The sequence below is a fragment of the Vibrio ruber DSM 16370 genome, assembly GCF_900163965.1.
GTDB classification, from domain to species: Bacteria; Pseudomonadota; Gammaproteobacteria; order Enterobacterales; family Vibrionaceae; genus Vibrio; species Vibrio ruber.
In genome coordinates this window covers 1-115,343 of record NZ_FULE01000018.1, presented here as the reverse complement: position 1 = coordinate 115,343, position 115,343 = coordinate 1, and the positions used below count along the sequence as shown (strand labels likewise).

The 115,343-nt window shown below is 45.6% G+C and carries 101 protein-coding genes, 7 tRNA genes and 1 other RNA gene; 34 read left to right on the top strand and 75 right to left on the bottom strand.

Annotated elements, in window-relative coordinates:
- Window positions 1-58 precede the first annotated feature (58 nt).
- From mtnN to VR7878_RS07430, 5 genes are all read left to right on the top strand, one after another.
- Complete coding sequence (gene mtnN, locus VR7878_RS07450; protein WP_077334851.1) at window positions 59-760, top strand: 5'-methylthioadenosine/S-adenosylhomocysteine nucleosidase; 702 nt, start codon at window positions 59-61, stop codon at window positions 758-760.
- 15 nt (window positions 761-775) lie between these two features.
- Complete coding sequence (locus VR7878_RS07445; protein WP_077334850.1) at window positions 776-1,729, top strand: cobalamin biosynthesis family protein; 954 nt, start codon at window positions 776-778, stop codon at window positions 1,727-1,729.
- 63 nt (window positions 1,730-1,792) lie between these two features.
- Window positions 1,793-2,665 carry a vitamin B12 ABC transporter substrate-binding protein BtuF gene (gene btuF, locus VR7878_RS07440; protein ID WP_077334849.1) on the top strand — a complete coding sequence of 291 codons (873 nt, stop codon included), beginning with the start codon at window positions 1,793-1,795 and terminating at the stop codon, window positions 2,663-2,665.
- Window positions 2,666-2,755: 90 nt separating this feature from the next.
- Complete coding sequence (locus VR7878_RS07435; RefSeq protein ID WP_077334848.1) at window positions 2,756-3,367, top strand: TRIC cation channel family protein; 612 nt, start codon at window positions 2,756-2,758, stop codon at window positions 3,365-3,367.
- Window positions 3,368-3,478: 111 nt separating this feature from the next.
- The gene (locus VR7878_RS07430) at window positions 3,479-4,345 is read left to right on the top strand and encodes a LysR family transcriptional regulator (RefSeq protein ID WP_077334845.1); all 867 of its coding nucleotides are present in this window, start codon (window positions 3,479-3,481) and stop codon (window positions 4,343-4,345) included.
- Here VR7878_RS07430 and VR7878_RS07425 read toward each other — a convergent pair.
- The 6 genes from VR7878_RS07425 to secA form a co-directional block, all read right to left on the bottom strand.
- Entirely contained in the window at window positions 4,275-5,057 is a 783-nt protein-coding gene (locus tag VR7878_RS07425) for a TSUP family transporter (RefSeq protein WP_077334843.1), read from the bottom strand. The genes VR7878_RS07430 and VR7878_RS07425 overlap by 71 nt on opposite strands.
- Before the next feature lie 187 nt (window positions 5,058-5,244).
- On the bottom strand, window positions 5,245-8,475 hold the full coding sequence (gene carB, locus VR7878_RS07420) for a carbamoyl-phosphate synthase large subunit (RefSeq protein WP_077334841.1): 3,231 nt from the start codon (window positions 8,473-8,475) through the stop codon (window positions 5,245-5,247).
- A 17-nt stretch (window positions 8,476-8,492) separates the two neighbouring features.
- A complete protein-coding gene (gene carA, locus VR7878_RS07415; protein WP_077334840.1) occupies window positions 8,493-9,632 on the bottom strand; it encodes a glutamine-hydrolyzing carbamoyl-phosphate synthase small subunit in 1,140 nt (379 codons plus the stop codon).
- A 483-nt stretch (window positions 9,633-10,115) separates the two neighbouring features.
- The gene (gene dapB / locus VR7878_RS07410) at window positions 10,116-10,925 is read right to left on the bottom strand and encodes a 4-hydroxy-tetrahydrodipicolinate reductase (protein ID WP_077334839.1); all 810 of its coding nucleotides are present in this window, start codon (window positions 10,923-10,925) and stop codon (window positions 10,116-10,118) included.
- 155 nt (window positions 10,926-11,080) lie between these two features.
- Window positions 11,081-11,482, bottom strand: coding sequence for an 8-oxo-dGTP diphosphatase MutT (gene mutT, locus VR7878_RS07405; protein WP_077334838.1), 402 nt, complete (start codon window positions 11,480-11,482; stop codon window positions 11,081-11,083).
- A 97-nt stretch (window positions 11,483-11,579) separates the two neighbouring features.
- Window positions 11,580-14,300, bottom strand: coding sequence for a preprotein translocase subunit SecA (gene secA, locus VR7878_RS07400; RefSeq protein WP_077334837.1), 2,721 nt, complete (start codon window positions 14,298-14,300; stop codon window positions 11,580-11,582).
- A 319-nt stretch (window positions 14,301-14,619) separates the two neighbouring features.
- Between secA and VR7878_RS07395 the strand changes: the two genes are divergently transcribed.
- Window positions 14,620-15,084, top strand: coding sequence for a DUF721 domain-containing protein (locus tag VR7878_RS07395; protein ID WP_077334836.1), 465 nt, complete (start codon window positions 14,620-14,622; stop codon window positions 15,082-15,084).
- Between the two features lie 81 nt (window positions 15,085-15,165).
- On the opposite strand, the gene lpxC is transcribed toward VR7878_RS07395, so the two are convergent.
- From lpxC to VR7878_RS07315, 16 genes are all read right to left on the bottom strand, one after another.
- A complete protein-coding gene (gene lpxC / locus VR7878_RS07390; protein ID WP_077334835.1) occupies window positions 15,166-16,083 on the bottom strand; it encodes a UDP-3-O-acyl-N-acetylglucosamine deacetylase in 918 nt (305 codons plus the stop codon).
- A 93-nt stretch (window positions 16,084-16,176) separates the two neighbouring features.
- The gene (gene ftsZ, locus VR7878_RS07385; RefSeq protein WP_077334834.1) at window positions 16,177-17,406 is read right to left on the bottom strand and encodes a cell division protein FtsZ; all 1,230 of its coding nucleotides are present in this window, start codon (window positions 17,404-17,406) and stop codon (window positions 16,177-16,179) included.
- A gap of 30 nt (window positions 17,407-17,436) precedes the next feature.
- Window positions 17,437-18,699 (bottom strand): cell division protein FtsA, encoded by a 1,263-nt coding sequence (gene ftsA / locus VR7878_RS07380; protein ID WP_077334833.1) that lies wholly within the window; start codon window positions 18,697-18,699, stop codon window positions 17,437-17,439.
- The gene (locus tag VR7878_RS07375) at window positions 18,680-19,474 is read right to left on the bottom strand and encodes a cell division protein FtsQ/DivIB (RefSeq protein ID WP_077334831.1); all 795 of its coding nucleotides are present in this window, start codon (window positions 19,472-19,474) and stop codon (window positions 18,680-18,682) included. Before VR7878_RS07375 ends, ftsA begins: the two co-directional genes overlap by 20 nt.
- Before the next feature lie 184 nt (window positions 19,475-19,658).
- On the bottom strand, window positions 19,659-21,122 hold the full coding sequence (murC, locus tag VR7878_RS07370; protein ID WP_077334829.1) for a UDP-N-acetylmuramate--L-alanine ligase: 1,464 nt from the start codon (window positions 21,120-21,122) through the stop codon (window positions 19,659-19,661).
- A gap of 11 nt (window positions 21,123-21,133) precedes the next feature.
- A complete protein-coding gene (gene murG / locus VR7878_RS07365) occupies window positions 21,134-22,198 on the bottom strand; it encodes an undecaprenyldiphospho-muramoylpentapeptide beta-N-acetylglucosaminyltransferase (RefSeq protein WP_077334827.1) in 1,065 nt (354 codons plus the stop codon).
- A complete protein-coding gene (gene ftsW / locus VR7878_RS07360; RefSeq protein WP_077334906.1) occupies window positions 22,185-23,342 on the bottom strand; it encodes a cell division protein FtsW in 1,158 nt (385 codons plus the stop codon). Before ftsW ends, murG begins: the two co-directional genes overlap by 14 nt.
- A 54-nt stretch (window positions 23,343-23,396) precedes the next feature.
- The gene (gene murD, locus VR7878_RS07355) at window positions 23,397-24,716 is read right to left on the bottom strand and encodes a UDP-N-acetylmuramoyl-L-alanine--D-glutamate ligase (RefSeq protein ID WP_077334825.1); all 1,320 of its coding nucleotides are present in this window, start codon (window positions 24,714-24,716) and stop codon (window positions 23,397-23,399) included.
- A 138-nt stretch (window positions 24,717-24,854) separates the two neighbouring features.
- Window positions 24,855-25,937 (bottom strand): phospho-N-acetylmuramoyl-pentapeptide-transferase, encoded by a 1,083-nt coding sequence (gene mraY, locus VR7878_RS07350; RefSeq protein ID WP_077334823.1) that lies wholly within the window; start codon window positions 25,935-25,937, stop codon window positions 24,855-24,857.
- Complete coding sequence (murF, locus tag VR7878_RS07345; RefSeq protein WP_077334821.1) at window positions 25,934-27,295, bottom strand: UDP-N-acetylmuramoyl-tripeptide--D-alanyl-D-alanine ligase; 1,362 nt, start codon at window positions 27,293-27,295, stop codon at window positions 25,934-25,936. Before murF ends, mraY begins: the two co-directional genes overlap by 4 nt.
- Window positions 27,292-28,785 carry a UDP-N-acetylmuramoyl-L-alanyl-D-glutamate--2,6-diaminopimelate ligase gene (gene murE, locus VR7878_RS07340; protein WP_077334819.1) on the bottom strand — a complete coding sequence of 498 codons (1,494 nt, stop codon included), beginning with the start codon at window positions 28,783-28,785 and terminating at the stop codon, window positions 27,292-27,294. Before murE ends, murF begins: the two co-directional genes overlap by 4 nt.
- 9 nt (window positions 28,786-28,794) lie before the next feature.
- Window positions 28,795-30,516: a penicillin-binding transpeptidase domain-containing protein gene (locus VR7878_RS07335; RefSeq protein WP_077334817.1), complete on the bottom strand. Its 1,722-nt coding sequence runs from the start codon at window positions 30,514-30,516 to the stop codon at window positions 28,795-28,797.
- Window positions 30,513-30,836: a cell division protein FtsL gene (ftsL, locus tag VR7878_RS07330; protein ID WP_077334904.1), complete on the bottom strand. Its 324-nt coding sequence runs from the start codon at window positions 30,834-30,836 to the stop codon at window positions 30,513-30,515. Before ftsL ends, VR7878_RS07335 begins: the two co-directional genes overlap by 4 nt.
- A gap of 5 nt (window positions 30,837-30,841) precedes the next feature.
- Window positions 30,842-31,798: a 16S rRNA (cytosine(1402)-N(4))-methyltransferase RsmH gene (rsmH, locus tag VR7878_RS07325; RefSeq protein WP_077334815.1), complete on the bottom strand. Its 957-nt coding sequence runs from the start codon at window positions 31,796-31,798 to the stop codon at window positions 30,842-30,844.
- A 230-nt stretch (window positions 31,799-32,028) separates the two neighbouring features.
- An RNA gene (gene rnpB / locus VR7878_RS07320) (RNase P RNA component class A) lies at window positions 32,029-32,420 on the bottom strand.
- A gap of 117 nt (window positions 32,421-32,537) precedes the next feature.
- Window positions 32,538-33,917: an MATE family efflux transporter gene (locus tag VR7878_RS07315; RefSeq protein WP_077334813.1), complete on the bottom strand. Its 1,380-nt coding sequence runs from the start codon at window positions 33,915-33,917 to the stop codon at window positions 32,538-32,540.
- Window positions 33,918-34,085: 168 nt separating this feature from the next.
- Here VR7878_RS07315 and VR7878_RS07310 point away from each other — a divergent pair, with 168 nt between their 5' ends.
- Window positions 34,086-34,985: a LysR family transcriptional regulator gene (locus VR7878_RS07310; protein ID WP_077334811.1), complete on the top strand. Its 900-nt coding sequence runs from the start codon at window positions 34,086-34,088 to the stop codon at window positions 34,983-34,985.
- 495 nt (window positions 34,986-35,480) lie between these two features.
- On the opposite strand, the gene rsmI is transcribed toward VR7878_RS07310, so the two are convergent.
- Window positions 35,481-36,344 (bottom strand): 16S rRNA (cytidine(1402)-2'-O)-methyltransferase, encoded by an 864-nt coding sequence (gene rsmI, locus VR7878_RS07305; protein ID WP_077334809.1) that lies wholly within the window; start codon window positions 36,342-36,344, stop codon window positions 35,481-35,483.
- A 61-nt stretch (window positions 36,345-36,405) separates the two neighbouring features.
- Between rsmI and VR7878_RS07300 the strand changes: the two genes are divergently transcribed.
- From VR7878_RS07300 to VR7878_RS07285, 4 genes are read left to right on the top strand one after another with little or no spacing between them, the layout of a single operon-like run.
- Window positions 36,406-38,214 carry a penicillin-binding protein activator gene (locus VR7878_RS07300; RefSeq protein WP_077334807.1) on the top strand — a complete coding sequence of 603 codons (1,809 nt, stop codon included), beginning with the start codon at window positions 36,406-36,408 and terminating at the stop codon, window positions 38,212-38,214.
- The gene (locus VR7878_RS07295; protein WP_077334805.1) at window positions 38,201-38,569 is read left to right on the top strand and encodes a YraN family protein; all 369 of its coding nucleotides are present in this window, start codon (window positions 38,201-38,203) and stop codon (window positions 38,567-38,569) included. The genes VR7878_RS07300 and VR7878_RS07295 overlap by 14 nt, the downstream gene beginning before the upstream one ends.
- A gap of 3 nt (window positions 38,570-38,572) precedes the next feature.
- Window positions 38,573-39,163 carry a phosphoheptose isomerase gene (locus VR7878_RS07290; protein ID WP_038183172.1) on the top strand — a complete coding sequence of 197 codons (591 nt, stop codon included), beginning with the start codon at window positions 38,573-38,575 and terminating at the stop codon, window positions 39,161-39,163.
- Window positions 39,164-39,166: 3 nt separating this feature from the next.
- Window positions 39,167-39,751, top strand: coding sequence for a BON domain-containing protein (locus VR7878_RS07285; RefSeq protein ID WP_077334803.1), 585 nt, complete (start codon window positions 39,167-39,169; stop codon window positions 39,749-39,751).
- Between the two features lie 131 nt (window positions 39,752-39,882).
- Here the strand turns inward: VR7878_RS07285 and sspB are convergent, their stop codons facing one another.
- From sspB to zapE, 5 genes are all read right to left on the bottom strand, one after another.
- Window positions 39,883-40,353, bottom strand: coding sequence for a ClpXP protease specificity-enhancing factor (gene sspB, locus VR7878_RS07280; RefSeq protein WP_139344043.1), 471 nt, complete (start codon window positions 40,351-40,353; stop codon window positions 39,883-39,885).
- A gap of 30 nt (window positions 40,354-40,383) precedes the next feature.
- Entirely contained in the window at window positions 40,384-41,019 is a 636-nt protein-coding gene (gene sspA / locus VR7878_RS07275; protein ID WP_077334799.1) for a stringent starvation protein SspA, read from the bottom strand.
- A 363-nt stretch (window positions 41,020-41,382) separates the two neighbouring features.
- The gene (gene rpsI / locus VR7878_RS07270) at window positions 41,383-41,775 is read right to left on the bottom strand and encodes a 30S ribosomal protein S9 (RefSeq protein WP_038183163.1); all 393 of its coding nucleotides are present in this window, start codon (window positions 41,773-41,775) and stop codon (window positions 41,383-41,385) included.
- Window positions 41,776-41,790: 15 nt separating this feature from the next.
- On the bottom strand, window positions 41,791-42,219 hold the full coding sequence (rplM, locus tag VR7878_RS07265; RefSeq protein ID WP_038183160.1) for a 50S ribosomal protein L13: 429 nt from the start codon (window positions 42,217-42,219) through the stop codon (window positions 41,791-41,793).
- Window positions 42,220-42,447: 228 nt separating this feature from the next.
- A complete protein-coding gene (gene zapE, locus VR7878_RS07260) occupies window positions 42,448-43,551 on the bottom strand; it encodes a cell division protein ZapE (RefSeq protein WP_077334902.1) in 1,104 nt (367 codons plus the stop codon).
- Between the two features lie 150 nt (window positions 43,552-43,701).
- Here zapE and zapG point away from each other — a divergent pair, with 150 nt between their 5' ends.
- The 3 genes from zapG to degS all read left to right on the top strand — a co-directional run bounded on the left by zapG (window position 43,702) and on the right by degS (window position 46,808).
- Window positions 43,702-44,145, top strand: coding sequence for a Z-ring associated protein ZapG (gene zapG / locus VR7878_RS07255; RefSeq protein WP_077334797.1), 444 nt, complete (start codon window positions 43,702-43,704; stop codon window positions 44,143-44,145).
- A gap of 118 nt (window positions 44,146-44,263) precedes the next feature.
- On the top strand, window positions 44,264-45,631 hold the full coding sequence (locus VR7878_RS07250; protein ID WP_077334795.1) for a DegQ family serine endoprotease: 1,368 nt from the start codon (window positions 44,264-44,266) through the stop codon (window positions 45,629-45,631).
- A gap of 112 nt (window positions 45,632-45,743) precedes the next feature.
- Window positions 45,744-46,808 (top strand): outer membrane-stress sensor serine endopeptidase DegS, encoded by a 1,065-nt coding sequence (degS, locus tag VR7878_RS07245; protein WP_077334793.1) that lies wholly within the window; start codon window positions 45,744-45,746, stop codon window positions 46,806-46,808.
- 95 nt (window positions 46,809-46,903) lie between these two features.
- On the opposite strand, the gene rplS is transcribed toward degS, so the two are convergent.
- The 5 genes from rplS to ffh all read right to left on the bottom strand — a co-directional run bounded on the left by rplS (window position 46,904) and on the right by ffh (window position 50,440).
- Window positions 46,904-47,257 carry a 50S ribosomal protein L19 gene (gene rplS, locus VR7878_RS07240; protein ID WP_077334792.1) on the bottom strand — a complete coding sequence of 118 codons (354 nt, stop codon included), beginning with the start codon at window positions 47,255-47,257 and terminating at the stop codon, window positions 46,904-46,906.
- A 41-nt stretch (window positions 47,258-47,298) separates the two neighbouring features.
- Window positions 47,299-48,042, bottom strand: a complete 744-nt coding sequence (trmD, locus tag VR7878_RS07235) for a tRNA (guanosine(37)-N1)-methyltransferase TrmD (RefSeq protein ID WP_077334900.1) — start codon at window positions 48,040-48,042, stop codon at window positions 47,299-47,301.
- Between the two features lie 25 nt (window positions 48,043-48,067).
- Window positions 48,068-48,622, bottom strand: a complete 555-nt coding sequence (rimM, locus tag VR7878_RS07230) for a ribosome maturation factor RimM (protein WP_077334790.1) — start codon at window positions 48,620-48,622, stop codon at window positions 48,068-48,070.
- A 22-nt stretch (window positions 48,623-48,644) separates the two neighbouring features.
- Entirely contained in the window at window positions 48,645-48,893 is a 249-nt protein-coding gene (gene rpsP / locus VR7878_RS07225) for a 30S ribosomal protein S16 (protein ID WP_074371838.1), read from the bottom strand.
- A gap of 176 nt (window positions 48,894-49,069) precedes the next feature.
- Entirely contained in the window at window positions 49,070-50,440 is a 1,371-nt protein-coding gene (ffh, locus tag VR7878_RS07220; RefSeq protein ID WP_077334788.1) for a signal recognition particle protein, read from the bottom strand.
- 253 nt (window positions 50,441-50,693) lie between these two features.
- Between ffh and VR7878_RS07215 the strand changes: the two genes are divergently transcribed.
- Both VR7878_RS07215 and VR7878_RS07210 read left to right on the top strand, forming a co-directional pair.
- Window positions 50,694-51,488: a cytochrome C assembly family protein gene (locus VR7878_RS07215; protein ID WP_077334898.1), complete on the top strand. Its 795-nt coding sequence runs from the start codon at window positions 50,694-50,696 to the stop codon at window positions 51,486-51,488.
- A gap of 84 nt (window positions 51,489-51,572) precedes the next feature.
- Entirely contained in the window at window positions 51,573-52,847 is a 1,275-nt protein-coding gene (locus tag VR7878_RS07210; RefSeq protein WP_077334786.1) for an HlyC/CorC family transporter, read from the top strand.
- Between the two features lie 93 nt (window positions 52,848-52,940).
- Here the strand turns inward: VR7878_RS07210 and luxS are convergent, their stop codons facing one another.
- The 21 genes from luxS to kdgR form a co-directional block, all read right to left on the bottom strand.
- Window positions 52,941-53,459 carry an S-ribosylhomocysteine lyase gene (gene luxS, locus VR7878_RS07205; RefSeq protein WP_077334784.1) on the bottom strand — a complete coding sequence of 173 codons (519 nt, stop codon included), beginning with the start codon at window positions 53,457-53,459 and terminating at the stop codon, window positions 52,941-52,943.
- A 157-nt stretch (window positions 53,460-53,616) separates the two neighbouring features.
- A complete protein-coding gene (gene gshA / locus VR7878_RS07200) occupies window positions 53,617-55,221 on the bottom strand; it encodes a glutamate--cysteine ligase (RefSeq protein WP_077334782.1) in 1,605 nt (534 codons plus the stop codon).
- 98 nt (window positions 55,222-55,319) lie between these two features.
- Entirely contained in the window at window positions 55,320-58,163 is a 2,844-nt protein-coding gene (locus VR7878_RS07195) for a M16 family metallopeptidase (protein ID WP_077334780.1), read from the bottom strand.
- 9 nt (window positions 58,164-58,172) lie between these two features.
- Window positions 58,173-58,634, bottom strand: coding sequence for a YqaA family protein (locus tag VR7878_RS07190; RefSeq protein WP_077334778.1), 462 nt, complete (start codon window positions 58,632-58,634; stop codon window positions 58,173-58,175).
- Complete coding sequence (locus VR7878_RS07185) at window positions 58,628-59,578, bottom strand: NADP-dependent oxidoreductase (RefSeq protein ID WP_077334776.1); 951 nt, start codon at window positions 59,576-59,578, stop codon at window positions 58,628-58,630. The genes VR7878_RS07190 and VR7878_RS07185 overlap by 7 nt, the downstream gene beginning before the upstream one ends.
- Before the next feature lie 123 nt (window positions 59,579-59,701).
- The gene (locus VR7878_RS07180; RefSeq protein ID WP_077334774.1) at window positions 59,702-60,832 is read right to left on the bottom strand and encodes a sodium ion-translocating decarboxylase subunit beta; all 1,131 of its coding nucleotides are present in this window, start codon (window positions 60,830-60,832) and stop codon (window positions 59,702-59,704) included.
- A 9-nt stretch (window positions 60,833-60,841) separates the two neighbouring features.
- On the bottom strand, window positions 60,842-62,629 hold the full coding sequence (gene oadA, locus VR7878_RS07175; protein ID WP_077334772.1) for a sodium-extruding oxaloacetate decarboxylase subunit alpha: 1,788 nt from the start codon (window positions 62,627-62,629) through the stop codon (window positions 60,842-60,844).
- Window positions 62,630-62,651: 22 nt separating this feature from the next.
- Window positions 62,652-62,912: an oxaloacetate decarboxylase subunit gamma gene (locus tag VR7878_RS07170; protein ID WP_077334770.1), complete on the bottom strand. Its 261-nt coding sequence runs from the start codon at window positions 62,910-62,912 to the stop codon at window positions 62,652-62,654.
- Window positions 62,913-63,114: 202 nt separating this feature from the next.
- Window positions 63,115-63,191 (bottom strand) — tRNA-Arg (locus tag VR7878_RS07165).
- A gap of 38 nt (window positions 63,192-63,229) precedes the next feature.
- Window positions 63,230-63,306, bottom strand: a tRNA-Arg gene (locus VR7878_RS07160).
- A 41-nt stretch (window positions 63,307-63,347) separates the two neighbouring features.
- Window positions 63,348-63,424: transfer RNA gene (locus VR7878_RS07155), tRNA-Arg, on the bottom strand.
- Between the two features lie 60 nt (window positions 63,425-63,484).
- Window positions 63,485-63,577 (bottom strand) — tRNA-Ser (locus tag VR7878_RS07150).
- Window positions 63,578-63,594: 17 nt separating this feature from the next.
- A tRNA-Arg gene (locus VR7878_RS07145) sits at window positions 63,595-63,671 on the bottom strand.
- 27 nt (window positions 63,672-63,698) lie between these two features.
- Window positions 63,699-63,791 (bottom strand) — tRNA-Ser (locus VR7878_RS07140).
- A gap of 290 nt (window positions 63,792-64,081) precedes the next feature.
- On the bottom strand, window positions 64,082-64,282 hold the full coding sequence (csrA, locus tag VR7878_RS07135; RefSeq protein ID WP_077334767.1) for a carbon storage regulator CsrA: 201 nt from the start codon (window positions 64,280-64,282) through the stop codon (window positions 64,082-64,084).
- 88 nt (window positions 64,283-64,370) lie between these two features.
- Complete coding sequence (locus VR7878_RS07130) at window positions 64,371-65,558, bottom strand: aspartate kinase (RefSeq protein WP_077334765.1); 1,188 nt, start codon at window positions 65,556-65,558, stop codon at window positions 64,371-64,373.
- Window positions 65,559-65,791: 233 nt separating this feature from the next.
- Complete coding sequence (gene alaS, locus VR7878_RS07125) at window positions 65,792-68,374, bottom strand: alanine--tRNA ligase (protein WP_077334763.1); 2,583 nt, start codon at window positions 68,372-68,374, stop codon at window positions 65,792-65,794.
- A gap of 346 nt (window positions 68,375-68,720) precedes the next feature.
- Window positions 68,721-69,185: a recombination regulator RecX gene (gene recX, locus VR7878_RS07120; RefSeq protein ID WP_077334761.1), complete on the bottom strand. Its 465-nt coding sequence runs from the start codon at window positions 69,183-69,185 to the stop codon at window positions 68,721-68,723.
- Window positions 69,186-69,251: 66 nt separating this feature from the next.
- Complete coding sequence (gene recA / locus VR7878_RS07115; RefSeq protein WP_077334759.1) at window positions 69,252-70,304, bottom strand: recombinase RecA; 1,053 nt, start codon at window positions 70,302-70,304, stop codon at window positions 69,252-69,254.
- Between the two features lie 229 nt (window positions 70,305-70,533).
- A complete protein-coding gene (pncC, locus tag VR7878_RS07110; RefSeq protein ID WP_077334757.1) occupies window positions 70,534-71,037 on the bottom strand; it encodes a nicotinamide-nucleotide amidase in 504 nt (167 codons plus the stop codon).
- A gap of 203 nt (window positions 71,038-71,240) precedes the next feature.
- Complete coding sequence (kdgR, locus tag VR7878_RS07105; protein WP_077334755.1) at window positions 71,241-72,023, bottom strand: DNA-binding transcriptional regulator KdgR; 783 nt, start codon at window positions 72,021-72,023, stop codon at window positions 71,241-71,243.
- A 257-nt stretch (window positions 72,024-72,280) separates the two neighbouring features.
- Here kdgR and kduD point away from each other — a divergent pair, with 257 nt between their 5' ends.
- The 5 genes from kduD (at window position 72,281) to VR7878_RS07080 (ending at window position 76,016) form a co-directional block, all read left to right on the top strand.
- The gene (kduD, locus tag VR7878_RS07100) at window positions 72,281-73,042 is read left to right on the top strand and encodes a 2-dehydro-3-deoxy-D-gluconate 5-dehydrogenase KduD (RefSeq protein ID WP_077334753.1); all 762 of its coding nucleotides are present in this window, start codon (window positions 72,281-72,283) and stop codon (window positions 73,040-73,042) included.
- 108 nt (window positions 73,043-73,150) lie between these two features.
- A complete protein-coding gene (locus VR7878_RS07095) occupies window positions 73,151-73,477 on the top strand; it encodes a cupin domain-containing protein (protein ID WP_077334751.1) in 327 nt (108 codons plus the stop codon).
- A gap of 36 nt (window positions 73,478-73,513) precedes the next feature.
- Window positions 73,514-74,155 carry an RpiB/LacA/LacB family sugar-phosphate isomerase gene (locus VR7878_RS07090; RefSeq protein ID WP_077334749.1) on the top strand — a complete coding sequence of 214 codons (642 nt, stop codon included), beginning with the start codon at window positions 73,514-73,516 and terminating at the stop codon, window positions 74,153-74,155.
- Window positions 74,156-74,391: 236 nt separating this feature from the next.
- Window positions 74,392-75,348: a 2-dehydro-3-deoxygluconokinase gene (gene kdgK, locus VR7878_RS07085; protein ID WP_077334747.1), complete on the top strand. Its 957-nt coding sequence runs from the start codon at window positions 74,392-74,394 to the stop codon at window positions 75,346-75,348.
- A 44-nt stretch (window positions 75,349-75,392) separates the two neighbouring features.
- The gene (locus tag VR7878_RS07080; RefSeq protein WP_077334745.1) at window positions 75,393-76,016 is read left to right on the top strand and encodes a bifunctional 4-hydroxy-2-oxoglutarate aldolase/2-dehydro-3-deoxy-phosphogluconate aldolase; all 624 of its coding nucleotides are present in this window, start codon (window positions 75,393-75,395) and stop codon (window positions 76,014-76,016) included.
- A gap of 166 nt (window positions 76,017-76,182) precedes the next feature.
- Here the strand turns inward: VR7878_RS07080 and VR7878_RS07075 are convergent, their stop codons facing one another.
- The 6 genes from VR7878_RS07075 to VR7878_RS07050 form a co-directional block, all read right to left on the bottom strand.
- Window positions 76,183-77,616: an EmmdR/YeeO family multidrug/toxin efflux MATE transporter gene (locus VR7878_RS07075; protein ID WP_077334743.1), complete on the bottom strand. Its 1,434-nt coding sequence runs from the start codon at window positions 77,614-77,616 to the stop codon at window positions 76,183-76,185.
- The gene (locus VR7878_RS07070) at window positions 77,613-79,283 is read right to left on the bottom strand and encodes a pectate lyase (RefSeq protein WP_077334741.1); all 1,671 of its coding nucleotides are present in this window, start codon (window positions 79,281-79,283) and stop codon (window positions 77,613-77,615) included. Before VR7878_RS07070 ends, VR7878_RS07075 begins: the two co-directional genes overlap by 4 nt.
- Before the next feature lie 108 nt (window positions 79,284-79,391).
- On the bottom strand, window positions 79,392-80,672 hold the full coding sequence (locus VR7878_RS07065) for an ABC transporter substrate-binding protein (protein ID WP_077334739.1): 1,281 nt from the start codon (window positions 80,670-80,672) through the stop codon (window positions 79,392-79,394).
- 41 nt (window positions 80,673-80,713) lie between these two features.
- Entirely contained in the window at window positions 80,714-81,853 is a 1,140-nt protein-coding gene (locus VR7878_RS07060; RefSeq protein ID WP_077334737.1) for an ABC transporter ATP-binding protein, read from the bottom strand.
- A gap of 19 nt (window positions 81,854-81,872) precedes the next feature.
- Complete coding sequence (locus VR7878_RS07055; protein ID WP_077334735.1) at window positions 81,873-82,784, bottom strand: carbohydrate ABC transporter permease; 912 nt, start codon at window positions 82,782-82,784, stop codon at window positions 81,873-81,875.
- Between the two features lie 2 nt (window positions 82,785-82,786).
- Window positions 82,787-83,671, bottom strand: coding sequence for a carbohydrate ABC transporter permease (locus tag VR7878_RS07050; protein ID WP_059121587.1), 885 nt, complete (start codon window positions 83,669-83,671; stop codon window positions 82,787-82,789).
- A 603-nt stretch (window positions 83,672-84,274) separates the two neighbouring features.
- Between VR7878_RS07050 and VR7878_RS07045 the strand changes: the two genes are divergently transcribed.
- The 5 genes from VR7878_RS07045 to mutS all read left to right on the top strand — a co-directional run bounded on the left by VR7878_RS07045 (window position 84,275) and on the right by mutS (window position 93,702).
- Entirely contained in the window at window positions 84,275-84,988 is a 714-nt protein-coding gene (locus VR7878_RS07045) for an oligogalacturonate-specific porin KdgM family protein (RefSeq protein WP_077334733.1), read from the top strand.
- A gap of 292 nt (window positions 84,989-85,280) precedes the next feature.
- Window positions 85,281-87,509 carry a right-handed parallel beta-helix repeat-containing protein gene (locus VR7878_RS07040; protein WP_077334731.1) on the top strand — a complete coding sequence of 743 codons (2,229 nt, stop codon included), beginning with the start codon at window positions 85,281-85,283 and terminating at the stop codon, window positions 87,507-87,509.
- 363 nt (window positions 87,510-87,872) lie between these two features.
- The gene (locus tag VR7878_RS07035) at window positions 87,873-89,642 is read left to right on the top strand and encodes a sodium:solute symporter family protein (RefSeq protein WP_077334729.1); all 1,770 of its coding nucleotides are present in this window, start codon (window positions 87,873-87,875) and stop codon (window positions 89,640-89,642) included.
- A gap of 80 nt (window positions 89,643-89,722) precedes the next feature.
- Window positions 89,723-90,886 carry an oligogalacturonate lyase family protein gene (locus VR7878_RS07030; RefSeq protein WP_077334727.1) on the top strand — a complete coding sequence of 388 codons (1,164 nt, stop codon included), beginning with the start codon at window positions 89,723-89,725 and terminating at the stop codon, window positions 90,884-90,886.
- Window positions 90,887-91,110: 224 nt separating this feature from the next.
- Window positions 91,111-93,702 carry a DNA mismatch repair protein MutS gene (mutS, locus tag VR7878_RS07025; RefSeq protein WP_077334725.1) on the top strand — a complete coding sequence of 864 codons (2,592 nt, stop codon included), beginning with the start codon at window positions 91,111-91,113 and terminating at the stop codon, window positions 93,700-93,702.
- A 140-nt stretch (window positions 93,703-93,842) separates the two neighbouring features.
- Here the strand turns inward: mutS and VR7878_RS07020 are convergent, their stop codons facing one another.
- Window positions 93,843-95,405: an HD domain-containing phosphohydrolase gene (locus VR7878_RS07020; RefSeq protein WP_077334723.1), complete on the bottom strand. Its 1,563-nt coding sequence runs from the start codon at window positions 95,403-95,405 to the stop codon at window positions 93,843-93,845.
- Between the two features lie 177 nt (window positions 95,406-95,582).
- Here VR7878_RS07020 and VR7878_RS07015 point away from each other — a divergent pair, with 177 nt between their 5' ends.
- On the top strand, window positions 95,583-97,640 hold the full coding sequence (locus VR7878_RS07015; protein ID WP_077334721.1) for a sensor histidine kinase: 2,058 nt from the start codon (window positions 95,583-95,585) through the stop codon (window positions 97,638-97,640).
- A gap of 352 nt (window positions 97,641-97,992) precedes the next feature.
- Window positions 97,993-99,042: a pectate lyase gene (locus VR7878_RS07010; RefSeq protein WP_205409434.1), complete on the top strand. Its 1,050-nt coding sequence runs from the start codon at window positions 97,993-97,995 to the stop codon at window positions 99,040-99,042.
- Window positions 99,043-99,135: 93 nt separating this feature from the next.
- Here VR7878_RS07010 and rpoS read toward each other — a convergent pair whose 3' ends face one another.
- The 11 genes from rpoS to folB all read right to left on the bottom strand — a co-directional run bounded on the left by rpoS (window position 99,136) and on the right by folB (window position 106,871).
- On the bottom strand, window positions 99,136-100,122 hold the full coding sequence (gene rpoS / locus VR7878_RS07005; RefSeq protein WP_077334717.1) for an RNA polymerase sigma factor RpoS: 987 nt from the start codon (window positions 100,120-100,122) through the stop codon (window positions 99,136-99,138).
- Window positions 100,123-100,203: 81 nt separating this feature from the next.
- Window positions 100,204-101,112: a peptidoglycan DD-metalloendopeptidase family protein gene (locus tag VR7878_RS07000; RefSeq protein WP_077334715.1), complete on the bottom strand. Its 909-nt coding sequence runs from the start codon at window positions 101,110-101,112 to the stop codon at window positions 100,204-100,206.
- Window positions 101,113-101,114: 2 nt separating this feature from the next.
- Entirely contained in the window at window positions 101,115-101,741 is a 627-nt protein-coding gene (locus VR7878_RS06995) for a protein-L-isoaspartate(D-aspartate) O-methyltransferase (protein ID WP_077334713.1), read from the bottom strand.
- A 5-nt stretch (window positions 101,742-101,746) separates the two neighbouring features.
- A complete protein-coding gene (gene surE / locus VR7878_RS06990; RefSeq protein WP_077334711.1) occupies window positions 101,747-102,487 on the bottom strand; it encodes a 5'/3'-nucleotidase SurE in 741 nt (246 codons plus the stop codon).
- Window positions 102,488-102,490: 3 nt separating this feature from the next.
- Window positions 102,491-103,537, bottom strand: coding sequence for a tRNA pseudouridine(13) synthase TruD (gene truD, locus VR7878_RS06985; protein ID WP_077334709.1), 1,047 nt, complete (start codon window positions 103,535-103,537; stop codon window positions 102,491-102,493).
- Window positions 103,538-103,616: 79 nt separating this feature from the next.
- Window positions 103,617-104,090: a 2-C-methyl-D-erythritol 2,4-cyclodiphosphate synthase gene (gene ispF / locus VR7878_RS06980; protein WP_077334707.1), complete on the bottom strand. Its 474-nt coding sequence runs from the start codon at window positions 104,088-104,090 to the stop codon at window positions 103,617-103,619.
- Between the two features lie 20 nt (window positions 104,091-104,110).
- Entirely contained in the window at window positions 104,111-104,806 is a 696-nt protein-coding gene (ispD, locus tag VR7878_RS06975) for a 2-C-methyl-D-erythritol 4-phosphate cytidylyltransferase (protein WP_077334705.1), read from the bottom strand.
- Window positions 104,807-105,088 (bottom strand): cell division protein FtsB, encoded by a 282-nt coding sequence (ftsB, locus tag VR7878_RS06970; RefSeq protein ID WP_077334703.1) that lies wholly within the window; start codon window positions 105,086-105,088, stop codon window positions 104,807-104,809.
- 151 nt (window positions 105,089-105,239) lie between these two features.
- Window positions 105,240-106,007 (bottom strand): undecaprenyl-diphosphate phosphatase, encoded by a 768-nt coding sequence (locus VR7878_RS06965; RefSeq protein WP_077334701.1) that lies wholly within the window; start codon window positions 106,005-106,007, stop codon window positions 105,240-105,242.
- A 10-nt stretch (window positions 106,008-106,017) separates the two neighbouring features.
- Window positions 106,018-106,521: a 2-amino-4-hydroxy-6-hydroxymethyldihydropteridine diphosphokinase gene (gene folK, locus VR7878_RS06960; RefSeq protein WP_077334699.1), complete on the bottom strand. Its 504-nt coding sequence runs from the start codon at window positions 106,519-106,521 to the stop codon at window positions 106,018-106,020.
- Window positions 106,518-106,871, bottom strand: a complete 354-nt coding sequence (folB, locus tag VR7878_RS06955) for a bifunctional dihydroneopterin aldolase/7,8-dihydroneopterin epimerase (RefSeq protein ID WP_077334697.1) — start codon at window positions 106,869-106,871, stop codon at window positions 106,518-106,520. Before folB ends, folK begins: the two co-directional genes overlap by 4 nt.
- A 289-nt stretch (window positions 106,872-107,160) precedes the next feature.
- Between folB and plsY the strand changes: the two genes are divergently transcribed.
- The gene (gene plsY, locus VR7878_RS06950; protein ID WP_077334695.1) at window positions 107,161-107,751 is read left to right on the top strand and encodes a glycerol-3-phosphate 1-O-acyltransferase PlsY; all 591 of its coding nucleotides are present in this window, start codon (window positions 107,161-107,163) and stop codon (window positions 107,749-107,751) included.
- Window positions 107,752-107,872: 121 nt separating this feature from the next.
- Here the strand turns inward: plsY and VR7878_RS06945 are convergent, their stop codons facing one another.
- Window positions 107,873-108,694, bottom strand: a complete 822-nt coding sequence (locus VR7878_RS06945; RefSeq protein ID WP_077334693.1) for an alpha/beta fold hydrolase — start codon at window positions 108,692-108,694, stop codon at window positions 107,873-107,875.
- Window positions 108,695-108,859: 165 nt separating this feature from the next.
- Window positions 108,860-109,879, bottom strand: coding sequence for a tRNA (adenosine(37)-N6)-threonylcarbamoyltransferase complex transferase subunit TsaD (tsaD, locus tag VR7878_RS06940; RefSeq protein WP_077334896.1), 1,020 nt, complete (start codon window positions 109,877-109,879; stop codon window positions 108,860-108,862).
- Between the two features lie 223 nt (window positions 109,880-110,102).
- On the opposite strand from tsaD, the gene rpsU reads away from it, so the two are divergent.
- The 5 genes from rpsU to VR7878_RS06915 all read left to right on the top strand — a co-directional run bounded on the left by rpsU (window position 110,103) and on the right by VR7878_RS06915 (window position 114,881).
- Entirely contained in the window at window positions 110,103-110,318 is a 216-nt protein-coding gene (rpsU, locus tag VR7878_RS06935) for a 30S ribosomal protein S21 (protein ID WP_001145625.1), read from the top strand.
- 26 nt (window positions 110,319-110,344) lie between these two features.
- The gene (locus VR7878_RS06930) at window positions 110,345-110,788 is read left to right on the top strand and encodes a GatB/YqeY domain-containing protein (RefSeq protein ID WP_077334691.1); all 444 of its coding nucleotides are present in this window, start codon (window positions 110,345-110,347) and stop codon (window positions 110,786-110,788) included.
- A 107-nt stretch (window positions 110,789-110,895) separates the two neighbouring features.
- A complete protein-coding gene (gene dnaG, locus VR7878_RS06925) occupies window positions 110,896-112,662 on the top strand; it encodes a DNA primase (RefSeq protein WP_077334688.1) in 1,767 nt (588 codons plus the stop codon).
- 99 nt (window positions 112,663-112,761) lie between these two features.
- Window positions 112,762-114,660, top strand: coding sequence for an RNA polymerase sigma factor RpoD (gene rpoD / locus VR7878_RS06920; protein ID WP_077334686.1), 1,899 nt, complete (start codon window positions 112,762-112,764; stop codon window positions 114,658-114,660).
- Window positions 114,661-114,804: 144 nt separating this feature from the next.
- Window positions 114,805-114,881, top strand: a tRNA-Ile gene (locus VR7878_RS06915).
- 237 nt (window positions 114,882-115,118) lie between these two features.
- On the opposite strand, the gene VR7878_RS06910 is transcribed toward VR7878_RS06915, so the two are convergent.
- A partial coding sequence (locus VR7878_RS06910) for an integrase core domain-containing protein (protein WP_139343959.1) occupies window positions 115,119-115,343 on the bottom strand: 225 nt, incomplete at its 5' end.

Here is a 115,343-nt window from a genome sequence, read left to right as displayed (position 1 = left end):
ATCCCAAAAAATCATGCTAAACTCAGCGCTAATCTGAATAAAGAAAAAGAGACTTGATATGAAAATTGGCATCATTGGCGCAATGGAGCAAGAAGTTGCGATTCTCAAATCGTCGATCCAGAATCTGCAAGAAGAAAAAAAAGGTGGCTGCACTTATTATTCCGGTCAAATCAACGGGTTGGATGTCGTACTACTCCAATCAGGTATCGGTAAAGTTGCCGCAGCAGTCGGCACCGCCTTATTGCTGGAACTCTATGCCCCCGATGTCGTGATTAATACCGGGTCAGCCGGTGGTTTTGATCCGTCACTAACCATGGGTGATGTGGTTATTTCTACTGAAGTCAGACACCATGATGCCGATGTAACTGCGTTTGGTTATGAAATCGGTCAAATGGCAGGTCAGCCAGCCGCTTTCCCAGCCGATGAAAAATTAATTAAACTGGCAGAGGATGCGCTTGCACAACTGGGAGACAAACATGCAGTACACGGTCTGATTTGTACCGGTGATACTTTTGTCTGTCAGCCGGAACGACAAGCATTGATCCGCCAGAACTTCCCGCAAGCGATTGCCGTCGAGATGGAAGCTTCAGCGATTGCTCAGACTTGCCATCAGTTCAACACGCCGTTTGTAGTTGTCCGGGCAATTTCTGATGTGGCAGATAAAGAATCACCAATGTCGTTTGATGAGTTCTTACCTCTCGCTGCTGCCAGTTCTTCAGAAATGGTACTGAAAATGCTGGAACGCCTGCATCAGGCATAATCGTATCTGACCCGCATGAACCATATTCAGGAATTACTGCAAACACAGAGTGCGCTTCTCATTATGTGGGGCGCATTGCTGATCCATCTCGTGCTGCCTTTGCCAAGCGTGGCTCACCCTGCGCTGCTGTGGCACAAGTTTGCAGAGATTCTGGCGGAAAAAGTCAATACACAGGGCAGCTATGCACAGCGAACCCTGTCCGGCACTCTCGCTACATTTTTGATGCTCATTCCTGCCTTGATGGTTCTGATCGCACTGGAACCACTGGTCTGGCAGTCGGAACTCTATCACCTGTTGTTATTAATTCTGGCGCTTGACTGGCGCGGGTTAACGACATTGAGTAAGCCACTGTTTCATGCGCTGGCGATACAGGATAAACCCCAAGCTCGCCAGTTACTTGCAGAACGACTGAACCGTCAAACCGATGCTTTGTCAGAAGTCGGCTTGGGTAAGGCCAGTGCTGAATTATTGATTGTCGGTCAAGCCCGGCAAGTCATCACCGTCCTGTTCTGGTATGGTCTGCTGGGCGGTGTCGGTGCATTGATGTACCGCTTGATCGTCGAATTAAGCCGAGTCTGGTCTCCGTCCGTTCCGAGCAACTATCCTTTCGGTCTGGCTGCAAGTCGTCTTAACGCCGGGTGTGAATGGATTCCGGTTCGTCTCTTTGCCTTATTCCTGATGGCAGGACAAAACCTGTCGTCAATCTGGGCTCAGACTCGTCGGCAAAGCTGTTCCTGGCCGTCCCGAACTATCGGCTGGCTGCTATGTTCAGTCGGGCATAAACTCAATCTGTCGCTTGGCGGGCCGGCCATTTATGCGGGGCAAAAGAATGTCCGGGCCAAACTCGGTGGCAGAGTCATTCCTTCGGCTTTACATCTGTCACAGGTCCAGAAACTGCTCAATCAGCGCACTTATGTCTGGATCGGATGCCAAAGCCTGCTGATGTTCACTGCTGCACAACTGTTCTGAATCACCGATTGCTTAGGGCATCAATACCCCATTCGTAAACAGTCTCAATCACAAGGTTGCCAAATGTTGATTCACCGATTTTATTTATTTGCATTGCTGCTTTTTATCCCGGTACTCACAACGGCAGCGACCTCGGTTCAACGCATTATTACGCTGGCGCCTCACGCAACAGAACTCGCCTATTCTGCCGGTCTCGGCAATAAAATCGTTGCCGTCAGTGATTACAGCGACTATCCGCCCGAAGCAAAAAACTTACCCAAAGTTGCCAACTATAAAGGGATTAAAATTGAAAAAATTCTCAGCCTTAAACCGGATTTGGTGATCATTTGGCCGGATGGCAATCCGCCCCGGGAATTACAGAAACTGAAACAGATGGGAATTCGAACCTATCCCTCTCAAATTCATCGTTTAGACGACATTGCTGATAATATCGAAGCACTCAGCCAGTATGCAGACAATCCCCGGATTGGTCATGAAAATGCGAGACAATTTCGTCAGAAACTGACAGCACTAAAACAACGTTATCAACCGGCCCGAAAGATTCGTTTCTTCTACCAGCTCAGTGAAAAACCGATCATCACCATCGCTCAGAATCGCTGGCCCAGTGAAGTGTTTGAATTTTGTGGCGGCGAAAATGTATTTCAAAAAAGTCCGGCACCGTACCCGCAAGTCAGTCGTGAGCAGGTACTACTGGCACAGCCTGAGGTCATTTTTAATTCCCGCCATGCCGTTGAAAATTTAAATATGTGGACAGACTGGCCTCGTATTCCGGCCGTTCGCTTACATCAGGTATGGACCCTCAATTCTGACTGGCTCAACCGCCCCACCCCACGAACGATTCAAGCGATTGAAGAGATCTGTAATTACTTCGACAAGGCCAGAAAAAATACGCAGACTTTATCGGCTGAGAAGTCTGATTATAAAACTATCGATTAGCACTATTTTCCCGTACAATGCGCCCTGTTTTTCTCTATACCTAAAAACAATCGCGCTGTAATCAAATAATATTGTGGGCCCTCTCAACGTATGTTTCTCTATCTGATTGATTTATTTGGAACAATCGTATTTGCCATTTCTGGTGTACTGTTAGCCGGCCGTTTAAAAATGGATCCATTCGGTGTCGTCGTTCTTGCCAGCGTGACAGCGATTGGCGGCGGAACCATGCGTGATATTGCTTTGGGAGCAACCCCGGTATTCTGGATTACCGACACCACCTACCTGTGGGTAATTCTTGCCACCAGCTTCCTGACGATGCTGATTGTCCGTCGCCCTAAACGTCTCTCTTGGTGGGTTCTGCCGGTTTGTGATGCAATCGGTCTGTCAGTCTTTGTTGGAATTGGTGTCGATAAATCACTGCTTTATCAGGACTCGTCACTGGTTGCAATTATTATGGGCGTTCTGACCGGATGTGGCGGTGGTATCATTCGCGATATCCTCGCCCGGGAAATCCCCATGATTCTGCGCAGCGAAGTGTACGCGACCGCCTGTATTGTCGGTGGTATTTTCCATACCACGGCAATACAAATGGGCTACGACCACAAGACGGCATTTTTATCCGGTTTTCTCTCGACGCTGATCATTCGTCTTGGCGCAATCCGTTGGCACCTGTCTCTACCGGTTTTTGCCATTAATCGCTAAGGGCTCAGGCGCTGTTGCAAACAATTTTTCCTATCAAGCATTCTGTTATCGCAATCAGAGACAGCTTTCGCTAAAGTAGACGAATGCTCTCTCTGATTGATAGTGGACACTATGTTGCTTGAAGGCATTGAAACACTCCTGATTCTCAGCAAAGAAAAAACCATGAGCCGGACGGGGAGCATACTCTATATCAGTCAATCTGCCGTCAGTAAACGCATTGCCAATTTAGAAAACCGGCTGGGGAAAAAACTGGTTGTGCCCGACGGACGGCACATCAAACTCACAGCGGATGCACTGGCACTGATTGAGCGAGTCGGCCCGAGCTTTCATGAACTGAGCGGATTAATATTCGAACAGCAGGCTCTGGAAGATCACACCCTGATCCGCTTTGATTGTTCAGAAACGCTGGTAGCAGGTTTGCTCAGCCATGTGATGGGGCAATATTTCAGCCACGATCCCAGAATTACGATCACCACCAATCACACTCCCAGAATCGTTGAACATGTCCGCTCCGGCAAAGCCACTCTCGGATTGTGTGCCGGTTATCTGCCGGGAAATCATGGCCTGAAAACCTTTCATCTCTACAATGAACCGGTTTTTATTGTCAGTCAGACACCACTGCAGCAGCTTCCGCAACAAATCATCACCAATGATCTGTCTAACAGTGCCAACACGTATCAGGCATCAGTGCTGGATCATCTCGCAATCACCCCGGTGATGGAAATGGACTCATACACCGCAGCGGCACAACTGGCATTACAAGGCGTCGCACCTGCGCTGATCCCTCTTTCCATCGTGCACACACTATCTATTGCGCCCCGCTACTGTTTTAGTTTTGATGACCTTCAGCCGTTATTCCGGCCGGTTCATCTCTGTCTGAGAACTATGACTTATCGCTCACCACGTATTAAATCACTGATAGCAGCCATTGTTGATGCTGTTCCCAGAGTAACTTCAGAGCCATGGATAAAGACATAAGGATAACCAAAGGGCGAATCCATTTCTGACCTTTATTAACCACAATACGGGCACCGATTCTCGCCCCGAGAAATTGTCCGACAGCCATCACCAAGCCAAGTTTCCATACCGGTAACCCGGCCGCCAGAAAGAAAATCAACGCTGCAATATTCGATGTGAAATTCAGCACTTTCGCGCGCGCAGTTGCTTCAATAATCGATAACCGGCTAATCACAACAAAACAAACAGCAAAGATTGCCCCGGTTCCCGGGCCAAAAAAACCATCATAAAATCCGACACTGGTACCGACCAGCAAAGCAAATAATCCATCGGATAACGCTGCTTTTTTATCCGTCTCAGCCTTCGCTTGAGGTGCCAGTAAAAAGTATAGTGAGATCGCAATCAGTAAACCGGGAATCAGGCTGGTCAATAATTCAGCATCCAAAATCTGCACTAATTCCGCACCGGTTGCCGCACCGATAAAGGTACAGACAATTGCCAGCCACATTTGCCGCAGAGAAACTAAACCATGACGCACAAAGTAAAATGTAGAAGAAAAACTGCCGAATGAACTTTGAAGTTTATTGGTTGCAATCGCTTGTGCAGGAGAGATACCGGTTGCCATCAACACCGGTAGCGTAATCAGTCCGCCGCCGCCGGCAATCGCATCAATGCATCCGGCCAACCCGGCCGCCAAAAAAAGCAATGCAAGTATCTCGATCGAAATCTCCATATTATTCCTTAACCGATTAGATTGAGCTCAAAATTACCATTTAAAAATCAGGAGATACAGTGAAAACATGGATATCGTCCTATTCCATATATTCATCATTAAATTGCTTTGTATCGGCAAATATCTCGCGATCAAAAAAGCCCGGGGAAATCCCGGGCTTGGATAACACAACAACATCAGTTATTGATTAAGCATGTCTGAGTCTGACTTGTTCATGCATTTCTTGTACAGAAATAACAGAAGCTTTCGGGTCAGCCGTATGGCCCATTGCTGTTGCAAATGCAGCATTCATAGTGGTGGCATAATTGACTTTCTCAGCCAACGCACCACGGCGCAGAACTTTTGAATCTTCAATCGCCTGACGCCCGGAAGCCGTATTGATAATGTAGGTATATTCATTATTCTTGATCCGGTCAAGAATATGAGGACGACCTTCATGAACCTTGTTCACCAGCCGTGGGTTAATTCCGGCTTCACCCAGAACGACCGCTGTGCCGTGTGTTGCGTCCAGTTGATACCCTAACTGGATCAACTTTTCAGCTAAAGCTACCGCACGCTGTTTATCACTTTCGCGAACAGAAATCAGCGCCCGGCCCCCTTCAGGGTAGACACAACCACATGCCAACTCTGCTTTGGCAAAGGCTTCAGCAAATGTGCGGCCAACGCCCATCACTTCACCGGTAGAACGCATCTCAGGACCAAGCAACGGATCCACACCCGGGAACTTATTAAACGGTAATACAACTTCTTTCACCGAGTAGTAAGGTGGGATAATTTCTTGGGTAAACCCTTGTTGCTCCAGACTCTGTCCGGCCATCACCCGCGCAGCAATTTTTGCCAATGGCGCACCGGTAGCTTTAGACACAAACGGTACTGTCCGCGCAGCACGTGGGTTAACCTCAATCAGGTAAACTTCATTGTTTTTGACGGCAAACTGAGTATTCATCAGTCCCCGGACACCCAGTTCAAACGCCAGTTTTTCAACCTGCTCACGCATCACGTTCTGAATATCCTGACTCAGCGTATAAGCCGGCAGTGAACATGCAGAGTCGCCTGAGTGAACACCAGCCTGCTCAATATGCTCCATGATGCCGCCGATAACGACCCGTTCACCGTCGCAAATCGCATCAATATCAACTTCAACCGCATCATCCAAGAAGTGATCCAGCAAAACCGGAGACTCATTGGAAACACTGACCGCTTCATTGAAATAACGGCGCAGATCGGCTTCATCATAAACAATTTCCATTGCACGGCCACCGAGGACGTAAGATGGACGCACAACCAATGGATAGCCAATTTCTTTTGCTTTATCCACCGCATGTTCAAGTGCTGTTACTGTTGCATTTTCCGGTTGCTTGAGACCTAAACGCTCAACCGCCTGTTGAAAACGCTCCCGGTCCTCTGCCCGGTCAATAGCATCCGGGCTGGTACCGATAATCGGTACACCGGCTGCTTCTAACTCACGCGCCAGTTTCAGCGGTGTTTGCCCGCCATACTGAACAATCACTCCGGCCGGTTTCTCAACCCGGGCAATCGCCAAGACATCTTCCAGCGTTACCGGTTCAAAGTAGAGACGGTCAGAAGTATCGTAATCGGTTGAGACCGTTTCAGGGTTACAGTTAACCATAATGGTTTCATAACCATCTTCACGCAGCGCCAGTGAGGCGTGAACACAACAGTAGTCGAATTCAATCCCCTGACCAATCCGGTTCGGTCCGCCACCCAACACCATAATCTTCTTCTTATCTGTCGGGTAGGCTTCACACTCTTCATCGTATGAGGAATACATATAAGCGGTTGAAGAAGCAAATTCCGCAGCACAGGTATCGACACGCTTATAAACCGGATGAATCTCAAACTGATCGCGCAAGCGACGAATCTCATGTTCAGAAACCCCGACCAGTTTTGATAAGCGAGTATCGGCAAAACCTTTGCGTTTCATGCGACGCAGCACGTCTTTCGTCAATCCGGCAAAGCCATTGGTTTTAATCTCTGTTTCCAGCTGAATCAACTCTTCAATCTGGACGAGGAACCAACGATCAATCCCTGTCAGGTTAAAGATGGCATCAACTGACATACCGGCACGGAAAGCGTCACCGATGTACCAAATCCGCTCGGCACCTGCTTCTTTGAGCTCGTGCCGAATTTTGGTCAGCGCTTCCGGAGAGTCCAGATCAACCATCTCATCAAAGCCGTAAGAGCCTACTTCAAGACCACGCAGGGCTTTTTGCAGAGACTCTTGCTGGTTACGCCCAATCGCCATCACTTCACCAACCGACTTCATCTGTGTGGTTAGCTTCGTATTGGCACCGGCAAACTTTTCAAAGTTAAAGCGCGGAATCTTGGTCACAACATAATCGATCGTCGGTTCGAACGAGGCAGGAGTCACGCCTCCGGTAATATCATTGGTCAACTCGTCAAGCGTGAAACCAACTGCAAGCTTCGCTGCAATTTTTGCTATCGGGAAGCCTGTTGCTTTCGATGCCAGAGCAGAAGAACGGGAAACCCGCGGGTTCATTTCAATGATGACCATCCGGCCATCTTCAGGGTTGATACCGAATTGCACATTCGAGCCACCGGTTTCAACACCGATTTCACGTAAGACCGCCAGAGAAGCGTTTCTCATCAGCTGGTATTCTTTATCTGTCAGCGTCTGAGCCGGTGCAACCGTAATTGAATCTCCGGTGTGAATCCCCATCGGGTCAAAGTTTTCAATTGAACAGACAATGATACAGTTGTCGCTCTTATCACGAACAACTTCCATTTCATACTCTTTCCAGCCAATCAGTGACTCATCAATCAGCAACTCATTGGTAGGAGAAAGGTCTAATCCGCGATGACAGATTTCTTCAAACTCTTCTTTGTTATAAGCGATACCGCCACCGGTTCCGCCCATGGTGAATGAAGGACGGATGATACATGGAAAGCCGACTTTCTCGAGCACTTGATAAGCTTCTTCCATACTCTTTGCGGTATCGGCACGAGGGCATTCCAGACCAATTGACTTCATTGCAGCATCGAAACGAGAACGATCTTCTGCTTTATCAATCGCATCGGCAGTTGCGCCAATCATTTCAACACCGAACTCTGCCAGAACCCCTTGACGATCCAGTTCAAGCGCACAGTTCAGCGCAGTCTGACCGCCCATGGTCGGCAGTACGGCATCAGGGCGTTCTTTTTCAATAATTTTACGTACAACTTCCCACTGAATCGGCTCGATATAAGTGGCATCAGCCATCTCAGGATCAGTCATGATTGTTGCCGGATTCGAGTTGACCAGAATAACCCGATAACCTTCTTCTCTCAGAGCCTTACATGCTTGTGCTCCGGAGTAATCAAACTCACAGGCTTGGCCGATTACAATCGGGCCCGCACCTAAGATAAGAATACTTTGTATGTCAGTACGTTTTGGCATCGTCTACTCGCTCCGAATTAAGCACGGTGTTGTTGGATAAGTTCAATAAAGTGATCAAATAGAGGCGCTGCATCATGTGGCCCGGGGCTTGCTTCAGGGTGCCCTTGGAAACTGAACGCAGGTTTGTCGGTCCGATGAATGCCCTGAAGTGAACCGTCAAATAATGACTTATGGGTCGCTTTCAGAGTTGTCGGCAAACTTGCTTCATCTGCAGCAAAACCGTGGTTTTGCGAGGTAATCATCACAACATCCCGCTCGATATCTTTGACCGGATGGTTCGCGCCATGATGACCAAACTTCATTTTGATGGTTTTTGCACCGGATGCAAGCGCAAGAATTTGGTGTCCAAGGCAGATACCAAAGACTGGAATGCCTTTATCCAAAAAGGTTTTTGTTGCTTCAATGGCGTATGTACAAGGTTCCGGATCACCCGGTCCGTTTGAAAGGAAAATACCATCCGGATTCATTGCTAAAACGGTTTCCGCAGGAGTCTCCGCCGGAACAACGGTCAGACGGCACCCCCGGTCAACCAGCATCCGCAGAATATTGCGCTTGGCACCGAAATCGTACGCGACAACATGATAAGGTAACTCACTTTTATCTTTAGCCTGAGGGAGTCCACTTGCTAAAGACCAAGATCCTTGCGTCCACTCATATGCTTCTTTAGTCGTCACAACTTTTGCCAGATCCATGCCTTTCAGGCCCGGAAACTCTTTTGCTTTGGCTAAAGCAAGTGACTCATCCAGATTCTCACCCGCCATGATACAGCCGCTTTGAGCGCCTTTCTCACGGAGAATCCGGGTTAGTTTTCGTGTATCGATATCTGCAATACCTACAATATTTCTACTGTTCAAATACTCAGATAAGCTTTGCTCACTTCTGAAATTCGATGCAATCAATGGCAAATCACGAATGATTAGTCCTTGGGCATGAATATCTGAGGATTCTTCATCTTCTGAGTTAGTGCCGGTATTGCCAATATGAGGATAAGTAAGAGTGACGATTTGTTGAGAGTAGGAAGGATCAGTGAGGATTTCTTGGTACCCCGTCATCGAGGTATTAAAAACGACTTCACCAACGGAAACGCCATCTGCGCCAATGGACAGTCCGTGGAACACTGTCCCATCTTCCAGGACTAACAGTGCTGACTTGCTCAAGACAACCTCCAGAATAAAAATGCAAAAAATTTAGATGAAACTGCAAATTTGCCTTCCTAAAACGCTACAGAATAAAACTATAGAGTATTTCGGACAAATTAGACGCATTCTATAGATAGGTGTGATTTGTGTCAATGTTCAAAACTTAACAAATGTACTTTTTTACCGTGTTATTTAAAAAAATAAAATGAACAGAGTAAAAAGATACATTAAATCTGTATTATCAAACAACTCAAGGGGGATATAAGTCAAAAAGAGAGGAAACGGATAAAAAACATTCACAAAAAAATAAACAAACCAGCGCAATCGATAACGGACGCTCAAAAATATAACTTTTCTTGCCTTTAACACAAATAAAATACGATATCTTTTATTATACAAAATAAAGAAAGCACAGACTTGGCAGGTTATAGTATCAAAGTAAAACTTATTATTTGAGCAAAAATCGAATGCGCCGGAGCTATCCAGCGCATAATTATGTATTTAAAGCTGATTCAGAGAAAGGACATCCGTCATGGTATAAAAGCCTGCCTGTTTATCCGATAACCAGATCGCTGCTCTCACCGCACCATTGGCAAATGTCATCCGGTCAGAAGCTTTATGGGAAATCTCAACACGTTCCCCGAGATCAGCAAACATGGCAGTGTGCTCACCGACAATGTCACCGGCACGAATCGTTGCAAAGCCAATCTCTTCTCGTTGTCTTTCGCCCGTAATGCCTTCTCTGGCGTAGACAGCAACATCTTTCAGCTCATTGCCCATCGCATGAGCAATCGCTTCTCCCATACCGATAGCAGTTCCGGAAGGTGCATCAACCTTGTAACGATGGTGTGCTTCGACAATTTCGATATCACAGTAACTTCCCATCACTCTGGCCGCTTTTTCCAGTAGCTTGAATACCAAATTGACACCAACACTATAGTTAGGAGCCATCACCACCGGAATCTCTTGTGCAGCCTGATGAATTTGTGCAATCTCAGCCTCAGAAAACCCAGTCGTGCCAATTACAATACTTTTACCATGCTGCTTACATAACGCGATATTTGCCAAAGTGCTCACAGGTGAAGTGAAGTCAATAATGACATCAAATTGATCAATTGCATTTTCCAGATTATCAACCAATGTGATGCCAAAGTGTCCCTCACCACATAACTCTCCGATATCGACCCCGACCAATGATGATTCCGGACGTTCAGAACCAGCACCTACAGTGGCGAGATCATGATGATGTGTGGCTTTGACCAGGTTGCGACCCATTCGACCGGCAGCACCTGCTATTGCAATTTTAACCATTGCTAACTTCTCCATTCTGCTCAAATACGAATCGACAATTCCATCCGTATTACATCTCTATCGATTTATTTGTCTAAACTACCAACATTCAACTCATGTGGCTAGGCTTGTTGACGCTTCATGATGCAATCTCGCTACATTGACGCCCGCTCGAATCAACGGGAAAAGTCATGAATCAGTTGCTCAACAACGGGCAGATTCGCTTCAGGAAATTGATAATCAGTCAGTGCAGCAATCGCAACCCATTGCCCTTCCTGACCTTCTCTGCCATAAGGTGTTCCGGTAAAATCCGTCACAGAAATAAAATCAAATACCAGTGACTTTTCCGGGTAATCATGGGTCAAATGCTGGTATAGATGTTGAGCTGTGACCTCAATACCAATCTCTTCCTCTAATTCTCGGTGAATGGCGGCCTCAATTGATTCTCCGCTCTCAACTTTACCACCGGGAAACTCCCAAAATCCGCCTTTATGCAGATGATCTGGCCGCTTGGTTATATAAACTTGTGATTGTTCCTGATTAAAAATGATCGCCGCAACAATATGGGTTCTTTTCATATATTCCTCTGACACGCTGTTATCCGTCGAGTCTAACGATAATTACGTGGCAAAAAAAGAGCCGCTTTCTCAGCGGCTCTCGACTCATGTGAAATTTTTAAGCAATACGCCCATGGCACTGCTTGTATTTTTTACCACTACCACATGGGCAAGGCTCATTACGCCCTACTTTTTTCTCTTCACGAACCAGTGGTTGCTGCCCTTCGGGTGACTCTTCACCTTGGAGACTATCACTCTCTGCATGTTGTGCTTGCGCATAACGAGCCGCTTCTTCGATCTGAGCCTGACGACGTGCTTCCATCTCATCGACTTCTTCAGGCTGTTGTACCCGAACTTTAGACAGGATCGCGATCACATCAGATTTCAGAGAATCAAGCAGCCCTTCAAACAGTTCGAACGACTCACGTTTATATTCCTGCTTCGGATTCTTTTGTGCATAACCACGCAGGTGAATCCCCTGACGTAAATGATCCATCGCAGCCAGATGTTCTTTCCATAATGTATCCAGCGTTTGTAGCATGACGGATTTTTCAAAATTACGCAGCACTTCCGCGCCCACTAAGGTTTCTTTCTCTTGGTAAACTTTCACGGCTTCTTGAATGATGCGCTCACGAAGGACTTCTTCATACAACTTATCATCTTCATCCAGCCATTCCTGAATTGGCAAACTCAGATCAAAATCGTGTTTCAGGCGATTATGTAATCCCTGAATGTCCCACATATCTTCCAGCGACTGAGGTGGAATATATTCATCAATGACAGCGGTGAAGACATCGAAACGGTTTTGCTCGATCATTTCCTGAATATCTTCTGCTTCCATCAACTCATCGCGGAGTTCATAAACCACCTTACGCTGATCATTGGCAACATCATCATATTCCAGCAACTGCTTACGAATATCGAAGTTACGACCTTCGACCTTACGTTGTGCTTTTTCAATCGAGCGGGATAACAGTTTACTTTCAATCGCTTCCCCTTCATCCATACCACTCTGAATCAAACCAGCCATACGGTCTGAGGTAAAGATTCTCAGCAGTGCATCTTCCATGGAGAGATAAAAGCGTGATGATCCCGGATCGCCCTGACGACCGGAACGTCCTCTCAACTGGTTATCGATCCGGCGGGATTCATGTCGCTCAGTACCGATAATATGCAAGCCACCGGCTTCCAGTACCTGTTCATGGACTTTTTTCCATTCTGCTTTGATTTGATCAATCTGCTCTTGGGTCGGATTGTCCAGCGCATCGACTTTTGACTGCCAGCTTCCCCCCAACACAATATCCGTCCCACGACCAGCCATATTGGTTGCGATCGTTACAGAACCGGGCTTACCGGCTTCAGCAACAATTTCAGCCTCTTTTTCGTGGAACTTCGCATTCAAGACATTGTGTTTGACTTTAGCTTTCTTCAGCGCCTGAGACAGGAGTTCCGATTTCTCAATTGAAATCGTCCCGACTAAGACGGGCTGCCCTTTTTGCACACGCTCTTTAATATCCTCAATGATCGCCGCAAATTTTTCAGCTTCGGTCCGATAAACAACATCCGCCATATCATCACGGATCATCGGTTTATTGGTTGGAATAACCACGGTTTCCAAGCCATAAATGGTCTGGAATTCGAATGCTTCTGTATCGGCAGTCCCTGTCATACCTGACAGTTTTTCATAGAGACGGAAGTAGTTCTGGAAGGTAATCGAAGCTAAGGTCTGGTTCTCATTCTGGATTTTCACCCCTTCTTTGGCTTCAACCGCCTGATGCAAACCATCAGACCAGCGACGACCGGGCATAGTTCGTCCGGTATGTTCATCAACAATAATCACTTCGCCTTCATTTGAAACGATGTAATCAACATCTTTCTCAAACAAGACATGTGCTCTTAGCGCTGCATTAACGTGATGGAGCAAGCTGATATTCGCAGGAGAGTAGACTGTATCACCTTCATTCATCAGGCCATTTTTCACTAACAGTTCCTCGACATACTCTTGTCCGGTTTCTGTCAGGTAGACCTGTTTCGCTTTTTCATCGACGGTGTAGTGCCCGTCACCACGGTATTCTTCCGAGTCTTCTTTCTCTTGCCTTTCCAGCGAAGGAATCAAGGTGTTAATGCGGGTGTACAATTCAGAGCTGTCTTCAGCAGGACCGGAAATAATCAACGGCGTTCGGGCTTCATCGATAAGAATAGAATCCACCTCATCGACGATTGCAAAAAAGCGAGCTCGCTGAACCCGGTCTTCTTTACGAAATGCCATATTATCGCGCAAGTAATCAAAGCCGAATTCATTGTTTGTTCCATAGATGATATCAGCCTGATAGGCTTGTTGCTTTTCCTGAGGCATCATACCGGGAACGTTCACACCAACGGTCATCCCCAAAAACTCAAACAATGGTCGGTTGGTTTCAGCATCACGCTTAGCGAGATAATCGTTCACAGTAACGACATGGACACCATATCCCGGTAAAGCGTTCAGATAAGCAGCCAGTGTCGCAGTCAGGGTTTTCCCCTCCCCTGTCCGCATCTCTGCGATTTGTCCACCATTGAGGACCATCCCACCAATCAACTGAACGTCAAAGTGACGCATCCCAAATACGCGTTTCGAGGCTTCACGAACCGTTGCAAATGCTTCAGGCAGTAGCTGCTCCAGCGTTTCTCCCTGAGCTAAACGCTCACGAAACTCAATCGTCTTCGCTTTTAAATCTTCATCGGAGAAGGCTTCATAAGTGGGTTCATAATTATTGATTTCTTTAACAATTTTTCTCAGGTGTCGTAATGTTCTGTCATTACGGCTACCAATAACCTTAGTCAGTAGCTTAGTTATCATTTTTATCCGAATCTCTCTATGCTTAGATCACTTGAGATCTACTCTTGTTCCATCAGTCTCTATCAGTCATCAACTAAGTGTACTGAGATAAATCATGTCTATCCGATATTGAGGCTTATCGATGGTTTTTCAAGGCAATTCTTTTTAAGAAGCATATAGTGTAAGGAATTTTTAGTCTGATCACCAACATCACCGACGATTTGTTTGATTACAATACTTAAAATGATTCGTTAAACGAAGAAAGAAATACAAGAAGCGCCATTAACGAGCAATTTAAGATAGAATAGAAAAGTGAGCGTTAGACTGACTGGATCCTATCATGAGAAATCACCGCCCGACTGCCACGAATGAGTTAATCAGCCATTCAAAGCTGAAAGAGATTCAGAAACATGCTGAGTCAATCAATCAGCTAAGCCAGATCATTTTACCGTTGCTGCCGAAGGGAACTCAGCCTTACGTTCGGGTGGCAAATCTTCGCCGCAATAATCTGGTATTGGAAGTCGCGAGTGCGGCAATCAAAATGAAACTGGACTATGAACGCTTACAAATTCTCAATCATTTGCGTAATCAGGGATTTGCTCATTTGGTCAGTCTCGAAGTGGTGATCAACCCGTCAATTTATCGAACTGACTCATCTGCAAATGAAGATAAAACGCCAAAAAATCCGCGAATTATTTCTTCTCAAACAGCAGATTTACTCAAATGCATCGCCGATCATGCTTCACCGAAAGTAAAGAAAAGGCTGGAAAACATTGCCTGTCTTGCCAACAAGAAAGACAAATAACCACGCACTCTATTCATACCGACAACCGACTGATATAAAAAAACCAGACTTGAAGTCTGGTTTTTTTAAGTAAATAGATTGTTACGCCAGCACAGAGCTTGGGTCTGCAAAAGCGACCGGAGAACCAACGTCTTCACCAAACGTTGCCCATTCCCATGCTTCTTGGTCTGCTAAAAGTGCACGTAATAGCTGATTGTTCAGACCATGTCCGGATTTGTAAGCTCTGAATTCACCAACGATAGAATGGCCACACATGTATAGATCACCGATGGCATCCAAAACTTTATGTGTAACAAATTCATTCGCAAAACGAAGACCGTCTTCATTCAGAATACGGTAATCATCCAGAACAATAGCACAATCAAAACTACCGCCCAGACAAAGATTCTGTGACTGTAGATATTCGATATCACGCATGAAACCGAACGTTCTCGCCCGAGAAATATCACGAACAAACGATTGAGACGAAAAGTCAAATAATAGACGCTGCTCGTCGGATTCAATTGCCGGATGATTGAAATCAATCTCAAAATCCATCCGAAAACCTTGGTAAGGGACTAACTCGGCCCACTTATCACCATCTTCAAAACGAACCGGCTTTTTCACCCGGATGAATCGCTTCGGCGCATTCTGAACGTCAATACCCGCTTGCTGTAAGAGAAATACAAATGGGCTGGCACTGCCGTCCATAATCGGAATTTCCGGAGCATCGACTTCAACCACAGCGTTATCGATTCCCATCCCGGCAAGCGCTGCATTTAAGTGCTCTACGGTAGAAATTCGAATACCATCATCATTCACAAGAGCAGTACATAACATAGTGTCACGTACATTTTCTGGATTTGCCGGAAAATCGACAGGTGGTGTCACGTCAGTACGGCGATAAATAATACCGGTGTTTGCAGCGGCAGGGCGAAGAGTTAACGTGACTTTACGACCAGAGTGAAGTCCCACCCCAGTTGTTTTCACTATCTCTTTCAACGTTCGTTGTCTGATCATCTGCTTGCCTCAATGTCAGTGCTACAAAACACGGCCAATACCTATTGGCCGCAAATAATATCACAATTGTGAGCGGTGTCAAATTATGATAAATCAATCAGCCTGACGACGTAAAAAAGCTGGAATATCGAGATAACCACTTTCTTTCTCTTTCGGAGCAGTCTGACCCGCGCCTTGAGAATTTGCCGATGAAGGCTGAGATTTTGACTCAATATTTCCCTGCAACTTCGGTGCCACTTTCTCTTCAGATTTCGCGGCAACATGAGGTGCGTTTGCTTGTTGTGGCGAAGCCACCTGCTGCTGCGCACCTGCTGATTGTGCTGCGTTCGCTTTACCACCGGCTACAAGCGTGATATCGGGTTTCTTTTCATTACCGATACCCGTTGCAACAACAGTTACACGAATTTCATCAGCCATATCAGGGTCTAGCGAAGTACCGATGACAACGGTTGCGTTATCCGAAGCAAATGCTTTCACCGTATTACCGACCGTTTCAAACTCGTCCAATCGCATATCAAGACCAGCGGTAATATTGACCAGTACACCACGAGCACCTGCAAGGTCGATATCTTCCAACAGTGGACTGGAGATAGCCATTTCAGCGGCCTCTTCTGCCCGATCTTCACCTTTGGCGACACCGCTGCCCATCATAGCATGTCCCATTTCAGACATGACCGTTCTCACGTCTGCAAAGTCCACGTTGATCATGCCCGGGCGAGTAATCAATTCCGCAATCCCCTGAACTGCATTCTTCAATACGTCGTTCGCACTGGCAAAGGCTTCGAGTAATGTGATACCACGACCCAAGACTTTAAGCAGCTTCTCATTCGGAATCGTAATCAAAGAATCAACGTGCTTTGATAACTCTTCGATACCTTGCTCTGCAAAGGCAAGACGTTTCTTTCCTTCAAAGCTAAAAGGCTTGGTGACTACAGCAACCGTTAATACACCCAGCTCTTTTGCAACTTCAGCAATCACCGGTGCGGCTCCGGTACCAGTTCCGCCACCCATACCAGCTGCGATAAACACCATATCGGCACCCGTTAGGGATTCTTTAATTTTTTCTTTATCTTCAAGAGCAGCATCACGTCCTACTTGAGGATTTGCACCAGCACCTAACCCTTTGGTGATATCTCCACCAATTTGAATCACAGTACTTACACTTGTTTTACGAAGTGCCTGTGCATCTGTGTTAACACTGATGAATTCCACGCCTTCGATGGATTCACGCACCATGTGTTCTACAGCGTTACCGCCGCCGCCACCAACTCCAACGACTTTAATTACAGCATCGTCAGACATTTCCATCATCGGTTCAAACATGTGTTATCTCCGTTTTTCCTGCAACTCAGGTTAAAACTCTTTCTGTATCCAATTACGCAAACGACTCAATAGTCCGGACATTGATTGGCGCTTAGGCTCACTATATTCTGTCTCGTCGCTAATTTGACTATCCCTTGCATAATGGAGTAAACCAACCGCCGTAGAATGATACGGCTCTTTTACGTAGTCCGTGAGTCCACTCACTTCAAGTGGTTTTCCTACACGAACCTGATTGCGGAAAACGCGTTCCGCACACTCAACCAGACCTTCAATCTGAGCGGCACCACCCGTCAGGACGACCCCCGCAGCTAAATGATGTTTAATCCCTTCGGATCGTAACTTTTCCTGCACGGTATCGATAGTCTGGTGAACTAGTCCCATTAATTCAGTGTAGCGAGGCTCTATCACTTCCGACAAGGTTTGACGCTGCAAACTCCGGGAAGGGCGTCCTCCGACACTGGGTACATTGACCGTGTCATCTTTACTGACTAACTCACTCAATGCACATCCATATTTTACTTTTATCTCTTCAGCATCGCTGACTGGCGTCCCGAATGCAAATGCAATATCACTGGTCACCGCATTACCGGCATACGAAAAAACCTCTGTATGACGCAGCGCACCACCGGTCCAAATCGCAATATCCATCGTTCCGGCACCGATATCGACCACACAAACACCAAGTTCCCGCTCGTCTTCAGTGATGACTGCGTTGCTGGCAGCGAGCCCGGAATAAACCAGCTGCTCGACTTTCAATCCACAACGCTCTACAGCCTTAATGATATTTCTCGCCATATCATTATGACAGGAAATAAGGTGTACACTGACTTCCATACGTACACCGGATAAACCAAGTGGGTTTTTAATTCCTTCTTGGTAATCAATCGTAAACTCTTGGGGAATGACATGCAGAATTCGCTGTTCATCACCAATTTTAATTGATTTTGCGGTATGAATGGCTCGATCCATATCTTCCTGAGAAACTTCTTCCTCAGAAATAGTCCCCATACCCTTTTCAATTCGACTTGCAATATGTTTACCAGAGATTGATAAAAATACATTGCTAATCTGACATTCAGCCATCAATTCAGCTTGATCAATCGCCCGCTGAACAGACTTTACAACCGATTCCAAATCATTGACACCACCCTTATCCATACCTCTGGATGGGCTTGTCCCTGCGCCGATGATATTAATCTGCCCATCGGGCAATATTTCTCCGACTAAAGCAGAAACAGTTGCCGTGCCAACATCGAGACCCACTATTATGTTGTCATCGGTCATTTTTGTCATCCGTTGTATTCTCTTGCTCTAACTCTTGTTCCGAAAACCACCCGACCGCAGCTCCAGTGTCATATCTGAGGTCAATATAGCTTATTTTTTCAGCTTTTTGACCAAAGTAACGATAAAGTGCAACGAACCTCATGATTCGCTCCTTGATGGATTCTTTCCCCAGTTCAAGGCGAATACCATTATCCAGTATTATTTGCCAAGCTCTTCGCTCATTCAGCAACAGAGAGGAAATATTTAATCCTAATTTTTGAAACTCAGGATTATATTTTCGCCACATATCAAGCACTTCAACCGATGAATTTTCCGGTCCGTATAATTTGACATGCTCGCCTTGCACAAGCCCTAAATCGCCATGGAATACAACCCCATGATCATCCAGAAGAGACTGACCATTCCAGATTGCCTGAACCTGATGTTCAGTCAGAAACACTTTAATCGTATCAGGCCATTGCTTGCGAATCGACGCGTGCTCAACCCACGGAATCATTTGCACACGACGTTGTAACTGATCCACATCCTGAGACATAAACGTTCCGACATGATCCAACGTGGCAAAGGCCTGCTGAACATCGTGTGCCGTGACATAATTCAAGTGTCCCTGCAAAACGATTCGAGACAGTGGCAAACGATCTTCATCCCACATCCAACTTAACGCTGAGTAAAGTAATAATCCGATGAAGAAAGTTACCGAGAACAGAAAAATCCCACCCCAGACCCGTTCTCTGAGCCATGGTGATAGTGATAGCTGATGGCTTCTCATTAATATTTGTTTCATTCAAGTTCACCGTCAGCCATCAATTGACTTTGTACATCCTGCTGTCGAATTACAATTGTGGCAAAAACATTCACTATAACTTTCGAATTATACTGAGCTCACTAAAAGTATCAAATAAAGAAAAACAGAAATTTAGCTCTGATGCCAACTTCTTCATCATTTGAAACAGATAAATATTGGTTTTTTATCCTACTTGTTGCATTTCTTCGATATTTAACTGTAATGATGCTAATTGTCTCGCCACTTTGCCAATATCACCGGCGCCTTGAGTCAACACTAAGTCACCATCTTGTAATACATTGGCGAGGACACTCGGCAATGTCTGAGTATCCGGAACAAAAATCGGGTCTATTTTACCGCGACTCCGAATCGTCCGGCACAATGAACGCCCGTCAGCACCGGCAATTGGTTTTTCTCCTGCCGGATAGACATCAAGCATAATCAATACATCCACTTGCTCAAGTACATTGGCAAAATCATCGTATAAGTCACGGGTGCGACTATAGCGATGGGGTTGGAAAATCATCACTAAACGTTTTTCGGCCCAGCCACTTCTGGCTGCCTGAATAGTCACATCCACTTCGGTCGGGTGATGACCATAATCATCAACCAGCATGACTTTACCGCGTCCGGAATCAAATACACCTAAGTGATCAAAGCGACGACCGGTTCCCTGAGTGCTTTCCATTGCTTTCAAGATAGCTTCATCACCAATGTCATCTTCTGTCGCAACGGCAATGGCAGCGGCTGCATTCATCGCATTGTGTCGGCCGGGAATATTCAACGTAATTGATAAATCAGAACGCCCCTTGCGCACCACTGTAAATTGACCTTGTTGGCCACGCTGCTGATAATTTTCAATCCGGACATCGGCATCCGGTGAAAAACCATATGTAACCACATGCCGACTTAACTGAGGAATCAGCTCCCGGACAACAGGATCATCAATGCAGAGAATCGCCTGTCCGTAAAACGGCAGATTATGCAAAAACTCGATAAAGGTTCGTTTCAGCGTTTCAAAATCCCCGTGATAGGTGTCCATATGATCCGCTTCAATATTGGTCACGATACTGACCATCGGCTGTAAGTGTAAGAAAGAGGCATCACTTTCATCGGCTTCAGCGATTAGAATACGGCTACTGCCCAGTCTTGCATTGGTTCCGGCACTCTTGACTAACCCGCCATTGACGAACGTCGGATCCAATCCGGCTTCTGAATAGATTTGGGTGACTAAAGCGGTCGTGGTCGTTTTTCCATGTGTCCCCGCGACAGCAATGCCATGACGGAAGCGCATCAGTTCGGCTAACATTTCAGCCCGGCGGACTATCGGCACCCGTCTTTCTCTGGCTTCAGCGAGTTCAGGGTTGTTCATATCAATTGCGCTAGAAACAACGACAACACTGGCTTGCGCAACATTTTCTGCCTGATGCCCGATATGAATGATTGCACCTTTTGCTTTTAAATTATCGGTGATCGTATTGGCTGCAATATCAGATCCGGTGATCTGATAGCCTTCATTCAACAAAACCTCGGCAATCCCACTCATGCCGGCACCACCGATCCCGACAAAGTGAATACACTTCACCCGACGCATTTCAGGAACAATTGCTCTAAGCTGGGATAGGTCAGGTGTATATGTCATTGTCATGAAACTTTCCATTATTCAGTTAAAGAGATGATCGCATTTGCTACGATCTTATCGGCGTCAGGCTGAGCGAGTTGTTTGGCTTTTATCGCCATATCGAGCAATCTGCTGCGATCGAGTTGAGCAATCGCATCGGCCATTTTTTGCGCACTCAGCTCGGGTTGTTCAATCATTAGTGCAGCACCGGCTGCGACCAAATGATCTGCGTTCAGTGCCTGCTGGCGATCTTTGTGCATGAAGGGCACAAAGATCGCACCCACACCGGCGGCGGCCACTTCAGAGACCGTTAACGCCCCGGATCGGCAGATCAGCAAATCTGCCCATGCATAAGCTTCGGCCACATCATCAATAAATTCGGTCACACAAACATGTTGAATCTGTTGCCGGCGATATTGTGCCTCTACAGATGACTGATTTCCCTTACCGGCCTGATGACGAATTTCAACCGGATAATTCGCCAACAATGCCATTGTATCAGGCATCGTCTGATTCAAAATTCGGGCCCCCTGACTTCCGCCCATCACCAAGATACGAATGGGACCATGGCGATCTTTCATTCTCTGTGCAGGGTCAGCCAAGCGGGCAACGTCCGTGCGAACCGGATTACCGACAACATCGGCATCCGGAAATGCACCGGGAAAGGCCTGAAACACACGTCGGGCAATACGAGCCAGCCAACGGTTAGTCAAACCGGCTACCGCATTTTGTTCATGCAATACTACCGGAATCCCGAGCAGCCAGGCAGCAACGCCTCCGGGGCCACTGACATAGCCGCCCATGCCTAACACCACATCCGGTTGCCACTGTTTGATATAAGTTCTGGCCTGAAAAATTGCATTGATAATTTGAAAAGGCGCTTTGAGTAAACGCAGAACGCCCTGCCCCCGCAAGCCTTTGACTTTGATAAAATCAATCTCAATCTGGTGTTTAGGAACCAATTCAGCTTCCATTCTGTCGGCGGTTCCCAACCAACGGATTTCCCACCCTTGCGCTTGCAATGCTTTGGCAACCGCAAGCCCGGGGAATACATGTCCGCCCGTACCGCCAGCCATTACCATTAAACGTTTATTCTTGATCATCTGCGTTCTTTACAACTTCTTTTTCTACATCCGCGAGACGGCATTCAAAATCTATTCTCAATAAAATTGAAACCGCGACAGACATTACAATTAAGCTCGAACCACCATAACTAATCAGTGGCAGCGTTAACCCCTTGGTCGGAACAATCCCGGCAGCGGCACCAACATTAACCAAGGTCTGAAAGGCAAACCAAATACCAATCCCGAAAGCAAGATAACCACCAAACTGTTGCTCATGTTCAAATGCCTTTTTACCGATGAATACCGCTTTCATCACCAGCCACATCAGCAACAGTAAGACCAAAACAACCCCGACGAATCCCAGCTCTTCAGCTAAGACGGCAAAGACAAAATCTGTATGTGCCTCCGGCAAATACTCCAGCTTTTGAATCGAGTTCCCAAGCCCTTGTCCAAACCAGCCGCCCCGTCCGAAAGCCATCAGTGATTGTGTCAGTTGATAACCACTGCCGAAAGGGTCTTCCCAGGGGTCGAGAAACGACGTCACCCGACGAATACGATACGGTTCTGCAATAATGAGTCCGATGACGGATACCACCCCGGCAACCATCAAGGCAATAAACTGTGACAACTTTGCTCCGGCAATGAATAGCATGCCGAATAAAGTGACTAACATAACAACAACGGTTCCCAAGTCAGGCTGAAGCAACAACAAAATAGCCAGACATGAGAACACCATGATGGGTTTCATGAATCCGCCAAAAAAGGTTTGCCGGACTTCATCATGCTTTCTGACCAAATAGCCAGACATAAAAATAAATAACGTCAGTTTTGCAACTTCTGCGGGCTGTAGGTTAAACAACCCCAAAGGAATCCAACGGGATGCGCCATTCACCGACTTTCCGGCAATCAGTACAATCACCAACAGCACAAATGAGACAGCCAATAGTAGTGAGCTATACTGAAACCAACGCTGTAACGGTAGCTGCAAAACAATGGCAGACACAACTAGTGCCAACGCTAAAAAAGTCGCTTGCCGGAACATAAAATGAAACGGTTGATCGGTCAGTCGCGAACTGACAGGAAATGATGCCGAAGTTACCATCACCAAACCGATTAACATCAGTCCCAGTGCAATCCATACCAACTGTCGATCAAACAACACCTGAGGACTCGGCGTCTTCAGCCATTGAATAATTCTGGCAGTTGCTTTCGATACGAGTGACACAATAACCCTACACTATGCGTATTGGTGTGCTAAAGCGGCAAAAGCATCACCTCTTGCCATAAAATTCTGAAACTGATCAAAGCTGGCACAGGACGGTGAAAGCATCACGATATCTCCTTCTGAGAGCTGAGGTGCGATATCGGTAATCACATCAGCCATCGTTTCATACTGCTTTGCTGCCGGGTGCAACCGCATAAACTGCTGACCATCACGACCAAAACAACAGAGCCGGACATTCAGTGAATTCAGAACCGGAGCCAGTGGCGAGAAGTCAGCGCCTTTACCGACACCTCCGACTAACAAATACAACGTCCCTTTTAAAGTCAAACCCGATAGCGCTGCCAATGTACTGGCAACATTCGTCGCCTTAGAATCATTGACCCACTGAATCCCACGATTATCGGCAACAACCTGACACCGATGTGTCAGTCCTGTGTAAGACTTGAGGGTATCAAGCCCTTTTTCATAGCCAATCCCTGCGTGTTGCAACAGTGCCAGTACTGTCAGAACATTGGCAAGGTTATGCCGTCCGACTAACTTGAGTTGATCACAGGCTATCACCGGGCGCCCATCCGCCACCAGATATTCACATTCATCGATATACTGAACAGAGAAATCAGCCGCTTGTGAGATGGAGAATGTGACCACCGCGCCTGAAAATGTATCAGGAAATGTAAGGGGGTCGTCACAATTGACGATAGCGGCTTGGGCATGATTAAAAATACGCAGTTTTGCTTGGCGGTACCCTTCAATATCCCGGTATCGATCCATGTGATCTTCAGACAAATTCAAAAATGCCGCGGCTTTCAGTTTGAGATGACTTGTGGTTTCTAACTGAAAACTGGAAAGCTCCAGAACATACAGTTCAACCGACTCATCAATCAAATCCAGTGCCGGAATACCGATGTTACCACCGACCGCAACCCGAAGACCGGTCGCTGCGGCCATTTTTCCGGTTAAATCAGTGACGGTACTCTTCCCGTTGGAACCGGTAATGGCGATGACAGGTTGATCGACATGCCAGGCAAATAGCTCAATATCACCGACAACCGGTGTACCGGTCTGAATGACTTGCTGAATTTCTGGTGTTGCTAACGCGATTCCGGGATTAATAACGACGAGATCAGCTGCGGCCAGCCATTCATTGCACCAGCCACCTTGATGACATGCAATCCCGGCCGGTAATTCACTCAATCCCGGAGGATTCTCTCGGGTATCGATAACTTTGACAGCAATATTCGGATGATATCTATCAAGATATTTCACAACCGAAAGACCCGTGATTCCTAAACCAACGACAACGACATTCTTTACATCTTGCCAATCATTCATCTTAACTACGCCATTCCAAGTCTATGCTTAAGCTATTACTCTAAGATAGACAATATCGCCACCCCAAAACCACCATAGTACAGCATCATACAAATCTCTGTAACTTGATGAAACTCTGTAACTCGATGAAACAAAGTATCAACGGACTTTCAGTGTTGCCAGGCCAATTAAAACCAGCACAATTGAAATAATCCAGAAACGCACAATCACACGCGGCTCAGGCCACCCTTTTAATTCGTAGTGATGATGAATCGGTGCCATTCTGAAAATACGTTGTCCACGCAATTTATAGGAGCCGACTTGTAGGATCACCGAAAGCGTTTCCATCACAAAGACTCCGCCCATAATCACCAGCACAAACTCCTGCCGAACCAGTACAGCAATGGTTCCCAGCGCGCCACCTAAAGCCAGTGATCCGACATCGCCCATAAATACCTGAGCCGGATAAGTATTGAACCACAGAAATCCAAGCCCGGCGCCGACAATCGCAGTACAGACAACAGAAAGCTCGGAAGCATCAGCGATATAAGGTATATGGAGATAATTGGCAAAGTTCACATTTCCGGTAGCCCAGGAAATCACACCAAAACCGGCAGCGACTAAAACGGTCGGCATAATCGCCAATCCATCCAGTCCATCGGTCAGGTTGACCGCGTTGCTGGTACCGACAATAACAAAGTAAGTCAGGACGATGTAAAACATCCCCAATTGTGGCATGACATCTTTAAAGAAAGGCACCACGAGTTCTGTTGCACTGGTATCTTTACCATGCATATACAAAGCAAATGCAACACATAAAGCAATCAGAGACTGCCAAAAATACTTCCAGCGTGCGATCAGACCATCGGTATTTTTGCGCACAACTTTACGATAATCATCGACAAAACCAACGACACCGTAGCCGAGCAGTACAAACATTACTGCCCAGACATAAGGATTAGATAAATCCGTCCACAGTAGCACCGTAATAAAAATGGATGCGAGAATCATCACCCCGCCCATTGTCGGTGTACCGCGCTTGCTGAAATGAGATTCAGGCCCATCATTACGAACAACTTGCCCGATTTGTAGCAATTGAAGTCGCTTGATAAGACGCGGCCCCATCCAGAGGGAAAGTCCCAATGCAGTCAAAATACTGACAATAGCCCTGAATGACAAATATTCAAACAGACGAAAAAAAGAAAAATATGGCTGTAATAATTCTGCAAGCCAAATAATCATGCGTATTTCTCCTTGAGAGCAGCAACTATCTTACCCATGCCGGCACTATGTGCGCCTTTGACCAGTAAAACATGCTCTTGATTTTGATGATTATCGAGTTGCTGCTCGATATACTCCATCATGTGTTGGTGTGAAGAAAAATGTCTGCCTTGGCACACCTCACTGATAACTTTGGCATCTTCGCCATATGTCAGCACATAATCAAACCCAAAGGGTGCTGCATGTTCACCGACTTGACGGTGAAGTGCAAGACTTTCATCACCTAACTCAGCCATATTTCCCAGAATAAGCCATCGCACTGCGGAGAATGTTGCCAGCAGATCAATGGCTGATTTTACCGCCGGTACACTGGCATTATAGCTATCATCAATCAGACGAATTTGGGGTGTGAGCATCGACATATCCACGCGCCCCTGCACATTTCTTGCGTTAGCTAATCCTGTTTTTATTTCATCTAATGTGGCACCGGCAGCCATCGCCAATGCAGCCGCAGCCAAGGCATTGGCAATATTATGTTCACCGATAATATTCAATTGAATATCTCGCTGGCCTTGCGGTGAAACCAGAGTAAAACTCGGACGAGCAGATGAATCCAGACGAACTGACTGTGCATAAAAATCAGCAGACGCATGTTGCCGAGAAAACGTAACAACGTGTTTATCCGCGAGAACCTTTTCCCACAGCGCCTCCCCCTGACTATCGAGGTTAATGATCGCTGTCGCTCCGGGGGCTAACCCTTCAAAGATCTCCCCTTTGGCAACCTTGACTCCCTCCATCGACCCAAAACCTTCTAAGTGAGAAGCCGCAACATTATTAACCATTGCCGCATCCGGTCTGACGAGTCGGGTCGTATAGGCAATTTCACCGACATGATTTGCCCCCAGCTCAATAATAGCAAAGTCATCTTCAGGGCAAGAGCGGAGTAATGTCAAAGGTACGCCAATTTCATTGTTGAAATTCCCTTGAGTGTATAGCACCCGACCTTTTTGGGATAAAATCTCCGCAACCATTTCTTTGACAGTCGTTTTACCGCAACTGCCCGTAATCGCGACAGTTTTTGTCTGACACTGTTGATGAACCCATGCCGCGACTGTGCCTAAAGCTTGGCGAGTATCACGAACAATGATCTGAGGTACGTTCACCGGTAGTGCCCGACTTACCAATAACGCCTGAGCCCCTTGTTCAATTGCATGATCCGCAAAATCATGTGCATCAAAACGTTCACCGGACAAAGCAATAAATAATGCCCCGCTATCAATATGACGGGTATCCGTTGAGATTGAATGGATGCAGAGATCATTACCGATCAGTTCTGCATCAAGAACGTTCGCCAATTGTGATAATAAAACCTGAATCATGCTGTTAACTCCAACAGTCTTATTGCTGTCTCCCGGTCAGAGTAATGATGAACACCCTCAGCCGTAACCTGATAATCTTCATGCCCTTTTCCTGCCAGCAGGATAATATCGTTTTCATCAGCATGGGATAGGGCGAATTCAGTTGCTTTTTGCCGCTGATGTTCAATCTTCACATCCATCGGAGAGTGTAAGCCGTGTAACATATCCTCAATAATCTGCCGGGCGGCTTCACTACGTGGATTATCATCCGTCAGAACGACACGGTCAGCCAATCGCTCAGCAATGGCAGCCATCAGCGGGCGCTTGCCCCGATCCCGATCACCACCACAGCCAAAGATGACCCATAACTTGCCACGGCAATGAACCCTCAGCGCAGAGAGTGCTTTTTCCAGTGCGTCAGGCGTGTGGGCATAATCAACCACAATTTTTGCACGTCCGGCTTTTTGGAACAGTTCCATACGGCCGACCACAGGACATAAACGCCCGGCTGTCGCGGTTAAATCATCTTTATCAAATCCGAGCACCAGCATCGTCGCAAAAGTCAGCAACACATTACTGGCATTAAATGCCCCAATCAAAGGGACAGAAAAATGCCCGCTTCCCCATGAACTATCAAAAGAGAGATGAATGCCATCTTTGCTATAACGGATATCCGTCGCCCAGACACCAAGCCGGGTTTGCGGACGCTCCGACAAAGAGACACCGATCACATCATCCAATTCATCACACCATGAACGCCCAACCGGATCATCGGCATTAATCACTGCGCGCTGGCACTGATGTGTGCAAAACAGTAACTTCTTCGCTTGCGCATAAGTCTCCATATCACCATGATAATCAAGGTGATCTCGACTTAAGTTGGAAAAAACGCCCACATCAAAACACAAAGCTTTCACCCGCCCTTGCACCAAACCGTGGGATGAGACTTCCATCGCTGTATAGTTCGCCCCTTGATTCATCAAAGCAGATAGTGTTTGCTGAATTTCAATTGCACTGCCGGTTGTATTCCCGACAGGCTTTAACTGTTCCAGAAAACCGTTGCCGGTCGTGCCCATCACCGCACATCGATTCCCTAATAAATTTAACCACTGCGCAATCAGTTGAGAAATCGTTGTTTTGCCATTCGTCCCCGTAACCCCGACCAGCGAGTGATGTTGGCTCGGATGACGATACAGACGCCCTGCTAATTCAGAAAGATGTGTATTCAGATCATCCAAATAGATGATCGGCACTGAAGTGTGAGTCTCGATGGTGCCGTGTGGTTTCTGTGGGTCTGACTGGGCAATAATCAGGCTGGCTCCTGCTGTAACAGCAGCATCAATAAACGTCCGCCCATCGATGTGATGGCCGATAACCGCAACAAATGTATCTCCGGGATGAATCTGTCGACTATCGAGAACCAGTCGCTGAACCGGGATATCAGCATATGTGGTTGCCTCTAACTGAAGCCAAGGAGAAATCAATGCCGCAATCGATATACTTTCACACATATGTATTCCTTATTTACTTCGGGGCTGATTATCATCGGGCGCAATATTCATGATCTGGAGTGCCCCTTTCATGATTTCAGCAAAAAAGGGCGCAGCAACCGAGCCACCGTAATATTCATCCCCTTGCGGCTCATTCACAACCATCACTAAAGCCAAACGAGGGTCACTCACCGGTGCAATCCCAGCGGTAATATTGACATATTCATCACTATACCCCCCTTTTGTTGCCTTTCGTGATGTCCCGGTTTTTGCCGCAACCCGATATCCGGGAATCGCCGCCTTGGTTGCCGTTCCTCCGGGTTGAGTCACCGTTTCCATATATCCCAGCACTAACTTCGCAATATCACGATCAATCACCTGCTTGGACAAATCCTGCTGGTTATTCTCGATAATATGCAGTGGTTGATAAACACCATAATTTCCCAAAGTGGCATAGGCATGAACCAGTTGAATCGGGGTAACGGAAATACCATAACCGAATGCTAATGTCGCAATCTCGAATTTGGACCACCGTGTCCGGTTTGGAAAAATCCCCATAGATTCTCCGACCAAATTCAATCCGGATAATTCACCCAATCCAACAGAGCCGTAAACTCCCAATAGCGCCTGAATTGGCATTCGCAAAGCTAATTTGGCAACGCCAATATTGCTCGATTTTTGGAGAATTTTTTGTAAGTTGGCTTTTCCGACACGAGACACATCCCGGACACGACTCCCGCCAATGCGAAAAACCCCGTTCTCGGTATCAATCACCGTATTTTGATCGGCAACACCATTCTCAAGCGCGGCAATTTCTGTGAACGGTTTAATTGTTGAGCCCGGCTCCATAGCATCGGTCAGTACCCGGTTTCTCATGCGAAAAGTTTGCAAATCTGAACGATTATTCGGGTTATATGATGGCGCATTGACCATTGCCAGAATGGCACCGCTTTTGACATCGACAACAATCGCCGATGCCGATGTCGCCCGGTGATCCGCCTTAGCTTGTTTCACCGCCCGATAAGCAATGGCCTGAATTCGTTGATCAATGGTGAGCTGCAGTGGTTTACCTTCTTGCTTGGCTTCTAAAGCAATATTTTCAACCACCCGACCGTAACGGTCTTTACGAATCACCTGCTTGCCGGCTTCGCCACTGAGCCAGTTGTCATAACTTTTCTCGACGCCTTCTAATCCATGACCGTCAATTCCGGTCACACCAATTAAGTGAGCACTAACTTCACCAGAAGGATAATAACGCCGCGATTCTGACTTCAGGCCAACCCCTTTTAACTTCAGCTCACGAATATATTTTGCCATCGGTGGGTTCACCTGACGCTGCAGGTAGATAAAACGACGACTTTTATTTTCAGAAATTTTATCAATCAAAGCCTGCCGATCGAGCCCCAAAACATCAGCCAAAGCGTACCATCGGTTCCTGTCATCCAATTCATGGTATTTAAAAATCGTGGCGGGATCGGCCCAGACAGCATCAACAGGTACGCTTACAGCCAGCGGCTCTCCGTTCCGATCAGAAATGATTCCCCGCGCTGACGGAATTGTTTTCGCACGGATCGAGCGCAAATCCCCCTGATACACCAAGTTATCAGGCTCAACCACCTGTATATAGGCAGTACGTCCAATCAGAATCGCAAAGGCAGAGAAAATGAAGAATAAAATGATATAGAAGCGCCAACGGATGAAAACATGGCTTTGAGAAGGCTGCTTTTTGGGAGAAGACTCTATCTTTTTCATTTCAGAGGAACTACCACTTCCTTGTCTGCATCGGGACGAATCATATTCAGGTCTTTCTGAGCCAAATCCTGAACTCGACTGTTATCTGAAAGCGCAGTTTCTTCCAATAACAGATTCCGCCATTCACTGTCTAAATGTTCTCGTTCAACCATCTCATGTTCGCGTGCCGTGATAGCGAGTCGGGCTTGATGCGTGGTAAATACGATTCCCATCGCAGTGACGAACATAATGAAAAGCAAAAACAGCGCTAAGCGCCCTGCGGTAAATAGATCGGTTAAAATTAACCAAGCTAAATTCGGGCTGGATTTGCTGTTTTTCATCTCGGTCATGCCAATTTTTCCGCAATCCGGAGCACTGAACTTCTGGAGCGGGTATTTTGTGCGACCTCTTGCTCTGAAGGTTTGATCGCCTTACCAACCGTTTTTAGACGAGCACTCCCCAACGCCTGAATCTGAGCATCCGTCAGAGGAAGCCCATGAGGCACTTCAGGCCCTTTACTTTCTTTGCGCATGAAATGTTTCACCATCCGGTCTTCTAACGAATGAAAACTAATTACGGATAAACGCCCTTGCGGTGCAAGTATCGATAACGCACCTTTTAATGCGCAATCAATCTCTTCCAGTTCACTATTGATATAAATCCGAAATGCCTGAAAAGCGCGGGTTGCCGGATGTTTCTTCTCTTTATAATTCTTCGGTACAACATCGGCAATCAGTTGAGCCAGTTGCCGGGTTCGTAATAACGGTTCATTTTCTTCATCACTGCGATATTCAATAATCGCTTTGGCAATTCTGCGAGCGTAACGATCTTCACCAAATTCACGAATAACCCAAGTAATGTCATCCAAATCCGCATCATTCAGCCACTGCGAAACAGGAATACCGGATGTCGGATCCATCCGCATATCCAGCGGCCCATCTTTTAAAAAACTGAAGCCGCGATCCGCATCATCTAACTGAGGTGAAGAGACGCCCAAGTCAAGCAGAACTCCGTCCACTTTACCGCTCAAGCCATATTCCTCAGCATAATCAGCGATTGCAGAAAAAGGGCCGTGAATAATCGTAAAACGGGGATCATCAATCTGTCTAGCAGCTTCAATTGCCTGTGGATCACGATCAATACTGTAGAGTTTTCCCCGAGGCCCGAGTTTGGACAAAATCGTGCGCGAATGCCCACCCCGGCCAAACGTGCCGTCGATGTAGATACCGTCGGGTTTGATATCCAACCCTCGGATGGATTCATCCAACAGGACGGAAATATGCTGAAATGTAGTTTGCGTCATTCGTTCTCTCGTAAAACCTATGCAAGCAACCCATCCCATATGCAACAAACACAAGGGCCGAATACGTTAAACTTGCTCAGGACACTATGGTAGTAGAATGCCAGAAACACTGCTACCGTCTTCCCGAATACCAGACGTGATATTGCGCCAAGTTTAAACGATCTGGGACAGATAACGTCAATATAAAGCAAAAAACCCATCATGACTGAATATCATGATGGGTCAAGAATAGCCGGAGTTAACCTATAAGCCGGGTTCTGTTCCGTTTTGCAACGGTAGTAGCCATTCCTCTAGGCCAGCAATCGCTCACTGGCTCAAGCAACCTACCCGCTCCCAGACGCGAGCCACGCCATACGAGAGCCTATTTGGTCTTGCTCCGGGTGGAGTTTACCTTGCTACGAACTGTTACCAGACGCACGGTGCGCTCTTACCGCACCCTTTCACCCTTACCTGACCACAAGGGTCATCGGCGGTCTTCTCTCTGCTGCACTTGTCGTGAGCTCTCGCTCCCCAGGCGTTACCTGGCACCCTGCTCTATGGAGCCCGGACTTTCCTCCCCTTTATCAGTCTCCCCGGTAAAACCAAAGGACATCAATAAAGCAGCGACTACCCAGTCAACTCCGAGCGCGAATTGTATAGAGAAAGGAGAACGCTGTCTACCGATGAAAAAACGACTGCCTGTTTTTCCATCCAATATCAATATGATTGAACCGTATCAATCCGGATGTTTTGTTCCCACTTATTGCTGACATTTAGATAAGAGGGCAGCTTCCGCCGAAAGCGGTTGTTTATTTCTCAAACCGTTTAAATTTATTAATAGCATCGGTAATACAATCGCCGTGAAAACAATGTTTGATAACGGTACCGACAACCATACGCCTTCAATCCCCCACAGTCTTGGTAAGATAAACAAGAAAGGCAATTGCACCACCATGTTGCCAACCGAAACAAACAAGGCTTGGCCGCCTTTCCCTACCGCGACAAAGTAAATCGACGCCATAAATAAGAAACCATCTAAAAACAGCGCCATCAAATGCAAACGAATCCCAACTTTGGTGGCCTCAATTAACGGCTCGTTCGCATGCGTAAAGAAGCTGGCAAAAAATTCCGGGAAGCAATTCAATACAATGACCACAGCAATGCCGGAACCGACGGTCACAGAAAATGCTAATTTCACGGTTTGGATAATGCGCTGGTACTGCTTTGCCCCAAGGTAATAACTGACTGGCGGCTGCAAACCACTGACCAGACCTTCAGCAAAAAAGTAATAACAACTGGCTAAATAACCGACGATGGCAAACGCTGCCAATTGGGTCGTGTCCCCATAGTCCATAAAGAGTCGGTTGTGCAGGGCGATGATAAAACTCATATAGATAAACATCACCAAGTTTGACGCGCCCAACTGCATCATTCGCTTAGCGATACTGCTATCAAACTGATTGAACGATAAGATGGTTTTTGCTTTGGACGAGATAAAATACCTCAGGCATAAAACGCATGTCGCAAGCTGTGCAATCAAGGTTGCGACCGCCGCCCCTTTTAACCCCATGCCTAACATCCCTAAAAAGACATAGTCCAAAACAATATTCATTAATGCCCCGACCACAATAAAAAGCGTGGCCATATTCGGACTATCATCATTACGCACTAGCATCGGCATCGCACTGGCGCCAATGGAAATCAAAGCCCCATACGACATGATTTCAACATACTGCCAACTCAGCATCAGCGTGTGACCCGTCGCACCTTGCAGGTGCAAACCACTTTTACCGAAGGTAATAAATACCAGTGAGGCAAATAAGCCAATGCCGACCACCAAAAACAGAGCCGTCACCAGTGTTGCTTGCGTTGCATAAAGGTTCTTCTCGCCGCGATACTGGGACAATACACTGCCACCGCCCATGCCGATGAGAAGCCCAAAGCCCATGATCAGACCCAATAATGGAATCGCCATATTGATTCCGGCTAATCCTTCACTTCCGACATAACGTCCGACAAAGAAGCCATCGATGATCTGATACAAACCACTCACCAGCATGGCAACGATAGAAGGAATCGCAAAACGCCAAAAGGCCTGTGCGACCGACTGGGGTAGCTGAGTTGGTGTCACGGTTGGCATTTTACCTCTCCCATTGCATAAAAGTGGAAGCATAATATGACAAATTAAGATATAAAAAAGTTAGTTACTATCCGCTTATGGGATAGGTGATAAACTCAGCAAGCAAGCTTGGGAAACATACTCAAATTGAATATAAGTAAACTGAAGATGAGTGCACTGGAGGCATGAATGAACTGGACTCTTGATCAACTACTCGCGTTTGTAACGGCCGCTGAATTGGGATCGTTTTCGGCTGCGGGAAGAAAGCTGAATAAAGCGCAATCTCGAATTAGCAGTGCCATTGCCAATTTAGAACTTGATTTAGGCTTTGAGTTGTTTGATCGCCGCTCTAAGTTTCCGGTGCTTACATCATTAGGCAAAGAAATGCTGCCCGAAGCGCAGGCCGTTCTGAACCAATGCTTACGCTTAGAATCAAGAGCCTTAACAGCCGCGAGTCAGGAGCCGATTTCATTACGTATTGCCATAGACGAGGCGCTTCCTTTAGAAACCATCCATACCATTTTCCCCCAACTCAGCAATACCTTTCCTAACACTCACTTGGTTATCACCAACGGTTCCCGAGATGATATCGCAGTTGCCATTGCCCAGCATAATGCAGATATTGGCCTCATGATCAGTCACAATGAATTACCCGCCAAATTACAATTACACACGCTCGGCTATTTAAAAAAGGTGCTCATTATTGGTAAACAGCACCCACTGGCCAATGAAGATATTCTAAGCCTGGCGCAATTACGGCAGTATCGACAATTCGTCTTATGCAATCGCTCCGGGGAAAATCGCGAACACGCCTTCAGTCCGGATCATTGGGATATCGACAGTTATTATTTAATTTGTGAATTGGTCACACAAAATCAAGGATGGGCGATTGTGCCTGAACACATAGCCAGCACGGAATGGTTTTCACAACAACTCAAAATTGCCAAAAGTGACATATTATCGGACCGCTTTATGGAAGTCGGTATTGTCACACTGATTCAAAGCCCTCGCTCGACGCTAACGGATTGGATTATGGTTCAAATGCGTCAATTAATGGCAAACCACCCGAACGAAGTGGGGGCTCCATGAGGCAACGATAGTTTGATAAATCAATCTCTTATCAAGAGAACCGTTCTCAATGAAAAAGCGTGGCATTTTGATGAAAAATGCCACGCTTACGGAAGCGAACGATGCACAGCTGATTACTTCACTTTCAATAAAGACAAAATGGCCGTGAGTTCTGCTACAGCTTTAGAACTATTGGTATTGCTGCTTTCCAACTCACTCACAATTTCTTTGAGCTTGGTAGAAGATTCATGAATCCCAACCAAGCTCCGGTTAATATCCTCGGCTACATTGGATTGCTGTTCTGCAGCAGAAGCAACTTGAATGGTATTATTGGCGCGTTAAGGCACCGTTTATTCGATAGAAAAAATGATGTCCTGAAGAGAATTCTCTGAAGATCGGTAGCCATACTCCGATTCGCTCTGATTAGAGAAAACAAGACGGTTCAGCAACAACGTCAGACAAGAAAAAGCCCCGTTCAACAGCCGCTGAACGGGGCTTTTCCATAGTTCATCCGCATCAATCCAGATGTTCAAGTCCCCACTTATAAAGTGCATTTTTCTTCAGGTGGTACATTTCAGCTACCAGCCCGGCAGCTTTTTTCAAAGGAAGCTCCTGAACGAGGATTTTAAGCATTCGAACAGCGTCCTCAGAAAATTCATCTGACTCAGAACGCCGATACCCATGAATAAGTAACACCATTTCACCCTTGCGACGGTTTTCATCGGCCATCACCCACGGGATCAGTTCTCCCAACGGCAATCCCTGAATCGTCTCAAAGGTTTTCGTCAGTTCTCTTGCCAGAACGACTTCTCGCTCAGAACCGAGCACTTCCTGTAAATCGTGGAGTGATTCAATGAGGCGATGAGTGGATTCATAGAAAATACAAGTCCGCTCATCGTGCGCGATATCTGCTATCTTGTCTTTACGAGCTTTTGTTTTCGGGGGGAGAAATCCTTCAAAACTAAATCGATCCGATGGTAAACCGGAAGCACTCAATGCCGCGATGACAGCACAAGCACCGGGCAAAGGCACGACTTTTACACCCGCCTGACGACAAAGTTTTACAAGATGATATCCTGGATCGCTGATTAATGGTGTTCCGGCATCAGACACTAAAGCAATCGACTGTCCGGATAACAGTTTATCAACCAACAACGAAGCTTTCTCCTGCTCATTATGATCATGGAGAGAAAACGTTTTAGTTTGAATGTTCAGGTGAGATAAAAGCTTCCCGGTGTGGCGCGTATCCTCCGCAGCAATTATGTCGACCTGAGAAAGAATATCGATGGCTCTTTGCGTTATATCGCCTAAATTACCAATTGGCGTGGGAACAATGTATAGTGTTGGCGCTTGCTCCTGCAACGTTTTATGATTAGTCATTTGTTTATCATCACTTCAAAGATTATTATAGAGACAATTTTACCGGAATAATGTACAGCTCATGGCTCAGAAAAAGCATAACAGACTCAATGTGGCACGCCTAATCACTCAGATTACATTCACAATCCTTCTTGCGGCATGTGCTTCCAATTCAATAGACTCGAACGGTGTCGATATTACTCAAAATCCGACACTCAGTTCCCGGGACTATCTCATGAGAGCCGACAGCAATGAAGGGTCAATACAAAATGACTGGCTGATCATGGCGCTTAAAGCAGCAGTGAAAGACAACCAAGTCGCACAGGCGAATCTGCTGTTATTCCGGCTTACCAAACAAAAACTGACAGAAACACAGCAAGCGGAATGGCAACTTGCCCGAGCCAGACTGTTTTTGAATAATGATCAGAATGAAGCAGCACTTGAACGACTGGTTTTTAAACCGTGGTGGAAGTTGCCTGATGCTCAATGGTTAGCATTCTATCAGACTAAGGCTGATATTTTTATAAGTCTTGAAAAATGGTTTGATGCAGCTCGGGCTTTAATCGAAGTTTATGACCTGAGCCCGCAGAATATTCAACCGAAAGTTGCCCGTCAGATCTGGCAAAACCTTTCACATTATTCCGCAACAGAGATTACCGACTTAAATGTTTCATCAGATGAAGATGAATTAGCCGGCTGGCTACAGCTTGCCATTTATATGAAGACACTGGATGGTGATCTCTCCCAACTCAAAAATACACTGGAAAAATGGTTGGCTGAGAATAGCCATCATCCGGCAGCGATTCATATACCCGGTGGCGTCAAAGCGGTGCTCGCTATGAAAATCTCAACCCCGAAAAGAACCGCTTTGCTCCTGCCACTGAGTGGTAAATTTTCTCAGCAGGCTCAATTAATCCGCGATGGATTTATGTTTGCGATGATGAATGATCGGGACAGAGATCCGGATATGACGCTGAATGTGATCGATACCAACGAACAGTCATTTTCAGATACGGTGAATCAGTTGATGCAAGAGCACACCGATTTCGTTGTCGGGCCGCTGATCAAAGAAGATATCACCCAACTACAACAGATAGAGAAACAGAAAAAACATCAAATTCCGATGTTAGCCTTAAATATTCCTGAAAATATCGGTTCGAATTCAGCTGCATGTTATTTTGCCCTGTCTCCTGAACAAGAGGCCAGCCAAACTGCAAAACATTTGTTCCGTCAGGGATATCAGTATCCGATGCTCCTTGTACCTCAAGGAAGTTACGGAGAAAGAGTCGCAGATGCCTTCCAGCAAGAGTGGAAAAAATATAGTAAACATCCAGTTACGGTTAGTATGTTTGGCGACAAACGTCACTTACAGCAAAACATCAATGCTGTCTTTGGCCTACAAGACAGTCAAAAAAATATTGCTCAAATGGAAGCGTTACTCAATATAAAGCTGGAAAATCAGCCTCGTAGCAGACGCGATATCGATACAGTTTATATTGTTGCTAACAGTGCAGAACTCACACTACTCAAGCCATTTATCGAAGTGGCAATTAATCCGGACACAACACAACCAAAACTGTTTGCCAGCTCCCGGAGTAATAGTAGTAATCAATATGAAGATCTCTCAGGTGTCACATTTAGTGATATCCCGTTACTGCTCAAACCTCAAGCTGCGACTAAAGAACAGATGGAAGAGTTGTGGCCGAAAGATTCCAATGCTGAGAAACGACTGAAAGCAATGGGAATGGATGCATACACTTTAATGACATCACTCCCGCAAATGAAAGCGGTCGAGGGGTATCAGGTTGAGGGGCAGACTGGCACACTCAGTATTGATAAGCAGTGTATCGTCCAGCAAGAGTTAAGCTGGGGAGAATATGGCTCACTTTAACCAGCGGGAGATCGGCGCTCGCTATGAACAAGCAGCAGCTACCTTTCTACTGGAGCGAGGCTTACAATTGATCAGCCAGAATTTTTCATGTCGCGCAGGTGAAATTGATCTGATTATGCGCGATCAACAAACGACTGTATTTGTTGAAGTAAAGTATAGGAAGAACCGCCACTTCGGCCATGCGGCTGAAGCTGTCACACCGACAAAAACTAAAAAATTAATCCAAACTGCTCAGTTTTGGCTATTAAAACAAGGCTTATCACCTTATGACACTGATTTTCGTTTCGATGTGATTGCCATCCATCAAGATGGCCATGACATTGATTGGTTCCAAAATGCAATAACGCAGGGATAGTCGATGCTCGAAAGCATTAAAGCTAGTTTTACTGAAAGTATTCAAATTCAGATTGCTGCCGCAGAAGCATTACCAGATGCTATTACACATGCGGCACAGGCCATGGTTGCCAGTCTCCTTAATGGTAACAAAATCCTTTGTTGTGGTAATGGCGGCTCATCAGCAAACGCTCAACAGTTTGCATCTTGTCTGCTCAACCGTTTCGAAACCGAGCGCCCCAGCCTTCCGGCGATGGCGCTAACGGCAGACAATACGACAATGACTGCCGTCGCCAATGATTACCATTACCAAGAGATTTTTTCCAAACAGGTGCGAGCCTTTGGACAAGCCAATGACATCTTGTTAGCCATTTCTACCAGTGGTAATAGTAAAAATATTATCAAAGCCATGGAAGCGGCCGTGACCCGAGATATGACGATCATTGCCCTGACAGGCAAAGATGGCGGTGAAATGGCAGGACTATTGGGAGAAAACGATGTAGAAATTCGTATTCCTTCTCTCCGGACTGCCCGTATTCATGAAGTCCATATGGTTACATTACACTGCCTCTGTGACCTCATTGATCAAGTTTTATTTCCGCCCCATGAAGAGTAAATCATGAAAAATTTAACCATTCTGATTACGTTATCTCTTGCTGTCATGTTATCCGGATGTGTTGGGTTGTTTATTGCCGGTGCAGCAACGACAGCCGATATCGTCACTGATCCACGTTCGACTCAGCAAATTTGGGATGATAATTACATTGAAGCTGAAATAACCGGCTTAATCAGAAAACCACCCTACCGTGGTAAAACCCGTATCGTCTCTAACTCTTTTCGTGGAGTCGTGGTATTAATGGGTCAGTCTCAGGATGAGAAGCTGTTGGAGTCATTAGAAAAAGATGTGCAAAAAATTAAGGGCGTCAGAGATGTTCATGATCAGGTTAGAATCCGTCAGCCCTTAAGTACGTCGGACATCAGCCAAGACAGTTGGATCACAACCAAAGTTAAATCATCCCTATTAACAGACAACCAATTGAGCGGTGTTAAGATCAAAGTAATCACTGAAGATAAAGAAGTATTCTTATTTGGTTATGTCACAGCAGAACAGGGTAACCACGCAGCAGAAGTTGCACGTAATATTTCCGGTGTAAAGCGAGTGATTAAAGCATTTCAATATGCTGCCAGCCCACAAAAGCAGTAATAAGGGAGATGGAGATCTTTCCCGTCACTGATGAAAAATAGACGCTCCATCTTCATCCATCATCATTTAAAAAATAAAAAAAGCAGCAAACGCTGCTTTTTTATAACTTATTTCTGACCCAAACGAAGTGACTACTTTATCACTCTCAGACTCGGTTTTCCGCGCGGCCGAGGTGGTTCGTCATCAGGAGAAGAAACAGAGTCATCAGCATCAGTTGTTTCTACAACAAGATCAATACCTTGAGTTTGCTGTTCTTCTTGCTCTTGAGCCTGTTCAAGTTGTTGAACGTATGCATCTTCCGGTTCAAACATCGTTCCGGCACCATTCTCACGCGCGTAAATTGCCTGAACAGCAAAAATAGGAACAATGACCGAATGAGGACGCCCACCAAAACGAGCGTTGAACATAATTGCATCGTTGCCTAACTCTAGATTCCCGACGGCTCTTGGGGCTATGTTCAGAATAATCTGACCATCTTGAATGAATTCGACAGGTACCCGAACGCCAGGAAGAGTTGCATCAACAACCAAATGAGGTGTTAAGTCGTTCTCTAATAACCAGTCATAAAAGGCCCGAAGCATATACGGGCGTCGAGGTGTCATATTATCCATGAGTTATACATCCTACCCGAATTAACGAGATAAACGCATCTCACGCTCAGTTTCAGTCAAGGAAGCCAAGAATGAATCTCGTTCAAAAACACGGTTCATATATACTTTTAACTCTTTAGAACCCGGACCAATGAGATCGATTCCCAATACAGGTAGACGCCATAATAACGGAGCAAGATAGCAATCCACCAGACTAAATTCTTCACTCATGAAATATTCAAATTCAGCAAATACAGGTGCCAAGGTCAGTAAATCATTTTGTAATTTACTTCTTGCCGCTTCAGCTTCGCTCACAGAACCATTTATAATTTTGTCAGCGAGTGAATACCAATTCCGCTCAATACGATAAACCATCAAACGGCTATTACCGCGTGCTACAGGATAGACTGGCATCAATGGCGGATGTGGAAAACGCTCATCCAAATATTCCATAATAATTTTTGAGTCATAAAGTGCAAGTTCACGATCGACAAGGGTCGGGACTGATTTATACGGATTTAACTCAATCAGTTCCGCAGGTAAGTTTGATTCATCAACCAACTCAACCTCAACACTCACACCTTTCTCAGCCAGAACAATTCTTACCTGATGACTATACATATCTGAGGCACTTGAAAATAAAGTCATCACAGAACGTTTATTGGCAGCAACAGCCATGGACCCCTCCAGCACACAATAATAATAAAAACAATGGAGGCAAGCCTCCATTGATAATTCAAAACCCTGACAAACAGCACGATATAATAGCATAATTAGTGCACATCACGCCAACACTCTTTCTTCCGGAACAAAGAATCACCGAATGGTATCATTCAGGCCGAGTATCTGATCATCTGATAGTTTAAGCGGAATAAGCAGACTAGAGCATGACTACGTTTGTCTAAGCAAACAGGAAAATTTTGAGCGCTCTGTATTCCTATCCGTTAGATCATATTTTTATCCAGACTGACATCATTCATAAATCATAGGGATAAAAAAACCCGGCAAGATGCCGGGTTTTCGAAACCACATAAAACGTAATTAACGTTTTGAAAACTGTGGACGACGACGTGCTTTACGTAGACCAACTTTCTTACGTTCAACGCGACGAGCGTCACGAGTAACGTAGCCAGCTGCGCGTAGAGCAGGACGTAGAGACTCATCGTATTCCATCAAAGCACGAGTGATACCGTGACGAATTGCACCAGCCTGACCTGAAATACCGCCACCTTTTACAGTGATGTACAGATCAAGTTTGTCAGTCATCTCAACTAACTCAAGTGGTTGTTGAACAACCATACGAGCTGTAGGACGACCAAAGTACTCATCAAGGCTACGCTTGTTGATGACGATGTTACCGCTGCCTGGTTTAATAAAAACACGTGCAGCTGAGCTTTTGCGACGGCCAGTGCCGTAGTATTGATTCTCTGCCATTTCCGAAATCCCCAATTAGATGTCTAGTACTTTTGGTTGTTGAGCAGCATGGTTGTGCTCAGCGCCAGCGTAAACTTTCAGTTTACGGTACATAGCACGGCCTAGAGGACCACGTGGAAGCATACCTTTAACCGCTAGCTCGATAACCATCTCTGGTTTGTGGTCGATCAGCTTATCAAAAGTGATAGACTTGATGCCACCAGGAAACTCAGAGTGACGATAATAAGTCTTAGCTGCAGATTTATTACCTGTTACAGTCACTTTCTCAGCATTAACAACGATGATGTAATCACCGGTGTCAACGTGAGGCGTATATTCAGCTTTATGCTTGCCACGTAAGCGAGATGCAATTTCACTTGCCAGACGACCAAGAGTTTTACCCTCTGCGTCCACAACATACCAGTCGCGTTTTACAGTTTCTGGTTTAGCAACGAAAGTTTTCATGCTAATAATAACCCGTTATTTAAAATTTACACTTAAGGAGCAATTGCTCCCACTGTCTAGAGCCCAGTCATCACCCCTTCGAGTGGTTGGCACTCTCGGTCTGAATAAAAAAACAGACCTACAGTAACGGTGGGTCGCAGGATTATAGAGAAGTGCGCTAAAAAAATCATCATTTTTCTGACAAAAATTAATTTTTTAACCGAATCAATTTAGAAGCTTGCTGAGCTATTAGGATAGATGTTCTTTCAGCAAATATTCACGACTTTGCATCTCAATCAAACGCGAGCGGCAACGCTGAAACTCAAATGCTAACAGCCCCCCTTGATACAACGCATCTAACGCAACTTCTGCTGAAATGATTAATTTAACATGACGCTCATAAAACTCATCAACCAGAGCAATAAAACGTCGGGCAGCATCATCAAGCATGGCATTCATCTGCTTCACATCAGCCAGTAAAACAGTATGGTACAGGCGAGATAGCTCGATGTAGTCATTCTGGCTTCTCATACTCTGACACAATTGCGCAAACGTGGCGAACAACACCCCATTGCCAGCTTTTATCACCGGTATTTGTCGATGATTGACTTCAATACTTAAGGTGATATCCGACTCATGGCTGATAAGTTGGCGGTAGTAGTTTTCCAAACTGATTCTTGATTGCTCGTCATTCGGAAAATGATAAATTTCTGCTTGTTCGAGGGTTCTCAACCGATAATCAATCCCACTATCTACATTAATGACTTGGCAGTGTGCTTTAATTAACTCGATAGCCGGAATAAAGCGTGCCCGCTGTAAGCCATTGCGATATAAATCGTCCGGTGGAATATTCGAGGTGGCAACCAAAATCATATCCCGGGCGAAAAGTGCCTGAAAAAGCGTGCCCAAAATCATGGCATCGGTAATATCCGAAACAAAAAACTCGTCAAAACAGATGATTTCGGTTTCGGCACTAAACTTATCTGCGATAATTTCAAGCGGATCATTGACATTGTGAAGCTGCTTCAGCTCTTCATGAACCCGATACATAAAACGGTGGAAATGAACTCTCATTTTCCTTTGAGTAGGGAGAGCATCATAAAAAGTATCCATCAGATAAGTCTTCCCTCTCCCGACCCCACCCCAAAAATATAACCCTTTAGGTGGAACCGGACGCTGGGCTTTTTTTCTGAGCAAACGAGTCAATAAAGAATCTCGTTCAACCGGTCTTTCCAGATAGGCGAGGAATCGATGATAAAGATCATCTAAAGCATCGACAGCCATTAACTGAGCCGCATCCTTCTGAAAATTATTGTCTTTCAAATCCTGATCGTAACGTTGCCTAGGTGTCATAAATATCGAGTAAAATAAGAAGAGAGGAAAGTGTGCAGCGCAACACATGCTTTTTGCTTTATCAGCTAAGAAAGTCATAGTACCATGTCCTTTGAGCATGTGTAACCTTTTGGTAAAAAACATGTTAAATAACAACAATAAGGAGCGGTTATGCCTTGGATCTATACCATCATAGGTTTGCTGATTGGATGTGTCGTCGGTGTCGTGATCACTCGCCTGACAACCCCCCAATATAAAAACCAGAAGTCCGTACAGAAAGACTTGGATAATGCGAAGTTTGAGCTGGAGCAACAACGGCAAGAACTGATGGATCATTTTGCCCAAACCGCAGAAATGCTGGACACAATAGGCAAAGATTACACCAAGCTCTATCAACATTTAGCGAAGACATCTTCAGAGTTGATTCCGAACCTTCCGGATCAGGATAATCCATTCATCAAAACGATCGTCAAACATCAAGAGGTTGAATCGCAAGAATCTCCGGATCAAAGTCTGCCACCAAAAGACTACGCATTAGGTGCTTCAGGCCAGCTGAGAAATGAAGAAAAACCGATCATCCACTCAAAAGATATTATCAACGCACAACCAAATTAAAAATTTTTGTGAACTTTGCAAAGGTTTTTGAGTCTTAAAACACACTGACGCTGTTGAAACTTTTATATCAAGATATCAAATAGTTACCAACAGGTGATTTCCAAAGAGGAGTTTTAAGATGAAAAAACCTTTGCTTGCATTAGCAACCCTATCATTATGCATGAGTTCTATCATCACCCCGCTACCAGCAGCGGCAGCTCTGCCTATCGCCGTTAACGGAGAACAATTACCAAGTCTGGCGCCAATGCTTGAGCATGTGACACCGGCAGTCGTTTCTATTGCTGTTGAAGGAACACAAGTATCCCATCAACGTCTTCCAGAACAATTCCGTTTCTTCTTTGGTCCGAACTTTCCGACTGATCAGCTTCAGGAACGCCCTTTTAAAGCGCTTGGCTCTGGGGTTATCATTAATGCAGACAAAGGCTATGTGGTCACCAACTACCACGTCATAAACGGTGCAGACAAAATCCGTGTGAAGCTCTATGACGGTCGCGAATATAAAGCAGAGCTTGTCGGTGGTGACAAAATGTCAGATATCGCGCTCATTAAATTGGATAAAGCAAAAAACCTCACTCAAATCAAACTATCCGATTCAGACAAAATTCGTGTCGGTGATTTTGCCGTCGCAATCGGTAATCCTTTCGGTCTGGGACAAACGGTTACTTCCGGCATTATTTCTGCTTTAGGCCGAAGCGGTCTGAATATCGAAAACTTCGAGAACTTCATCCAGACCGATGCCGCAATTAATAGTGGTAACTCAGGTGGTGCTCTGGTCAACCTGAAAGGTGAACTGATCGGGATTAATACTGCAATACTCGGGCCGAATGGCGGCAATGTCGGTATTGGTTTTGCAATTCCGGCCAACATGATGAAGAACCTGACCGATCAAATCCTCGAATACGGTGAAGTCAAACGAGGTATGTTGGGTGTCCAAGGCGGAGAAGTCACCTCGGAGCTGGCACAGGCGATGGGTTACGATTCAAGCAAAGGCGCTTTCGTCAGTCAGGTTGTTCCGGATAGCGCTGCAGATAAAGCCGGTCTGAAAGCAGGTGATATCATTGTCTCCGTCAATGGTAAAAATATTGATTCTTTCTCTGAACTTCGCGCAAAAGTTGCGACACTCGGTGCAGGTAAAAAAGTGAAACTGGGTGTCCTCAGAGATGGAAAAGAGCGAACATTCGACGTCACGTTAGGCAAGCAGAACGAAACTAAAACTCAGGCGAAAGCACTGTATGAAGGCCTGTCCGGTGCTGAACTGTCTAACACCACGTCAAGCGACCCAATTCAAGGGGTCAAAGTGACCCATGTGGAAAAAGGTTCTCCGGCTGAAGGCTATCAGCTCCAAGAGGGTGACATCATTATTGGTCTGAACAGACAGCGCGTTAAAAATATTGCTGAGTTGAGAAAGATTTTGGAGAAATCACCAAGTATTCTTGCTCTGAATATTCAACGTAATGATCGGACCATCTACCTCGTTATCCGTTAATTCATTCATTATTGGGCCTTTCTGATGAAAGGCCCATTTTCTATTGATTCAGAGAGTGCTATTCTTTCCTCCCTATATACATGTTTGTGATGGTTCTGTGGATTGAAAGCATATGATAGCTAACTTACTTCGTTCTGTTGGAATTGGATTAGTGACGGCCCTGATTGTCATTGTTTCCGTTCCTTCTTTGAGAAGCCATATTTTCCCACCAGCAAAGAATCCACAGCCAACCAATATCAACTCACTGCAAATCACCTTCAATCAAGCTGTGCGCAGAGCGGCGCCGGCAGTGGTTAACATTTATAGCCGTAAATATGCTGCCAATGATCGTTCCAAGTTATCCACCCAAGGGCTAGGGTCCGGTGTTATTGTCAGTGAAAAAGGGTACATTATCACCAATTACCATGTCATCGCTCAGGCTGATCAGGTGATCGTTGCCCTTCAGGATGGTCGGGTTGCTGCGGCACAACTGGTCGGAAAAGACCGTCGTTCAGATATTGCCGTACTCAGAATTGAAGACTCGAATTTACCCGTTATTCCTCAAAATCAGAACTACTCCCCTCAGGTCGGAGATGTCGTACTCGCCATTGGTAATCCATATAATCTGGGGCAAACGACCACTTTCGGTATCATTTCAGCAACTGGGCGCTCCTCAATCAGTATTGATGGTCGACAGGCATTTATTCAGACGGACGCAGCAATTAATGAAGGCAATTCTGGCGGTGCTTTAGTCAATACGCAGGGTGAACTTGTCGGAATCAATACCGCTTCATTTCAACAAGCAACCGATCTGGAAACTTACGGTATCTCTTTTGCCATTCCCTATCAGCTTGCCAATAAGATTATGGAAAAAATCATTGCCGACGGACGGGTGATTCGAGGATATATCGGGATTGACGGGCAAGATATCAGCTCGGTTGCATCCCGGCTTCTTGGCAACGAACATATTGGTGGCATCATTGTGCTCGGTGTCGATCCGAATGGCCCGGCAGCTTCGGCAGGCTTTAAACCCCAAGATATCATTATCAAAATTGACGGCAAAAAAATTAACGGGCGTCAAAGCGTTATGGATTTAGTGACCGATCTGCGTCCGGGAACAACCATTCACGTTGATGTCATCAGAAAAGGCAAGGAGATCACCATACCAGTGACTGTCGCCGAAGATACCCGGGATTAATTCAGTCATATTTCTTTCTGCCTGATGTTGAATAGAAGACATAAAAAACGGAGCCAAATGGCTCCGTTTTTTGAGAACGCATGTCTGAGACAGCATTACTTCTTAGCAAGTTTCTCTTTAATACGAGCAGACTTACCAGAGCGTTCGCGTAGATAGTACAACTTGGCACGACGTACTGCACCACGACGCTTAACTTCGATACTGTCAACAACTGGAGAGTGTGTTTGGAACGTACGCTCAACACCTTCACCGTTAGAGATTTTACGAACGGTAAATGCTGAGTGAAGACCACGGTTACGAACTGCGATTACAACACCTTCAAATGCCTGTAAACGCTCACGCTCACCTTCTTTAACCTTAACTTGCACAACGACTGTATCGCCAGGTGCAAACTTAGGTAGGTCTTGTTTCATTTGCTCTTGCTCAAGAGCTTTGATGATATTACTCATTGTTAATTTCCTAGAATAAACTGATACTCAATTAATTGAAGTTACTTAGCTTGATATTCTTGAATGAATTCAACTAGTAACTGTTCCTGTTCGTCAGTCAGAGCTAGGTTTTCCAGGAGCTCCGGTCTTCTTAGCCAAGTACGGCCTAACGACTGTTTCAGTCGCCAACGACGAATGTCTCGATGATTTCCCGATTTCAGTACGGCAGGAATTTCTTTCCCATCCAATACTTCCGGGCGCGTATAATGTGGACAATCTAGCAATCCGTTCGCAAAAGAATCTTCTTCTGCTGATGCAAAATCCCCAAGAACACCGGGGACAAACCGAGCTGCTGCATCAATCATTGTCATAGCCGGTAATTCACCACCCGTCATGACAAAATCTCCGACAGACCACTCTTCATCGACCTCAGACTCAATAATACGCTCATCTACCCCTTCGTACCGTCCACAAATTAAGATTAAATTCTCATTTGTTGCCAGTTCTTCAACCCCACATTGGTCGAGTTTTCGTCCCTGTGGAGAAAGGTATATCACTTTCGTCTTTCCGGGAGCAGAAGCTTTGGCTGCATGGATGGCATCACGCAATGGCTGTACCATCATGAGCATACCAGGCCCGCCCCCATAGGGTTTATCGTCTACTGTACGATGTCTATCATGAGTAAAATCCCTTGGATTCCAGACCTCAACTGATAGTAACCCTTTTTTTACCGCTTGACCTGTGACCCCATAATCAGTCACAGAACGAAACATTTCAGGAAAAAGGCTAATTACGCCAACCCACATCATTTTCTCGCTCTGTACCGTGGAATCAGAATCCAGGATCCCAGTCAACTTCGATCCGTTGAGCGGAGCGATCAATATTCTTAATCACTTGCTCTTCAAGGAACGGAATTAAACGTTCCTTTTGTCCAAAAGCATCTTTTAGATTCGCTTTCACAACCAAAACATCATTTGAGCCGGTTTCCATGAGGTCAACGACCTCACCCAGATGGTAGCCACCCGTGGTGATCACCTGCATCCCAAACAATTCTCGCCAGTAGAACTCATCTTCTGACAGTTCTGGTAGAGAAGCAGAGTCAACTGAAATTTCAAAATTGGTTAAAAGATGGGAGTCTTCACGAAGATCCAATCCTTCAAGCTTAACCACCATCCCTTTGTTATGGCGTTTCCAGCTTTCAACTTTGTACTCAATCCACTCTCCCTTACGGTTAATATACCAAGGGCTATAATCAAAAATACTTTCCGGATTGTCTGTGAAGGAAAAAACCTTAAGCCAACCGCGAATGCCGTAAGTTGATCCAAACTTACCGACAACAATTTTACTTTTCGGTTCACTCATTGTGCCTTGACCTTCCATCGACATTTACTAGTCATCTACAGATAGATTAAGCCGCTTTTTGAGCGTCTTTTACTAGTTTTGCTACACGTTCAGACAGAGATGCACCTTGTCCGACCCAGTGGTTTACACGATCCAGATCAAGACGAAGACCTTCTTCCTGACCAGATGCCGTCGGGTTAAAGAAACCGACTTTCTCGATGAAACGACCAGTAGCAGCATTGCGGCTGTCCGCAACTACAATTTGATAAAATGGACGCTTTTTAGCGCCGTGACGTGCCAAACGAATGGTTACCATATCGTCCTCTTTGCTTGCTTATATAATAAAATTAACCCCAAGAACTGTTTTTCAGAACAGCCGATTGGGGTCTCGTGCCAATTTAAAGCCCCCGAATTTTACTCTTATTCCGAGCTATTGCAAGGGCTTTAGCTATTTTTTAGCCATTGTGGAACAACATAACAAACTCGCAGTGATTAGCGTCCGAATGGGTTAAAGCCTCCGCCCCCCATCATGCCCTGCATGTTTCTCATCATCCCTTTCATGCCACCTTTCTGCATTTTTTTCATCATTTTCTGCATTTGTGTAAACTGCTTCAGTAACCGGTTCACATCTTGAACCTGAGTCCCGGAACCAGCGGCAATTCTTTTTTTCCGCGAGCCCTTAATCACATCAGGGTGCTGGCGTTCTTTCATCGTCATTGAGCTGATAATCGCTTCCATCTGTTTGAACATCCGATCATCAACTTTGTCTTTGATACCATCTTTCATGTTTGCCATACCGGGAAGTTTATCCAGCATTCCCATCATGCCGCCCATATTTTGCATCTGCCCCAGCTGCTCACGGAAGTCTTCCAAGTCAAAGCCCTTTTTCTCTTTAAACTTTTGAGCAAGTTTCTGGGCTTTTTCCTGATCGACGTTACGCTGTAAATCTTCAATGAGAGAAAGAACATCTCCCATTCCCAAAATACGCGACGCAACCCGATCGGGATGGAAAGGTTCTAAAGCATCTGTTTTTTCTCCGACCCCCAAAAACTTAATGGGTTTGCCGGTCACATGACGAACAGATAGTGCAGCACCACCACGCGCATCCCCGTCGACTTTGGTTAAGATCACCCCTGTCAGAGGCAGTGCATCCCCAAAAGCCTTCGCGGTATTGGCAGCATCCTGCCCCGTCATGGCATCCACAACAAATAGTGTCTCAACAGGATTAACCGCACGATGAAGATCCTGAATTTCAGACATCATCTGCTCATCGATAGCCAAACGTCCTGCCGTATCGACAATTAAGACGTCGTAAAACTTTTTTCGCGCTTGATCAATTGCAGCTAAAGCAATATCGATCGGTTTCTGGTCTGCGCTTGAAGGAAAAAAGTCAACGCCAATATCACTTGCCAAAGTTTCCAATTGTTTGATAGCGGCAGGACGATAAACGTCTGCGGAAACAACTAAGACTTTTTTCTTGTCTCGTTCTTTCAGTAATTTTGACAGCTTACCGACACTGGTCGTTTTACCGGCACCTTGTAAGCCTGCCATCAAGACAACAGCCGGTGGCTGAGCGGCAAGATTTAACGCTTCATTCGAGGCGCCCATCACCGCTTCCAGTTCCGTTTGTACAATCTTGATGAACTCTTGTCCCGGAGTGAGCGATTTGGAGACTTCGACTCCGACTGCCCCTTCTTTAACCCGGTTGACAAATTCACGGATAACAGGAAGTGCGACATCCGCCTCAAGCAGAGCCATCCGCACTTCTCTCAGGGTTTCTTTGATGTTTTCTTCGGTCAGACGACCTTTACCACTGATATTCTTCAGCGTCTTGGACAAACGATCAGTTAGATTCTCAAACATACTGCATCTCTTCGCGGTGCTGTGAATTGCTATAAATTAGGTGTGAGTATACCTTAGCCAAAGCTGATAGTCATATCTGTTCAGTCATTGATATCACTTCTCCGCCCCTAATATCCTGCTGAAATAGTGAATCACTGATTTCGACTGGCAACGATTTATTTTATGTCATTCAAAATTAAGCAGCCAACCCGTGGCTCATTGACGCTTAGACATGTATAATTCATCTTCTTTACAATCTTTTTTGATGAGATATATGGATAAATTTATCGCAATAGTTGCTTCGCTTTTTTACTTTCTCGCTATTGCAACCATCATTCCGGGGCTGGTCAATCAAACGGGTATCAAAGCAAAAGCCGTCTTGATTTTCGCTGCAACTGCGCTGCTGTTACACGCGTGGTTACTCAGCGATCTGATCATTCACCCTAACGGCCAGAATCTAAGCATTCTGAATGTTGGTTCTCTCATCAGTTTTATCATCGGCTTAGTCATGAGCGGTGCGATGCTCAAAACCCGATTGTGGTTTATGCTGCCGGTGGTTTACGGTTTTGCGGCAATTAATTTGTCGGCTGCTGCGAGCCTTCCCGGCAGCTTCATCACGCATATGGAAGACAACCTGCCGCTGCTTGTCCATATCTTCCTTGCACTATTCTCCTATTCAACGCTGACTATCGGTGCACTCTATGCGCTGCAATTAGCTTGGCTGGATCATAAACTGAAAAAGAAAAAGTCACTGGCAATTAACCCAAACCTTCCTCCGTTACTTCAGATTGAGAGACAGCTCTTCCGCATCATTCTGATCGGCAATCTGCTGTTAACTGGTACCTTAATCACAGGTTTTGTCTTCATTGAAGAAATCTTTGCTCAGGGGAAAGCGCACAAAGGTATCTTGTCGATCATCGCCTGGGTCGTGTATACCGTACTTTTATGGGGGCACTATCAGAAAGGATGGCGGGGAAGAAAAGTAACCTGGTTTGCAATTGCCGGAGCTTTTATTTTGACTCTGGCTTATTTCGGCAGTCGTTTTGTCCGAGAATTCATCTTACATTAACTTGTTGAAATACTTTATGGATTGACACCCAAATAGTGTTGAGCCATAAAAAGGTAACAACATCAATAAAGGAAGCAATTTATTTTGGACGACATATCAACTGGTGTCTTATTTACGCTACTTGCGTGTCTTATCATCATCTCAGGATATTTCTCCGGTTCAGAAACAGGCATGATGGCATTAAACCGCTATCGCCTGAAGCATCTGGCTAAAACTGGCCATAAAGGTGCAAAGCGTGTTGAAAAACTATTAAGCCGTCCGGATCGCCTGATCGGTCTGATCCTGATCGGCAATAACTTAGTCAATATTCTCGCTTCCGCAATTGCGACAATTCTCGGAATGCGTCTGGGTGGCAATCTTGGGGTCGCGATTGCTACCGGTGTTTTGACACTGGTGATCCTCGTTTTTGCAGAGGTCACACCGAAAACGCTTGCGGCACTCTATCCAGAAAAAGTTTCTTATATCAGTAGCTTCCTGTTAAGTATTCTCATGAAACTTCTTTCACCGCTGGTACTTTTCGTCAATCTGATTACCAACGGATTTATTAAGCTATTGGGCGTTTCAGCACGCCAAAATGGTGATGACCATCTTAGTTCGGAAGAGCTGAGAACCGTGGTCAATGAAGCGGGAGGGCTGATTCCGAAACGACATCAAGACATGTTGTTATCAATTCTCGATTTAGAGCATGTCACCGTGAACGATATCATGGTTCCCCGTAACGAGATTACCGGTATTAATATCAATGATGACTGGAAATCAATCGTCCGCCAGTTAACGCATTCACCGCATGGCCGGGTGGTTCTCTACCGGGATAATATTGATGAAGTCGTCGGGATTTTAAAACTCAGAGACCCCTTCCGTCTGATGCTTGAAAAAAACGAGTTTAATAAAGAGATGCTACTTCGAGCCGCAGATGAAGTGTATTTCATTCCGGAATCGACGCCACTCAACGTGCAATTGCTGAAATTCCAGAGAAATAAAGAGCGAATCGGACTGATTGTTGATGAATATGGCGATATTAATGGCCTCGTCACCCTCGAAGATATCCTCGAAGAGATCGTCGGTGAATTTACGACCTCGATTTCACCAAGCCTTGCGGATGAAATTACGCCACAAAGTGATGGCAGTTTCTTAATTGAGGGCAGTGCCAACATTCGGGATATCAACAAAAGCCTGAAATGGAAATTACCGACCAATGGACCAAGAACCTTGAACGGTTTAATTTTGGAGCATCTGGAAGATATTCCTCAAACTCAACTTAGTATCAACGTTGCCCAACATGCAATGGAAATTATTGATATTGAAGAGAATAGAATTAAGCTCGTCAAAGTTTTTCCAAATAAAATCAAAAAATCGTAAGCAATCATCACCGCCAAAAGCGGTGATTGATGACAAAAAAAGCTTGGCTGTTATGCCAAGCTTTTTTATAAACTGCGATATCTATTTTCAGAATCAATCTACTTTCAGTTCCTGAAGCATCGATTCAGGTAGCGCCAGATCATCGTTCTGATTGACGCTAATACCACTTGCAATAACCGTTTGGGCAATCTCTTTCGCTTCACCCAAAGAGTGCATGGCTGCGGTGCCGCATTGATAAATGTTTAATTCTGGGATTTTGTTCTGGTCTTCAACCTTCAAAACATCCTGCATTGCTGCCAGCCAGGCATCCGCAACTCGCTGCTCAGAAGGTACACCGATCAAGCTCATGTAAAAACCTGTCCGGCACCCCATAGGAGAGATATCGATGATTTCAACACCGTCACCATTGAGATGCGCTCTCATAAAGCCTGCAAATAAGTGCTCGAGTGTATGAATACCTTTCTCTGAAAGGATATCTTGATTCGGGACAGTAAAGCGTAAATCAAACACCGTGATCGTATCCCCTTTGGGGGTATTCATGGTTTTAGCAACACGAACGGCTGGTGCATTCATCCGTGTATGATCCACTGTAAAACTATCTAATAATGGCATAATGACAATTCTCCATTTTGACTGATGATAAACAATCAGTATCAATTGTATCTCTTGGCCGTACAACGTTATCTCAGATAACCTTCACTAAACTACCTGTTTGATGTTTAGAGAATGAGTCATTACCACGACAACCCGACATCTGTATTTCCGGTAATTATTCACATGCAGCCCGGACAGCAGGCAACTCTTCCTGATCATTCAGATAAGCAAAATACTGCTGTAAGAATGCATCAAAATCACAATGATCATCTTGTTCAATCTGATATTGCTCCGTCACTGAGCGTGTAACTTCTTGTTCCATCAGTTCTTGCGAATAGTACTGATAATTATGTGCCAGATGGTACTGACGGTAAGTCTCACCCAATGCTCTGCCCGTTTTGCCTAATCCACCAGACTGTTTAATCTGTTCCAAAAACTGTCCGGATAAGGTATTTTCCGGCAAATCAATCCAGGCAGATAACTGCTGGCAGACATCCTGATAAGCACTATCACCCGCAGCTTGATCCATCCATTGTGCAACAAGTTTTAATTCACCGAAAACGCGCTTCGCCCAAGCCTGTAAAGTCAGCACTTCACCATGACAGCCGATTTGTAACTCTAATCCGGGCTTTCTCCCTTCCAGAATAACTTTTTGCCAGTTTTCTCTCCAGCAATTCAGCTCACAGTCATTCATCGGTTCTGAGTCAGATAAAGCAGCCCAGGTCAAAAACAGATCCAAGAAGCGTATTTGAGTTTCAGTAATCCCTATCGGGCTGAATGGATTGACATCCAATGAGCGGACTTCAATATACTCAATCCCACGGTTAGCCAAGGCTTCTGAAGGTTTCTCACCGCTTTGTGTCACTCGTTTGGGTCGAATCGGTGCATACAATTCATTTTCGATTTGGAGCACATTGCTATTTAGCTGACGGTACTCACCATTCACTTTTACACCGATCTGAGCAAACTCTTCCGATGGTGAATGAATCGCCTGACGCAGCCCTTCAAGATATTCTTCGAGACTATTGAAACCAATTTTGAGAATACTTTGAGCACTATTGGTATAACCTAAATCACTCAGTCGCAAGGAAGTTGCATAGGGCAGGTATAACGTTTCACCGATGTTTTCAAAAGGCAATGATGTTTCACGGCCTTTGATAAATGATGAACATAATGCAGGTGATGCTCCAAATAGATAAGGTAGCAACCAGCCAAATCGATAGTAGTTTCGAATCACGCCCAGATAAGCTTCTGACTTAGAAGCACAGCGTTCACTGTCTGATTGTGTACCGAATAAAGCGTCCCAGAAGGTTTCCGGAAAAGAAAAATTGAAATGGACACCAGAAATAATCTGCATCAGACTGCCGTAACGATTTTTTAATCCCTGACGATACAGCGTTTTCATCTTACCGATATTCGACGTCCCATATTTGGCGAGTTCGATATTCTCTTCATCGCCGACATAGCAGGGCATCGAGAGCGGCCATAACCCCTCGTCATCAATCGTGACCTGAGCAAAACAATGGATGTCAGACAGCTGCTGAACCAATGTAGAAATATCCTGACTCACTGGTGTAATAAACTCCAGCAACTGCTCTGCAAAGTCTGTGGTAATAAACTGATTGGTTAATGCGGAACCAAGTGCTTCCGGATGCGGTGTCTGTACTAAATGTCCGTCCTTGGTATATCGTAACGTCTCTCGCTCAACACCCCGATTAAAAGCGTTGACGATACCCGGTTGTTGAGCAACCAACTTTAGTCGTGTGGCAAAATTAGTCAAAATATTATTCGCTTCTTGTTCGTTTGTCGTACCAAGTCAGAAAATCCCAAGACACACCGACAATATAATAAGCTTCTCGTGTAGTCTTTATGTGTACTCTAGTGGACGATTTCAAGATCTTCCATCGGGATTTTTAACTTTTCTAACTCTGGTTTCAGGGTCTTCATGTCACCCACAACAATAATCTGATAATCCTTCGGATTGAACCATTTTTTTGCCAGTTGATCCAATACATCTCGACCGACAGTCGCAACAATTTGATTTCTTTGCTGAAGATAATCATGATCCAAGCTATATGCCATGATACCGTTAAGCAGCTGAGATTTCTGTGATGGCGTCTCGTAAGCCAATGCGTCTTGTTGTCCGACAGCCTGACGCATAAAATACATCTCTTCAGGCGTCATCCCCGACTGGCTGTAATGACTCATTTCACGCTGTATTTCCCGAATCGCATTCACCGTCGCATCCTTGCGCACCGAGGCACTATAGGTCATCACACCAATTTCCCGGTTTCCCGCCAGTGTGCTGCTCACACCATAGGTGTAGCCTTTATCTTCTCTCAGGTTCTGATTCATCCGGCTGTTAAAGTTTCCGGCTAAATTAAAATTCGCCAGTTGGGTGAGAAACTGCTCCCCCGTTGCATCAAACGGCAATCCCTGCCGGACATAACGCACAATACTCTGTAAAGCGCCCGGTTTATCAACAAGATAGATTTTTTGTCCATGTAGTTCAGGAACAATTTGGGGATCCAGCAAGGGCGCATCATCACCTTGCCACTCTGACAGAGAAGCCATTGATTTAATCGCCTCTTGTTTGGAAATATCACCGACAACAGCAATCTGAGTCCCATGCGGTGTATAGTGCTGGCGATAAAAAGACTTCACATCATCCAAAGTGATGTTGGCAAGCGATGTTTCAGTGCCTTCACCGATACGTGCAAACAGCGAATCACCGAATAAGACTTGCTGAGTGGCCTGAGAAGCAAGCCAACTCAACTTTTGATGTTGATAAATCGCGCCCTGAATCATTTGGTTGCGAAGCCGCTTAAAATCTGACACGTCAAATTTAGGCTTAAATAGCAATTCATCAACAATGGCTAGTGTTTGAGGTAAATTTTTACTTAAACTCGAGATACTAATACGGGTTGAATAGGTTTGCGTATCCACAGAAATCACTGAGCCGAGCTTATCCAGCTCGGATTGGATTTGCTCTGCTGAATGAGTCAGACTGCCTTCAGATAACAAGTGAGCCGTTAATTCAGCCAATCCTTCTTTTCCCTGAGGGACAAAGCGGTTTCCTGCCGGTAAATTAATGTTCACCAAAACGGTCGGTGTTTCTGTCATGACCGTCCCCATCAGTTCAATCCCATTTTCATAATAGGCACTGTAGAGTTTCGGCATGTGCAGTGTGACGGGGCCAGATGCTGAAGGAACCACCGTTCGGTCAAAATTGTCGGTAACGCTGCGAAGAGCCAGATCCTGATCATCGATATGACGGGGGGCAGCACTGATATGCTTGGGGGCAACAAAGTTTGCAGGCCTGACTGCCAGCTCACTCTTACCCCGAGGAACCACACTTAACGTCACTTTATGATGATTGACTATAAATTGTCGTAGCACGTGCTGAACTGACGCAGAAGAAACCATTTCAAGCTTGTCCAGCTCCTGCTGCAATCGATCCGGCTGGCCGAAAAATGTCTGATTGCTGGCTAACTGAGCAACCTTACCTTTGACACTTTCCAGAGCAAAAACAGCATCCGCTTTTGCCATCCCTTTAATCTCATCCAGTCGTTGTTGCGCTACCCCTTGCTGTTCAAGCTTGCCGACAATATTGAGTAGCTTCTGAGATAATTGTTGCAAATCATGCTGTTTATCCGATGGCGCCATCGCATAAATATAAAATGTGCAGGCAAGCTCACCGCACCGTTGAAAAGCACCGGCACTCAGCGCTTGCTGGGTTTTGACCAGTGATTGATAAAGCAGGCTGTTGTTCCCATCGCCCAGCACCTGTGCCAGAACATCCAGTGAAGTCTGACTTTTGGCGCCCTTATATTCTGTCGGCCACCCAATCACAACCATCGGCTGTTGGATACGATCCTCCATCGTGACATATCGGTCCGCCGACAAAGTAACCGGACGTTTTGGAGCAGACTTGACCTCCGGTCCTTTCGGGATCGGGCCGAAATACTTGGCGACCCAAGCTAATGTTTGTTCGACATCGATATCCCCGCCGATGGTCAAAACAGCATTATTCGGGCCATACCAACGAAGGAAGAATGATTTTAAATCATTGACATCAACATGATCCAAATCCTGTACATATCCGATCGACTGCCATGAATAGGGGTGGCCAGAAGGAAACATTGCTTCCCCCATTTTTTCCCACATCAAGCCATAGGGGCGATTATCATAATTCTGAGCGCGCTCATTTTTAACGGTGTCACGCTGAATTTCGAATTTTCTTTGAGAGACCGCATCCAGTAAAAAGCCCATCCGGTCAGACTCAAGCCACAGCACTTTTTCAAGCTGGTTAGATGGTACCGTTTCATAATAATTCGTACGATCCTGATTGGTAGATCCATTTAAAGTCCCGCCGGCTTCAGTGATCAACTTAAAGTGCTGTTGATCTTTCACATGCTTTGAGCCTTGAAACATCATATGTTCAAAAAAATGAGCGAACCCGGTTCTTCCCTGAGATTCTCTGGCAGAACCCACATGATAAGTCACATCGACATGCACTAATGGATCAGAATGATCCGGAGATAGAATAACCGTCAGACCATTGGCTAATTTATATTTAGAATACGGAATTTGCACTGCGCCGGGTTGAGGCGACTGCTTATCAACCAAAGTAACGCCGTGAGGAAGTGCATCAGACTCACGAACGGAAGAACAACCGGAAAATACAGCCAGACAGAGAAGGCAAAGCAATAGCTTTCTCATCTTATCTCCTTAAAACAAACCATAAAATAACGCAGCCAATATGGCATATCGAATCGTTTTGCCAATCAGAATCAGCAACATAGAAGGAAGAAAACGCATCCGAAGCCATCCCGCGGCAATACACATGGCATCACCAATCACGGGTAACCAGCTAAATAACAAAGCCCAGTAACCATATTGTCTCAACCAAGCTAAAGACTTCTGACCGCGTTTATTCTCCTGAGTTCGATTCGGCAGCCATATTCCAATCCAATAGTTCACCATACCGCCAAGTGTATTACCCAAAGTGGCCACCGCAATAATGGTTAAAGTCGGATATTGATGAAGATTGAGAGTCGCAATTAAAGCGGCTTCAGAGCCGCCCGGTAGAATGGTAGCACTGAGGAAGCCACCAATAAATAGTGCCCAAAGTGCTGATTCTTGTAAAGAAAGGCCGAATCCTGAAAAAAATGCATCCAAGAACTCTAACATTGCATATCAAGCAAAATTTTGCCTCGAGTATGACCCGTTGCAACCTGTCGATGTGCGTCTTGCACTTCATGAAACGGATAGATATGCTGAATTTCTGTTTTCAGTAAACCGACCCCGACCATGTAGAGCATGGTGTCCAGTTGTTCAGGATCCGGGTCAACCAGCATTCCCATAACATGAAAGCCGAGTAACTTAGCCTTTTCACAAATCATCTCAGCAGTCACCGTTGGTACGGTAACAACCGTTGCCTGATCTCTTAAACATTTCAAAGCGTCCAATGCAACCTGACCACCAACCAGATCGATCAGCACATCGACATCTTCCAGCCGTTCAGATACCGGTGCAAAATTATAATTAATGGCGTGCGCTCCCAGCGTTGCCAGATAATCAAGGTTTTCTTCACTGCACGTGGTATACACTTCAGCTTTTGCAGCCACAGCAATCTGAACCGCTAAATGCCCGACCCCACCGGCTCCGGCAAGAATTAAAACCCGATCGCCTTCTTTTACCTGAGCTTTATTTAACGCCTGTACAGCAGTCTGACCAGCCAATGGCAACACCGCAGCTGCTTCCAGTGTAACCGAAGGTGGCACATAGCTTAATTCACTTTCGGGCACACAGATATACTGGCTATAGCCTCCGCCTTTTAAAGGAAAACCAATAAAGCCAGCAACAAAATCATTCGTCTGAAAGCGCTCTGCGTCTTGACCACACTGAACCACGGTTCCGGAAATATCATAACCGGGCACCCATGGCAGCTGATCTTTATTCTGATCGGCAGCCCATCCCAGCCCGGATCTGGTTTTTACATCGATTGGATTGATCCCAGCAAAAGCCACTTTGACCAAGACTTCTCCTGCTTGGGGTTCAGGAACCGAACTGGACTGAATCGCCAATACGTCTTCATCACCAAACTGGGTTATCGCAATTTGCTTGTTATCCATAGCCAAAGTTCCTTTACCTGTTCATATCGACGTAAAAATCAAAGGAATACCCTGAGGTATTCCTTTGAATATATATCATTTTGCCCTGCATCGTGAACCTCTGACGGTAAATTTGCAGAAAAATTAACCGACTAGCGCCAACAGAATCCCCGCAGCAACCGCTGATCCCAAAACACCGGCAACGTTGGGGCCCATCGCATGCATCAATAAAAAGTTCTGTGGGTTTGCCTGTAACCCGACTTTATTGACCACCCGGGCCGCCATCGGTACTGCAGAGACACCCGCGGCACCAATCAGTGGATTGATACTTTCTTTAGAGAGCTTATTCAACAGTTTAGCCATCAGTACACCACCAGCCGTACCAATACTAAATGCCACAGCCCCTAATGCTAAAATGCCTAATGTTTCGAGATTTAAAAACTTATCTGACTGCAATTTGGAACCAACCCCTAAACCAAGAAATATCGTCACGATATTAATCAGTTCATTCTGAGCTGTTTTTGATAAGCGCTCGACCACGCCGGCTTCCCGCATCAGATTACCGAGACAGAACATCCCGACTAAAGGTGTGGCTGACGGTAGAAAAAGAATCGTCATCAATAACACCAGCATCGGGAAAAAAATCTTCTCCAGCTTGCCAACATACCGCAGTTGTGCCATTTGTATCTGCCGTTCTGCCGGTGTAGTCAGCACTTTCATGATCGGTGGCTGAATAATCGGCACTAAAGCCATATAACTATATGCAGCAACAGCAATGGCCCCTAATAAATCAGGCGATAAACGACTTGCAAGAAATATCGCGGTCGGCCCGTCGGCTCCACCAATAATTGCAATTGACGAAGCATCTGCCATGGAAAACGCCATCCCCGGCACCAAGTTGAGCAAAATGGCACCAATCAAGGTGGCAAAAATACCCAATTGAGCCGCAGCCCCCAGCCATAACGTCTTCGGATTCGCAATCAACGCGCCAAAGTCAGTCATGGCACCGACGCCCATAAAGATCAGCAGCGGAAAGACACCCGACTCGATACCGACATGATAAACATAATAGAGTAATCCGCCCGGCTCAGTAAAACCGGCATTCGGAATATTAGCCAGAATGGCACCAAAGCCAATCGGCAAGAGCAGCAAGGGTTCAAACCCTTTGGCAATGGCTAAAAATAGCAGCAGGCATCCGACCAGAATCATGCAAATCTGACCAAATTCGAAATTTGCAATACCAGTCTCAGCCCATAAGGTTAGTAATCCGTCCATGAGTCACCCTTATGCCAGACTGAATAACGGTGAACCGACATGCACCGAGTCACCTTCTTTGACTAAAACGTCCTGTACGGTACCATTTTTAGCGGCACGAACCTCGGTCTCCATTTTCATCGCTTCCAATACTATCAGCACATCACCTTCATTGACGGGATGACCGGGCAAAGCATTCACTTTAAAAATCGTTCCCGCCAAAGGCGCAGCAATCACCTCTGCATGACCTTTCGGGGCCGTCTCTTTTGGTTGTGGCGCTGCATTCGATACAGATGTTACGGCAGTGAGCTGGCCTTGAGGACCGACTTCAACTTCATAGACCTGCCCATCGACTTTCACGCTATAAGCTTCAATACCTTGAGCATCAGATGTAACACTGGGTGCAGCATTGACCGCAGCATCCTCTTCAACGCACGGTAACGGTTCAAATGCATCTGGGTTGTCTCTATTCTTAAGGAACTTTAAGCCAACCTGAGGGAAAAGCGCATATGTCAGAACATCATCGACAACAGACTCAGCCAACACGATCCCTTCAGCTTTTGCCTTCTCGGTCAGCTCATCGGTCAATAACGCCATTTCAGACTCAATCAAATCCGCCGGGCGGCAGGTAATGGGCTGCTGCCCCTCAAGCACTCGCGCCTGTAATTCAGCATTGACAGGTGCTGGTGCAGCACCATACTCCCCTTTCAACACCCCGGCGGTTTCTTTGGTAATACTTTTATAACGTTCCCCCATCAGCACGTTAATCACAGCCTGAGTGCCGACAATTTGAGAGGTTGGTGTGACCAGCGGAATATAACCGAGGTCATGACGTACTTTTGGAATTTCAGCCAAGACTTCATCAATTCGATCTGCGGCGCCTTGGTCCTTTAACTGCCCTTCCATATTGGTGAGCATTCCACCGGGAACCTGAGCAATCAGAATACGGGAATCCACCCCTTTTAGTTGCCCTTCCCATTTCGCGTATTTCTTACGGACATCGCGAAAATAAGCAGCAATCGGTTCTAGCTGCTCCAGAGAAAGTCCTGTATCACGCTCACTCTGTTCTAACATGGCCACAACCGTTTCTGTCGGTGTGTGTCCATAGGTCTGACTCATCGATGAAATCGCTGTATCTAAAATATCGATTCCCGCTTCAACAGCTTTGATGGCCGTCGCGGTCGATAACCCCGTAGTCGCATGACAATGCAGTGCCAACGGCACATCACAGGCCTGTTTAATTCTACGAATTAAAGTTTCAGCTTCATAAGGTTTCAATAACCCTGACATGTCTTTGATACATAAAGAATGACAACCCAGATCTTCCAGACGCTTCGCCAGATCAACCCACATTTCAATGTTATGAACAGGGCTGGTCGTATAAGAAAGCGTCCCCTGCGCATGAGCACCGACATTGATTGTCGACTGAACCGCTTTCTCAAAGTTACGCACATCGTTCATTGCATCAAAAATGCGAAACACATCCATCCCATTTCGATGTGCGCGCTCGACAAATTTTTCAACCACATCATCTGCGTAATGACGATATCCCAATAAATTCTGCCCCCGTAACAGCATCTGCATCGGGGTTTTCGGCATCGCTTGTTTCAAGGTTCTGAGACGTTCCCACGGGTCTTCCCCTAAAAAGCGAATACAAGAATCAAATGTTGCGCCACCCCAGGTTTCCAACGACCAATAACCAACCTGATCAAGCGCTGATGCGATGGGTAACATATCTTCAATACGCATCCGTGTCGCAAACAAAGACTGATGCGCGTCACGGAGGACCACATCAGTAAGAGCCAACGGTTTAGACATACAACACTCCTATTTATAATAACTATTTATGTTTGGCTGATGAGCGATATTGGTGTACCGCTGCTGAAATGGCAGCTACAACCTGAGGGCTAACATCCGTTGAATGGGTAAGCGTTTGTGGAGACTGACTCGCGTCAGGTGGTAACGGTGGTGTCTCTTGAGGAACAATCTTGGACATCAGAGTGACGAGATAGACCATAATCGTCAGAAATGCGAAAACGACCAGCATTCCTGTCATCATTAAGGTAGCAGCTTCCGACAATAAGCTTCCTATATGACTCATTCTATTTCCTTTTTATCGATTTCTGGGTAGAACATTTGTTAAACATCCATATCAACAAATTGAACGCAAATAGTATCGAATAAAGTTTATGCAAATGCTGAGAGAAAGATAGAAAAAAGGAATGAATCAAGACAGCAATACTGTGAGTAAGCTATCAAAAAATAAAAGAATATCGGAAGCAGATAAGACAAAAGTAAAGAAATGGCGCGCTCGGAAGGATTCGAACCTTCGACCGCCTGGTTCGTAGCCAGGTACTCTATCCAGCTGAGCTACGAGCGCGCTGATGAAATGTATTGTTGAACAAAAAACTGAATTGATGGCGCGCTCGGAAGGATTCGAACCTTCGACCGCCTGGTTCGTAGCCAGGTACTCTATCCAGCTGAGCTACGAGCGCACAATAAAATCAATCTTCTGATCATGTCGTTCATATTAAAGTGGCGCGCTCGGAAGGATTCGAACCTTCGACCGCCTGGTTCGTAGCCAGGTACTCTATCCAGCTGAGCTACGAGCGCGCAATAACTTCAATATTCACTGACACTGTGCTGTCCATATTCACGAATTAATCATGCTTATGGCGGTGAGGGAGGGATTCGAACCCTCGATACGGCTACAAACCGTATACTCCCTTAGCAGGGGAGCGCCTTCAGCCTCTCGGCCACCTCACCACAACACAATCATAAAGTGGCGCGCTCGGAAGGATTCGAACCTTCGACCGCCTGGTTCGTAGCCAGGTACTCTATCCAGCTGAGCTACGAGCGCGCAATACTTCATGTATCAAGCAAGACATGGCGGTGAGGGAGGGATTCGAACCCTCGATACGGCTACAAACCGTATACTCCCTTAGCAGGGGAGCGCCTTCAGCCTCTCGGCCACCTCACCGTCTTGCGGAGGCACATATTACGATTTACCAAAAATATGTCAAACATTTTCTTGGAAAAATAAGGAAAAAACGCATCAAGCGTTGGCTATTTAATCAATGTAAAACAATTTGATTCTTTTATCACCGGATGAGAGAAAGCTCACCCAAAGTCACCGAACAAAAGTCACCGAACAACTGAATCGTTACTCAAATCATCAGTGCGATAAAAAACAGGAAGTAGAGAGGTGCGTATCACTATCGGGTTAGTATAAAAAAGGCTGACAATTATTTTGCCAGCCTTTCTCAAGGGTTAATAACTCGGTGTACCAGAGCTACCATTACCACCCTTTTCTGCTTGAATGCGCATGTATATTTCTTCACGGTGAACAGATACTTCTTTGGGAGCATTGACACCAATTCTCACCTGGTTGCCTTTCACACCGAGTACAGTTACTGTGACTTCATCACCTATCATGAGCGTTTCGCCTACACGGCGCGTCAAAATTAGCATTCTTTGGCTCCTTGAGTCATCTCTGTTTTGCCTTAACTACATTATTATCTATTAAAAACCCTATAGGGGTAAACTGTCTCATACAAAATCAGCCCATAAAACGCTGTTTGGGCTCATGATCAACAAATGAACCGGAAATGACATAAGCTTCATGAATGACATTTGCTGCACTATCTATTTGTTCAGGCGCGATCACTAAGCTATGAGATAAGTTATCAGAATAACCACTATCTATCAGAATATTGGCAGAACAAAGCAATTGATATGTTGATTCAATCAAATCATTCGCTTTCTTGCCGACAATTGTCAGTAAGCTAACCGGCTTACTATTACGGATTTTATCTTCAAACACCAGTCCCAACTTAGCACTAGCGTCCTGTTTAATCAGCAAAGCTGTAAATTCTGCATCACCGATCACATTCCATACATCAATTCCTAACAAATGGCATTGTTTCAGAATGGAATCAACATGATGAGATTCAAAACTCAGCTTAATCATATCTTTTTGCACCGCAATGCCACACACATCATACGGTGAGCTTTCTCCACGAATGAGGGTTCCCTCATTATGTTCAAATGTCGATAAAACCCGCAACGGAACCTGATGCCGCCATGCATATTGAACACACGGCAAATGGAGCACTTTAGCACCTTTTCTGGACATCTCTTCCATTGACGGAAAATCAATAATATCGAGTTTTCGGGCATTTTCGACAATTCTGGGATCCGTGCTATAAATACCATCGACATCGGTAAATATTTGACATTCATCCGCAGCCAGCATTCCGGCAAGCGTTACCGCAGTCGTATCAGAGCCGCCTCGTCCCAGTGTCGTAATATCACCACTTTCACTGACGCCCTGAAACCCAGCAACGATCACGATCGTATCTTCATTCAATAACTGCTGAATTTTCGCTGTATCAGCTTGCAGAATCGTCGCATCGTTATGCTGATTTGTCGTCACAATACCAAGCTGGGAACCTGTGAATGAACGCGCTGAATACCCCATTTTATGCAGCGTCATTGCCAGCAGAGCCATCGATATTTGCTCTCCTGAGGATAAAATCACATCCAGTTCCCTGGCATTTGGAACCCGATCAACCTGATGGGCCAAATCTAATAATCGATTGGTTTCACCAGACATTGCCGATACAACGACAACGACCTGCTGCCCCCGCTCTTTCGCATCGATTACATGTTGCGCTACCGTATGGATCCTTTCAACCGAACCCATCGATGTTCCACCAAATTTTTGAACTATAAGGGGATTTTTCACCAGTCGTCACCTTCCTAAGACAAAGTCTCACTCAGAAATCAGCCCACACTCGTTGTTTGGACTGATTTCGGTACATGGTGATGTCATCTCTGTATTCAAAAAACATCACCGTAAAAATGTGATAAAAACAAAACCAAGTGGCTTATCAGCTTAGTTTACAGACGCTAATTAAACCACTTGGTCAGGGATAAATAATTATTTTGAATCAAGCTAAAGTTATATGTAACTTTAGATTACAGCTGGGATTCAATCCATGCTTCCGCAGATACCAAAGCCTGAGGTAGTGCATTCACATCACTACCGCCAGCCTGAGCCATATCCGGACGACCGCCGCCTTTGCCACCAACTTGCTGGGCAACCAGATTGACAAGTTCACCGGCTTTCACCTGACCGGTCAAATCTTTCGTCACCCCGGCAATGAGTCCGACTTTATCATCATTGATATTGCCCAGCAGAATGACCCCACTGCCTAATTGATTTTTCAACTCATCAACCATACCGCGAAGTGCTTTATTATCCGCCCCTTGCAATTGAGCAACCAAGACTTTGACCCCGGCTATCTCTTTTACTTGCTGAAGCAGATTTGAACTGGCCTGAGACGCCAATTTATCTTTTATCTGCTGGATTTCTTTTTCCAACTGTCTTGCTTTCTGAGCGGCTTCTGCCAGTTTATCTTCATAAGTTGCCTGCTGCGTATCAATCAAATCCAGCGCAGCTTCGCCGGTCACGGCTTCAATTCGACGAACCCCGGCAGCGATACCACTTTCAGAGACAATCTTAAACAACCCGATATCACCGGTATTGCTTGCATGGACACCGCCACACAATTCAGTCGAAAAATCGCCCATCGATAAGACACGGACTTTGGTATCGTACTTTTCACCAAATAAAGCCATCGCACCTTTCGCTTTCGCTTCATCAAGCCCCATGATATTCGTTTCAACCGTATGGTTACGCCGAATATGCTGGTTGACCATCCGTTCAACTTCTTTCAGTTCTTCAGCGGTCATGGCTTCCATATGTGAGAAATCAAAACGCAGGCTTTCCGCCCGAACCAGTGAACCTTTCTGAGTCACATGTTCACCCAAAACGCGGCGTAATGCTTCATGCAGCAAATGCGTGGCAGAATGGTTCAATGCAGTTGCAGATCGTCTTTTCGCATCAACCTGAGCATCAGCCATTTCACCTTGGTTCAAAAAGCCTTCAACCAATGATCCATAATGAATAATTGCGTTTCCTTGCTTCTGGGTATCGACGACCTGAAATACACCACTCTCGGTACGAATGATACCGGCATCACCACACTGACCACCGGATTCCGCATAAAATGGCGTTTCATCCAGTACCAGCATTGCATGATCACCGGATGAAAGCGTCTCAACCGGTTCACCATGAATAAATATCGCAACAATCTTACCTTGACCTTCAGTGCCTTCATAACCACAGAAATGGCTCGATGCGTCAACTTTAATCATGGTGTTATAATCGGTACCGAATTGTCCGGCTTCACGAGCACGCTGACGCTGTGCCTCCATCGCCTGTTCAAATCCGGCTTCATCAATACTAAGGCCATGTTCACGTACAACATCATTGGTCAAATCCGCAGGGAAACCGTAGGTATCATAAAGTTTGAAGACAGTTTCTCCGTCGAGAACTTTTCCATCCAGATTTTCCAGCGCTTCATTCAGAATCGACATGCCACGCTCAAGTGTCCGGCCGAAGTTTTCTTCTTCGATACGAAGCACTTTTTCAACCACAGCCTGCTGTTTTTTCAATTCTTTACCGGCACTACCCATAATTTCGGCCAACGGACCAACCAATTTATGGAAGAATACGCCCTGAGCACCCAACTTATTACCGTGGCGAACCGCGCGACGAATGATGCGTCGCAGAACATAACCACGACCTTCGTTAGATGGCACCACCCCATCAACAATTAAGAACGAACAAGAACGAATATGATCAGCAACCACGCGGAGCGACTGATTTGAAAGATCATGACACCCAATCACTTGCGCGGCTTCTTTAATCAAAGTCTGGAAGACGTCGATTTCATAATTTGAGTGCACGCTTTGCATGATTGCGGAAATACGCTCGATTCCCATACCTGTATCGACAGATGGTTTAGGCAGAGGTTCCATGGTGCCGTCAGCATGGCGGTTATACTGCATGAAAACGTTGTTCCAGATTTCAATGAATCGATCACCGTCTTCTTCTGGTGAGCCCGGAGGTCCGCCCCAGATGCTGTCACCGTGGTCATAAAAAATTTCAGAGCATGGGCCGCATGGGCCGGTATCGCCCATCTGCCAGAAATTGTCTGACTCATAAGGCTTACCGCCTTTTTTGTCACCAATTCGGATGATCCGCTCGGCAGGAAGGCCGATCTGCTTGTGCCAGATATCGAACGCTTCGTCATCAGTCTGATAAACAGTAACTAACAAACGCTCCTGAGGTAACTTGAGGACTTCGGTCAGAAACTCCCACGCATACTGGATTGCATCTTGCTTAAAATAATCGCCGAAGCTGAAGTTCCCCAACATTTCAAAAAATGTATGGTGTCGTGCAGTAAAGCCGACATTTTCCAGATCATTATGCTTACCACCGGCACGAACGCAGCGTTGTGCGGTGACTGCACGCGTATAATCACGCTTTTCTAAACCAAGAAAACAGTCTTTAAACTGGTTCATCCCCGCATTCGTGAATAGCAGTGTTGGATCATTGGCAGGGACCAAAGATGAACTGTCTACGATTTGGTGTCCTTTTGTCTCAAAGAACGAGAGGAACGCCTGGCGAACCTCGTCAGTGCTCATGTACATGCGCTATTCCTGAAATATTCAAAGATTCAACTAAAATTTTGCGACCTATTGTAAAGCATGGATAAGTGTTCGCCTAGCTTTGTTTTGAACTCTGAGCCCGGATGAACAAGGTCGCTCACCGGCTGCATTCTATTGAAAAGGTGTGTGTTCCTGTCGGAACTATCTTTGAAATGAATCGAAACGGAGAAGGAATCAATAAAGAGTGCTCAATTCTTTCTCCGTTCACGGGAAGTCATAAGCAATGACGCACAGCAGAGATAAAATTCAGATAAAGGCAGGTCTGCGAAATTAACGTCAGTGATATAAGATATAAATCCCCGCCGCCTTCTCCGGACATGAGCGCAGCTCACCTGTGAGTCGGATTCAATGCGTACTGAATCTGTTCGAAATTAAAGCCCCGATACTGTAAAAAACGCACTTGTTTGGCATACGCTTTGGGATCTTTCACTGACGCTTCAATGCTGATACCAAACTTTTTCTCAGCCGTTGATTTCGCTAATTCAAACCAGTCGGTTTCCAATTCAGCCAGCTGCTCGGCAATGATAGACTCATCAATTTGCTTTTGCTTCAGTGATTGATAGATTCTCAGCTCACCGTGACCTTTGGCAATATGGTGCCGAATCATGCCTTGGGTATAGCGGACATCATCCAGATAACCATACTGTTCACAAGCCTGAACCGCATGATCGACTTCATCGCCATCAAACCCTTTTGCGATCAACTTACGGTATAACTCGACCCGTCCGTGATCCCGGCGACTCAGCAACTGAATCGCGGTTTCCAGACATGTTCTCGAATGTTCTCTACTCATCTGGAATTTCCTTAAAAAAAGCCCCGCATTATGCAGGGCTGTTTCAACATTGTATGGCGTTACGAATTAACTTTCTTCTTCTTGCTTAAATGTCTGCTCAATCCCTTCCTGACCATCTTCAGGAATCGGGTTATTGCTCAGCAACATTTCTCGGATTTTATGGTCGATAACTTTCGCCACTTCAGGATTTTCACGCAAATATTTACAAGCATTTGCTTTCCCCTGGCCGATTTTATCACCGTTATAGCTGTACCAAGCACCCGCCTTTTCAACCAGCTTATGTTTCACACCTAAATCAACCAGTTCACCTTCACGGTTAAACCCTTGACCATACATAATCTGTGTATTGGCTTCTTTAAATGGTGCTGCAATTTTGTTTTTCACCACTTTGATTCGTGTTTCATTACCAACCACTTCATCGCCTTCTTTAATCGAGCCGGTACGACGAATATCCAACCGAACAGAAGCGTAGAATTTTAAGGCATTACCACCGGTCGTTGTTTCAGGGTTACCGAACATCACCCCAATTTTCATCCGGATTTGGTTGATAAAGATACACATACAGTTCGATTGCTTCAGATTACCGGTCAGTTTACGCATCGCCTGAGATAGCATCCGCGCCTGTAGCCCCATATGGCTATCACCCATTTCACCTTCAATCTCTGCTTTCGGCGTCAATGCTGCAACGGAGTCAATCACCATAACATCGATCGCACCGGAGCGCGCCAATGCGTCACAGATTTCTAATGCTTGCTCACCGGTATCTGGCTGAGAGACCAATAACGCTTCAATATCAACCCCAAGCTTCTTCGCATAAACAGGATCCAACGCATGTTCCGCATCGATAAATGCACAGGTTTTCCCTTCGCGTTGTGCTGCAGCAATCACTTCCAGAGTCAGTGTGGTCTTCCCTGAAGATTCCGGGCCGTAGATTTCAACAATCCGTCCCATCGGCAGACCACCGGCACCTAAAGCGATATCAAGTGAAAGAGACCCTGTAGAGATCGTTTCAACATCCATGGCACGGTTATCACCAAGACGCATGATTGACCCTTTACCAAACTGCTTTTCAATTTGTCCCAGTGCCGCGGCCAGTGCTTTTTGTTTGTTCTCGTCCATTACGTTCTCCAGACAGTCACTTTCAGATATTAAGTCGATGGGTTATTTTCCCGAATTTATGTCGAATGATTATACTGTAAATTCATACAGTGTCCAGACCTGTCGATGAATTTTCCTGACCGATTTGAATCCTTGGGATCATATCACTTTCCGACTGTGCTTTGATACTGTAGCCACTCATTCACGCCACTGACAGCAAGCGACAGGCCGCATAAACAATGCGGAGATTTTATGACTGTGCGACACGTTCATGTGTCAGATAATCATGAATGGTCTGCAAAGCATGGTAAACGGCCTGCGAGCGAACTTGCGTGCGACTTCCTGAAAAATGGACCGTTTCAACCTTCTCCCAGCCTGAATTTGCTTTCCAGCCAAAACAGACTGTGCCTACCGGTTTTTCAGCGCTGCCGCCATCGGGCCCGGCAATACCGCTCACCGAGACGGCCAACGATGCCTGAGAATGGAATAAAGCCCCGCTGGCCATTTCTAAAACCGTCTGTTCACTGACAGCCCCCCATTGCGAGAGCGTCTCCTGCCGGACACCCAACATTTGCTGTTTGGCTCCGTTACTATAGGTGACAAACGCCCGATCAAACCACGCAGAGCTCCCGGCAATCTCGGTAATAGCAGTTGCAATTCCGCCGCCGGTACAAGATTCGGCCGTCACCAAAATATCCCCACATGTAAGAAGTAATTCTCCGACACGTCGACTTAAAGCTTCATGTAATTCCATTGATAATTCCTTCGTGTGAATGGTTCCGTTTGCCTCAACTCACTTATCCTAAGCACTTCCCCGGTCAAAGAAAAGCGGTTGCCCTGAGACCGAATATCACTCCCCCGGAAATTGCTATGCAGGGTTGCGCCCCATAAAAAATGGCAGCCTATGCTGCCATTCATACCTCAACTCATACCCAACCAGTCATGTTATTGGATTGGTTAGACTGGATATTGATGATATCCGAGTTGCTCAGAAATATTCTTACCGGCTTGCTGCAGTAATCCAACATAGTAAGACATCCGTTTTTCATCGAAACGAATCGTTGGGAACGAAATCGACAATCCGGCAATAATATTGCCAAACCGATCATAAACCGGGGCGGCAAGACAGCGCAGGCCGGATTCCTGTTCCTCATTATCTTCAGCAAAATGGCGCTCTCTGACATACGCCAGTTCAGCTAACAGCTGATCAACATTTTCTAATGTTTTATCGGTATGCTTAACAAATTCAACCGGCTCAAGCACCTGACGCACAAAAGACTCATCCCGCTCTGACAGTAAAATTTTACCAATTGCAGTACTGTAGAGTGGATTACGCCGTCCGATACGAGATTGCATCCTTAAGTTATAGCCTGAATCGATCTTATGGATATAGATAATTGCACCGTCGTCCAAAGCGCCCAAATGTACCGCTTCATTGGTTTTTTCAGAGATACAGTTCATCTCTTTATCAGCGAGAGAAACAAGATCAACATACTCAAGTGATTTTGCACCAAGTTCAAACAGCTTCAGAGTCAGAGAATATTTATCGGCCTCTCCCTCCTGAGAAATATACCCCAGAGACTTCATTGTCTGCAAAAAGCGGTAGGTCGTCGCTTTAGACATCATTAATCGTTGGGATAACTCAGATACTCCGATTTCTTTTTGTTCGCCTAATGCCTGAAGAATACTAAATACTTTTAATACCGAAGAAACGGCTTCTGGCTGGGTCGATTTCTGCATGAATCATCTATTCCTACATGTTTGTCTTGTTTTCATTATAACGAAGAGAAGTCAGAGAGCCAGTAATTTAAAAAAGCCATTTCAAAAATTTAGAACCAGCACCAGCTCAGGTCAAAATAAATACATGAATCATATTTTATGAAAAAGCGTTTCAAAAAAAATTGCCAGTTATATTTTTTTTGTGTAGTGTAAATCATACAAAACGTGAACGATGATAATTCATTCGCGCTGCATGTTACCACTGGAGGAAGCAGAATATGATTCTCGATTCATTTAACCTGCAAGGAAAGGTTGCAATTGTCACTGGATGTGACACAGGATTAGGTCAGGGAATGGCATTAGGTTTAGCAGGTGCTGGCTGTGATATTGTCGGAGTCAACATTGCTCACCCCACAGAAACCATCGAAAAGGTTCAGGCTCTCGGTCGAAAATTTGTTGCGATTCAAGCAAACTTAATGAAGCTGGACGATATTCCCAATATTATTGATCGTGCGATCACCGAGCTTGGTCACATTGATATTTTAGTTAACAATGCCGGTATTATCCGCCGCAATGATGCGATCGAATTTTCAGAAAAAGACTGGGATGATGTCATGGACATCAATGTCAAATCTGTTTTCTTTATGTCTCAAGCCGTCGCAAAGCAATTTATTGCCCAAGGTACCGGTGGCAAAATCATTAACATCGCTTCTATGCTTTCTTTCCAAGGTGGTATTCGCGTCCCTTCCTATACCGCATCGAAAAGTGGTGTGATGGGGATTACGCGTCTTATGGCCAATGAATGGGCGCAACATCAGATTAATGTCAACGCAATTGCCCCCGGTTATATGGCGACCAACAATACCGCTGCCCTACGAGCAGATGAATCACGTAATCAAGAAATCGTCGAACGGATTCCGGCGGCACGCTGGGGGCTTCCGGAAGATTTAGCCGGGCCTTGTGTTTTCTTAGCATCGTCGGCTTCGGACTACATCAATGGTTATACCATTGCCGTTGACGGTGGCTGGCTCGCCCGTTAATTCAGCGCCGTGAATACGGATAAACCAATGGTAAAAGCAGTCCACCGAATCGGAAGTCAGGTCAGATTTTCGGTAAACAGTCCTTCAGTCAGGTGAAAGAGAGAAAATATGTTCATTTATAACCAAGAGGTTGCATTGGAAGATCTTGGGAGTGGCGTATCACGAAAAATCCTCGCCTACAGCGAGAACATTATGAGCGTCGAAGTTCACTTTGAAAAAGGCGCAGTAGGCCCGATGCACAACCATCCCCATGAGCAACTCACTTATGTTTTGTCCGGTGAATTTGAGTTTACGATTGGCGATGAAACAAAAATCGTCAAAGCCGGGGATGCACTTTATAAAGAGCCTAACGTCATGCATGGGTGTGTCTGTCTCGAAGCCGGAGTCTTACTCGATAACTTCACGCCGATGCGGCAAGATTTCCTCAAATCATAAATCTATATTGCGGTGCTTAACCGCAGGAGCATAAACATGAAAATCGCGTTAATGATGGAAAACAGTCAGGCAGCTAAAAACGCTGTGGTACTGAATGAGTTGACCCAAGTCGTGACACCACAAGGTGACTCAGTCTACAACGTCGGTATGAGTGACGAAAACGATCACCACCTCACCTATATTCATCTTGGTATCATGGCAAGCCTGCTGCTCAATTCAGAAGCGGTAGATTTTGTTGTCGCCGGATGTGGCACCGGTCAGGGAGCGATGATGTCACTCAATATCCATCCCGGCGTTGTTTGCGGATACTGTCTGGAGCCTTCAGATGCATTTCTGTTCAACCAAATCAACAACGGAAATGCACTCTCGCTGGCCTTTGCTAAGGGGTATGGCTGGGGCGCTGAACTCAATATTCGCTATATCTTTGAAAAAGCATTCACAACGGGTGAACGAGGACAAGGTTATCCTCTTGAACGTGCCGTGCCGCAGAAACAAAATGCCGGCATCCTCAATCAAGTAAAATCCGCTGTGGTCAAAGATAACTATCTCGATACCTTGAAAGCAATTGATCAAGCGCTGGTCAGAACTGCGGTGTCAGGCCCCCGCTTCCAAGAATGTTTCTTTGATCATTGCAAAAAACCAGAGATTGCAGCGTACGTTCGTGACTTGCTGAAATAATTTTCACGAAAGATCAACAGCCCCTAAGATTAAGAATCAGTTGTTTGTCAGCCTGTTATGGGCTGACTTTTTACCATGTTTGACTCAGCGAAATCATGGTACGACGCTGAACACTCGGTGATTTGTCGCCCAAGCAGTGAAGTATCACCACTCTTAATAAAAATAAAACATGTATTCATTTTTAATGAATAAAAACAAAGTAACTTTTTACTTGGTTGCTATTCTCAGGAGTTTTTATGTTGCCAATAACTCAAGTCGCCATTATTGGCGAATGTATGGTTGAATTGCGGCAAACCAATCATCAGGTCGAACAAGGATTTGGCGGAGATACGCTCAACACGGCGATTTACCTGTCTCGGCTGACTCACTCGCAAGGTATCACGACCGCATATGTTACAGGGTTGGGTAAAGATCCATTCAGCCAAGATATGTTACTCGCGTGGCAACAAGAAGGGATTGATACCGATATGGTTGCCATTTCACCAGACAAGTTACCGGGCATTTATGCCATAGAAACCGCTGCTGACGGAGAGCGCAGTTTCTACTATTGGCGCAATGACTCTGCGGCCAAATATTGGTTACGTCATCAACCCGCAACCGAGCTTGCCGCCCGTCTGGAAAAATATGGTTTAATCTATCTCAGTGGCATTAGTCTGGCGATTCTGCCGGAAGACTGCCGGCAAACCTTACTTGAATCGCTACGCCTCTGTCATCAAAAGGGGATTTCAATTGCGTTTGATAATAATTACCGGCCGACATTGTGGGGGAACGCAGCAGAAGCACAGCATTGGTATAGCCAAATTTTATCGATGACCGATTATGCATTTCTGACCTTTGATGATGAAGCCGCACTTTGGGGCGACACACAAGTTGCTCAAACAGTTTCGCGCTCGCGCAGACTCGGCGTCAAAGAAATCGTTATCAAACAAGGCGGAGATGCCTGTCTCGTCGCTTGTGAAAGCACTCAATGGTCAGTCGCACCGGAACCGATTAAGCAAATTATTGATACAACGGCTGCCGGGGACTCTTTCAGTGCCGGATATCTTGCCGCTCGTCTGCTCGGGAAATCCTGCGAATCCTCAGCCCAGTCAGCCCACCGGCTTGCCGGACTGGTCATTCAACATCATGGCGCGATTATTCCTACACAAAAAATGCCTGAGATTGAAAGCCTTGCTCGCACAGACAATCAGTAAACAGAACCAATCGAATATCAAGTCTCAGATAATGAAGGAACAAGATGAAAACACTCGAACAACAGCTGGAAACCATCGGCGTCATTCCGGTCATTGCACTAGACGACGCACAAAAGGCCGTCAAACTGGCACAAGTATTGATTGAGAATGGCCTGCCTTGTGCTGAAGTCACTTTCCGGACACCACAAGCAGCACAAGCGATCGCTTATATGCGTGAAGCCTATCCGGAGATGCTAATTGGCGCAGGAACAGTACTGACAACAGCTCAGGTTGATGCGGCTATTACAGCTGGCGCCGATTTTATTGTCAGTCCGGGATTTAATCCAACGACGGTGAAATATTGCCAGCAAAGAGAAATTGCCATTATTCCGGGAATCAACAACCCGAGTCTGGTTGAGCAAGCAATGGAAATGGGGCTGAAAACCCTGAAGTTCTTCCCTGCCGAACCATCGGGTGGTATTGCGATGCTCAAAGCGATGTCAGCGGTCTATCCGGTGCACTTTATGCCAACGGGAGGTATTAATCCTCAGAATATTAAAGCGTATCTGAACATCCCGAGTGTATTGGCTTGCGGAGGCACATGGATGGTTCCCAATCAACTGATCAATGAAGAAAAATGGGATGAACTGGCAACGCTCGTCAAGGAAGTTGCAACGATCATCCGTTAGGGGCTGTTGGCGAAACAAATCATCACTCAATTAACCGTTTAGCTAAACGCTGAATACCACATGTAGTCATATCGGGACTCTCGCATTAACCACACGGGTGTAAATCACGTGTCTTTTTGCGAGATTTTTTCTACAGCTACAGATGCTTTCTACGACAATAGAGAGACTACGATCGTGCTTTTCTCCGATAGACGGTCAACCAGCCCTGAGTCACCATACGGTAGAAATAGATAACACCGCGAGCCCACCAATCGACATACATACCAAGCCAGACACCATAGATATTCATACCCAAGGTAATCCCGAGAATATACCCCAGCACCATTCGTCCGCCCCACATACTAGCAATCGCGACCCACATACAGAAAGTCGCATCCTTCGCTCCTTTAAATGCTGCCGGTAAGACAAAAGAAGCCCCCCAGACAGGTGTCATGAATGCATTAATCAACAGTAAGTTGGTGACCACACCGACCACCTCATTGTCCGAGATATAAAAACGGGCGACTGTGTCTGCCATTGGTACAAACAGTACCGCAAACAGAGTGAGCAAAATGGTTGCCAGCCAGAAGATCAACTTCATCTCTTGATATGCCACATTCGGTTTTTGTTGCCCCAAACGTTTACCAATCAATACGGTTGATGTCATCGCCAGTGTATTACCGGGAATATTTAACAGTAGTAATACCGAAAAGGTCACAACATTACCCGCCATCGCAACCGTCCCCATCCCTGCGACCATGATTTGAGTAATGAGTTTGCCCAGATTAAACATCAACGACTCAATACTGGCCGGAATGCCGATGGCTAAAATCTCCACCAGTGTTTCCCGCTGAAAAGGACGAAAATACTGCTGCAACTGAATTTTTAAGGTTGTATTGCGAATCAGACAAATCACAATCAGCGCCGCACCAACCCAGCGAGCCGCGATTATACCGATACCAGAACCAACCAACCCTAATCCGCCCCAACCTCCGGAAATGAATTCATCAATTCCATAGATTAACGGATAACTGAATGCGACATTGAGCAGATTCATCATAATGTTACTGAATGCCGGCAAACGAGAGTTTCCGACGGCTCTCAGCACGCCACTACCGGCCAATGTAATCGCTAAAGCCGGGTAACTAAAAACAATAATCTTAAGGTAAAGTTCACTTAAATTAATAACCTGAGCAGTCGCGCCATAAGCAACCACGGACAAAACCGGTGCAACAAAACAGTAGATGAGCACTAAAGCGACCAAACTTATCAAGACACTGAGAGACATCACCTGACTCGCATGGTTCTGTGCGTTTTTCCGCTCCGAACGTCCGAAAGCTTGTGCGATCACCACCGATCCACCCAGTGCAATCGCAGACAACAGTGAAATGACAACCCACGTAATACTATCCGTAATACCAACCGCAGCCGTCTCTTGTGCACCGAGCCGACTCACCAGAATCGTACTGATGATGCCCATCATCACCACACAAGTCAGTTCAATAAAAATCGGCCATGCAAATGGCCAAATATCACGCCTGAATAAAACGCGATGTCGCTTACGTAACCAAAAACATCGGCGGGGATTGGAATACGTTACAGAGGCAGATGCTTCATTCACACAGCAGGCCCCGTTGACATGGCCATCTCAGGATAAGGCTGTTCATAAATCACATCACGGTCGTACACCACTTTTATCTCCCCGGCAATACGTTGTTCACCATGTAAATATCCGCCCGTAGAAAGTAGTGGTGGGAGTTGCGCATAGCATTGTTGGTATGCAGCTTCTATCGCCACTAAAGCATAAGGGATCGGGTCATCAAACCGGGCATTCTTCTGCTGAGAATGCGCAATAAACAGCCCGCTCTCGGTATGATAGTGTTGTGCCAGTAAATTTTCCGCGACTGAATCAGCCAGATGCAACAGCTCCGGTGCCGGATGATGTTGATTGAGTTCCAACAGCGCAAAAATCAGATAAGCCGAGGTACATGAAGTCGTTTGAGCAAGGTGAATCGGAGCAAGCGTTACCGGATCAAGCGCCCCTAATTCAAATCGTGCGAACATGCGGCTCGCCAGTCGGTATAATTCAGGATCATCCGTCAAAAATGCAGCTTTCATCAATGGCAATAAATAAGCCGGATCAGCAGGTTGACGTGACAATGTCGTCCCTTTATCTCCGTAATAACCATCACGGACAAAAGTGTACCCGGTCATATCCTGGCCACTATTCCACATTGGGATCATTTGGTTGTCTTGTTCATCCCACGCATAACGAAAATAAGCTTTTAATCCGTCGGCAATCCATTCAAGCCACTGCCGATCACCGACTTGCTCGGCACAAGTCATCATCGCCAGCGGATTATCCATAATCAACGGCCAACAATCCCGAAACAGCACATTGGCTTCACGGGCGATCGCACCAAACTCAGGACCAAACTGACGGGCAGCCCGATCCCCAAACCAGGAGTAGGTTAAACGATCATTATCCGGGACAGGTTCACGCTGTTGCGGTGAAGAAAATTGGTAAACCGGCATTCCGGTATCCGGATGTCGTGCCAGAACAAATTGATGATATAAATGTTTCGCCCAGTCTAAAGCGCCTTGCTCCCCTGTGTAACGATAGTAGTGTACCGCCGCATAAATTAAATCGGTTGAAGCATTCACAAACGTTAACCCGACGGTCTCCGGTAACTGTGGCCACTGATGCGGATCCACCACCGGTTCAGGGCGATGTTGCTGAAAAATGTTTGCCGGAAATGGTTGCCCATACTCACCGTGGCGTGTGAGATCCAGTTTTTTCCAGTCGGTCACATGAGCAGCCCAGAATCCTTGCAGATAAGATTTCGTCACTTCAGGGCGAATTTGATGAAGTAAATCATAATAAGGAAAGTGGTGCTTCAGCTCGTGCACCCGGGCTTTACTCTCCGGCCCCTCCGGATGACCTGAGTTGAGGTCAACAAACAGATGTCCACCCCAGTGAAACAATCCACTACGCTGATCAACATGGTGATCGAGAAAATAAGCGGTCGTCTCTTGTGCCTGTCGCAGAAAAGCGTCATCTCCCGTCACAATACTGCTTGCTGTCAACCCACGCATCAGATTTTGCTGGCTGGCAAAGTTACTCATGGCAACACGTCGGCCATCCGGATAGGTCCAGCAAACCGGTTTGCCGGATGCCACACAAAGACCATCCGCCAATCGTGGGGAATTTTCAGAACGCGCCAATGTCAACGCCTGTTGATAAAAGCGAGTCACGATAGCCAACCGCGACCGTCGAAATTCAGACATGCAACCACTCCAATTCAAATAGATACAGCCCCGTCTCCGGGGCTTTTATCGAATGACCAGACAAAGTAAAAATCTCGGTAACCAATCAAGGTAAACAGAACGATGGGTTTAATCAGCAATCCGTTTGAGTACTCGATTACCACGACGCAGGAAGTTTTTAGCAGCCCCTTCAACATCTGTCTGACCGTAATCCAGTTGCTGCATTGACTCTTCAAATAACTCCAGTAACTGTGCATTATCAGTGTAGGGGGTCGGGATGACGTGCTTTGGCAATTGCTGTGCTAAACGATAGCCTTGATAAGACAGACTTTTATCATCAATCTGACCATCATCCTGTAAGGTTTTAAATCCGGTCAGACTGATTGGTATCCCACGGGCAAGTCCCATGGCTTTGACTCCGGCCGGATCATTGAGTAAAAAGTCCACCAACAACGCGGCTTCTTTAGGATGCTTGGTATTTCTCCCAATAGAGAACATCATCGAAGGTCTTGCCAGCAATCCGGAATCTGTCGCACCTTCAAGCATCGGATAAGGCCCTAGCTCCAAAGTCATCGGAGGCGCTAAATTTGCCGCATATTTGCCAATGGCGGTATCCCACATATAAAGTCCGCCAAACCGACCGTCGATCCACGGACGCATCTCATACATATTGCCTTTGCCATAAGAAGCGAACTCTTTTGTGGAAGGGAAAAGATGATTTTTGACCTGATCAACATAAAGCTGAAAGAATTGAGCCATTTCCTCTTGGTTGAAGTTGATCAGGTTGGTGTCGTGATTGATGATATCTTTGCCATACTTTTGAATGAAATAAGAGCGATTCATGGCAAAAACATCACGCGCTTCAATGACTAACGGATAATAATCATCACCGAGCTTTTCTTTGAAAACCAGCCCGACCTTCATCAATTCATCCCATGATTGTGGATAACCGACACCGGCTTTCATCCACATATCGCGATTATAAAAGAACACCCGAGAAGTCATACTGACCGGCAGACCGTTCAGTTTACCGTCAACTGTCGTTAACCCGAGCGCACCGGGAAAATTAAACAACTGCAGTGTTTCCGCTTGGGCATTCATGTCATAAAACCCTTTGCCGTCCCGGGAAAAAATCGGCATCCAGTTCCAGTTGGTCTGCATGACATCCGGCTCAGTATTACCTGCAATCTGCGTGGTCAGGCGAGATAAATGACCGTCCCAACCGGTATATTCACCTTTGACTTTTATATCAGGGTATCTTTCCTGAAATTTTTCCAGCGCTTGCAAGGTGGCTTGGTGGCGATTATTCCCGCCCCACCAAGACATCCGCAGTTCAGTTTGAGCCTGAACTGCCACAGAGGCAGTTGCAATGACAGCAGATATCAGTGTAGTCAGTACCTTTTTATTCATGGATTAGTCTCCAAATAAGTGATTGTTATTCTCCGGTTTATTTATTGTTGTATAGAGATATTCTTTTCCGTCTCCTTGTCGAAGATATGTGCTTTGTTCATATCCACCACAAACGTCACCCCGGATCTCAATTCCATATTGAGCTTATCCCGGACATCATCAATCGGTATTCTGGCGATAAATTCATGCCGTCCGGTCCGGAAATGGACATACACTTCATGCCCCATATTTTCCAGACGAATCACATCCCCGATGATCGTTTGCTGCCCGATTCCGGGTTCCGTCAGCGCGAGCGTGATACTGTCAGGGCGAATCCCTAACACGGTTTTTTGATACCCATGACGGCGGATGGTGGCAGCCTTATGTGCCGGAAGATGTAAGATTTGTTCATCTAACAGAACGGCCATGTCATCTCCCTGCTCAGCAAGCGTGACATCGCACATATTCATCTCCGGAGCCCCGATAAATCCGGCCACAAACATATTGACGGGATTGTTGTAGAGCTGATCCGGTGTATCAACCTGCATAATCTCACCCTGCTTCATCACGCAGATTCGATCTCCCATGGTCATCGCTTCTGTTTGATCATGAGTGACATAAACCGCAGTTGCCGGGTGATTTTCACGTTTCAGATGACGGTGCAGGTCAGTAATACGTACCCGCATAGAAGCACGCAATTTAGCATCGAGATTCGATAACGGTTCATCGAACAAGAAAACATCTGGTTTTTTCACAATTGCCCGCCCGACGGCAACACGCTGTGCCTGACCACCGGACAACTGTCTTGGCAAACGGTCAAGTAACTCCTCTATCTCAAGAATGTTGGCAGCTTCTTCGACCCGCTGATCGATTTCATGCTTTGGCAATTTTTGCAGCCTGAGCCCAAAGCCCAGATTTTCTCGTACCGTCATATGGGGATACAGTGCATAATTCTGAAACACCATCGCTATCCCCCGGTCTTTCGGGGCAAGATTATTGACGACTTGCCCGCCAATGACGATTTCGCCACCGGTCACATTTTCCAGACCGGCAAGCATTCTCAGAGTGGTCGATTTGGCACAACCGGAAGGGCCGACAATCACCATGAATTCACCGTCATGAATCGTTAAATCAACTCCGTGCACTGCTTTAAAGCCGTTCGAGTAGACCTTCTCTAATTTGTTAAACTTCACTTCCGCCATTGTGATTACTCCTCAGAATTTAACCTTTAATACCGCTGCTGGTGACGCCTTCGACAAAATATTTCTGTGACATAAAGAACACCAGAATTGAAGGAATGATAGCGATTGAAGCCATTGCCAGAATTTCGTTCCACCTTGCGCCTTCCGTGACATCAATGGACATTTTCAATGCCAGTGCAATGGGGTACTTTTCAACGCTGGAAATGTAGATAAGCGGGCCTAGAAAGTCGTTTACCGACCACATAAACTGGAACAGTGCCACGGAGATGATTGCAGGGCGAATGACCGGCACAACCACATGCCAGAGCACCTGAAAAGAATTACATCCATCAATCATTGCCGCCTCTTCCATATCAGTCGGAACCCCGCGCAAAAACTGGATCAGCATAAAGACAAAGAACCCTTGTGTTGCGAATGCGAAAGGCAGATAGAGCGGCAAATACGTGTCAAGCAATCCCATCTCACGAAACATCAAATATTGTGGAATCAGCAAAACTGATTGCGGTAACAAGATCGTGGCAATGAGCGTGGCAAACCAAAATTTTTTCCATGGGATATCAAACCGGGCAAATCCGTACGCAACAATGGTGGACGACACAACGGTCACAAAAACCTTCGGCAGAACATAAGCAAAGGTATTCAGGATATAATGGCCGAATGTGTATTCCGTGCCGGTCTTCCACCCATTAATAAACCCATCCAGACTCCACTCACTCGGGATCAAGTTCATTGACGAAAAGATTTCATGGTTAGGTTTCATTGCGGCAGAAAACATCCACAGCAGCGGATAGAGCATCATCACACCGACAATAATCAGAATCGTATAACGAATTGCAGCATTGATTTTTTCACGGCGAATGGTGCGATCATTCGCTGCATAGCTCTGATGGCTGTTTTTCTGCTCCGCAGAGACACTCACGACTGAAGCCATAACTACTTACCTCCCTTATCACCGGAATAGAACACCCAGTATTTCGAAGAACGAAATGTGATTGATGTAAATATGGCCACAACAATAAACAGCGCCCATGCCAGTGCACTTCCGTATCCCATATCAAAAAACTTAAACGCGGTCTCGTAGATGTAGAGCGAGATCAGATAGGTTGACTTCATCGGCCCGCCACCGGTAATCACATAAGGTGCGGTAAACTCCTGAAAAGCCTGTGTGGTTTGCATGATAAAGTTAAAGAAAATAACGGGTGTAATGAGAGGAACGGTGACCTTGATAAACATCTGCCATTTGCTGGCTCCGTCAATCAATGCTGCTTCATACTGAGATTGAGGCACATTCTGCAAAGCAGCCAGAAAAATCACCATGGCAGAACCAAATTGCCAAGCACGTAACAGTGTGATTGAAAACAGCGCAAAAGATGGTTCACCAAGCCAGTTCACGGCATCAATACCAACGAGGGCCAACATACCGTTTAATACCCCATCGATGGCAAATAATGCCCGCCATAAAACTGCAATGGCAATACTACTGCCAAGGATTGAGGGAATATAATATGCCGTTCTGAAAAAACGGATACCGCGCAACTTGAAATTCAAGATAAAGGCGATGAACAGGGCGAACGCTAACTTCACTGGAATGGTCAAGAACACATACAAGAATGTGACACTCATGGATTTCCAAAACAGGTCATCTTCCGTCAGCATATACCGATAGTTTTCAATACCAACGTACTCTGGTGACGTCATCAGATCGTAATCGGTAAAACTCATCAGAAATGACGATACAAAGGGAAATGCAGTAAAAACCAACAGCCCGATAATATAAGGCGACAGGTAAGCAAGTCCCAGCTTACGACTTTCATACATATTGCTCTCGTCCTCTGAAAAACTCGACAGTGGCCAAATGATCAATTCAGATGAACCTTTCATTCGGATTGGTTATTTCTATTAAACTGAATCCTATCTGAACTGCCAGCACTCAACCTCATATTTGTGATCTCGAATACCATTTTATAAAAATAAAAACAAAAAATATAAAATACAGTTTCATTTTATATAAAAACAAAAACCAACATAGTGACTTACTCATCAGTAACATTAAAGTGCTTCATTTCGGGAACAAAAACCAGAAAAATCAAGTATTAAAACCATCACAAAAGCTCATACAGACAAAATAAAAACCTCATACGAATCAAAAACACACTGTACACCACACCAAAAACACAAGACAAATCAATTCTAAATCAATTAGTTAAATAAATTAAAATAAAAAACCAGATCCATTGACCTTTCCACAAACACGAAATTATGAAGAAAAATCAGCAAATACTAGAGAGATCACGTTTATTGAGACACTTATAGTAAAACACCGCTTCACAGATCACGTTATTCATACTAATCGGTTCAAACACATTTAAAACAACACTAAATTAAAACCGAAAAATACAAATAACAAAACGGTGTTTCAATATGAAAATTAAATTAATTACCTCTGCTCTGCTTCTGGGTCTTACAACTGGCGCTGTACATGCGACATCACTGAACGTCCGTCATGAGTTTATTCCTGAAGCCGGTGAAAAAGCTGCACGTCATCGAGATCGATTATCCATTTCACATCAGTTTGATAATGGCATCGGTATCAGTGAAGAAGTGAAATGGGGCTACGAAAAAGACAGCGTAAATTTTGGTGAAATGAAGAGTGCCGGTCACGAAACGAAAATCGGTTACAACTACACCATCAATGAGAATTTTAAACTGCAGCCCGCCTATGCACTGGACTCATCTTCAAGCGCTATCGTGCATAAATTTGATTTAAAAGGCGTCTATAAAATCAGTGATAGCTGGAATGCATCCCTCCGCTACCGCTACGGAATGAAAGTGCCGTCCGATGACTCACCGAATTCACATTACAGTCAGGTCAACTTTGTGACCGCGTATCAGCTGGAACTGTATAACGTAGGAATCGACTTCGAAGGCAAGTTCGAACAATCCGCTTCCAGTGGCTATGACGGTGATAACAATTACCTGAACTTAGTCAACTTGTTCGCTGAATATCAAGGCTGGGAGAATGGCTGGCGTCCGTTTGTCGAATTCGGGCTCACATCTCAGGAAACGACCAAAAGCACAGACGGTAAAGATCAATACGTCCCACGTTACCGGATCGGTTTGAAATACAATTTCTAAGTGGCTGATTTTGCTTATGGAGCATCCGGGCAGATATCGAATCAGCACCGCTGCTATATCCATACGAACAATTCGATATGAACAATATAGATACAAACGCCCAACGGTTGGGACTGCTCCGCATTTTATCGATATCTGCCCCTTAAATCGTTCTTCATAGGCATGGCACCAACGGCAACAGCTTCAGGACGATAACTCAGGGGCTCTATATCAGGCTGTCATATGGGGACATGTGAAGGTGTCACACGGCTTCGGATTCAGCCTTTTCTTTTTCAATAAGAGGTTCACCATCATGAAACGGAACAGAACGACACTACTCATGACGTCGGTTTTGTCTTTATCTGCCTGTTCACAGTATAGTTCGCTCCCCGCACCTCAGGATTTAACGTGGCAGGCGATAACCTTCGGTCAGTCAACCGATCTAAATTTTGCATCGACAATTTTGCCGGAAAAAATCGGGCTCAATGCAGTCACCTTCAATGGGCAATCCGTGCAGCCCGGGCCGCTTCTCAACACATTTACGATAGAAAGTCGTGGCGGCAAACTGGCGAACTCACATGAAGGCGTGACATTTTACTACACGGAACTTCCTGCCAATGCGAATTTCACTTTATCAGCAACCATGGTACTCAACCAGCTTGGTCCAGAAACCGGCTCGACCCCGAATCGTCAGGAAGGTGCGGGAATCATGGTTCGTGATATTCTTGGCTCTGCGCGTTTAGATCCCCAGCCTCCCGGTGCAGAAGAGTTCCCTGCGGCATCCAATATGGTGATGCATGTATTGCGCGCCAACAAAAAGAAAAGTAACGGGCTGATAAATGTCAATGCCACCTACCGCGAAGGGGTTTATCAGCCTTGGGGAACCAAAGGTAATCACATCGTCCGGGATGAATTCATCAAAAGCGTCCCTTATGGCAATGATATCGCCTACCAGATGTCACTCAGCCGGACAGATGCTGGCTATACCGCGACCTATCATTATGGCGATATCAGCGAGACCCATCCCATCAAAGGCGCGAATACCAATATCATCGCCATGCAGGATCCAAAACACCAATATGTGGGTTTCTTTGCCTCGCGTAATGCCAAAGTCACCATCAGCAATGCACATCTGACCGTCCATTCGGGTACGCTAACCAAAGCACCGGCCTATCATCCTCAACCTGAACCACTGGTGCTACAACCTGCATCACCCAATCAGTCTGCTACGGCAGATTACCTGTTTCAGTCTCGTGCCAGTGATACCGGCACCTTTACTCTCTATCAAGATAAGCAATTACTGATCAAAGACCAAAAAGTGGCAGCAGGCCAACTCTTCAGTGCTGCAACACATTTAAAAAATCCAACAACGCTCTTTTCGCTCCACTTTACACCGACAGAAGGCGCTGACCGTTCTGCCAGGCAATATCAGCAAACTGTCACCCGTGTAGCGCTCAAAGATCCAATGCATTTACGTGTCAATCCTACTGGTAGTCATGGTCGGCTTACCCTCAAAAATGCGATTCGACTCCTCCCTACGGGTGGAACCATCACACTGGAAGATGGTGAATATGGTGCGCTACTCATACCACTGACCGCCAGTGGACAAAAAAATCAGCTCAAAACCCTGAAAGCCGGAGGGGATCATGTTCGTTTTACCGGGGATATTACCCATCAGGCAAACTACTGGCATGTTTCTCACCTTGAAGTCGCGGGCGCTCGCTATATTGTCCACGGCAGCCACAATACATTTGATCGCATTATTACCCATGACGCCTCAGATACGGGCTTTCAAATTACCTCACCGGCAAAATCTCCTCGCGCATTTTGGGCGAGCCATAACCTAGTGCAAGATAGTCAAAGCTATAACAATATGGATCCTTCCCGGATCAATGCCGATGGATTTGCTGCCAAGATGCGCATCGGAGATGGCAATACCTTTATCCGTTGTATCTCTCATCACAACATCGATGATGGCTGGGATCTGTTCAATAAAGTCGAAGACGGTCCCAATGGTGTCGTGACCATTATCGATTCAATCTCTTATAAAAATGGCCAGACACTGCAGGTCAAAGCCAGAGGCGGCAGCCGGGGAAATGGATTCAAACTTGGCGGAGAAGGTCTACCGGTCGCACATATCATTAAGAATAATCTTGCTTATCAAAATAATATGGATGGTTTTACCGATAATTTTAATCCGGGCCGTTTGACCCTTGAAAACAATGTTGCGATTGATAACAAGCGTTTTAACTTCCTGATCAGAAAAAGCCCTTACACTGACACTCAGAAACAAGGCATATTCACCGACAACAGCTCTTATCGCTTCTATTCTGCCAGTCCGTACAATGATGTCGTGAATGCAGAAATACGTCGAAATAATACGCTGATTGTCGATGGTCAATCCACCAACGCTCAGGGAGCACATCCCACTGCCGAGACGTTATCCAAGCTAAAACAGGCTGCCAAAATTTCATCTCAGGCAGCTGTTCCCGGTCAAACGGCCGTAAAAAACATCCTGACATGGTTCAATCAGCACCCCTGATCAACCTCTTGCCCAGCTTGATGTGACATGTCAGGTTTCACTCAGAAACCTGACATTCATCGCAAATAAGTCAGTATAACCATCTGATTTATATAGATTCTAATCCCTTATTCGTCAAGGTGTTCTAAACTCATGCAAACATGACAGATGAGCCAGCGCTTATCCCTTCAGCGGATCGCTCTCTTCTTTTGTCGTGCAATGCTACTGACCCAATTCCTGTCAGTAAGGTCATGTTTAATCTCGACACACCTCACACTTAATTATAAAAAAACAAAATTGAACCATCGTTTTGATATTAATCACACACCTTTTTATTTTTTTGTTTAAAAATACCCCCATCAAATACTTATAAAGGGATAAGCAATGCAATATGACTATCTTGTGATTGCAGGTTACTTCGCGCTGATGATCGCAATCAGTCTACTGTTCAAGAAAATGGCGAGCGCCAGTACCAGTGACTACTTCAGAGGCGGCGGTAAAATGCTCTGGTGGATGGTGGGTGCAACAGCATTTATGACCCAGTTTTCTGCCTGGACATTTACCGGGGCGGCGGGAAAGGCATTTAACGATGGTTTTGCGGTGCTTGCCGTGTTCATCGGTAATATGGTGGCTTATGTTTTTGCCCACTTCTATTTTGCCCGCCGTTTCCGCCAAATGCGTGTCGATACACCAACCGAAGGTATCAAACGCCGTTTCGGTAATGGGAACGAGCAATTCTTTACATGGGTGATTATTCCGCTCAGTGTAATTAATGCCGGGGTGTGGCTGAACGGGCTTGGTGTGTTTGCATCAGCAGTCTTTAATGCCAATATTATCACCACAATTTATGTCACTGGTGCTGCTGTGTTGGTCATTTCACTGCTAAGTGGTGCTTGGGGAGTGGTGGCATCGGACTTTATTCAAACATTGGTAGTTGCCGTCGTTTCTGTAGCCTGTGCTGTGGTTGCACTCTACTTCGTCGGAGGACCGGGTGAAATTATTCGTGAATTCCCCGGCGGATTTGTTTCCGGCCCGGATATGAATTATCCATTGCTGTTGGTTTGTACCTTTATCTTCTTTATTGTCAAACAGTTACAAAGTATCAACAACATGCAGGAGTCCTATCGTTTTCTTAATGCCAAAGATTCACGGAATGCAAGTAAAGCCGCATTAATGGCGTTAATTATGATGATGGTCGGTGCCGTTATTTGGTTTATCCCGCCTTGGGCATCAGCCATTCTTTACCCCGATGCAGCACAAGCCTATCCCGAGCTCGGTGCCAAAGCCAGAGACGCGGTCTATCTGGTCTTTGCCCGGGAAACCATGCCATTAGGCACTGTCGGATTACTCATGGCTGGTCTTTTCGCGGCCACAATGTCATCAATGGATTCAGCACTGAACCGGAATTCAGGGATCTTCGTACGTAGTTTCTACGCCAACATTGTTCGTCACGGCCAAGCGAAAGACAAAGAGCTGCTGCGCGTCGGGCAACTGGCCTGTCTGGTGAATGGTATTCTGGTCATTTTAATGGCTCAATTCTTTAACTCGCTGAAAAGTCTGAGTCTGTTTGACCTGATGATGCAGGTTGCGACTTTACTGCAATCCCCGGTTCTGGTGCCGCTATTCCTCGGAATCTTAATTCGTAAAACCCCCAAATGGGCACCTTGGGCAACGGTTGTATTCGGGATGTTTGTGTCTTTGTTGGTTGTGAAAGTCTTCACACCACAATTCATCGCCGGCTGGTTTGGTATTGAAAGTCTGACCGGCAGAGAAACCAGTGAGATGCGAACCATGATTACCATTGCTGCACACTTGTTCTTAACCGCTGGATTCTTCTGCCTGACGACACTCTTTTACCGGGAGTCTAACGACACTCATAAAGCCGAAACAGAAAAATTCTTTAACGATGTCGCCACTGAGTGTGTCGTAACGGATAAAGATCAGGATCAATTTGACCGGATGCAACGAGCCAAACTCGGTACATTGGTCACCTATATGGCTGGTGGTCTGACGCTGATGATCCTCATCCCGAACCCATTGTGGGGACGACTGATGTTTCTTGCGTGTGCAGCGGTCATTTTCATCGTTGGTTTTGCCTTGAAAAAAAGTGCCCGGATAGAAGAGCTGCAAGGCAAAGCGATTCCCGTTCGTTAACTCAGTTCGTGAATTCAGGTTTATTCAGTCATATCATAAAGGCTGCCGGTAAGGCAGCCTGACATAACAGGAGAACATTCATGGCTAAAGGTGATGTCATCAGCCTTGATTTTGAAAGCTTCATTGATTCGGATACACAGGTCAAAGTGACACGGCTGACCCCCAAAGATGTGATCTGTCATCGCAACTATTTTTATCAGAAATGTTTTACCGAAGACGGGCAAAAATTACTCTTTGCCGGTGACTTCGATACCAACCGAAATTACTATCTGCTCGATCTCAACACCCGACAAGCAACACAATTGACGGAAGGCTCCGGAGATAACACCTTCGGCGGGTTTATTTCATCCGATGAGCAAAGTTTTTTCTATGTCAAAAATGAACGCAACTTGATGAAAGTTGATTTCAAAACGCTCGAAGAAACACGGATTTATACTGTAGATGAAGCATGGAAAGGTTATGGTACCTGGGTTGCCAACTCCTCTTGTACCAAACTGGTCGGGATAGAAATCCATAAAGATAGCTGGCAGCCACTCACCTCATGGGAGAAGTTTGCTGAGTTTTATCATACCAATCCGACCTGCCGCCTGATTCAGGTCGATATTGCCACCGGAGGCGTCAAAGTCATCCATCAGGAAAATGCTTGGCTGGGTCACCCGATCTATCGCCCGTTTGATGATCAGACTATCGGATTCTGTCATGAAGGCCCCCATGATCTCGTCGATGCCAGAATGTGGCTGGTGGACGGGGATGGTAATCACGTCCGCAAAGTTAAATCCCATGCACCGGGCGAATCCTGTACCCATGAATTCTGGATTCCCGACGGCAGTGCCATGGCTTATGTTTCCTATCTGAAAGGACAAAGTGAACGGCTTATCTGTCGTGTTGATCCTCAAACACTAAACAATGAAATCGTCATGGAAATGCCGCCATGTTCTCACTTAATGAGTAACTTTGACGGCTCGCTGATGGTCGGTGACGGATGTGATACACCACCGGATGTGAACGATACCGATAGCTACAACATCGAGAATGATCCATTTCTCTATATTCTCAATACTCAAAAGAAAACGTTCTCCCGATTAGCAAAGCACAGTACATCTTGGCAAGTGCTCGATGGTGATCGTCAAATTACCCATCCGCATCCTTCCTTTACACCGAATGATCAAGGGGTATTATTTACCAGCGACTTTGAAGGTGTACCGGCAGTGTATATTGCTGACCTGCCCGAAGAACTAAAATAGCATCTGCTTTTCAGAGCGCTCAACGCTTCATTCCCCCAATTCCTCGAAGCGTTTGTTGCGCTCTTCATTGCTGGTTTGCTATTCTTTTCCCCCATTGCTCAGCACTCGCATGTGATTTCTCCGGGCGCACAGCATTCATCATTCGGCCCACCAGCGCATTCAATATAGTGACGCCTGTCGGGGGAGCCGTTTTATCACGACCTAATTGGCATTGAAATATAAAGATGATCGATAATCCCACCGCAAGTAAAGCACCAGAAAGTAAACATACGCCCATGATGCAGCAGTATCTGAAGCTCAAGGCCGAAAATCCTGATATTTTGCTGTTTTATCGCATGGGGGACTTTTACGAACTATTTTATGATGATGCGAAACGCGCCTCTCAGTTACTGGATATTTCACTGACTAAGCGAGGGGCCTCCGCCGGTGAACCGATTCCGATGGCGGGTGTGCCTTTCCATGCCGTTGAAGGCTATCTGGCCAAGCTGGTTCAGCTCGGCGAGTCGGTAGCCATCTGTGAACAAATCGGTGACCCCGCTACCAGTAAAGGGCCGGTAGAACGGAAAGTTGTCCGCATTGTCACCCCGGGAACCATTACCGATGAAGCACTATTACCGGAACGACTCGATAACCTGATTGCAGCAATTTACCAACAAGGTCAGCAATTTGGCTACGCGACCCTTGATATGACCTCAGGGCGTTTCCAGCTTTGTGAATTAGACAGTGAAGAGGCTATGGCAGCCGAATTGCAGCGCACTGCCCCGAAAGAACTGCTCTTTCCTGAAGACTTCCAAGCCGTTCAGCTGATGGGAAACCGAAAAGGGAACCGTCGTCGTCCGGTATGGGAGTTTGAACTGGAAACAGCCAGGCAGCAGTTAAACCAACAGTTCGGCACTAAAGATTTAGTCGGCTTCGGGGTCGAAACCGCAGAAAAAGGGCTATGTGCTGCCGGCTGTCTGATTCAGTATGTCAAAGACACGCAAAGAACTGCCCTCCCTCATATTCGCTCCCTGATCTATGATCGTCAGGACACCACGGTGATCATGGATGCAGCCACCCGGCGCAATCTGGAACTGACTCAAAACCTGTCCGGAGGGACGGAGCATACACTGGCGGAAATACTCGATCATTGTGCGACTCCGATGGGAAGCCGAATGCTCAAACGTTGGCTACATCAACCGATGCGTCAGATTGAAGCGCTCAATCACCGGCTTGATGCTATCGGTGAACTCAAAGAACAGGGCGTTTTTTGCGACGTACAACCCATCTTGAAACAAATTGGTGATATCGAACGAATTCTGGCTCGTTTAGCCATTCGCTCAGCCCGACCTCGGGATCTGGCTCGTCTGCGCCATGCGTTGCATCAGTTACCGGAACTACAAACCAGCTTATCATCACTGCACCACTCACATTTACAGCAGCTTGCGCAACATTGTCAGCCGATTGAGCCAATTGCTACCTTGCTGGAGCAAGCAATCGTCGAAAATCCACCGGTGGTGATCCGCGATGGCGGTGTTATAGCAACCGGTTATCATGCCGAACTGGATGAATGGCGCAATCTGGCCGATGGTGCGACTGAATATCTGGAACAACTGGAACATGATGAACGGGAACGTCATGGTATTGATACGCTGAAAGTCGGTTATAACAATGTCCACGGTTTTTATATTCAGGTCAGCCGGGGGCAAAGCCATCTGGTGCCACCGCACTATGTGCGTCGTCAGACCCTGAAAAACGCGGAACGCTACATTATTCCTGAGCTCAAAGAACATGAAGATAAGGTGCTGAACTCAAAATCAAAAGCACTGGCACTGGAAAAGCAACTGTGGGAAGGATTATTTGATCAGTTACTGCCTTACCTCGCACAGCTTCAGGAACTCTCCGCTGCGGTTTCACAACTCGACGTACTGCAAAATCTGGCCGAGCGTGCCGAGACTCTTGATTACTGTCGTCCGGAACTGACCACTGAGCCGGGGATCCATATCCAGTCAGGTCGTCATCCGGTTGTCGAACAGGTGATGCAGGACCCGTTTATTGCCAACCCCGTTGCCTTGCACCCTCAGCGCAAGATGCTGATTATTACAGGGCCGAATATGGGCGGTAAATCGACCTATATGCGCCAGACAGCCTTGATTGCATTGATGGCACATATTGGCTGTTATGTTCCTGCTGAATCGGCCAGAATCGGTCTCATGGATCGTATCTTCACTCGAATCGGAGCGTCTGATGATCTGGCGTCAGGACGTTCAACCTTTATGGTTGAGATGACGGAAACGGCCAATATCTTACACAATGCCACTCAATATAGTTTGGTATTGATGGATGAAATCGGCCGCGGCACCAGTACCTACGACGGCCTTTCTCTGGCATGGGCAAGTGCAGAATGGCTGGCAAAAGAAATTGGCGCGCTGACATTATTTGCCACCCATTATTTCGAATTAACCGAACTCCCGGATTTACTGCCGCATCTCGCCAATGTCCACCTTGATGCCGTCGAACATGGCGATAACATTGCCTTCATGCACGCGGTACAAGAAGGCGCTGCCAATAAATCCTACGGGCTGGCCGTTGCCGGACTGGCTGGTGTGCCGAAAGCCGTAATCAAAAATGCCCGGATGAAATTATCTCAACTGGAGCAAAGCCACCAGCTGGACGGAAAACGCACAGGACAATCACCGACAGTTGATATTGCCAACCAACTGAGCCTGATGCCTGAGCCATCGGAAGTAGAGAAGCAGCTCGCTGAGCTTGATCCCGATAGTCTCACGCCCAGACAAGCGCTCGAGCAACTCTATCTGCTAAAACGTTACCTCTAAATAGTACCGACCCGATAACAATATGATCGGATAGGTTATCAAAATGGTATCCATCAAAGTGCAGTCATTGGGCTGCACTTTTTGTTATTTGACACCATTGTTATTTGACGTCATCGTTATTTGACGTCATCAACAGTGCGTTATGGCGTCGGCAAATACGACAGACTATCGTTATATTCTTGCAGAATCCGGAAAAAATCCGCTTGTCGCCGCTGAAAAATTTCAACTAACTGCGGGTCAAACTTCACCCCTGACTGTTCATGAATATAGGCGACGATCTCTGTTTCTCCCCAAGGCTCTTTATAGCAGCGCTTACTTGCCAGTGCGTCAAAGACATCAGCCAACGCAACAATACGGCCGTAAATATGGATATCCGTACCGGATAATCCCCGCGGATAGCCATGCCCGTTCCAGTATTCATGATGCTGACTGGCAATAATCGCTCCGGCTTGCATTACAGGTTGATGGGAACCTTTTAAGCAGTTCTCTCCCACGGTGGTATGCTCTTTCATCAGCGCCCACTCTTCATCATTCAATTTGCCCGGCTTATTCAAAATATAGTCCGGGATACTAATTTTCCCGATATCATGGAGCGGTGCCGCATAAAAAATCTCTTCACACTGGGACGGGCTCAAACCGATTTCTTCAGCCATCAGCCGGGAATAGTAAGCAACGCGACGAACATGGTTTCCCGTCTCTTTAGAGCGACTTTCAGCCAAGCCACAAATTGCATAAACAATCTCTTTCTGAGTATTCCTCAAACTATCATTGAGTCGTAAGTTATCCAAAGCAATTGCCATGTTATTACAGAACATCTCAATCAGATGCATATCCACATCTTTAAAATCATGCTTACCGGTAATATTCAGAATGGTCTCAATCCCGTTAATATTAGAAATATGGCAGATATTATCGTCTTGATAATGAAGTGCTTGATCACTGTCCCGAACCACATTGAAATCATGCTGAGAAATTGATGCTTTGAGCGCTTGTGCGGAGATATCCCCGACCCGTGCCAGCACATGAACATCATCGATATTTTTTTCAGCCAGCCCCCCTTCGATTTCAGGCAACATTGTCTCCTCTTTCATATATAACAACGATGAGACTTGCTCTAGTACCCCCTGAGCAAAACTCTCCATTGATTTTTGTTTGAGAATAGTGGCTGTCGCTGCGATAACTTTTTCCAGACCGAGCTTGTGATTTTCTAATGCCAGCATGTCACGGTAGGAACGTAGCGCCGTATAAACCGTCGAATGAAGTTTACGTTTGGTGAGTTCAGTTTTTTCCCGGTAATCATTAATATCATATTGTTCAATAATATCTTTTTCGGGAATGGTTCCCGGTTGGCCGGTACGCAAAATAATCCGAATCAGATGATTGTCCAGCTCATCACGAATGTACTCCGCGATCTCCAACCCCGCTTCTTCAGTTTCCATCACCACATCCAACAAAACCACAGCAATATCACTTTCAGATAACAGTATTTCTTTTGCCTGAGCAACATTGTATGCACTGAGAAATGTGAGTCCTTTTCCTGCAAATTGGGTGCGATTCAGAGCCAGTTTGGTAATGGTGTGAACACCCTCTTCATCATCGACAATCAGAATTTTCCACCTTGAAGGTGAGCCTTTAGACGCATTTATTTGAGCCGATTGACTGAGATTACCTGACTCATCAAATAGCATATCCTGCTCTGACATTTTCCTTATCCTCTCTTCCCAACCGAACCAGACCGTTTTTATTCGTCCATTCACAATGTGGAACTTGATTTTTACTGCTTTGTTAATCAATTTTAGTATATGAATGAAACTTTACACATACGAATAAAAAGCAATGTGATGCTTATTGTTCTCAGTTACGATGGCCGGAGATAGCGCATGTCTATCTATTATCGAATTACCATTTTTTGCTTACTGCTGGTTTTCTTATGCATGGGAGCCTTTGGCTATATATCAAACCAAGCGGGTGCCAAAATGCTCAATCAATCGGTTGATCAACTCTTAAATGCAGTTGCAACAAATCAGCAAGGCCGCCTGTATAACCTGATTCATGCTTGGAAAGATCGGGTCGCCTTGATTGCCAGCAGAACGCAACTACGCTTGAGTTTCAACGATTATTTACGCAATCCAAACCAGCAATCATTACAAAAAATAGACAGTATCATTCAAGATGCGATTGAGTCTGTTGCAAAAGTAAAGTCGATTCAATTAAAGAAACTCAATGGTGAAATCGTCCTCCAGACACAGCCGAATCAAGCCAATAAAGTCGCGGCCACACTTGAACTGACCGACAACAGTCAAACCGATATCGTATTAAAAACTATCACCCGTGACTTAAATGGGGGGATGTATATTCAAATTGAATCACCGATGATCCTGCAAGGTGAAAAAATCGGCGTCATCGTGGCAACACTGGCAGCCGATGAGCTTGTAAGCAGTACTCAAAGCTATACAGGCATGGGGATATCAGGAGAGACCATCCTCTTTACCGAGAACCAAGCCGGGAAGTTAGTCTATATTACCCCGCTGCGTTACCCTGAACATATGGCTAAGCCAGCCGACGCCAACTCTTTTGCGCTAGCAAACGGTGGTTCGCTGGTAGAAGCCGTTGAATATCATACTCAAGACATTATCCGCTCAAATGACTACCGGAATACGGATGTGTTGGCTGTCGCCCGTTACCTACAAGAACTGAACTGGAGCATTGTTGTCAAAGTGGATCAGCATGAAATCATGCAACCGATGAAACACTACCAATATTTGCTGGTGATTGCAGCAGGTGTACTGGGAGTCATTGCGATTATCATTGGTCTGATACTGGGACGGGCAGTTTCATCACCGATCGTCAAACTTGCAGCCGATAGCCGCAGAATTCGTCTCGGTGAACATCAGTTGAGAGCGAAAGTCAGTCCGACTCAAGCAAAGGAACTCAATGAGCTCGCCCGCAGTTTTAACAATCTGGCTGAAAACTTGCTCACCACCAATAATGAACTGGAAGATAAAGTTGCCGAAAGAACCGTAGAACTGCAAGAACTGAATGAAACACTGGAACAGCGCGTTGCTGCCAGAACAGTTGCTCTACAACGGGCCAATCAAGAAATACAAGCAACACTTGAAAATCTCAGGCAGACCCAACGTGAACTCGTGGAATCAGAAAAGATGGCAGCATTGGGGGGATTGGTCGCTGGGGTTGCGCATGAAATTAACACCCCATTAGGGATTGCGATCACCGGAACCTCTCACCTTCATGAAGAAATACAAGAAATTCATGCCAAAGTGCAAACCGGTAAACTGACCCGCGATGAACTGTCAGGCTTCATCGAAGATGCCAATGAAACCACAGCTTTAATGGGGTCACAACTGGAGCAAGCATCCAAACTTATCTCTAATTTTAAAGAGATTGCCGTCGACCAATCAAGTCCGGACTATCGGACGATTTCAGTGAAAGAATATCTATCGAAAATTGTTGCCACGATGCAGCCTAACTTCAAGAAAACACCACATCAACTCTCCATCGATATTGAACAAGATCTTCACCTGATTACTTGCCCGGGAGCGTTGGCACAAGTGTTAACGATTCTGATCACCAATAGTCTTACTCATGCATTTTATCAGTCAGATCCGGAGCAAACGGATACCGTCAACGGACAAGTGACGATTTCAGCCCGGCAATCTCCCGGCAAAAATTTAATCATTGTCACCGATAACGGAACGGGTATACCACCTCACGATATCCCCAAGCTCTTTGAACCTTTCTTTACCACCAAACGTGGTCACGGTGGCAGTGGTTTAGGGCTCAGTATTGCGCATAATATTGTGAAAGATATTCTGCACGGGAAAATCCACTGTGAAAGCCAGTTTGGTCAGGGGAGTCAATTTATTATCACCCTGCCGGATCAACCGATGACATCCCATGCTGTAGAGCGCTCCGCATAACGGCCGCCATACACCAAATGTATGCCGTCGACAAAAGTCATAAAATTCCTTTCAGCAACAACACCTCGCCAATCACACTGCAAGCCGGATGCAATAACCGACATGGCGATTGATTTGCTCCAGATAGCTTTTATAAAACTGATCATGACCGTATGTAACAAAGGTGAGAATTTCAAAATAAGTGATCCATGATTCAATAAACTCACATAAATGAAACAATGTTTTGTATTTTTTATAAGCCAAGTGGTAATAGTATAAATGAGTATTTCATTTACTCAGATTATTCATGATAAGAATCTATAACCCATCCATATAAAATAACCTGTCCATATAAAAAGAGAGAAGGAAAAATATGATGATTCATCGAGCAACGGCGGTTCTGCTTTTATTTCTGTCATGTCAGTATGCAATGGCTAGTGATCTGACACTCATGCTATACCAGCAAGATGCACAAACAATCCTGAGTTGGTCGTCGGATCAGGATCGTATCGTTCGTCAGGAAGTTTACCGGAAATCCACATTATCGGACGAAGGAGAAAGAATTGCGGTTCTGACCCCGGACGAAAGAACATTTGAAGATACAACAGCAGATGGTTACACCGATTATTACTATCAGATCAAGGCAGTAGACGATCAGGATCATACATTTATCTCAAATGACACCAGCACAAATGCCAGTGAAGAAAATTATTTAACGACCAGTTTAGTCACTGCCAGTTCATCTGAGTGTTACGCGGGTGCCGTAATAAAAAACAAAACCGTTGACTGCCAAGGCAAGACAATCGGGCTAAATTGTAACGGAGATGCAGAGGGACAAAAAGCCGTCCTCACCTTACACAATGCAACGGTAAAAAATGTCCGGATTTCTCGGAATGGCGGTGCAGATGGGATACATTGTCAATCCGGTAACTGCACCTTACAAAATGTCATTTGGGAAGATATCTGTGAAGATGCTGCAACCAATAACGGTAAAAAAATGACCATTATCGGTGGGGTTGCCTACAACAGTAAAAATGGCCCCGGTGGAAAACCTGACAAAGTGTTCCAACACAACTCGAAAAATAGTACCACAGAAATCCTCGGTAATTTCACCCTCACCGGAGAGCACGGAAAACTGTACCGTTCTTGCGGAAACTGTACCAATAATGGCGGCCCCAGATACCTCTCGATCAATGGGGTTAAAGTGGATGCTAAAATTGGTTCAATTGCTGGTATCAATGGCAACTACCGAGATACAGCCACGATCAGAAATCTAAAAATCAAGAACTACAAAACCGGAAAACCAAAAGTCTGTGTCGAATATGTCGGCATTCAGAAAGGTCAGGGTGAGTCGAAAAAAATAGGTGAGAAATGGAATACCAGTGCCTGTAATGTCTCGCAATCAGATGTCAGAAAACTATAATTAATTGATCTGTAATATAAAAATAGAAACCCCGTACAAACGGGGTTTCACTTAAAATGATCGGTTACTAATTTTTAAATAATAAATGATGTATTATTCATCACTCTCTACATCAAACAAAGACTCCATGTTCAAGCCTTGTTTCAGTAGAATTTCTCTCAAACGACGCAGCCCTTCGACTTGGATTTGACGAACTCGCTCACGTGTTAAATTGATCTCTTTTCCTACTTCTTCCAAAGTCGATGGTTCATATCCGAGCAAACCAAAACGTCTTGCCAACACTTCTTTTTGTTTCGGATTCAGTTCATCTAGCCAATGTAAGAGCGAAGACTTGATATCATCATCTTCTGTCGAATATTCTGGATCATAGTGTTTCGCATCTGGAATGATATCCAGTAATGCTTTATCACCATCACCACCAATAGGCGTATCAACAGAACTAATACGTTCGTTCAGCCGGAGCATCTTACTGACATCATCAACCGATTTATCCAGCTCAAGTGCAATATCTTCCGCTGTTGGTTCATGGTCTAACTTCTGTGACAACTCACGTGCTGTACGTAGATAAATATTAAGTTCTTTGACAACGTGAATAGGTAAACGAATCGTTCTGGTTTGATTCATCAACGCCCGTTCAATCGTTTGTCGGATCCACCAAGTTGCATACGTAGAAAAGCGAAATCCTCTTTCAGGATCAAACTTTTCAACGGCCCGAATCAACCCGAGGTTACCTTCTTCGATCAGATCCAGCAAAGCCAGACCACGGTTACTATATCGGCGAGATATTTTGACAACGAGACGTAGATTACTCTCAATCATCCGTTTACGAGCGGCTTCATCACCCCGGAGAGCCCGGCGTGCGTACAAGATTTCTTCCTCTGCGGTTAACAAAGGAGAAAAACCGATTTCGCCTAAATAGAGTTGAGTCGCGTCTAAGCTCTTGGAAGTAACTTCATACTCTTCCCGAGTTTCGACGGATACAGAATCAGAACTGACCTCATTACCCAATGGATTGAGATCAAATGCTTCTGAATCAAAATCAAATTGATCGACCTTAGTTACTGAATTGCTTTTACTCATGATGCCTCCCCCTGGCGAGCTAGCAAGACACTACTACTTTTAATGTCGCTATATGGTGCTTACGCTTATCAATTCAAATACTTATGGTAAGTAGCGCTTTGGATTCACTGGCTTACCCTGATAGCGAATTTCAAAATGTAAACGAACACTGCTGGTACCGGAACTTCCCATCGTTGCGATTTTCTGGCCAGCTTTTACACTTTGTCCCTCACTCACTAGCAACCGATCATTGTGCGCGTATGCGCTAAGATATTTATCATTATGCTTAATAATCACGAGATTACCGTAACCTCTTAAAGCATTCCCCGAGTAAACAACGGTTCCTGCTGCGGAAGATACGACGGACTGACCTCGCTGCCCTGCAATATCAATCCCTTTGTTCCCCTGATCAATAGCTGAAAATTGTCGGATAACCCTCCCTTTCGTTGGCCATAACCACCTGTCAATTTTTGTGGCATGTACTAAATTAGTAGTTGGTAAATTAGAATTAACATTTTCTTTACCTTCGGATTCACCATACCCCTTTGATTGTGAAGATTCAATACTTTTACCTGACGGTTTTTTAACTTTGTCATATTTATTCTCTAAATTGTTAGAGATTTGCTTATTCTTAGAATCTTTTAATGAGACATTAGTTAACACTTCATCAGAACCTTTGATCCCTATCCCATTTTTACTTACAGCAGCGGATTGAGACTTCCCGTAAGAGGGGGGAGTATAAGCGGGTTTCCACAAGTGTAATTTTTGACCGGGATAGATTGTATAAGGGGGGGAAAGATGGTTATAACTGATCAAATCTTCTACATTCTTATCGGTAAGATAAGCAATAAAGTAAAGCGTATCTCCTTTCTTAACTTGATAATAACTCCCTCGGTAACTTCCCCGGGAAGCCTTCTTTACGTCAGACACCGGCGCGGGTGATGTCGCGACACATCCCATCAGATAGATTGATAAAACGGCCAAAATTAAAAGTCTGATGCTGCTTCTCATCGTTAGGCTAAATCACCTGCAACTAAAGGAACGAACCGAACCATTTCAATAATTTCTGAATGAAATGATTCATCATTCCGGGTTATTCTCAGAAGCTGTTGCTCGTCACTGCCAACGGGGATCACCAATCGACCTCCGTCAGCCAGCTGTTCCAACAACGCCTGAGGTACTTCAGAAGCAGCAGCTGTCACTATAATGGCATCAAAAGGTGCCTTGGTGCGCCATCCCTGCCAGCCATCGCCATGCTTCATAGATACATTGTAAATATCCAGTTGTCTGAGGCGACGCTTTGCTTCCCATTGCAACGTTTTAATTCGCTCAATCGAGCACACATGCTCAACTAAACCTGCCAACACCGCTGTCTGATACCCAGAGCCGGTTCCTATTTCCAAGACTCGGCTTGTCGGTGTCAGTGCTAATAACTGAGTCATTTTGGCAACAATATAAGGCTGAGAAATAGTTTGTCCCAACCCTATCGGCAGTGCATTATTTTCATACGCCTGATGAACCATCGCCTGTGAAACGAAATTCTCTCTCGGTAACTGACGCATAATGTCCAGAACACGTAAATCTTCAATGCCGTTTGTGACAAGAAAGTCGATCAGCTTATCAGCGAGTGAATTTGACATGCCAACTACCTTTCCAACCAATCCGTCATCGCATGAATCGACTCATGAGCAGTCAGATCCACCTGTAATGGTGAGATCGAAACGACACCATGATCAACGGTATAAAAATCAGTGCCTTCTCCGGCATCCTGCTCTTTTCCCGGAGGCCCTAACCAGTAGATATCGTGTCCACGCGGATCTTTTTGCCGAATCATACTCTCAGCATGATGACGAGCGCCCAAGCGAGTCACCTTCATACCGTTGATTTGTTCCAATGGTCGATCAGGAATATTGATATTCAGCAGTCGATTGGTCGGAATCGGAGAATGCAGGTGCTGTTTCACTATCTGGCGGGCAATATGCGCAGCGGTGTCAAAATGTGTCTCACCCACCAACGAGAATGCGATAGATTGAACGCCTAAAAAATGCCCTTCCATTGCTGCTGCAACCGTCCCCGAATAAAAAACATCATCGCCTAAATTCGCGCCATGATTAATACCGCTCAAAACCAGATCCGGTAAAGCATCTTTCATTAATTCGTTCAAAGCAAAGTGAACACAATCCGTTGGTGTCCCCTGAACGGAGTATACCTCCGGCGCAATTTGCTGAATACGCAGTGGTTGCTCCAGTGTCAGAGAGTTCGATGCTCCGGAACGATTTCGATCCGGTGCCACAACCACCACTTCAGCCAAATCAGACAATGCTTCGGCTAAAGTATTAATTCCCCGAGCATAGACGCCATCATCATTGCTCAACAAAATTTTCATCAGTTAGAACTCCCTTTTCACAGGTACTTCTTCGATTAATTCTCGGATTAAAGAAGTGGCAAAGCATCCCGCATCAAGCGCAAAACTCAATATAACCTCATTTTTTCCCAGCTTCCAATCCAGTTGCCGAGGTTTGAGAGCAATATTCCGCCTTTCATGCTTCATTCGGTTACCCCGAATCAATTTCATTAAGTCAGGCTCATCATCAACAAACCGCTGCTCCAGAGCGAGCGCCTCGTGACTGGTCGGTAGGGCATTATCTCCGGCCAGTGCGGCTGAAATATCGGCATGACACTGAGTCACGTGCTCTTGCCACTGTGCCAGCATCTCCTCCCCTTCAACCCGGAACTGTTCATTCCCTTGCAATACGATGTCACCATCAATCAAATGATGAAAACAGCCTTTTGAAATTCGTTCTGAGACGATTTGGTTAAAGATCCAAGAACGCGCGGCAGAAAGGTACAGGCTGCGCTGATTCTGATTACGAGTCCGGACATTCTCCCGGCCCCAGCGTCGGGCTTCATTCACGTTATTGCCCTGATGACCGAAACGTTGTGCACCAAAATAGTTCGGCACAGCTTGTTTGCCAATCCTATTCAACCGCTGCTCGACATCCGTCATATCCGACACTTCAGTTAATGTAATCTGAAAATGATTGCCCCGGAGATCACCCGGCCTTAATTTACGCAGGTGGCGAGTGGTTTCAAGAATCTTAATATGAGGGTACCGCGTCAGAAAATCAGCAAAGTCTGGCGTGTCCCCTTTCGGTAAGTGAACACTCAACCATTGCTCGGTGACCGCATGACGATCTTTTAAACCCGCCCAGCTTACGTCTTTCGACTTCACACCACATGCCTTGGCTAACTCATTGGCAACAAAACTGGTATTTTCTCCGGTCTTACGAATACGAACCATCAGGTGTTCACCAACACCATCCAATGGAAACCCAAGTTCTTCCGTAACAATAAAGTGTTCTGGTTTTGCTTTAATTTTAGCTTTTGCAGTGGGTTTCCCGTACAAATAGGCCAAATTGGCTAAAACATCATCCATTCGGATATCCTCGCTATGATGGTCAAGCCATCCCCCTGACGGGGTTATTTACAACTAAATCTCTGACTCAATGAACAAATCACTTCATCAATAATACAACGGCTTCACAGGCGATTCCTTCCTTACGCCCGGTAAATCCCAACCGCTCTGTCGTGGTCGCTTTCACATTGATATGGCTGATATCGGTCGCCAAATCATCAGCAATCAACGCGCGCATCTGATCAATGTAAGACGCCATTTTCGGTGCCTGAGCAATAATGGTGATGTCTGCATTGCCCAGTCGATAACCATGGGCGATGACTTTCTGATAAACCGACCGTAGCAGTGCGCGACTGTCGGCACCTTTCCACTGTTCATCCGTATCCGGGAAATGGCGTCCGATATCCCCGGCGGCAATAGCCCCCAGTAGTGCATCGGTTAATGCATGCAAAGCAACGTCACCGTCGGAATGAGCCAACAGCCCCTGTTCATAAGGAATAGACACACCACCAATGATTACCGGGCCTTCACCACCAAATTTATGAACATCAAATCCGTGACCAATTCTAAACATAACCTTCCTTACTGCTTTATTTACGACTCACGGCTGAGATAAAACTCAGCCAGTGCTAAATCTTCAGGTTGCGTCACTTTAATATTATCGGCATGCCCCAAAACGATAGATGGTTGGTCACCATGCCATTCCATGACTGAAGCTTCATCAGTCACCGCAATATGCTGACTAATGACACGGGATAAAGCCAGATGCAACTCAGCAGTCCGGAACATTTGAGGGGTTAATGCATGCCAGAGGTTTTCCCGTTCTACGGTTGCGACAATATTCTGGTTATGACCCGTACGCTTCATCGTATCCCGAACCGGCGTTGCCAGTATGCCACCGACACCATCAGCTATGACCGTAGCAATTAACCGCTCAATATCACTCAATCGGACACATGGACGCGCAGCATCATGCACCATCACCCATGTTGTCGGTCTATACTTCACCAAATACTCAAGCGCTGCGAAAACAGAGTCTGAACGTTCCTGACCACCGGAAACCCGCACAATATCAGGATCAGCAGCAAGGGATAACTGACTGAAATAGGGATCATCATCACTGACGGCAATCACCACCTTGCCAACTCGTGGATGGGCACGCAGCTTTTCGACCGTATGTTCCAGTATTGTTTTGCCGTGAATCGGTAAATATTGCTTCGGTTTATCGGTTAACATCCGACGACCGACACCGGCAGCAGGAATCACCACTGAAATAAGTTCTTGTTCCATCTAGGGCTGATCCTCATTGATCACACGGTAAAACGTTTCACCCTCTTTCACCATTCCAAGCTCATGTCTTGCTCTTTCTTCAATCGCATCCAGCCCTTGACGTAAATCATCGATTTCTGCATACATTTCTTTATTTCTTTTTTGTAAATTGACATTGACAGAACGCTGGGTTTCGATTTCATCAGAGATGCGATGAAGATCAGAAAACCCATTTTTGCCAAACCACAGTGAATACTGGAGCAGCATTAAAAGTAGTGTCAGTGTTAAAGCAAATACTCGCATGACGCTCACTTGTGATTTCAAATAGAATTATCGGGAAGTCTATCAAAAATGCTCTGAAAGAACCTCTTTCTTATACCATCAGTCTGTTTAACAACAATTGCATTCAAAAAGGCGATGATCTGATAGACCTCCGAGGTGACGACTCGCCCGACTAATAAGCCCAATAGAGTAAAATGCAGCCAAAGAGAATGCGGTAGATACCGAATGCATTAAACGTAAAACGGTTCAGGAAAACGAGGAAAACTTTCATAACAACCCAGGCGGCGATATAAGAGGTGACGAAGCCAACAATCAAGGGCAAGGATTTTTCACCTTGAAAATGATGATAGTTATTCAACAGATCAAGGCCTCCTGCCGCAATCATCACGGGCAAAGCCAATAAAAATGAGAACTCAGCGCTGGCTTTACGCCCCACGCCTGCGAGTAAAGCACCAATGATCGTCGAACCGGCACGGCTGGTTCCCGGCACTAAAGCAAACACCTGAGCAACCCCCACCCAAATTGCTTGCCGATAACTAATCTCATCCAATGTTTCAGCCGTCGGGGCATGATTTTTCAAGAAACGCTCCACAAGCAGAAAAATAATCCCTCCGACAATAAACATGATCGGTACAACCTGAATGGTAAATAACGCTTTCACTTGATTTTGAAACAGAAAGCCGATGGTTGCGATGGGTAAAAATGCAATGATAACTTTCATCCATAACGCCATATACCGGGTATGGAAACGCTCTTTATAATTGGTCACCACAGCCAGAATGGCAGAAAGCTGAATAATCACTTCAAAAGCTTTATTACTATCTGTCTGAGGTAAGCCAAGCCAATCACTGACGATAATTAAATGTCCGGTTGATGATATCGGTAAAAATTCGGTAATACCTTCAACCAATCCAAGGATAACACTATGAATTAAATCCATTATTTACTCTTTATATTGAAAAATCAGTTTTAGAGAACCAGAATTGTACAGGCTGCAAAACTTCTAAATTGTCAGTCTTAAGCCAAATTTGCCGAACACTTCGTCCGTCCCCCGGCAATAACAGATCAGGGCACAGTTCAAAAAGCGGCTGAATCACAAACGGATATTGATAAATATCTTGACGAGGTAATTGTGGTGCTTCAGCGCTGACGACATCGCCAAATAAAATAATATCCAGATCTAACGTCCGATCCTGATACTTTTGGGCATTGGGCTGACGCCCCCAGTTTAATTCGATTTCTTTGAGCATTGCGGCAAAAGCACTCAATGAGAGATCGGTCTGCATTTCAATCACTAAATTGAAAAACGCCCCTCCCTGAAACCCTTGTGCCGGTGATTCATAAATCGTTGAAAGACGCAGTTGATCCCCCAACTTTTTCAGTTCACTGACAGCGACCTCGACATGCTTATGTCGGTCGATATTGGAACCGACACCGACATAAACCAACGTCATAGCTGTCCCCTTTCAATCACCACACCGACACCTGACGCCTGAGGTACAGCTCCCGGCTTTGTCAGACGGATCCGGATCCAAGGCACAGCAAAAGTCGTCATGATCAAATTTGCGACCTCTTCAGCCACTCGCTCAATGAGTAAAAACCTTCCATTTTCAACATATTGAATAATGTGTTGGCTTACCTGCGCATAATCCAACGCATCAGTAACATCATCACTTTTCCCAGCCGGACGATTATCATGTGCCATTTCAATATCAAAAATGAGCTTCTGTTTGATTTGTTGCTCCCAATCATAAACACCGATCGTTGTGACAACAGCTAACTGTTCTATAAATACTTTATCCATCTATTATCTCACCACATTTCTATTCTCAATATTGCATCGAGATAAAAATCGTCCTATATATCGCCCAATATGGCCTCAACGATGCCCGGAAAACAAGCATCATCAGATGCACAACAAATAATCTACTCAAAAATGCATTTTAAGATCATTTTGGCATATACCCAAGCCTCATTGGGATGACTTAGGTATAGTGATTATCATATACTTAAATGATTTCAAGATGCGAAATTAATACAGATTTTTTATCGATATAACCATACACTAAACTTGCAGACAACTCAGGGCCCAAATGACGCCATTGATACTTTTGATCATTATCTCAGCTTACCTGCTTGGCTCGATTTCAAGTGCAGTGCTCGTGTGTCGTCTGTTCCGGCTGCCCGATCCCAGAGAGTCCGGTTCTCATAATCCGGGAGCAACCAATGTTTTAAGAGTCGGCGGGAAAAAAGCAGCGGTTATTGTTCTGCTATGCGATATGCTGAAAGGCACAATTCCTGTCTGGGGAAGCTACTTTTTAGGAGTAACGCCTTTTCTGCTTGGCGTGATCGCAATTGCCGCCTGTTTAGGTCATATTTACCCGATTTTCTTCCATTTCAAAGGCGGAAAAGGCGTCGCAACCGCATTAGGTGCAATTGCTCCGATAGGGCTGGACTTAACCGGCGTGGTGATGGCGACATGGCTGATGACGCTTCTGGTGTCCCGATATTCTTCGCTGGCGGCATTGATCACCGTATTCGTCACCCCACTATATACTTGGATGATCAAACCCAGTTACACTCTGCCTGTCGCCATGTTGTGTTGTTTGATTGTTTTCCGACATCAAGAGAATATTAGGCGTCTGTTCAATGGTACAGAACCCAAAATCGGCGAAAAAAACTGACCCCGTTCCCTATAATAAGAGCTCTATAATAAGATGCTCTATAATAAAAGGCCAAAGTCCCCGGACAATGGCCTCTTATTGATCAAGTTCAGTGATGTGGCTGTAGAAAAATGGTGGCGATTTAACGCGCAAGCGTCTCGAAGAAATTCTCTAACGCTTGTGTAACGAACTCAGGTTGCTCCAGATTACTGATATGGCCGGCTTGAGGAATCACAATCAGCTGACTCCCTGCGATAGCATCCTGCATCAGATATGACTCTAATACCGGGCGGGGTTTATCTTGCTCCCCGACCATAATTAATACTGGCAGATTCAAACCATCGATTTCATCGATCAGATCCCGGCGACCAAACACGAGCTTGCCGATTCTCCCCATTTCTGCAACCTGCGAACCCGAGGTTTCGGTCAAAAATGTTCGAAACGTAGTGACAAAGTCGGGCTCTGGTGTTTGCTGTAAAGCATTGTCGGAGAAAAACATCGGTACAACTTGAGGAATCAACGGCTCAGGAAAAGACTGTGTTGCAATTGCTGAATCGAGCATTGCAAAATATTTGGCGTGCATCACTTCAGGCTCAAGCCCGATAAACGTATCCATCAATACCAGTGCATTGATCCGTTCAGGCGCAAGCAGTGCCAGCTCAGTTCCCCACATGCCACCGACAGACAGTCCAACGACTGAAAATGATTCAATGGCAAGATGATCCATAAGCGCCAACATATGCCCGGCATAATCTTTCAGTGAATGCATCGTGTCAGGGGCAGCATCAGACTGACCGTGCGACCACAAATCAGGAACGATACACCGATAATTCTGACTCAACGCTGCTACTTGTGGTTGCCACATTTGGCTATTCCAGAGGTAACTATGACCGAACAGCAATACCTCGCCCGTTCCGACATCTTGATAACGCATTGTTTGACCGTTAACTGTAAATGATTTCATCCGTTTGAAGACCTTCCATCATAATTCGTACTATTTATTTTTATTGAGGACTTTGTTTTTAATGACCAGCACCAGAACAATAGTCCATGTCATCTCAATCTAACCCGGCAACCACACCAGTTGAGCTAACACATGGGCTACTGCAACTTTGATTGGGAATTAAATTCAGGAACGAACCGCCTGAAGCTGATCAATTGGCCAGCGGGGTGTCGCCTGAACAGCGAGACCGGATACTTCACCATTTTTGAAGCGTTGCATACCGGCATAAGCAATCATTGCCCCGTTATCAGTACAAAATTCAGTTCGCGGATAATAAACCGCACCACCGACTTTCTGCGCTAACTGGGCTAAATCAGCTCTCAATCGTTGATTGGCACTCACCCCACCGGCAATCACAATGCGCTTTAATCCGGTTTGTTCCAGTGCCCGACGACATTTGATCACCAATGTATCACACACCGCTTCCTGAAAAGCGTAAGCGATATCCGCACGCGTCTGCTCATCATCACCATGAGCGGCAATCGTATTGGCGGCAAACGTTTTTAATCCGGAAAAGCTCATATCCAATCCCGGCCGATCAGTCATCGGGCGAGGAAAACGAAATCGTCCTTGCGTGCCTTTTTCTGCCAAACGCGCCAGTAACGGCCCGCCCGGATAATCCAACCCCATTAATTTTGCCGTCTTATCGAAGGCTTCTCCGGCGGCATCGTCAATCGACTCACCGAGAATCCGATATGCACCAATCCCTTGAACTTCAACAATCATGGTATGCCCACCCGAGACCAAAACGGCAACAAAAGGAAATTCAGGCGGATTATCCTCAAGCATAGGTGCCAGCAAATGTCCTTCCATATGATGAACAGGAATTGCCGGTACATTCCAGGCATAAGCAAGGCTGCGACCAATTGTGGCACCAACCAGCAAAGCACCAACCAAGCCCGGACCTGCGGTATAAGCGACACCATCAATATCTTCCGGACGACAATCAGCCTGTGCCATTGCAGCCTGAATCAGAGGAATCGTTTTTTTAACGTGATCCCTTGAAGCAAGCTCCGGGACAACACCACCATAATCGGCGTGAAGTTTTATCTGACTGTACAGTTGATGAGCCAGTAAGCCCTGTTCATCATCGTAAATCGCAATTCCCGTCTCATCACAAGAGGTTTCAATACCTAATACACGCATAATTTTCCGGAAAACATCCATCTCGACATCAAAATTGACGCCATGTTACCCTGCCTTCAGATGACAGACAAACTTTGTACAGAGATTCATCCATAAAATACTTTACAAAGCCTTTCCATTCGGATTAAAATTCCGCACCATTTTTGATTGTGCTGGCAAGTACCGGAAACGTTCCGACTAAGCGAGACCAGCGTTAACGAATATCCCCTGAGGTGAAAGGCATATGCCAGTAGTTAAAGTACGTGAAAACGAACCGTTCGACGTCGCTCTGCGTCGTTTCAAGCGCTCTTGTGAAAAAGCAGGTATTCTTTCTGAAGTGCGTCGTCGTGAGCACTATGAAAAACCAACCACTGTTCGCAAACGCGCTAAAGCAGCAGCTCAAAAGCGTCATGCTAAGAAGCTAGCTCGCGAAAACGCTCGTCGCGTTCGCCTGTACTAATATAACTCCTTCGGAAGGAATGAGTTATGGCTCTGATTGACAAACTCAAAGAAGAGCAAAAACTTGCGATGAAAGCCAAGGACAAAATCCGCCTTGGCACTATCCGTTTAGCCATGTCAGCAATTAAACAACGTGAAGTCGACGAGCGGATTACGCTAAGCGATGATGAAATCGTTGCCGTTCTGACAAAAATGGTCAAACAACGTCGCGATTCTGTCGCACAGTATGAATCTGCGGGACGACAAGACTTAGCAGATGCGGAAAGCAACGAAATCACAGTGCTTGAGGAATTCATGCCTCAACCATTAACTGACGATGAAGTGTTGCAACTCATTGATGACGCAATTACCGCTTCCGGTGCCCAAGGTATGCAGGATATGGGTAACGTCATGGCTGTATTGAGACCGCAAATTCAAGGGCGTGCAGATATGGGAAAAGTCAGCGGTTTAGTTAAAAGCAAGCTCACTTAACCCACTCCTCTAAACATCAAGCCGTGCTATTCTATATGGCACGGCTTGTTTGTATACGCGCTAACATGTAAATTAGCTATCCATAGTAATATTGGCTATCAGGTCTTATGGCTGGGTATATTCCTCGAAATTTCATCAATGATTTACTCGCTCGACTAGATATCGTCGATGTTATCGACGCTCGCGTCAAACTTAAAAAGAAGGGCAAGAACTACAGTGCTTGCTGCCCTTTTCACAATGAAAAAACGCCATCCTTTAGTGTCAGTCAGGACAAACAGTTCTACCATTGTTTTGGTTGTGGTGTGCATGGGAATGCCATTGACTTCATGATGGAATACGAACGTTTAGAGTTCGTCGAAGCTATAGAAGAACTGGCAGGCTTACTTGGATTAGAAGTTCCGAGAGAAAAAGGTGCGACACCGTTCGATGCCCAAAAGTCACAGGCGCGCAAAGAACAAAAGCGCACCTTGTATGATCTCATGGAACAAATTGCTCAGTTTTACCGTCATCAACTCAGACATCCGGGCAGTAAAGTCGCAATCGATTATTTAAAAAATCGTGGGCTGTCGAAAGAAATCGTCCAAAAGTTTGGAATCGGTTATGTCGCGGATGAGTGGGATCTGGTTCATAAAAATTTTTCCCGCACGCCGGAAGCAGAGCAGATGCTCACGGCTGCAGGAATGTTGGTTGAGAATGACAACGGGCGTCGCTATGACCGTTTTCGGGGACGAGTTATGTTCCCCATCCGGGATCGCCGTGGCCGTGTGATTGGCTTCGGGGGACGAGTCCTCGGAGACGGAACACCCAAGTATCTCAACTCACCGGAAACCGATATTTTCCATAAAGGAAAAGAGTTATACGGTTTATACGAAGTCCTTCAGGCACATCGTGAGCCGCCACAAATTCTGGTGACTGAAGGTTACATGGATGTCGTAGCGCTGGCTCAGTATGGCGTTGATTATGCCGTTGCGTCTTTGGGAACATCAACCACCAACGACCATTTACAGGTGCTTTTCCGGCAAACCAATGCTGTCGTTTGCTGTTATGATGGTGATAATGCCGGCCGGCAAGCAGCATGGCGTGCATTAGAGAATGCGCTTTCGCTCGTCAGTGGTAATAAAACGCTGAAATTTATGTTTTTACCGGATAAAGAAGATCCCGACTCATATATCCGTCAAAACGGTACAGAAGCATTCGAACGTCAAGTTCAGCAATCGATGTCCTTCTCTGACTTTCTGTTTCAGGGATTAATGGCACGTGTCGTTGACAACAGCAGTCGGGAAGGTCGTTTTCGGGTTGTCCATCTGGCCGAACCTTTAATTAATCAGGTTCAAGATGAGGCACTGAAAATTTATCTGTGGGAAGAATTGTCATTGCGCACCGGTCTCAGTGCAAATGCAATTCAATCGACATTGAATAAAAAACAAACTTCGGAACAAACATCAGCTCCCCGTCGGCAGACAGAAATGAAGCGGACGCCAATGAGAGAAGTTATCGCTTTGCTTCTACAAAATCCGAACTATGCTGATAGAGTACCGGATCTTTCAAGTATTGCGGCACTTGATATTCCCGGCTTGAGCTTATTTATTGAGGTCCTTGAAAAATGTCGAGATTACCCCAATGTAACAACAGGTCAGCTACTTGAAAACTGGCGAGGCCATCAACATGAACCTCTTCTGTCACGTCTCGCTAGTTGGGATATCCCACTCGTAGAAGACAATCAAGAAGAAATATTTTTAGACTCATTGGATAAGATTATTACCCAGTGTGTTGAAAAACAAATTGAAAATCTGCAGGCAAAAGAAAGAAGCGTTGGTTTATCAGCTGACGAGAAAAGGGAACTGCTAGCGTTGATGCTAGATTTGAAAGCGTAATCCCTATATTTATAGCCAACAAATGATTAATTTGTTAGAATACGTGGTTTGCATTTCGCATACTAATTCCGTCACTAGAAATGAAGTTGGATACCGTCTATGGATCAAAATCCGCAGTCACAGCTTAAATCACTTGTCCTCAAAGGCAAAGAACAAGGCTATCTGACCTACGCTGAAGTCAATGACCACCTCCCTGCAGAAATTGTAGATTCCGAGCAGGTAGAAGACATTATTCAGATGATTAATGACATGGGTATCAAGGTGGTAGAAACCGCACCTGATGCCGATGATCTGGCACTGAACGATGATACGAACATTACGGATGAAGATGTTGCAGAAGCAGCCGCAGCAGCTCTGTCCAGTGTTGAAAGTGAAATTGGTCGTACGACAGACCCTGTCCGCATGTATATGCGTGAAATGGGAACCGTCGAGCTTCTCACTCGTGAAGGTGAAATCGATATTGCAAAGCGCATTGAAGAAGGTATCAACCAAGTTCAAAGCGCTGTTGCCGAATATCCGGGAACCATTCCTTATATCCTTGAACAATTCGACAGAGTTGAAACTGAAGAGTTAAGACTGACCGATTTGATTTCAGGTTTTGTCGACCCAGATGCTGATGAAACAACATCACCAACTGCAACTCACATCGGTTCAGAACTGACGGGTGCGGATCTGGAAGATGAAGATATGCCTCTTTCGTCCAAGAATAAAGACGATGAGGAAGATGATGAAGACGAAGAAGAAAGTGATAGCAACAGTGATGACGATGATAGTGACGATGATGTCGGTATCGACCCTGAGCTAGCACAAGAGAAATTCAATAATCTTCGTAACAAATATCGCGATTATCAGTTAGCACTAAATGAGTTCGGAGAGTCTAACGAACAAACATCCCAAGCATCAGACCTTGTTTTGGATGCTTTCCGTGAGTTTCGTCTGACACCAAAACAGTTTGATAATCTGGTTGAAACACTTCGTGGTTCAATGGATCGGGTAAAAACGCAAGAACGCTTAATCATGAAGCATGTCGTTGAACATGCCAAAATGCCGAAGAAAGCCTTTATTGCTGCATTTACCGGCCATGAGTCTGACGAGAACTGGTTGGATACTGTCTTAGCCTCTGACAAACCTTATGTTGATAAAATTCGTAAGAGCGAAGAAGACATCCGCCGTTCGATTCAAAAACTCAAAGCCATTGAAGAAGAAACATCTTTAAGTGTCGTTCGGATTAAAGATATCAGCCGTCGTATGTCTATCGGTGAAGCGAAAGCGCGTCGAGCCAAGAAAGAGATGGTTGAAGCGAACTTACGTCTGGTTATTTCAATCGCGAAGAAATATACCAACCGAGGTCTGCAATTCCTTGATTTAATTCAGGAAGGAAATATCGGTCTGATGAAAGCCGTTGATAAATTTGAATACCGTCGTGGTTACAAATTCTCAACTTACGCAACATGGTGGATTCGTCAGGCAATTACTCGCTCGATTGCGGATCAGGCACGGACGATTCGTATTCCGGTACATATGATTGAAACCATCAATAAGTTGAATCGGATCTCTCGTCAAATGCTTCAGGAAATGGGTCGTGAGCCGCTACCGGAAGAATTGGCAGAGCGAATGCAAATGCCGGAAGACAAAATCCGCAAAGTACTGAAAATTGCCAAAGAGCCAATCTCAATGGAGACACCAATCGGTGACGACGAAGATTCGCATCTGGGTGATTTTATTGAAGATACCACGCTGGATCTACCTATTGACTCAGCCACTGCGACCAGCTTAAAAGCTGCAACGCGTGATGTTCTGGCAGGTCTGACCCCTCGCGAAGCAAAAGTACTGCGGATGCGCTTCGGTATCGACATGAACACAGACCACACTCTTGAAGAAGTAGGCAAACAGTTTGATGTTACCCGGGAACGGATTCGTCAAATTGAAGCCAAGGCGTTACGTAAATTGCGTCACCCAAGTCGCTCAGAAACACTCCGTAGCTTCTTGGATGAGTAGTCTGATTCAATCTAATGAACGAAAGGTGAGCAAATGCTCACCTTTTTTCTTACCTGTGATTTAAGTGAATAAATTATAAGCATATTTAGGTATCATTGAGGCTAGACAGCATCAGGCGTATCCCCTATAATCGTCCGTCTTAAGGGGCCTTTAGCTCAGTTGGTTAGAGCATCCGACTCATAATCGGCAGGTCCTGGGTTCAAGTCCCGGAAGGCCCACCATATATCAAGGACTTAGGTGATTTTCATCTAAGTCCTTTTTCTTTACTTTCTATTTATAGCAAAATTATTTATATCATCACTGCTATAAATCCAGCTGCATCTTCATTTTACGGGCAAGAAAAAAGCCGAAAATTCCCGCCTTTACAAAAAGTTACGTTCATCGAAGAGTTCACTACTGGATTTTACCAGTACAGGAATAGATTCATTCGGTGAAGTAAAGAGGTCAAACTGTAGTGGTCAACTAAAATTGGCCACGGTTTTAGAGTTTTTCCAATATAGTCGTTCAGACTCATTGGGTGTCAGCCCACCATTATATTGATGGGGCCTAAGTTGGCTGTAATAACCTGTGATGTAACGAGTTATATGCTGTCTTGCTTCGCTAAAACTCCTATAACCCGACACCGGTATCCATTCTGTCTTTAGACTTCTGAAGAACCGCTCCATCGGGCTATTGTCCCAACA

Bases quoted from the DNA above. Each gene is read 5' to 3' on its own strand.
- mtnN (WP_077334851.1), top strand. From the start codon at position 59: ATGAAAATTGGCATCATTGGCGCAATGGAGCAAGAAGTTGCGATTCTC.
- VR7878_RS07445 (WP_077334850.1), top strand. From the start codon at position 776: ATGAACCATATTCAGGAATTACTGCAAACACAGAGTGCGCTTCTCATT.
- btuF (WP_077334849.1), top strand. From the start codon at position 1,793: ATGTTGATTCACCGATTTTATTTATTTGCATTGCTGCTTTTTATCCCG.
- VR7878_RS07435 (WP_077334848.1), top strand. From the start codon at position 2,756: ATGTTTCTCTATCTGATTGATTTATTTGGAACAATCGTATTTGCCATT.
- VR7878_RS07430 (WP_077334845.1), top strand. From the start codon at position 3,479: ATGTTGCTTGAAGGCATTGAAACACTCCTGATTCTCAGCAAAGAAAAA.
- VR7878_RS07425 (WP_077334843.1), bottom strand. From the start codon at position 5,057: ATGGAGATTTCGATCGAGATACTTGCATTGCTTTTTTTGGCGGCCGGG.
- carB (WP_077334841.1), bottom strand. From the start codon at position 8,475: ATGCCAAAACGTACTGACATACAAAGTATTCTTATCTTAGGTGCGGGC.
- dapB (WP_077334839.1), bottom strand. From the start codon at position 10,925: ATGGTTAAAATTGCAATAGCAGGTGCTGCCGGTCGAATGGGTCGCAAC.
- mutT (WP_077334838.1), bottom strand. From the start codon at position 11,482: ATGAAAAGAACCCATATTGTTGCGGCGATCATTTTTAATCAGGAACAA.
- secA (WP_077334837.1), bottom strand. From the start codon at position 14,300: ATGATAACTAAGCTACTGACTAAGGTTATTGGTAGCCGTAATGACAGA.
- VR7878_RS07395 (WP_077334836.1), top strand. From the start codon at position 14,620: ATGAGAAATCACCGCCCGACTGCCACGAATGAGTTAATCAGCCATTCA.
- lpxC (WP_077334835.1), bottom strand. From the start codon at position 16,083: ATGATCAGACAACGAACGTTGAAAGAGATAGTGAAAACAACTGGGGTG.
- ftsZ (WP_077334834.1), bottom strand. From the start codon at position 17,406: ATGTTTGAACCGATGATGGAAATGTCTGACGATGCTGTAATTAAAGTC.
- ftsA (WP_077334833.1), bottom strand. From the start codon at position 18,699: ATGACAAAAATGACCGATGACAACATAATAGTGGGTCTCGATGTTGGC.
- VR7878_RS07375 (WP_077334831.1), bottom strand. From the start codon at position 19,474: ATGAAACAAATATTAATGAGAAGCCATCAGCTATCACTATCACCATGG.
- murC (WP_077334829.1), bottom strand. From the start codon at position 21,122: ATGACAATGACATATACACCTGACCTATCCCAGCTTAGAGCAATTGTT.
- murG (WP_077334827.1), bottom strand. From the start codon at position 22,198: ATGATCAAGAATAAACGTTTAATGGTAATGGCTGGCGGTACGGGCGGA.
- murD (WP_077334825.1), bottom strand. From the start codon at position 24,716: ATGAATGATTGGCAAGATGTAAAGAATGTCGTTGTCGTTGGTTTAGGA.
- mraY (WP_077334823.1), bottom strand. From the start codon at position 25,937: ATGATTATTTGGCTTGCAGAATTATTACAGCCATATTTTTCTTTTTTT.
- murF (WP_077334821.1), bottom strand. From the start codon at position 27,295: ATGATTCAGGTTTTATTATCACAATTGGCGAACGTTCTTGATGCAGAA.
- murE (WP_077334819.1), bottom strand. From the start codon at position 28,785: ATGTGTGAAAGTATATCGATTGCGGCATTGATTTCTCCTTGGCTTCAG.
- VR7878_RS07335 (WP_077334817.1), bottom strand. From the start codon at position 30,516: ATGAAAAAGATAGAGTCTTCTCCCAAAAAGCAGCCTTCTCAAAGCCAT.
- ftsL (WP_077334904.1), bottom strand. From the start codon at position 30,836: ATGAAAAACAGCAAATCCAGCCCGAATTTAGCTTGGTTAATTTTAACC.
- rsmH (WP_077334815.1), bottom strand. From the start codon at position 31,798: ATGACGCAAACTACATTTCAGCATATTTCCGTCCTGTTGGATGAATCC.
- VR7878_RS07315 (WP_077334813.1), bottom strand. From the start codon at position 33,917: ATGCCAACCGTGACACCAACTCAGCTACCCCAGTCGGTCGCACAGGCC.
- VR7878_RS07310 (WP_077334811.1), top strand. From the start codon at position 34,086: ATGAACTGGACTCTTGATCAACTACTCGCGTTTGTAACGGCCGCTGAA.
- rsmI (WP_077334809.1), bottom strand. From the start codon at position 36,344: ATGACTAATCATAAAACGTTGCAGGAGCAAGCGCCAACACTATACATT.
- VR7878_RS07300 (WP_077334807.1), top strand. From the start codon at position 36,406: ATGGCTCAGAAAAAGCATAACAGACTCAATGTGGCACGCCTAATCACT.
- VR7878_RS07295 (WP_077334805.1), top strand. From the start codon at position 38,201: ATGGCTCACTTTAACCAGCGGGAGATCGGCGCTCGCTATGAACAAGCA.
- VR7878_RS07290 (WP_038183172.1), top strand. From the start codon at position 38,573: ATGCTCGAAAGCATTAAAGCTAGTTTTACTGAAAGTATTCAAATTCAG.
- VR7878_RS07285 (WP_077334803.1), top strand. From the start codon at position 39,167: ATGAAAAATTTAACCATTCTGATTACGTTATCTCTTGCTGTCATGTTA.
- sspB (WP_139344043.1), bottom strand. From the start codon at position 40,353: ATGACACCTCGACGCCCGTATATGCTTCGGGCCTTTTATGACTGGTTA.
- sspA (WP_077334799.1), bottom strand. From the start codon at position 41,019: ATGGCTGTTGCTGCCAATAAACGTTCTGTGATGACTTTATTTTCAAGT.
- rpsI (WP_038183163.1), bottom strand. From the start codon at position 41,775: ATGGCAGAGAATCAATACTACGGCACTGGCCGTCGCAAAAGCTCAGCT.
- rplM (WP_038183160.1), bottom strand. From the start codon at position 42,219: ATGAAAACTTTCGTTGCTAAACCAGAAACTGTAAAACGCGACTGGTAT.
- zapE (WP_077334902.1), bottom strand. From the start codon at position 43,551: ATGACACCTAGGCAACGTTACGATCAGGATTTGAAAGACAATAATTTT.
- zapG (WP_077334797.1), top strand. From the start codon at position 43,702: ATGCCTTGGATCTATACCATCATAGGTTTGCTGATTGGATGTGTCGTC.
- VR7878_RS07250 (WP_077334795.1), top strand. From the start codon at position 44,264: ATGAAAAAACCTTTGCTTGCATTAGCAACCCTATCATTATGCATGAGT.
- degS (WP_077334793.1), top strand. From the start codon at position 45,744: ATGATAGCTAACTTACTTCGTTCTGTTGGAATTGGATTAGTGACGGCC.
- rplS (WP_077334792.1), bottom strand. From the start codon at position 47,257: ATGAGTAATATCATCAAAGCTCTTGAGCAAGAGCAAATGAAACAAGAC.
- trmD (WP_077334900.1), bottom strand. From the start codon at position 48,042: ATGTGGGTTGGCGTAATTAGCCTTTTTCCTGAAATGTTTCGTTCTGTG.
- rimM (WP_077334790.1), bottom strand. From the start codon at position 48,622: ATGTCGATGGAAGGTCAAGGCACAATGAGTGAACCGAAAAGTAAAATT.
- rpsP (WP_074371838.1), bottom strand. From the start codon at position 48,893: ATGGTAACCATTCGTTTGGCACGTCACGGCGCTAAAAAGCGTCCATTT.
- ffh (WP_077334788.1), bottom strand. From the start codon at position 50,440: ATGTTTGAGAATCTAACTGATCGTTTGTCCAAGACGCTGAAGAATATC.
- VR7878_RS07215 (WP_077334898.1), top strand. From the start codon at position 50,694: ATGGATAAATTTATCGCAATAGTTGCTTCGCTTTTTTACTTTCTCGCT.
- luxS (WP_077334784.1), bottom strand. From the start codon at position 53,459: ATGCCATTATTAGATAGTTTTACAGTGGATCATACACGGATGAATGCA.
- VR7878_RS07195 (WP_077334780.1), bottom strand. From the start codon at position 58,163: ATGAGAAAGCTATTGCTTTGCCTTCTCTGTCTGGCTGTATTTTCCGGT.
- VR7878_RS07190 (WP_077334778.1), bottom strand. From the start codon at position 58,634: ATGTTAGAGTTCTTGGATGCATTTTTTTCAGGATTCGGCCTTTCTTTA.
- VR7878_RS07185 (WP_077334776.1), bottom strand. From the start codon at position 59,578: ATGGATAACAAGCAAATTGCGATAACCCAGTTTGGTGATGAAGACGTA.
- VR7878_RS07180 (WP_077334774.1), bottom strand. From the start codon at position 60,832: ATGGACGGATTACTAACCTTATGGGCTGAGACTGGTATTGCAAATTTC.
- oadA (WP_077334772.1), bottom strand. From the start codon at position 62,629: ATGTCTAAACCGTTGGCTCTTACTGATGTGGTCCTCCGTGACGCGCAT.
- VR7878_RS07170 (WP_077334770.1), bottom strand. From the start codon at position 62,912: ATGAGTCATATAGGAAGCTTATTGTCGGAAGCTGCTACCTTAATGATG.
- csrA (WP_077334767.1), bottom strand. From the start codon at position 64,282: ATGCTAATTTTGACGCGCCGTGTAGGCGAAACGCTCATGATAGGTGAT.
- alaS (WP_077334763.1), bottom strand. From the start codon at position 68,374: ATGTACATGAGCACTGACGAGGTTCGCCAGGCGTTCCTCTCGTTCTTT.
- recX (WP_077334761.1), bottom strand. From the start codon at position 69,185: ATGAGTAGAGAACATTCGAGAACATGTCTGGAAACCGCGATTCAGTTG.
- recA (WP_077334759.1), bottom strand. From the start codon at position 70,304: ATGGACGAGAACAAACAAAAAGCACTGGCCGCGGCACTGGGACAAATT.
- pncC (WP_077334757.1), bottom strand. From the start codon at position 71,037: ATGGAATTACATGAAGCTTTAAGTCGACGTGTCGGAGAATTACTTCTT.
- kdgR (WP_077334755.1), bottom strand. From the start codon at position 72,023: ATGCAGAAATCGACCCAGCCAGAAGCCGTTTCTTCGGTATTAAAAGTA.
- kduD (WP_077334753.1), top strand. From the start codon at position 72,281: ATGATTCTCGATTCATTTAACCTGCAAGGAAAGGTTGCAATTGTCACT.
- VR7878_RS07095 (WP_077334751.1), top strand. From the start codon at position 73,151: ATGTTCATTTATAACCAAGAGGTTGCATTGGAAGATCTTGGGAGTGGC.
- VR7878_RS07090 (WP_077334749.1), top strand. From the start codon at position 73,514: ATGAAAATCGCGTTAATGATGGAAAACAGTCAGGCAGCTAAAAACGCT.
- kdgK (WP_077334747.1), top strand. From the start codon at position 74,392: ATGTTGCCAATAACTCAAGTCGCCATTATTGGCGAATGTATGGTTGAA.
- VR7878_RS07080 (WP_077334745.1), top strand. From the start codon at position 75,393: ATGAAAACACTCGAACAACAGCTGGAAACCATCGGCGTCATTCCGGTC.
- VR7878_RS07070 (WP_077334741.1), bottom strand. From the start codon at position 79,283: ATGTCTGAATTTCGACGGTCGCGGTTGGCTATCGTGACTCGCTTTTAT.
- VR7878_RS07065 (WP_077334739.1), bottom strand. From the start codon at position 80,672: ATGAATAAAAAGGTACTGACTACACTGATATCTGCTGTCATTGCAACT.
- VR7878_RS07060 (WP_077334737.1), bottom strand. From the start codon at position 81,853: ATGGCGGAAGTGAAGTTTAACAAATTAGAGAAGGTCTACTCGAACGGC.
- VR7878_RS07055 (WP_077334735.1), bottom strand. From the start codon at position 82,784: ATGGCTTCAGTCGTGAGTGTCTCTGCGGAGCAGAAAAACAGCCATCAG.
- VR7878_RS07050 (WP_059121587.1), bottom strand. From the start codon at position 83,671: ATGTATGAAAGTCGTAAGCTGGGACTTGCTTACCTGTCGCCTTATATT.
- VR7878_RS07045 (WP_077334733.1), top strand. From the start codon at position 84,275: ATGAAAATTAAATTAATTACCTCTGCTCTGCTTCTGGGTCTTACAACT.
- VR7878_RS07040 (WP_077334731.1), top strand. From the start codon at position 85,281: ATGAAACGGAACAGAACGACACTACTCATGACGTCGGTTTTGTCTTTA.
- VR7878_RS07035 (WP_077334729.1), top strand. From the start codon at position 87,873: ATGCAATATGACTATCTTGTGATTGCAGGTTACTTCGCGCTGATGATC.
- VR7878_RS07030 (WP_077334727.1), top strand. From the start codon at position 89,723: ATGGCTAAAGGTGATGTCATCAGCCTTGATTTTGAAAGCTTCATTGAT.
- mutS (WP_077334725.1), top strand. From the start codon at position 91,111: ATGATCGATAATCCCACCGCAAGTAAAGCACCAGAAAGTAAACATACG.
- VR7878_RS07020 (WP_077334723.1), bottom strand. From the start codon at position 95,405: ATGTCAGAGCAGGATATGCTATTTGATGAGTCAGGTAATCTCAGTCAA.
- VR7878_RS07015 (WP_077334721.1), top strand. From the start codon at position 95,583: ATGTCTATCTATTATCGAATTACCATTTTTTGCTTACTGCTGGTTTTC.
- VR7878_RS07010 (WP_205409434.1), top strand. From the start codon at position 97,993: ATGATGATTCATCGAGCAACGGCGGTTCTGCTTTTATTTCTGTCATGT.
- rpoS (WP_077334717.1), bottom strand. From the start codon at position 100,122: ATGAGTAAAAGCAATTCAGTAACTAAGGTCGATCAATTTGATTTTGAT.
- VR7878_RS07000 (WP_077334715.1), bottom strand. From the start codon at position 101,112: ATGAGAAGCAGCATCAGACTTTTAATTTTGGCCGTTTTATCAATCTAT.
- VR7878_RS06995 (WP_077334713.1), bottom strand. From the start codon at position 101,741: ATGTCAAATTCACTCGCTGATAAGCTGATCGACTTTCTTGTCACAAAC.
- surE (WP_077334711.1), bottom strand. From the start codon at position 102,487: ATGAAAATTTTGTTGAGCAATGATGATGGCGTCTATGCTCGGGGAATT.
- truD (WP_077334709.1), bottom strand. From the start codon at position 103,537: ATGGATGATGTTTTAGCCAATTTGGCCTATTTGTACGGGAAACCCACT.
- ispF (WP_077334707.1), bottom strand. From the start codon at position 104,090: ATGTTTAGAATTGGTCACGGATTTGATGTTCATAAATTTGGTGGTGAA.
- ispD (WP_077334705.1), bottom strand. From the start codon at position 104,806: ATGGAACAAGAACTTATTTCAGTGGTGATTCCTGCTGCCGGTGTCGGT.
- ftsB (WP_077334703.1), bottom strand. From the start codon at position 105,088: ATGCGAGTATTTGCTTTAACACTGACACTACTTTTAATGCTGCTCCAG.
- VR7878_RS06965 (WP_077334701.1), bottom strand. From the start codon at position 106,007: ATGGATTTAATTCATAGTGTTATCCTTGGATTGGTTGAAGGTATTACC.
- folK (WP_077334699.1), bottom strand. From the start codon at position 106,521: ATGACGTTGGTTTATGTCGGTGTCGGTTCCAATATCGACCGACATAAG.
- folB (WP_077334697.1), bottom strand. From the start codon at position 106,871: ATGGATAAAGTATTTATAGAACAGTTAGCTGTTGTCACAACGATCGGT.
- plsY (WP_077334695.1), top strand. From the start codon at position 107,161: ATGACGCCATTGATACTTTTGATCATTATCTCAGCTTACCTGCTTGGC.
- VR7878_RS06945 (WP_077334693.1), bottom strand. From the start codon at position 108,694: ATGAAATCATTTACAGTTAACGGTCAAACAATGCGTTATCAAGATGTC.
- tsaD (WP_077334896.1), bottom strand. From the start codon at position 109,879: ATGCGTGTATTAGGTATTGAAACCTCTTGTGATGAGACGGGAATTGCG.
- rpsU (WP_001145625.1), top strand. From the start codon at position 110,103: ATGCCAGTAGTTAAAGTACGTGAAAACGAACCGTTCGACGTCGCTCTG.
- VR7878_RS06930 (WP_077334691.1), top strand. From the start codon at position 110,345: ATGGCTCTGATTGACAAACTCAAAGAAGAGCAAAAACTTGCGATGAAA.
- dnaG (WP_077334688.1), top strand. From the start codon at position 110,896: ATGGCTGGGTATATTCCTCGAAATTTCATCAATGATTTACTCGCTCGA.
- rpoD (WP_077334686.1), top strand. From the start codon at position 112,762: ATGGATCAAAATCCGCAGTCACAGCTTAAATCACTTGTCCTCAAAGGC.